101 protein-coding genes (1 of these 101 running past the window's edge) are annotated in these 115,343 nt (G+C 45.7%); 47 read left to right on the top strand and 54 right to left on the bottom strand.

What is annotated here, in order from left to right:
- Positions 1-534: the 5' portion of a pimeloyl-ACP methyl ester esterase BioH gene (bioH, locus tag L5L91_RS18330; RefSeq protein WP_212599493.1), read on the bottom strand. It extends 261 nt beyond the left edge of the window; 534 of the gene's 795 nt are visible here — the first part of the coding sequence; its start codon is at positions 532-534; the stop codon falls past the left edge of the window.
- A gap of 32 nt (positions 535-566) precedes the next feature.
- On the opposite strand from bioH, the gene L5L91_RS18325 reads away from it, so the two are divergent.
- The 7 genes from L5L91_RS18325 (at position 567) to nfuA (ending at position 7,782) form a co-directional block, all read left to right on the top strand.
- Positions 567-1,349, top strand: a complete 783-nt coding sequence (locus L5L91_RS18325; protein ID WP_263162434.1) for a ComF family protein — start codon at positions 567-569, stop codon at positions 1,347-1,349.
- Positions 1,350-1,526: 177 nt separating this feature from the next.
- Positions 1,527-2,273 (top strand): helix-turn-helix transcriptional regulator, encoded by a 747-nt coding sequence (locus L5L91_RS18320; protein ID WP_263162431.1) that lies wholly within the window; start codon positions 1,527-1,529, stop codon positions 2,271-2,273.
- Positions 2,274-2,275: 2 nt separating this feature from the next.
- Positions 2,276-2,953 carry a response regulator transcription factor gene (locus tag L5L91_RS18315; protein ID WP_219251885.1) on the top strand — a complete coding sequence of 226 codons (678 nt, stop codon included), beginning with the start codon at positions 2,276-2,278 and terminating at the stop codon, positions 2,951-2,953.
- Positions 2,940-4,184: a sensor histidine kinase gene (locus L5L91_RS18310; RefSeq protein WP_263237380.1), complete on the top strand. Its 1,245-nt coding sequence runs from the start codon at positions 2,940-2,942 to the stop codon at positions 4,182-4,184. Before L5L91_RS18315 ends, L5L91_RS18310 begins: the two co-directional genes overlap by 14 nt.
- Before the next feature lie 174 nt (positions 4,185-4,358).
- On the top strand, positions 4,359-5,123 hold the full coding sequence (locus L5L91_RS18305) for an outer membrane protein OmpK (RefSeq protein ID WP_263237378.1): 765 nt from the start codon (positions 4,359-4,361) through the stop codon (positions 5,121-5,123).
- Between the two features lie 92 nt (positions 5,124-5,215).
- Entirely contained in the window at positions 5,216-6,964 is a 1,749-nt protein-coding gene (gene urdA / locus L5L91_RS18300) for a urocanate reductase (RefSeq protein ID WP_168827204.1), read from the top strand.
- A gap of 239 nt (positions 6,965-7,203) precedes the next feature.
- Positions 7,204-7,782, top strand: coding sequence for a Fe-S biogenesis protein NfuA (gene nfuA / locus L5L91_RS18295; RefSeq protein WP_168827206.1), 579 nt, complete (start codon positions 7,204-7,206; stop codon positions 7,780-7,782).
- Positions 7,783-7,865: 83 nt separating this feature from the next.
- Here the strand turns inward: nfuA and L5L91_RS18290 are convergent, their stop codons facing one another.
- Both L5L91_RS18290 and L5L91_RS18285 read right to left on the bottom strand, forming a co-directional pair.
- Entirely contained in the window at positions 7,866-9,803 is a 1,938-nt protein-coding gene (locus L5L91_RS18290) for an alpha/beta hydrolase family protein (RefSeq protein ID WP_168827208.1), read from the bottom strand.
- An 80-nt stretch (positions 9,804-9,883) separates the two neighbouring features.
- A complete protein-coding gene (locus L5L91_RS18285) occupies positions 9,884-11,251 on the bottom strand; it encodes an MATE family efflux transporter (RefSeq protein WP_263237375.1) in 1,368 nt (455 codons plus the stop codon).
- 22 nt (positions 11,252-11,273) lie between these two features.
- Between L5L91_RS18285 and L5L91_RS18280 the strand changes: the two genes are divergently transcribed.
- On the top strand, positions 11,274-12,320 hold the full coding sequence (locus L5L91_RS18280; RefSeq protein ID WP_263237373.1) for a polysaccharide deacetylase family protein: 1,047 nt from the start codon (positions 11,274-11,276) through the stop codon (positions 12,318-12,320).
- On the opposite strand, the gene L5L91_RS18275 is transcribed toward L5L91_RS18280, so the two are convergent.
- From L5L91_RS18275 to L5L91_RS18255, 5 genes are all read right to left on the bottom strand, one after another.
- On the bottom strand, positions 12,321-12,953 hold the full coding sequence (locus L5L91_RS18275; protein WP_263237371.1) for an SCO family protein: 633 nt from the start codon (positions 12,951-12,953) through the stop codon (positions 12,321-12,323).
- A 47-nt stretch (positions 12,954-13,000) separates the two neighbouring features.
- Entirely contained in the window at positions 13,001-13,906 is a 906-nt protein-coding gene (gene cyoE, locus L5L91_RS18270; RefSeq protein ID WP_105250648.1) for a heme o synthase, read from the bottom strand.
- Positions 13,907-13,920: 14 nt separating this feature from the next.
- Positions 13,921-14,898, bottom strand: a complete 978-nt coding sequence (locus L5L91_RS18265) for a COX15/CtaA family protein (protein ID WP_263237369.1) — start codon at positions 14,896-14,898, stop codon at positions 13,921-13,923.
- The gene (locus tag L5L91_RS18260; protein ID WP_198572401.1) at positions 14,898-15,443 is read right to left on the bottom strand and encodes a hypothetical protein; all 546 of its coding nucleotides are present in this window, start codon (positions 15,441-15,443) and stop codon (positions 14,898-14,900) included. Before L5L91_RS18260 ends, L5L91_RS18265 begins: the two co-directional genes overlap by 1 nt.
- A 90-nt stretch (positions 15,444-15,533) precedes the next feature.
- Positions 15,534-16,298, bottom strand: a complete 765-nt coding sequence (locus L5L91_RS18255) for an SURF1 family protein (protein WP_263173535.1) — start codon at positions 16,296-16,298, stop codon at positions 15,534-15,536.
- Here L5L91_RS18255 and L5L91_RS18250 point away from each other — a divergent pair.
- Positions 16,297-16,515 carry a DUF2909 family protein gene (locus tag L5L91_RS18250; RefSeq protein ID WP_263237367.1) on the top strand — a complete coding sequence of 73 codons (219 nt, stop codon included), beginning with the start codon at positions 16,297-16,299 and terminating at the stop codon, positions 16,513-16,515. The genes L5L91_RS18255 and L5L91_RS18250 overlap by 2 nt on opposite strands.
- 4 nt (positions 16,516-16,519) lie before the next feature.
- Here the strand turns inward: L5L91_RS18250 and L5L91_RS18245 are convergent, their stop codons facing one another.
- The 6 genes from L5L91_RS18245 to lexA form a co-directional block, all read right to left on the bottom strand.
- A complete protein-coding gene (locus L5L91_RS18245; protein ID WP_105250644.1) occupies positions 16,520-17,395 on the bottom strand; it encodes a cytochrome c oxidase subunit 3 in 876 nt (291 codons plus the stop codon).
- Complete coding sequence (locus tag L5L91_RS18240) at positions 17,392-17,973, bottom strand: cytochrome c oxidase assembly protein (RefSeq protein ID WP_263204144.1); 582 nt, start codon at positions 17,971-17,973, stop codon at positions 17,392-17,394. Before L5L91_RS18240 ends, L5L91_RS18245 begins: the two co-directional genes overlap by 4 nt.
- A 1-nt stretch (position 17,974) precedes the next feature.
- The gene (gene ctaD, locus L5L91_RS18235; protein WP_263192516.1) at positions 17,975-19,567 is read right to left on the bottom strand and encodes a cytochrome c oxidase subunit I; all 1,593 of its coding nucleotides are present in this window, start codon (positions 19,565-19,567) and stop codon (positions 17,975-17,977) included.
- A 9-nt stretch (positions 19,568-19,576) separates the two neighbouring features.
- On the bottom strand, positions 19,577-21,094 hold the full coding sequence (coxB, locus tag L5L91_RS18230; protein WP_263237366.1) for a cytochrome c oxidase subunit II: 1,518 nt from the start codon (positions 21,092-21,094) through the stop codon (positions 19,577-19,579).
- A 403-nt stretch (positions 21,095-21,497) separates the two neighbouring features.
- Entirely contained in the window at positions 21,498-22,010 is a 513-nt protein-coding gene (locus tag L5L91_RS18225) for a cell division inhibitor SulA (RefSeq protein ID WP_263237365.1), read from the bottom strand.
- Complete coding sequence (gene lexA, locus L5L91_RS18220) at positions 22,007-22,627, bottom strand: transcriptional repressor LexA (protein WP_105250639.1); 621 nt, start codon at positions 22,625-22,627, stop codon at positions 22,007-22,009. Before lexA ends, L5L91_RS18225 begins: the two co-directional genes overlap by 4 nt.
- A gap of 160 nt (positions 22,628-22,787) precedes the next feature.
- Between lexA and plsB the strand changes: the two genes are divergently transcribed.
- The 3 genes from plsB to L5L91_RS18205 all read left to right on the top strand — a co-directional run bounded on the left by plsB (position 22,788) and on the right by L5L91_RS18205 (position 27,389).
- Entirely contained in the window at positions 22,788-25,211 is a 2,424-nt protein-coding gene (gene plsB, locus L5L91_RS18215) for a glycerol-3-phosphate 1-O-acyltransferase PlsB (RefSeq protein WP_105250638.1), read from the top strand.
- On the top strand, positions 25,211-26,467 hold the full coding sequence (gene mtr / locus L5L91_RS18210) for a tryptophan permease (RefSeq protein WP_173497974.1): 1,257 nt from the start codon (positions 25,211-25,213) through the stop codon (positions 26,465-26,467). Before plsB ends, mtr begins: the two co-directional genes overlap by 1 nt.
- Before the next feature lie 148 nt (positions 26,468-26,615).
- Positions 26,616-27,389, top strand: a complete 774-nt coding sequence (locus tag L5L91_RS18205) for a VOC family protein (RefSeq protein ID WP_198572397.1) — start codon at positions 26,616-26,618, stop codon at positions 27,387-27,389.
- Positions 27,390-27,468: 79 nt separating this feature from the next.
- Here L5L91_RS18205 and L5L91_RS18200 read toward each other — a convergent pair whose 3' ends face one another.
- The 5 genes from L5L91_RS18200 to L5L91_RS18180 form a co-directional block, all read right to left on the bottom strand.
- Positions 27,469-28,635, bottom strand: a complete 1,167-nt coding sequence (locus L5L91_RS18200) for a ribonuclease T2 (protein ID WP_263237364.1) — start codon at positions 28,633-28,635, stop codon at positions 27,469-27,471.
- Positions 28,636-28,853: 218 nt separating this feature from the next.
- A complete protein-coding gene (locus L5L91_RS18195) occupies positions 28,854-31,994 on the bottom strand; it encodes an efflux RND transporter permease subunit (RefSeq protein ID WP_263237362.1) in 3,141 nt (1,046 codons plus the stop codon).
- A gap of 9 nt (positions 31,995-32,003) precedes the next feature.
- Entirely contained in the window at positions 32,004-33,539 is a 1,536-nt protein-coding gene (locus L5L91_RS18190) for an efflux RND transporter periplasmic adaptor subunit (protein ID WP_263237360.1), read from the bottom strand.
- Between the two features lie 21 nt (positions 33,540-33,560).
- Positions 33,561-33,821, bottom strand: a complete 261-nt coding sequence (locus L5L91_RS18185) for a heavy metal-binding domain-containing protein (RefSeq protein WP_263237359.1) — start codon at positions 33,819-33,821, stop codon at positions 33,561-33,563.
- Between the two features lie 277 nt (positions 33,822-34,098).
- On the bottom strand, positions 34,099-34,536 hold the full coding sequence (locus L5L91_RS18180; protein WP_168827238.1) for a hypothetical protein: 438 nt from the start codon (positions 34,534-34,536) through the stop codon (positions 34,099-34,101).
- Positions 34,537-35,127: 591 nt separating this feature from the next.
- Between L5L91_RS18180 and L5L91_RS18175 the strand changes: the two genes are divergently transcribed.
- Complete coding sequence (locus tag L5L91_RS18175) at positions 35,128-35,691, top strand: NapC/NirT family cytochrome c (protein WP_105250630.1); 564 nt, start codon at positions 35,128-35,130, stop codon at positions 35,689-35,691.
- A gap of 78 nt (positions 35,692-35,769) precedes the next feature.
- Here the strand turns inward: L5L91_RS18175 and L5L91_RS18170 are convergent, their stop codons facing one another.
- The gene (locus L5L91_RS18170) at positions 35,770-36,054 is read right to left on the bottom strand and encodes a DUF1145 domain-containing protein (RefSeq protein WP_173248200.1); all 285 of its coding nucleotides are present in this window, start codon (positions 36,052-36,054) and stop codon (positions 35,770-35,772) included.
- On the bottom strand, positions 36,029-36,697 hold the full coding sequence (gene rsmD, locus L5L91_RS18165; protein ID WP_263196370.1) for a 16S rRNA (guanine(966)-N(2))-methyltransferase RsmD: 669 nt from the start codon (positions 36,695-36,697) through the stop codon (positions 36,029-36,031). The genes L5L91_RS18170 and rsmD overlap by 26 nt, the downstream gene beginning before the upstream one ends.
- A gap of 213 nt (positions 36,698-36,910) precedes the next feature.
- Here rsmD and ftsY point away from each other — a divergent pair, with 213 nt between their 5' ends.
- From ftsY to L5L91_RS18125, 8 genes are all read left to right on the top strand, one after another.
- Positions 36,911-38,521 (top strand): signal recognition particle-docking protein FtsY, encoded by a 1,611-nt coding sequence (gene ftsY, locus L5L91_RS18160; protein WP_263196368.1) that lies wholly within the window; start codon positions 36,911-36,913, stop codon positions 38,519-38,521.
- A gap of 3 nt (positions 38,522-38,524) precedes the next feature.
- The gene (gene ftsE / locus L5L91_RS18155; RefSeq protein ID WP_212599516.1) at positions 38,525-39,241 is read left to right on the top strand and encodes a cell division ATP-binding protein FtsE; all 717 of its coding nucleotides are present in this window, start codon (positions 38,525-38,527) and stop codon (positions 39,239-39,241) included.
- Positions 39,238-40,203 carry a permease-like cell division protein FtsX gene (gene ftsX, locus L5L91_RS18150; RefSeq protein WP_113940269.1) on the top strand — a complete coding sequence of 322 codons (966 nt, stop codon included), beginning with the start codon at positions 39,238-39,240 and terminating at the stop codon, positions 40,201-40,203. The genes ftsE and ftsX overlap by 4 nt, the downstream gene beginning before the upstream one ends.
- Before the next feature lie 225 nt (positions 40,204-40,428).
- Positions 40,429-41,286 carry an RNA polymerase sigma factor RpoH gene (rpoH, locus tag L5L91_RS18145; protein ID WP_006079635.1) on the top strand — a complete coding sequence of 286 codons (858 nt, stop codon included), beginning with the start codon at positions 40,429-40,431 and terminating at the stop codon, positions 41,284-41,286.
- A 1,539-nt stretch (positions 41,287-42,825) separates the two neighbouring features.
- Entirely contained in the window at positions 42,826-43,356 is a 531-nt protein-coding gene (locus tag L5L91_RS18140; protein ID WP_131524791.1) for a fimbrial protein, read from the top strand.
- Positions 43,357-43,424: 68 nt separating this feature from the next.
- Positions 43,425-44,171 (top strand): molecular chaperone, encoded by a 747-nt coding sequence (locus L5L91_RS18135; protein WP_168827246.1) that lies wholly within the window; start codon positions 43,425-43,427, stop codon positions 44,169-44,171.
- 11 nt (positions 44,172-44,182) lie between these two features.
- Positions 44,183-46,672 (top strand): fimbria/pilus outer membrane usher protein, encoded by a 2,490-nt coding sequence (locus L5L91_RS18130; protein ID WP_263237357.1) that lies wholly within the window; start codon positions 44,183-44,185, stop codon positions 46,670-46,672.
- Complete coding sequence (locus tag L5L91_RS18125; RefSeq protein WP_263237355.1) at positions 46,662-47,009, top strand: EAL domain-containing protein; 348 nt, start codon at positions 46,662-46,664, stop codon at positions 47,007-47,009. The genes L5L91_RS18130 and L5L91_RS18125 overlap by 11 nt, the downstream gene beginning before the upstream one ends.
- Positions 47,010-47,013: 4 nt before the next feature.
- Here the strand turns inward: L5L91_RS18125 and menE are convergent, their stop codons facing one another.
- From menE to L5L91_RS18100, 5 genes are all read right to left on the bottom strand, one after another.
- Positions 47,014-48,459 (bottom strand): o-succinylbenzoate--CoA ligase, encoded by a 1,446-nt coding sequence (gene menE, locus L5L91_RS18120; protein WP_411569328.1) that lies wholly within the window; start codon positions 48,457-48,459, stop codon positions 47,014-47,016.
- Positions 48,422-49,522 carry an o-succinylbenzoate synthase gene (menC, locus tag L5L91_RS18115; RefSeq protein ID WP_263168545.1) on the bottom strand — a complete coding sequence of 367 codons (1,101 nt, stop codon included), beginning with the start codon at positions 49,520-49,522 and terminating at the stop codon, positions 48,422-48,424. The genes menE and menC overlap by 38 nt, the downstream gene beginning before the upstream one ends.
- Positions 49,523-49,548: 26 nt before the next feature.
- The gene (gene menH / locus L5L91_RS18110) at positions 49,549-50,337 is read right to left on the bottom strand and encodes a 2-succinyl-6-hydroxy-2,4-cyclohexadiene-1-carboxylate synthase (RefSeq protein ID WP_263168544.1); all 789 of its coding nucleotides are present in this window, start codon (positions 50,335-50,337) and stop codon (positions 49,549-49,551) included.
- Complete coding sequence (gene menD / locus L5L91_RS18105) at positions 50,337-52,058, bottom strand: 2-succinyl-5-enolpyruvyl-6-hydroxy-3-cyclohexene-1-carboxylic-acid synthase (protein WP_263168541.1); 1,722 nt, start codon at positions 52,056-52,058, stop codon at positions 50,337-50,339. The genes menH and menD overlap by 1 nt, the downstream gene beginning before the upstream one ends.
- A gap of 185 nt (positions 52,059-52,243) precedes the next feature.
- Positions 52,244-53,212 carry a LysR family transcriptional regulator gene (locus tag L5L91_RS18100; protein WP_263237352.1) on the bottom strand — a complete coding sequence of 323 codons (969 nt, stop codon included), beginning with the start codon at positions 53,210-53,212 and terminating at the stop codon, positions 52,244-52,246.
- A gap of 410 nt (positions 53,213-53,622) precedes the next feature.
- On the opposite strand from L5L91_RS18100, the gene L5L91_RS18095 reads away from it, so the two are divergent.
- The 4 genes from L5L91_RS18095 to nrfD all read left to right on the top strand — a co-directional run bounded on the left by L5L91_RS18095 (position 53,623) and on the right by nrfD (position 56,269).
- Positions 53,623-54,099, top strand: coding sequence for a DUF2726 domain-containing protein (locus L5L91_RS18095; protein ID WP_105250596.1), 477 nt, complete (start codon positions 53,623-53,625; stop codon positions 54,097-54,099).
- 76 nt (positions 54,100-54,175) lie between these two features.
- Complete coding sequence (locus tag L5L91_RS18090; RefSeq protein WP_105250595.1) at positions 54,176-54,640, top strand: cytochrome c3 family protein; 465 nt, start codon at positions 54,176-54,178, stop codon at positions 54,638-54,640.
- Positions 54,641-54,644: 4 nt separating this feature from the next.
- Positions 54,645-55,331: a 4Fe-4S dicluster domain-containing protein gene (locus L5L91_RS18085; protein WP_105250594.1), complete on the top strand. Its 687-nt coding sequence runs from the start codon at positions 54,645-54,647 to the stop codon at positions 55,329-55,331.
- Positions 55,328-56,269: a cytochrome c nitrite reductase subunit NrfD gene (gene nrfD / locus L5L91_RS18080; RefSeq protein ID WP_105250593.1), complete on the top strand. Its 942-nt coding sequence runs from the start codon at positions 55,328-55,330 to the stop codon at positions 56,267-56,269. Before L5L91_RS18085 ends, nrfD begins: the two co-directional genes overlap by 4 nt.
- 269 nt (positions 56,270-56,538) lie before the next feature.
- Here the strand turns inward: nrfD and L5L91_RS18075 are convergent, their stop codons facing one another.
- Positions 56,539-56,970 (bottom strand): Lrp/AsnC family transcriptional regulator, encoded by a 432-nt coding sequence (locus tag L5L91_RS18075; RefSeq protein WP_006079646.1) that lies wholly within the window; start codon positions 56,968-56,970, stop codon positions 56,539-56,541.
- A 251-nt stretch (positions 56,971-57,221) separates the two neighbouring features.
- Between L5L91_RS18075 and yjeH the strand changes: the two genes are divergently transcribed.
- Complete coding sequence (yjeH, locus tag L5L91_RS18070) at positions 57,222-58,484, top strand: L-methionine/branched-chain amino acid transporter (RefSeq protein WP_113940284.1); 1,263 nt, start codon at positions 57,222-57,224, stop codon at positions 58,482-58,484.
- Positions 58,485-58,772: 288 nt separating this feature from the next.
- The gene (locus L5L91_RS18065) at positions 58,773-59,597 is read left to right on the top strand and encodes an HDOD domain-containing protein (RefSeq protein WP_131525752.1); all 825 of its coding nucleotides are present in this window, start codon (positions 58,773-58,775) and stop codon (positions 59,595-59,597) included.
- Between the two features lie 178 nt (positions 59,598-59,775).
- Here L5L91_RS18065 and L5L91_RS18060 read toward each other — a convergent pair whose 3' ends face one another.
- Positions 59,776-60,237, bottom strand: coding sequence for a TerB family tellurite resistance protein (locus tag L5L91_RS18060; protein WP_263237351.1), 462 nt, complete (start codon positions 60,235-60,237; stop codon positions 59,776-59,778).
- A 100-nt stretch (positions 60,238-60,337) separates the two neighbouring features.
- On the bottom strand, positions 60,338-60,868 hold the full coding sequence (locus L5L91_RS18055; RefSeq protein ID WP_168827259.1) for a DUF2780 domain-containing protein: 531 nt from the start codon (positions 60,866-60,868) through the stop codon (positions 60,338-60,340).
- Between the two features lie 190 nt (positions 60,869-61,058).
- On the opposite strand from L5L91_RS18055, the gene L5L91_RS18050 reads away from it, so the two are divergent.
- Together L5L91_RS18050 and L5L91_RS18045 are read left to right on the top strand one after the other, a co-directional pair.
- A complete protein-coding gene (locus L5L91_RS18050) occupies positions 61,059-61,766 on the top strand; it encodes a hypothetical protein (protein WP_105250588.1) in 708 nt (235 codons plus the stop codon).
- Between the two features lie 33 nt (positions 61,767-61,799).
- Positions 61,800-63,278 (top strand): DUF4145 domain-containing protein, encoded by a 1,479-nt coding sequence (locus L5L91_RS18045; protein WP_173248168.1) that lies wholly within the window; start codon positions 61,800-61,802, stop codon positions 63,276-63,278.
- Between the two features lie 22 nt (positions 63,279-63,300).
- Here the strand turns inward: L5L91_RS18045 and L5L91_RS18040 are convergent, their stop codons facing one another.
- Positions 63,301-63,648, bottom strand: coding sequence for a hypothetical protein (locus L5L91_RS18040; RefSeq protein ID WP_113940287.1), 348 nt, complete (start codon positions 63,646-63,648; stop codon positions 63,301-63,303).
- Positions 63,649-64,024: 376 nt separating this feature from the next.
- On the opposite strand from L5L91_RS18040, the gene L5L91_RS18035 reads away from it, so the two are divergent.
- On the top strand, positions 64,025-65,896 hold the full coding sequence (locus L5L91_RS18035; RefSeq protein ID WP_263179142.1) for a methyl-accepting chemotaxis protein: 1,872 nt from the start codon (positions 64,025-64,027) through the stop codon (positions 65,894-65,896).
- Between the two features lie 83 nt (positions 65,897-65,979).
- On the opposite strand, the gene L5L91_RS18030 is transcribed toward L5L91_RS18035, so the two are convergent.
- Positions 65,980-66,951, bottom strand: a complete 972-nt coding sequence (locus L5L91_RS18030; protein ID WP_263237348.1) for a LysR family transcriptional regulator — start codon at positions 66,949-66,951, stop codon at positions 65,980-65,982.
- 113 nt (positions 66,952-67,064) lie between these two features.
- Here L5L91_RS18030 and L5L91_RS18025 point away from each other — a divergent pair, with 113 nt between their 5' ends.
- Positions 67,065-68,273, top strand: a complete 1,209-nt coding sequence (locus tag L5L91_RS18025; RefSeq protein WP_263237347.1) for a multidrug effflux MFS transporter — start codon at positions 67,065-67,067, stop codon at positions 68,271-68,273.
- A gap of 170 nt (positions 68,274-68,443) precedes the next feature.
- Here L5L91_RS18025 and L5L91_RS18020 read toward each other — a convergent pair whose 3' ends face one another.
- Complete coding sequence (locus tag L5L91_RS18020; protein ID WP_173497732.1) at positions 68,444-69,277, bottom strand: hypothetical protein; 834 nt, start codon at positions 69,275-69,277, stop codon at positions 68,444-68,446.
- Positions 69,278-69,503: 226 nt separating this feature from the next.
- Between L5L91_RS18020 and L5L91_RS18015 the strand changes: the two genes are divergently transcribed.
- A complete protein-coding gene (locus L5L91_RS18015) occupies positions 69,504-70,124 on the top strand; it encodes a tRNA-uridine aminocarboxypropyltransferase (RefSeq protein WP_173497731.1) in 621 nt (206 codons plus the stop codon).
- Positions 70,125-70,925: 801 nt separating this feature from the next.
- Here the strand turns inward: L5L91_RS18015 and L5L91_RS18010 are convergent.
- Positions 70,926-73,046 carry a putative bifunctional diguanylate cyclase/phosphodiesterase gene (locus L5L91_RS18010; protein WP_173497730.1) on the bottom strand — a complete coding sequence of 707 codons (2,121 nt, stop codon included), beginning with the start codon at positions 73,044-73,046 and terminating at the stop codon, positions 70,926-70,928.
- A gap of 292 nt (positions 73,047-73,338) precedes the next feature.
- Here L5L91_RS18010 and L5L91_RS18005 point away from each other — a divergent pair, with 292 nt between their 5' ends.
- From L5L91_RS18005 to L5L91_RS17970, 8 genes are all read left to right on the top strand, one after another.
- Entirely contained in the window at positions 73,339-73,710 is a 372-nt protein-coding gene (locus L5L91_RS18005; protein WP_173497729.1) for a hypothetical protein, read from the top strand.
- Between the two features lie 105 nt (positions 73,711-73,815).
- Complete coding sequence (locus L5L91_RS18000; RefSeq protein WP_263162347.1) at positions 73,816-74,484, top strand: class I SAM-dependent methyltransferase; 669 nt, start codon at positions 73,816-73,818, stop codon at positions 74,482-74,484.
- Positions 74,485-74,592: 108 nt separating this feature from the next.
- Positions 74,593-75,144, top strand: a complete 552-nt coding sequence (locus L5L91_RS17995; protein ID WP_263162345.1) for an SMI1/KNR4 family protein — start codon at positions 74,593-74,595, stop codon at positions 75,142-75,144.
- An 11-nt stretch (positions 75,145-75,155) separates the two neighbouring features.
- Positions 75,156-75,602, top strand: a complete 447-nt coding sequence (locus tag L5L91_RS17990) for a DUF6985 domain-containing protein (RefSeq protein ID WP_263237344.1) — start codon at positions 75,156-75,158, stop codon at positions 75,600-75,602.
- 311 nt (positions 75,603-75,913) lie between these two features.
- Complete coding sequence (locus L5L91_RS17985; protein ID WP_219255522.1) at positions 75,914-76,330, top strand: hypothetical protein; 417 nt, start codon at positions 75,914-75,916, stop codon at positions 76,328-76,330.
- A 257-nt stretch (positions 76,331-76,587) separates the two neighbouring features.
- The gene (locus L5L91_RS17980) at positions 76,588-77,985 is read left to right on the top strand and encodes an amidohydrolase (protein ID WP_263237340.1); all 1,398 of its coding nucleotides are present in this window, start codon (positions 76,588-76,590) and stop codon (positions 77,983-77,985) included.
- A gap of 137 nt (positions 77,986-78,122) precedes the next feature.
- Positions 78,123-79,454, top strand: coding sequence for a M16 family metallopeptidase (locus L5L91_RS17975; RefSeq protein WP_263237338.1), 1,332 nt, complete (start codon positions 78,123-78,125; stop codon positions 79,452-79,454).
- Positions 79,451-80,929 (top strand): M16 family metallopeptidase, encoded by a 1,479-nt coding sequence (locus tag L5L91_RS17970; protein ID WP_263237337.1) that lies wholly within the window; start codon positions 79,451-79,453, stop codon positions 80,927-80,929. Before L5L91_RS17975 ends, L5L91_RS17970 begins: the two co-directional genes overlap by 4 nt.
- Positions 80,930-81,017: 88 nt before the next feature.
- On the opposite strand, the gene L5L91_RS17965 is transcribed toward L5L91_RS17970, so the two are convergent.
- Entirely contained in the window at positions 81,018-83,045 is a 2,028-nt protein-coding gene (locus tag L5L91_RS17965) for an alpha/beta hydrolase family protein (RefSeq protein ID WP_263237336.1), read from the bottom strand.
- Between the two features lie 212 nt (positions 83,046-83,257).
- On the opposite strand from L5L91_RS17965, the gene L5L91_RS17960 reads away from it, so the two are divergent.
- Positions 83,258-83,809: a hypothetical protein gene (locus L5L91_RS17960; protein WP_263237335.1), complete on the top strand. Its 552-nt coding sequence runs from the start codon at positions 83,258-83,260 to the stop codon at positions 83,807-83,809.
- Between the two features lie 29 nt (positions 83,810-83,838).
- Here L5L91_RS17960 and trmL read toward each other — a convergent pair whose 3' ends face one another.
- Complete coding sequence (gene trmL, locus L5L91_RS17955) at positions 83,839-84,303, bottom strand: tRNA (uridine(34)/cytosine(34)/5-carboxymethylaminomethyluridine(34)-2'-O)-methyltransferase TrmL (RefSeq protein ID WP_006079682.1); 465 nt, start codon at positions 84,301-84,303, stop codon at positions 83,839-83,841.
- 178 nt (positions 84,304-84,481) lie between these two features.
- On the opposite strand from trmL, the gene L5L91_RS17950 reads away from it, so the two are divergent.
- A complete protein-coding gene (locus L5L91_RS17950; protein ID WP_173248142.1) occupies positions 84,482-85,339 on the top strand; it encodes a DMT family transporter in 858 nt (285 codons plus the stop codon).
- A gap of 28 nt (positions 85,340-85,367) precedes the next feature.
- Entirely contained in the window at positions 85,368-86,309 is a 942-nt protein-coding gene (locus L5L91_RS17945) for a LysR family transcriptional regulator (RefSeq protein ID WP_263237333.1), read from the top strand.
- Here the strand turns inward: L5L91_RS17945 and L5L91_RS17940 are convergent.
- A complete protein-coding gene (locus L5L91_RS17940; protein WP_263237331.1) occupies positions 86,293-87,174 on the bottom strand; it encodes a patatin family protein in 882 nt (293 codons plus the stop codon). The genes L5L91_RS17945 and L5L91_RS17940 overlap by 17 nt on opposite strands.
- 77 nt (positions 87,175-87,251) lie before the next feature.
- The gene (locus tag L5L91_RS17935; protein WP_263237330.1) at positions 87,252-88,265 is read right to left on the bottom strand and encodes a LysR family transcriptional regulator; all 1,014 of its coding nucleotides are present in this window, start codon (positions 88,263-88,265) and stop codon (positions 87,252-87,254) included.
- Between the two features lie 125 nt (positions 88,266-88,390).
- Between L5L91_RS17935 and L5L91_RS17930 the strand changes: the two genes are divergently transcribed.
- Entirely contained in the window at positions 88,391-90,391 is a 2,001-nt protein-coding gene (locus tag L5L91_RS17930) for a ligand-gated channel protein (RefSeq protein WP_263237329.1), read from the top strand.
- Between the two features lie 53 nt (positions 90,392-90,444).
- Here the strand turns inward: L5L91_RS17930 and L5L91_RS17925 are convergent, their stop codons facing one another.
- The 3 genes from L5L91_RS17925 to L5L91_RS17915 form a co-directional block, all read right to left on the bottom strand.
- Entirely contained in the window at positions 90,445-91,386 is a 942-nt protein-coding gene (locus L5L91_RS17925; protein ID WP_263162316.1) for a DUF4424 domain-containing protein, read from the bottom strand.
- A 46-nt stretch (positions 91,387-91,432) separates the two neighbouring features.
- Positions 91,433-91,666, bottom strand: a complete 234-nt coding sequence (locus L5L91_RS17920; RefSeq protein ID WP_011787794.1) for a hypothetical protein — start codon at positions 91,664-91,666, stop codon at positions 91,433-91,435.
- A 132-nt stretch (positions 91,667-91,798) separates the two neighbouring features.
- A complete protein-coding gene (locus L5L91_RS17915) occupies positions 91,799-93,136 on the bottom strand; it encodes a coproporphyrinogen III oxidase family protein (RefSeq protein ID WP_263162313.1) in 1,338 nt (445 codons plus the stop codon).
- A gap of 380 nt (positions 93,137-93,516) precedes the next feature.
- Between L5L91_RS17915 and L5L91_RS17910 the strand changes: the two genes are divergently transcribed.
- Complete coding sequence (locus L5L91_RS17910) at positions 93,517-94,428, top strand: bile acid:sodium symporter family protein (protein WP_263237328.1); 912 nt, start codon at positions 93,517-93,519, stop codon at positions 94,426-94,428.
- A 72-nt stretch (positions 94,429-94,500) separates the two neighbouring features.
- Here the strand turns inward: L5L91_RS17910 and L5L91_RS17905 are convergent, their stop codons facing one another.
- The 14 genes from L5L91_RS17905 to L5L91_RS17840 all read right to left on the bottom strand — a co-directional run bounded on the left by L5L91_RS17905 (position 94,501) and on the right by L5L91_RS17840 (position 112,178).
- Entirely contained in the window at positions 94,501-95,892 is a 1,392-nt protein-coding gene (locus tag L5L91_RS17905) for a tetratricopeptide repeat protein (protein WP_263162308.1), read from the bottom strand.
- Positions 95,893-96,385: 493 nt separating this feature from the next.
- A complete protein-coding gene (locus L5L91_RS17900; RefSeq protein ID WP_263237326.1) occupies positions 96,386-97,969 on the bottom strand; it encodes a methyl-accepting chemotaxis protein in 1,584 nt (527 codons plus the stop codon).
- 449 nt (positions 97,970-98,418) lie between these two features.
- Positions 98,419-99,402: a formate dehydrogenase subunit gamma gene (locus tag L5L91_RS17895; RefSeq protein WP_263237396.1), complete on the bottom strand. Its 984-nt coding sequence runs from the start codon at positions 99,400-99,402 to the stop codon at positions 98,419-98,421.
- A gap of 79 nt (positions 99,403-99,481) precedes the next feature.
- Complete coding sequence (gene fdh3B / locus L5L91_RS17890) at positions 99,482-100,051, bottom strand: formate dehydrogenase FDH3 subunit beta (protein WP_105250558.1); 570 nt, start codon at positions 100,049-100,051, stop codon at positions 99,482-99,484.
- Positions 100,052-100,080: 29 nt separating this feature from the next.
- A complete protein-coding gene (locus tag L5L91_RS17885; protein WP_263162299.1) occupies positions 100,081-102,933 on the bottom strand; it encodes a molybdopterin-dependent oxidoreductase in 2,853 nt (950 codons plus the stop codon).
- Positions 102,934-102,950: 17 nt separating this feature from the next.
- A complete protein-coding gene (locus L5L91_RS17880) occupies positions 102,951-103,151 on the bottom strand; it encodes a twin-arginine translocation signal domain-containing protein (protein ID WP_105250556.1) in 201 nt (66 codons plus the stop codon).
- 396 nt (positions 103,152-103,547) lie between these two features.
- Positions 103,548-104,576 carry a formate dehydrogenase subunit gamma gene (locus L5L91_RS17875; protein WP_113940318.1) on the bottom strand — a complete coding sequence of 343 codons (1,029 nt, stop codon included), beginning with the start codon at positions 104,574-104,576 and terminating at the stop codon, positions 103,548-103,550.
- 49 nt (positions 104,577-104,625) lie between these two features.
- Positions 104,626-105,222 (bottom strand): formate dehydrogenase FDH3 subunit beta, encoded by a 597-nt coding sequence (fdh3B, locus tag L5L91_RS17870; protein WP_006083566.1) that lies wholly within the window; start codon positions 105,220-105,222, stop codon positions 104,626-104,628.
- A gap of 26 nt (positions 105,223-105,248) precedes the next feature.
- Positions 105,249-108,101 (bottom strand): formate dehydrogenase subunit alpha, encoded by a 2,853-nt coding sequence (locus L5L91_RS17865; RefSeq protein ID WP_219235014.1) that lies wholly within the window; start codon positions 108,099-108,101, stop codon positions 105,249-105,251.
- A 24-nt stretch (positions 108,102-108,125) separates the two neighbouring features.
- Positions 108,126-108,317 (bottom strand): twin-arginine translocation signal domain-containing protein, encoded by a 192-nt coding sequence (locus tag L5L91_RS17860; RefSeq protein WP_113940320.1) that lies wholly within the window; start codon positions 108,315-108,317, stop codon positions 108,126-108,128.
- 177 nt (positions 108,318-108,494) lie between these two features.
- Positions 108,495-109,172 (bottom strand): molecular chaperone, encoded by a 678-nt coding sequence (locus tag L5L91_RS17855; protein ID WP_263237325.1) that lies wholly within the window; start codon positions 109,170-109,172, stop codon positions 108,495-108,497.
- Positions 109,173-109,182: 10 nt separating this feature from the next.
- Entirely contained in the window at positions 109,183-110,844 is a 1,662-nt protein-coding gene (locus L5L91_RS17850) for a 4Fe-4S binding protein (protein ID WP_263182720.1), read from the bottom strand.
- Between the two features lie 189 nt (positions 110,845-111,033).
- Positions 111,034-111,714 (bottom strand): DUF3306 domain-containing protein, encoded by a 681-nt coding sequence (locus L5L91_RS17845; RefSeq protein ID WP_263182586.1) that lies wholly within the window; start codon positions 111,712-111,714, stop codon positions 111,034-111,036.
- Positions 111,714-112,178, bottom strand: a complete 465-nt coding sequence (locus tag L5L91_RS17840; protein ID WP_105250549.1) for a DUF3305 domain-containing protein — start codon at positions 112,176-112,178, stop codon at positions 111,714-111,716. Before L5L91_RS17840 ends, L5L91_RS17845 begins: the two co-directional genes overlap by 1 nt.
- Positions 112,179-112,515: 337 nt before the next feature.
- Between L5L91_RS17840 and L5L91_RS17835 the strand changes: the two genes are divergently transcribed.
- Both L5L91_RS17835 and L5L91_RS17830 read left to right on the top strand, forming a co-directional pair.
- Positions 112,516-113,388, top strand: a complete 873-nt coding sequence (locus L5L91_RS17835) for a formate dehydrogenase accessory sulfurtransferase FdhD (RefSeq protein ID WP_263182718.1) — start codon at positions 112,516-112,518, stop codon at positions 113,386-113,388.
- A 69-nt stretch (positions 113,389-113,457) separates the two neighbouring features.
- Positions 113,458-114,363, top strand: a complete 906-nt coding sequence (locus L5L91_RS17830) for a helix-turn-helix transcriptional regulator (RefSeq protein ID WP_006083558.1) — start codon at positions 113,458-113,460, stop codon at positions 114,361-114,363.
- The last annotated feature ends 980 nt before the right edge of the window (positions 114,364-115,343 follow it).

Here is a 115,343-nt window from a genome sequence, read left to right as displayed (position 1 = left end):
GGGTAAAGGGCGTGCGAGGACAAGATCGCGCAGTTGTTTGATGTCTTCTTTGGCGGTTTCGCTACCCATGGCTTGAATCGCCAGAAATCTCTCTATAGTTTTAGGTAAATTTTGGCCGAGTTGTTCTCTAAATTGATTGAGGACTTGTGGCGGAATGCCCGGCCATGCTTCGTCCTCCCTTGCCATAAAGCAAGGGGATGAGGCAATAGTAATCAAGCCTTTGATTTTTTGTGGATAACTTAACGCTGCCTGAGTCGCAACGAGCCCACCGAGTGACCAGCCGGCCCAAATAGCGTGTTCAGGCAATGCAGCGACCAAGGTATCTACCCAGGTTGATAGGCCACCTTCAACCATTTGGCTATGGCCAAAGCCCGGCAAGTCTACATAGTGCACCCTATACTGAGACAGTGACTCATGTAATGGCGTAAACACAGCGCTATTCACTCCCCAACCGTGAAGCATCACCAGATCTGGCCCTTGGCCGCTGATTTCAATATGCAAATTTGCTTGGTTTGTGGATGTCACTTGGCTCACTTGAGTGCCTCAAAAATGGATTAGGTGAATGTATGCCGTACTTTGTCAAAAGGATTTGGTCGCAATCTGCTTTGCGGGTAATGCGTTTAGGCTATCAACTCGGTACAAGGTGGTTGGCGGGCAGTTTACCTAACCGTTGCCTGCTGTGCCACCAATCCATATCACTTCCCGAGACTGGCATTTGCGCCGTTTGTCTTCAATCTGGCTTATATCATGGGCCTATTTGCTTAGGTTGCGGTAAGTCGATGCAAATAGAAGTCGATTATTGCGGTGAATGCCAAAAGCGTCAGCCACGTAAAGTCATTGCGCCTTGTAGTTATCATCAAGGTTTGGGTGCTTGGGTTGGTGCGATTAAATATCAAGGTCAACTTGCCGCTTTGCCCGTGCTGTGTCGCGCCTTAGTGGCACGACTTAAGGTATTAGAACAGCAAGGATTAATCTCGCTGCCTCAAGCGATAGTGCCAGTTCCATTGCATCCAAAACGTTTGCAACAACGGGGATTTAATCAGGCGTGGTTAATTGCCCATGACTTATCGCAGCTCTTGCAACTGCCATTAGTGAGCGAAGGGTTAACGCGTCAACAAGACACTCGACCGCAGGCGGGGCTTTCGGGGGCGCAGCGACGACGCAACTTACATGATGCCTTTATGTTAGCGGATGATTTTGCGTTCCAGCGTATTGCATTGGTGGATGATGTGGTCACCACTGGCACTACAGTCTCTGAAATTGCTCGCTTATTCGAAGCGCGTTATGTGCATGTTCAAGTATGGTGTTTGGCAAGGGCTGAGGCGCCAGGCTTGTTGGATGATATTTAAAAAGGTTAAAAGCATTGCTCCATTATATCTTTGTGTATGTCAAAATTATGTCAAAAATACTGCGTAAACATGAATAAGTTTTAATTTTGCGACAAGATGTAAGTATCTGTATCAATGGGTTTTGTTTATTTTTTGTATTGAGATACCTTCCTATATTATTTCGTTTGGAGGGTATTTATGGACGCTAAACTGGCGCGATCAAATGCAGATACGGCATCAACGCTGAAGGACGTTATTCAGGCGATAAACTACTCTTTAAAGCTACATGGTTTTTGTGGTTTCTGGTTTCAAGGAGTTCCACATTGTGCGTATGAAAATTATCACTTTCCAAAAGATACCAATCTGTTCTCTCCTACGGCACTAAGAAAACCTATCGCCAGCATAGCTTCTTCCCATGTCATAGCTGAATTACAGCATTTTTATTTAAATCAGATAGCCTCCCATGATTTCAATTTTGGTTTTTCATTGGATACTTCAAAATCTTATATGTATAGATTCACGAGTGAAAAAAATGATAAGACCAGCTTACTGTTTAGTAAGCATAATATTCAAAGTGTTTTGAGCTGGCCCATCTCATGCCACTCTAATCGTCATTGGGCAGGCCGGTTTATACTACTTAGCCATCTTAGTGCTTCGGAGGTGGTATTAGAGGGATTGGCAGACACTTTAAAGGAAGCTCAAAACAAGCTTTTTGAATGTAATAAACAATTGTTCAATCCATTTCTACAAAGCTCTCTGCTTAAAGATAATGCGAGAGATATCCTACTTATGGTCGCAAACGGTCTTCAAAACGACGAAATTTCAACTCAGCTCCCGATAAGTGTCAGAGGAGTTGAATATCATATGGAATCCATGCGTAAGAAATTTGGGGCTACAAATAGAGCAAATTTAATCCATTTAGCCCATCAATATGAGTTGATTTAAAAATGTTGATATTACTGGTTGAAGATAATCGACTTCTTTCTAACAACATCATTCAATATCTTGAATTGAGTGGTATAGAGTGTGATTACGCTTTCAACTTGGCACAAGCGGATATGCTCATTAGTCAGCAGCAGTTCGACGCTATTATTCTCGATCTAAATTTGCCGGATGGTGATGGGATTGAAGCGTGTGAACGCTGGAAAGCACAGTGCATTACTTCACCAGTAATCATGTTAACTGCACGTAGTAGTCTGAATGATCGCTTGAGTGGGTTTGCTGTGGGCGCGGACGATTATTTAGTAAAACCATTTGCAATGGAGGAACTGGTCGCGCGATTGAAGGTGGTTGCTCAGCGTCGTCCCGCGCCCCAAAGGTTGACTATTGGCGACCTAGAAATCGATTTTGCAAACCACATGGTGTATCGGCAAGGGCAACAGCTGGCTTTGTCTAAAACCGGATGGCAGATCCTGGCTTTATTAGCTAGGCGTAGTCCAGAAACGGTGAGTAGAGAAGAGATTGAGCGAATGCTTTGGCCCGACAGTACACCTGATAGTGATAGCTTGCGCAGCCATATTCATCTTTTACGTCGAGTGATCGATCGCCCCTTTGAACGGCAAATATTACATACGATTCGTGGCGTTGGTTTAAGCCTTAGAGATGATATCAATGCAAGCGCCTAAACTTAGCCTCAAGCGTAGCTATCAAGTGTGGGGAGTTATTTTTCTATTAATAACCTTAGGCGTGAATAGTTTTATCCCGCTTTGCATGATGTGTGCAGGTATGATTTCTATGCATGAGGTCACAATGCACAATGCAGGGCAAGCGGCCGAAGCATTACTGAAGATGGCGGAGCCAACTCAGCAATCATTACTTCATCAACCACTTCTAAAAACCGATAACTTAACTGTCTATCCTCATTGGCTAGATATTCCGCTGCAAATTCGTGAGTTAAGTCACAATGAAGTCTTAACTGATGCGAGCAAAATTCTCTATGAGCATGCAGAAGGCCCCATTGTTAACGCGTTAAGTGTGTACTACACCCAAACTGGCCAGCCGCTATACGTTTGGCTGCAGTTTAGTGTTACCCATGATTTGCAATTCGCCCCTAAAAATATGACGGCGATCTTGCTGCTTGTCTTGATAACCTTTTGTGCCAGTGCAAGTTTAGCGTTTTATATGCAAAGTAAAGTGATTACGCCTGTTCATCAAATTAGTCATGCGATTAAACAACATGATTGGGAAGGAGGAGGAAAACTGAGTTTACCAGAACAAGAATATGCTGAATTAAAGGCAATTGTTGATGCTTTAGATAACTCGATTTTACAACTTCAGGAGGCTCAGCAGCGAGAACTCAATTTTTTACGTTTTGCTAGTCATGAGTTACGTACGCCAGTCGCCATATGCCAATCTTCATTCGAAATCCTCGCATTACAACAAGGTGAGCTTAAGGGGGCAACCCTGTATGCTTCCCAAGCGACCAATCAAATGAAGTCACTCATTGAAACCCTACTATGGTTAACTAATAAAGAGTGTTCAAACCTAGAAAAGGAAAACGTAGCATTATCGCCTTTACTTGCCAGTATTATCGAGGAGCAGCAACGGGTACATGGTTATGAGCAAAAAATTCAATTATTGTGTGATGATACTTGCTTGCCAGTTCAGCTTCATCCGCTAAAAATAATCTTAAGCAATTTATTAAGGAATAGTATTGAGCATGGTGGGATGGATATTAGCATTACTCAAGATGCTTGTTGTATAGCAATAACCAATTCCTACAATAGTAAGGGCCGCCATGGATTTGGTTTAGGGCTTTTACTGGTGAAACGTCTCGCGAATCAACTGGGTTGGACTTTTACTAGCTCATCTGCAAATAATGTATTTGTCGCTAGATTGGAAATATCTAACAGTTAAGTAATAGGAGCTGTAAATTTACTGCATTAAACCACACACTTTTAAAATGCAAAAGCGCCGTTGGGCTTAGATCACATAGTCATCATGCTATTCGTAGTAACTTTATTATATAAAGTTTACTGGTCGATAAGTATTTTAAAATACTTCCTAGAATACATGGTTGAGAGGGGCTCTATGTGTAAAAAAAGTGTGGCATCTATTTTAGTCAGTGCAATTATTTTTAGTGGTTCAGTATATGCTGATGTGAATAAAACGAGCGTGGATTTAGGTTATAAGTTTTATACCAGTGACGCAAAAAATGATAACCCAGGTGTTTTTAATCAACCTTTTGTAAAGTTGAATCATTTAGGAATTGCTGATTGGGGTACTTACTTTGCTAATCTTAAGCTCGAAAACCCTGCTGAAATCGCGGAAAATCAGAAGAACCTTGATGGTAAAACTACCATTAAGTCATTATTGATACTTGAAAATAAGCTGGGAGAGTCGCAGTTCAACTTCTGGACTCAGAACTTTATCTCTGCGAGTGAAACGCTAGTTGAAGATAATCTTTACTTAGGTATTACCCATAATGCAAAAATTCAAAATTTATCACTAAACTATGGTGTCGGTTTAAATTATACCATTGGTAGCTTTTCCCCCACATCAGAGAAGTTTAATGGTCTGTCAGGTTATGCCGTGGTTTTAAATGCAAAGTACCCATTTGAGTTGCTAGGGTTAAAACATAGTTTAAGTTTGAATTATGAAGCACAAATTGATAGGGATGCAGCGCATCAAGCATTATTTTCATATGACAGCTATGGCCATCAGATAATTACAACATTACAAACAAGTCTCACGGATTCAATATTTTCAAAGTTATATTTCACTCATTATGATAGCTGGGGTTCGCAATATAATGATGGGGTTGAATACGGTATATCTGTTGGTTATCAGTTTTAACAGTTTATCAAATAGGTTGAAATTTTGATAAGTAGAATCTCATTTAATTTGGTGCTGTTCTAAATTTTATCAAAAATAATAAGGGAATTGTAATGCATTATAAAAAATCCATTATTGGTATTGCTGCAACGGCAACAGCAATTATTGTCGGCTGTCAAGTTACCCATCAAATAGTAAAAAGCCAGGGAACCGCTCAAGGCAAGCATGGCGAAGTGCAGGTCGAAACCACATTCAAAGACGGACACATTGTGGCGATTGATGTACTAAAGCAAAAGGAAAATAAGGTCCTTGCTGGTGCCGTATTTAAAGATGTTAAACAGGCGATTATTGATAATAACTCTATCGAGGTTGACGGTATTGCAGGCGCAACCGTAACGTCTAAAGCGCTTAAAGAAGCCGTGGGTAAAAGTATTGAAGCCGCAGGTGTTACGTTAGTTGCTGTCGCTTCAGCTAAAAAAAATGAAGCATTAACACCAGCAGAATATACCTATGATGTGGTGATTATTGGCTCGGGTGGTGCAGGTTTCAGTGCTGGTTTAGAGGCTATGACTGCGGGACGAAGTGCAGTGATTATTGAAAAGATGCCTATTATCGGCGGTAATTCTTTGATTTCTGGCGCTGAGATGAATGTGGCCGGTAGTTGGGTGCAAAAAAATATGGGGGTGACCGATAGCAAAGAGCTGTTTATTAGCGACACGCTAAAAGGCGGCGATTTCAAAGGTGACCCTGAAATGGTTAAGACCATGGTCGATAATGCGGTTGATGCTGCTGAGTGGTTAAGGGATTACGTCAAAGTAGAATTTTACCCAGATCAATTATTTCAGTTTGGTGGACACAGCGTGAAACGTGCGCTAATCCCTAAAGGTCATACCGGAGCAGAGGTGATCAGCAAGTTTTCTATTAAAGCTGAAGAAGTAGGCTTACCAATTCATACCAATACTAAGGCTGAAAAGTTAATTCAAGATCAAACGGGCCGAATTGTGGGTGTAGAAGCGATTCATAATGGCAAAACGGTAACCTACTATGCAAAACGCGGTGTTGTGATTGCCACGGGTGGCTTCTCGTCTAACATGGAAATGCGTAAAAAATATAACCCAGAGTTAGATGAACGTTATGGCAGCACTGGTCATTCAGGTGGTACTGGTGACGGTATTGTGATGGCAGAAAAAATACATGCAGTAGCTAAAAATATGGGATATATCCAGTCATATCCTATTTGTAGCCCAACCTCGGGCGCGATTGCCTTGATTGCAGACTCTCGCTTCTTTGGTGCGGTGTTAATCAACCAGAATGGTGAGCGCTTTGTTGAGGAATTGGAACGCCGAGATGTGATTTCACAGGCCATTCTAGCCCAACCAGGCCGTTATACTTATGTGCTCTGGAACCAAGCTATTGAAGATGTTGCCCATACTGTTGAAATGCATCAAGGTGAACTGAAGGAATTCACAAAAGACGGGCTAATGTATAAGGTCGACACCCTAGAAGAAGCCGCTAAAGTCTTTAATATTCCTGAAGACAAGTTGTTATCAACGATTAAAGACGTTAATCGTTATGCCGCAACAGGAAAGGATGAAGCCTTTAATCATCGCTCAGGATTAGTCGATTTAAGTAAAGGACCTTATTGGATTTTAAAAGCGACACCTTCTGTGCACCATACTATGGGTGGACTAGCGGTTGATACACGTACTCGTGTACTTGATGAACAAGGAAAGGTGATTCCGGGCTTGTTTGCTGCGGGTGAAGTGACTGGTTTAACCCATGGAACCAATCGACTCGGTGGAAATGCTTACACTGATATCATTGTCTTTGGTCGTATCGCGGGACAAGAAGCGGCTAAATAGTTTGTATTTTATGTCTGGCTTAAAGCGACCCAATTGGGTCGCTTTTGTTTGTAAATGATGCAGTTCACTCGCGTACAACACATTCGTTTAAAGCTTGTTTATGATGAATAAATCGTGATCGCTATGGCAAAAATCCATAAACTTGCTATCCAAAGGACTACAAAGCGAAGGTGAGTCGGAGTATCATACGGCTAATTCTTACTAAAACACTCAGGTATCCCCTGACGGAGCAGGTTTTCATGATTACCATTTCCGATGCGGCTCAAGCCCATTTTGTTAAGTTGTTAGCAGATCAACCTGAAGGCACTCATATTCGCGTATTTGTGATCAGTCCTGGTACCTCGCAAGCCGAGTGTGGTGTGTCTTATTGTCCACCGGATGCAGTGGAAAGTGATGATATTGAAATCGAGTTCACTGGCTTCAATGCTATGGTCGATGAGAAGAGTGCACCTTTCCTTGAAGATGCCACTATCGATTTTGTGACTGACCAATTAGGTTCACAACTCACGCTCAAAGCACCTAACGCAAAAATGCGTAAAGTGTCTGGTGATGCACCTTTAGTCGAGCGTATCGAATACGTGATCCAATCTGAAATTAACCCTCAGTTAGCTGGCCATGGTGGTAATATCATGCTGGTTGAAATTACCAAAGAAGGCGTAGCCGTACTGCAGTTCGGCGGTGGATGTAATGGTTGTTCTCAAGTTGATATCACCCTGAAGGATGGTATCGAAAAACAATTGTTAGACATGTTCCCAAGTGAGTTGACTGGCGTACGTGACGTGACAGATCACCAACACGGTGAACATTCTTACGCTTAATCTTGTTTGTTAAGCTGAATGAAAAACGCGACCTTGAGTCGCGTTTTTTATATTTGGCTTTCGCTTTAAGTGCAGTTGTTAAGTTATAACTTAGGGTTGAGATTATCAGCTAAGAACTTATCTAAGGCTTTAAAAGTCGCGAGTCTGTTGTCGTTATTGCTCAGGTAATGATCACCATTTTCCAACTCAATATACTCCACTGGTTTATTTAGTGATTTGAGCTCGTCATACATTTCTCGGCTATGTTGAACCTTAACGACCCTGTCTTTATCGCCATGAAGCAGTAATACTGGGATGTTAATTTTATCTGCTTTACTGATAGGTGATCGCTCATAGAGGGCATCGAGATCATCTCCTATTTGCTCTTTAACCACTTCATAGTTGGTATGTCTGCGGCTTGATTTTACTAGGTAGGCCACATCGGTCACACCAGCTACACTGATGGCGCAACGGTAAAGATCGGGAGTCATGGCAGCCCCCATTAAGGCCGCGTAACCACCATAACTCGCACCGGCAATACAAATGCGTTTGGGATCGCTAATCCCTTGCGCTATTAGGTAACGAGTCCCGTCTTCAACATCGTTTTGCATTTCGAGCCCCCAGTTTTTTAGGCCAGCCTTCATAAACTCATAGCCGTAACCTGCCGACCCCCTGAAATTCATTCGAAATACTGCATAACCCCGATTAGCGAAAAACTGTGCCCAATAGTCAAAGTCGTTACTGTCGTAACTGATCGGGCCGCCATGGGGGAAAATAATCGTCGGTAGCTGTTTAGCTTCGAGTCCCTTTGGCACTGTTAGGTAAGCATCGATTTTGAGCTTATCCCTTGCTTCGTAAGTTAGATGTTGGGTGTTGGCGAGTAGCTCACTATTGAGCTTGCCGTATCTGTTCGCGATGGGATATAACGTTTTTTCGTCCCTATCGCCGAAATAATAAGTGCCAGGCTCGGTTGAGCTGGTGGAATACACTATGTAGCGGCGTTCATTTGCACTGAATTGAGTAATATAGTTGTGAGCATCGGGTAATACAGCCTTAAGACCATTTTGTAGTCCGACATATTCTGTTTCCCAGAAGGTGTATTCCTCGCCGTCGCCTTCACTGATACCAATGACTTTTTTCTTTAATTGCGAGTAGAGTAAATCCCCTTCGACGTCAGTTGCTTCATTGGCGTAAACCAACTCTTTTGTAAGATTAGGGTCGGTCAGGTTCACTTTAAAAATGGCTTCGAAACCTTGGTGATAGGCGCGAACGTAGAGGATATTAGGGTCTGCATCAAAACCTAATGGCCAAACAGTGTCCTCAGAAAAAGCTTTAAAGGTCCAAAGCAAGCGTGAATCACTCTTTTGCTCGGCCTGTTCATAAATGCGGTACTCAGTATCATCGTTGTAGATAGAAATTCGGACTTTGTGCTGCCTGTCGGTAATCCAACTGATGATCTTCTTTTTAGCATTTTGGGTGTAACTGGATTTCCCCTGCGCTAAATTGACTTTCAGAACGCTGTCTTCGCCTACGTTTTCTCCCATTCCGTCTAATGACAGTAAAATATTATCGGGATCATCTGGCATAAGATCGATAATTTGTCCCTGATGTTGCGGGATCCAATTAAGACGGTCTAAGACGCTGCGCGGAAGGACACTCGAGGTCTTTTTCGTGGTCAAATCATACTTAACAAGGCGGGTTTCGGTTGTAGGTGTACCGTAACGGTTAGCCGGAAACTTAGCACTGATCAGTAAGATATTATCGTTTGCCCACTGCAGAGACAGGATGACAAATTTTTGGTTATCCGTGTGCAGCGGAATGCTTTTTTCGCCTGTTTCTATATCTTGGATACTAACGACAGTACCTTTGAGTTTGGCTTGATCGACCCGTACAACAGAAGCGATTTTTTTGCCATTAGGCGAGAGCTGCACAGAGCTAACATCTGGGATGCTTGCAAAGGCTTCAACGGGTAATTGTGGCGCAGTGTTGGCAACCGTATAGTTACATAGCCACAGCAATAGCAGCGGTAAAATCCTTTTCATTATCGATTCACATCTTCGTTACAATTGTAAAATCAACATAATAATGATTTTGAGATTAGTAAACTACTGTCTTTACAGATTTATTTATGTAAAAAGGCCTGACTGAAATAATAATGCCCTGCTAGCGTTAGGCTTCTGACGATCATAAAGACACTCATCGCGGCCCAGAGGGCATGGTTGCCTTGCTCTGGTAGTAATAGCTGCTGCAGTAAATACCATGTTGGGAAAAACGCGCCAAAGGTGGCGAGTATCATGCTATTGCGCATCACTTTTCCTTTAGCGGCACCTATGTAAACACCATCGAATAAATACGAGCTAAAGGACCATAAAGGCAAGAATATTAGCCAGATAAGATAGGTTTGCGCAGTGGCTCTGACCTCATTAATACTGGTCAATAACGCGATAATATTACTGCCAAAAAGACTAAATACAGCGCAGAATCCTAGTGCCGTTATGGCCGACCAGCACCAAGCTAAGATCACAGCTTCCCTTAATTGTTCTGCCTGTTTTTGCCCATAGGCTCGACCGACTTCTGCCTCGGCATAATAGGCTATACCATCTAGAGCGTAGGAGATTAATAGCAGTAAATTCAATAACACGGCATTGGCCGCAACGGTATTATCACCTAGACCTGCACCATGGAATGTCATAAAGGCAAAAGCTGCCTGCAAACAGAGGCTGCGGACAAAAATATCTGTGTTGAGCCTCAGTAATTTGCCATAACCCGTTAAGGTGACATGGGGGAATAGCTGAGATAAGTGAAACTCGGGTGCGCGCTTGAGTTGTTGTAACACCATAGTGAGTGCGACTGAGAAAGCGGTGATATCGGCAAATACTGAGGCGAGGGCAGCGCCTTTAACGCCCCAACCCAAGCCGAGGACAAACACCACATCGAGAATAATATTGGCAAGGTTGGCTAAAATCAACTGCCACATGGCGGCTTTAGGTTGTTGTCGCCCTAAGAGCCAACCTAACATCACTAAATTGAGCAGGGCGAAGGGCGTTGACCAAATTCGTACCTGAAAATACTCGCTGCAATAGCGCTCGACTTCGCTACTCGCTTCGGATAATCCTAACGCTAAATCCAATATCGGGACTTGCAGTGCGATAACGCCTGCGCCCAATAACATCGCTAGCATAGCGCCTTGGACTAAGAGCTTGTGCTGGGCGTGAAGATCGTCAGCACCAAAGGCTTGCGCGACTAAACCTGTCGTCGCCATACGCAAAAATCCCAATAACCAAATGATTAATGTGATAATCGTTGACCCGACAGCGACTCCCCCTAAATAATAGGCCTCACTCAGATGACCTATAACAGCCGTATCGACTAAGCCCAACAGCGGGATAGTGATATTGGAGAGTATCATCGGCAGGGCGAGCGCCAGTAACTGGCGATTTTTCGCGCCGTTGAGCATGAGGTCGAGCCAAGTTGATTTAGCAGTATTCATTAATTTCAGAGGTGTTCACATTATGGTTAAACGTGTGCTGTTGGCACTCATAGGGCTAATGACGTTTTCTGCCCATGCCGTGGTCATTCTGCAATATCACCATGTGTCAGAAACCACTCCGGCGGCAACCAGCGTTACGCCCGCGCAATTTCGTGAGCAAATGCAGTTTCTCGTCGATGACGGCTTTAAGGTGATCCCGCTTTCTAAAGTGGTTGAAGCGATCAAGCAAAAACAAGATTTACCCGCTAAAACAATCGCAATTACCTTCGATGATGGTTATCGCAGTATAGCGACTACGGCGCATCCTATCCTAAAGGAATTTGGATTCCCCTACACCTTGTTTGTGGCAATTGAGCCGATTAAACAAAAGTTTACCGAGATGATGACTTGGGATGAACTCATCACATTATCCAAGGAAGGCGCCGATATTGCTAATCACAGTTGGGCGCACGAACATTTGATCCGCGCCTTAGAAAATGAATCACAGGCGCAGTGGTTAGCGCGGATAAAAGCCAATATCTTAGAGACAGAAAAAGCGATTGCAGATGCCACAGGGCACAATTTTAAAATGCTGGCGTATCCCTACGGTGAGTACAATCAAGCGTTGCAGGATATGTTAACTGAGAACGGCTTTGTCGCTTTTGGGCAACAGTCCGGTGCCGCGGGGCCCTATTCGCCATTCACGGCACTGCCGCGTTTCCCCGTTGCTGGACAATATGCTGACCTAAAAAGCCTTAAGGCAAAGTTATACAGCTTAAATATGCCTGTGATTGCACAAACCCCAAGTGATCCTGAGTTAAAGGGTGGTCATTGGCGTCCAGAGCTTAAAGTGACCCTCGATATGAGTGATATCTCTGCTAAGCAAGTGATGTGTTACATCCAAGGTCAAGGCTCAAAACAGCCGACTTGGCTCAATGAAAACGAGTTTAGTGTTCAAGCGGATTTAGCCTTGCCTGCGGGGCGCTCGCGTTATAACTGCACAGCGCCGAGTAAGGCGCGTAATGGCTACTATTGGTTTTCTCAGCCTTGGGTGAGGCCAAAGGACGATGGCTCTTGGGTTAAAGAGTGATCAGCGGCTAGGTTTGTATTGCGCCACTATTTTTTCAAAATCGCTAATTAATTTATCATTTAATACCTGCGGCGGTTTGCCTAACGCTGCCGTAGGTTTAAATACCGCAATTCGCGTTCCCTGCGGCGACACCAACACATAACCCGCACTATGGTCGACTTGGTAATTTTCCCCTTCACCCACCATGGCATAAGTGAGTCCTAAGCTGCGGGTGAGTGGAAATATCTGCGTTTGTTCACCCGTTATAGCTTTAAACTCTGGATTGAAAAAATTTACATAGGTTAAGAGTTTATCCTGTGTATCTCGTTTGGGGTCGACGGATAGAAACACCACTTGCAATGGCGCTATTTTGTTTAGATCAGGATAAGCCGCCGCAAGTTTATTTAAGGTCGTAGGGCAAATGTCGGGACAAAAGGTAAAACCGATAAAAAATAAGCTCCATTTTCCCTGCAAACTGGCATTGGTAAAAGCTTGCTTGTGTTGATCAACCAATTCAAAGGGCGCTAATTCATAGGCCTGTGGAAACAGAAAACCGCTCTCTAACTCGATAGGTTTTGGGGGATTAAATTTCACCGCAAATAGGCCGCCAAGACCGAACAACAAAATGGCGATGACTAAAATTCTTTTCTGCATTATTCGCTCCATAAATACAGGTTAGCGCGACAAACTCGTTCCATACACTAGTTCCACAAATAGTGGTCTAGCAGTAATGCCATAAATAACAACATTAAATGGTAGATAGAGAAGCGGAACACTTGCATCGCTAAGCCATCATGATCCCGATATTTAAGTTGCCATGCTTTATAGATAAATCCCGTACTGAGTAAACTCGAGCTGACGAAATACACTGGCCCACACATACCAACCAGCACAGGTAACAGGCAAGCAATCGCCAGCAATACTGTGTAGAGCAAGATGCAGGTTTTCGTAAATTCGACACCGTGGGTGACTGGTAGCATGGGAATATCTACTTTGGCATATTCGGCGCGTCTGTGAATGGCCAGTGCCCAAAAATGTGGCGGCGTCCACGTAAAAATGATGATCACTAGCAATAACGCATGGCCGTGAAATTCGTTCGTTACTGCCGTCCATCCCAGCAGGGGTGGCATAGCTCCCGCAAGGCCACCGATCACAATATTTTGTGATGTTGCGCGTTTCAAATAGGCAGTATAAACCAAGGCATAGCCAATCAGGCTGGCAAAGGTCAACCAAGCTGTGAGTGGATTGACTAAGGAATATAAGACGATAAAGCCAAAACTACCTAAGCTAGCGGCGAAAATTAACGCGCGCGTGGCAGAAATACGCCCTTTGGGTAGCGGGCGATTGTAGGTGCGCGCCATTAAGCCATCGATACGGCGATCGATCAGATGATTCAACGCCGCCGCAGAACCCGCCATCATGGCAATTCCAAGCATACCCGCGAGCAAAGGTTGAACGGGCACCGCATGGGGCACAGCCAGACACATGCCGACGAGGACAGTGAGCAGCATGAGTGCGACCACTTTAGGCTTGGTCATTTCAAAATAGGCGCGCCATGTTACGCTGAAAGTGGGCAGGCTACTGGTGATTGAGAGTGGTTTTGCCATCTTGGATCCCTCGCTTATGCTTTGCGCCATAAAAAATAGTTGATTGTGACTAAGGTCAGTAGCAGTAGTGCCGCACCACCGTTGTGAGACACGGCAATACCGAGTGGTAAATGCATCACTACGTTAGAAATACCTAAGCTCACTTGTAGTATGACTAGGCCCACTAATAAAAGGCTTAAAGCCTTAAGTCCCGTAGCGCCAACAAATAATCGGTAGGCGAGCACGAGTAACAAGCTGGCAGTGACGATAGCGCCAATTCTGTGGGCTACGTGGATAGTCATTCGTGCAGGGTAATCGAGCACCCCAAATTCGAAGCTAGGGTGTTGGCCTTGGAACGGTGAAAATGCCTCGGCTATTGCTAAGTTATCTACCCAATTTCCCTCACAGATGGGTAAAGAGGTGCAGGCGAGCGCCGCATAATTCGATGATGTCCAAGCCCCCAACATAATCTGACCCACAAGGACGAATAGGCTCACCAACGCTAACGGTGCGAGATGTCGAGCATGGGTTTCGCTATTAAATATACGCCGAGGTCGGGTTCGCAGGTAAAGGAGTAACAGCAGTGAGATTAGGCTAAAGCCACCAATAAGATGCGACATCACAATTATTGGCATGAGTTTCATGGTCACAGTCCACATGCCTAGTGCTCCTTGAAAAAGGATCAGCAGCACTATGATGATCGGCAACTTTTTGGGTGCGTCCGGTGTTTTTAAGCACAAAATTAAGATGAATAACACCAGTAAGCCAAGTCCGCCTGCGATATATCTGTGGATCATTTCCAGCCAAGCTTTCTCTGGATTGATATCGTGATCTGGGAATATAGTTTGCGCATGGGCGATTTCATGGTCTTGGGTGGGCACTTTAATATGGCCGTAGCAGCCTGGCCAATCGGGGCAGCCGAGCCCTGCATCCGATAGGCGGGTGTAAGCGCCCATTAAAATCACCAATAGGGTAAAGACTAAGGTTAAGCGTAGGATCCAAGTTAGTTGCATCAATCTACCCTCGATAGTTTTAACAGCTTACGCAGATCCGCAATCAGCGCCTTGCCTTGAGCTAAATGTGCTTCTTTGCCCTGCACTTGAGGGTAGCGCAGGACTAAGCTGCCTAAGGGATCGACTATGATTAGCTGCTGTTCATCTAACCATTTGCTTAAGTCTGCATTGGCGGGGCGAGTGTTGAAGTGAAAGGCGCTTAAGGCGTTAAGATCGCTGTCGGGATGGGTGAGGATGAGCGGTTCTACTCGCGCCTGATCTGGCCCTAGCGCTGTGTGGCTTTGGCGCAAAATATACAGGCGTTCGCGGCAAGTATCGTTGCATTTGGCGGGCAATAAATATAGTAGTTGCCATTCTTTGGGATTAGAATTTTCAACCCCAAGGCTGGCATAACTGGTTTCGGGACTGATCAGCTCGCCATGATTGGTGGCACCGCCATGGTATAAATTCAGGCTCAGCACTAGCTTAGCAATCACTACGGGGGCAATAAACGCCAGCAGTAATAGCCCTAATGCTTTGTGTTTAGATTTGTTCTGGGAGTTCATGCTTGCTCCTCTCATTCAAATTATCCCTAATTTATTGTTTTATATTTATTTAGTTTTATTAGTGTCTTGCTAAGTATGGTACGAATTTCCCTATTGGCTCCTTGAGTTTGCGACTGTTTGGGCGCTATGGCGTTTTACATATTTAATCCCTTGCCACAGCATTAGTCCTGCAAATACGGCTGCCATCGAAAACCACTGCAACGCATAGCCCCAATGTTTTTGTGCCGACAGTGGGAAAGGTTGCCAAGGATGGGGCAATGTGAGGGAAGGTAATTGCTCTGGTTGCAACACGACAGGTAACAATGGGTGCCCTAATACCTTAGCCATTTCGGGCATATTTAAATTTTGAAAGCGAATACTTGTCCCTGTTTCTGCCATTAAAGCTTGGCTCAAGGGATTGATTTGCTTTTGATAAAGCTTGCCTTCGATATTTAATTCCCCGCTTAGGGGAGTGATGTGAGGCAACTCATCACGATGGGAGCCTGAGGCAACAAAGCCTAACTCGACCAGCAACCAAGGTTTTTCAACTTCTACTTGCAGAGGTTGAAAGGCTAAATATCCCACTTGACCTTGATAGATTTGATTATCCAGCAGCCAGATTTGTGAGCTTGCGGGAGTGGCGCGTACTTGCAGTCGATAACCAGTCACACCTTCTTTGCCGACCTTGAGTTGGAGCTGCTCAAAACTTAATGGCAGCAAAGCTTGCCTTGCTTCCATCTGGGCTAAAAGCGTCGTTTTATCTTCACCACGGGCTAACTGCCATAAACCCAACTTGACCAATATAGTTAATACAGCCACAGTCAATATCAGTAGAAAAACCGTTAATTTATTCAGCAGAACATGAGGATATTGTATGAATAGCCTGTTCATTTTTAAGTTGGTCTTAGTTCTGCTGTTGCTATTCATCATTTTTAATCTAGGTCGCGCCTTGTTTATTATGGTGAAAGGTGATGAAAAAGTGCCTATGAGCCGCTATCTTGGTCGGCGAGTGATTTTCTCTGTGCTCGTTATCCTGTTATTGCTGGTGGCCTTAGGGACTGGGTTAATTAGCCCCAATCCCAAGCCTTACTAAAGCACTAGAGAACGTAAACGAAAATAAACAGACACAGCCAGACCACATCCACAAAGTGCCAATACCAACTCCCCGCTTGGAACGCAAAATGTTTATCTGCGCTAAAGTGCCCCTTCAACACTCTGAAAAACAACACGAATAAAAAGAGAGTCCCCAGAGTGACATGCATGCCGTGAAAGCCAGTTAACAGGAAGAAGGTGTTGCCATAAATCCCAGAGGTCAGAGTGAGTCCCATTTCCCGGTAGGCATGCATATATTCTTCTGCCTGTAAGGCAAGGAAACCCATACCCAAGAGTATGGTGATACCGAGCCAGAGAGTAATGGCAGAACGTTTACCTTTTTCTAGGCTGACATGGGCGAAATGTAAGGTAACTGAGGAGGTTAGCAGTACGATAGTGTTGATTAATGGCAGTCCAGTCCATGGCATAGCTTGGGTTTTAGTGCCATCTGGCGTAGTTATGAGCGGCCAAATAGCTTCAAACTGAGGCCAGAGTACTTCGTGGGTCATGGCATTATTCGATGCGCCACCGAGCCAAGGCACTGCGAACATGCGGGCATAAAATAGTGCCCCGAAAAAAGCCCCGAAAAACATGACTTCCGAAAAAATAAACCAGCTCATACCTTGGCGAAACGATCGATCCATTTGGCTAGAATAGAGCCCTGCCATCGACTCTTGGATCACGGTTCTAAACCAACCCACCAGCATGAATAGGATCACAGCTATCCCAACCAGCAGCACATAACCGCCACCGGATGCACCTGATTTCAACTGTTGCACGAAAAGGCCTGCACCAGAGGCGATTAAGAACAAGCCAATGGCACCTACAATAGGCCAGACACTTTGGGATGGAACGTAGTAAGACTGATGTTTCGTTGTCATTTTGCAGCTCCTTGCTCTATGGCAGACGCTAACTGCTTGTCGGTAATGTCGTAGAGAGTGTAAGAGAGGGTCAGAGTATGGATAGACTCAGGTAACTGAGGATCCACATAGAAAATGAGCGGCAGCTCAGCGCTAGTGTCCGCCGCTAAGGGTTGTTGATTAAAGCAAAAGCATTCTGTTTTATTAAAATAAGCGGCACCTTGGCCGGGCGAAACTGAAGGTATCGCTTGGCCAATAGTTGCTTTAGCGGACATATTGCGCGCCAAAAATGCCGTATGGATTAGCTCGCCAGGGTGAACTTCGAGCCGTTTGGTTTGTGGCGCAAATGTCCATGGCATGCCTGTTTGTACCTGAGAAATAAATTCCACAGTCACTATTCGGCTTGTATCTACTGTGATTGCTTGATAACTACTCGCGGTATTGGAGGGTTTTCCATTGATACCGAGTTGCTCGCACAACACATCGTAGAGCGGCACCAGCGCGAATCCAAAGCCAAACATGCCAATACAGCCTATAACTAATATGCTGATAAGTTTACGATTTGACTTAGATTTATCTTGCTGGTGTTGGGTTGCCATTTCATTTCACCTCAGGTGGTGTCGTGAAGGAGTGGTAAGGCGCAGGGCTTGGCAATGTCCACTCTAAACCCTCGGAACCTTCCCAAGGTTTAGCGGGAGCTTTTTCGCCGCCACGGATGCACTTAATTACTAAAACTAAGAAAATCAATTGCGATAAGCCGAAGGCGAACCCACCAATCGAGACGATTTGATTAACATCGGCAAATTGAATCGAGTAGTCAGGGATACGCCTTGGCATTCCTGCCAGCCCAAGGAAATGCATCGGGAAAAATAGCACATTGACTGAAATCACCGAGCACCAGAAATGCCATTGTCCCAGTTGTTCGTTGTACATGTGTCCCGTCCACTTAGGTAGCCAGTAATAGGCCGCTGCCATGATGGAGAAAATCGCACCAGTCACTAGTACATAATGGAAATGTGCCACAACAAAATAAGTATCGTGGTACTGGAAGTCGGCGGGCGTAATGGCGAGCATTAATCCCGAAAAACCGCCAATAGTGAAGAGTATGATAAAGGCTACAGCAAACAGCATGGGCGTTTCGAAACTGAGTGAGCCGCGCCACATAGTGGCAACCCAGTTAAACACTTTCACCCCAGTTGGCACTGCAATCAACATAGTGCAATACATGAAGAACAGCTCGGCAAACACTGGCATACCTGTGGTGAACATATGGTGCGCCCACACGAGGAATGACAGAATTGCAATACTAGCCGTAGCATAAACCATGGATGCATAGCCAAATAAGGGTTTACGACTGAAGGCGGGCACTATGGCAGAGATGATGCCAAAGGACGGCAAGATCATGATGTAAACTTCAGGGTGGCCGAAGAACCAGAAAATATGCTGGAACATCACAGGATCGCCGCCGCCAGCCGCATCGAAGAAACTCGTGCCGAAAAACTTATCGGTCAGCACCATAGTCACTGCGCCCGCGAGTACGGGCATAACCGCGATCAGTAGGAATGCCGTGATAAGCCAAGTCCACACAAATAATGGTAACTTCATCCATGTCATGCCTGGCGCGCGTAAATTCACTATGGTCACAATCACGTTGATCGCGCCCATGATCGAACTTATCCCCATGATGTGAATAGAAAATACAAAGAGCGCCGTGCTATCTGGGCTATAAGTTGTTGATAGTGGTGCGTAGAAGGTCCAACCAAAGTTTGGTCCGCCACCTTCCATAAACAACGAACTGAGAAGGATAGTGAAGGCGAAGGGGAGTATCCAAAAACTCCAGTTATTCATCCGTGGCAGCGCCATATCGGGCGCTCCTATCATCATAGGGATCAGCCAGTTAGCAAGCCCTGTAAAGGCTGGCATTACCGCACCGAATACCATGATCAGCCCATGAACAGTTGTCATTTGGTTGAAAAAGTTGGGCTCGACCAATTGTAATCCAGGTTGAAAGAGTTCAGCGCGGATCACCATGGCCATAGCGCCACCGGTTAAGAACATAATGAAGCTGAACCATAAATACAAAGTACCTATGTCTTTATGGTTGGTGGTTAGCAGCCAGCGCATGATGCCCTTTGGCGCACCATGATGATGGTCATCATGGGCTGCGGTTTGATCTTGAGTCGTTGTGCTCATCATTATCCCCTACTGTCCATGACTTGCGATATCAGCAGGTTGCACTGTATCGCCGGTATTGTTGCCCCAAGCATTGCGTTCATAGGTAATGACTGCTGCAAGTTGCTGTGGGCTAAGCTGTTTGCCAAATGCCTGCATAGCCGTGCCTGTTTTACCGAGCATCACAATATCGATGTGATTGGCGACTGGTCCAATGGCGATAGCACTACCCACTAGCGCGGGGAAGGCGGGTGGTATTCCTGCACCTGTCACTTGATGGCAGGCAGCACAGAAGGTCGCGTAGACAGTTTCACCTTCGGCCATGAGGGCGTCATGGCTGAGTGTGGGGAGGCTTGCGGGATCGACTGCAGGTGCGGGTGTCGGGGTTGTACCGCTTGGTACCGCGGCGGATGTTTGTGCAGAATTGCCGTTCATGTACTCGTTGACGTCTTTGGCTTGCACTGCATCGCCAGTATTATTGCCCCAAGCATTACGCTCGTAGGTAGTCACTGCCGCGATTTCTTGTGTAGTCAATTGCTTACTAAACGCTTGCATGGCTGTACCCGTTTTACCGTTGAGCACAATTTCAAGGTGGCCGCTGAGCGGTCCCGTTGCAATCGGGCTACCTTTAAGGTGCGGAAATACGCCTTGCAACCCTTCGCCATTGGGCTGGTGGCAGGCTGCGCAGTGCCCGAGGTAAACTTGTTCACCTTGAGTCATCAACTCTTCTTTACTTAGGGTTTGTGATAAAGCGGCTTGAGCGGCTTCAGCCGCAGCACCTGCGGCTTGTTTCTGCTCTGTGACCCAAGCCTCAAACTCGGCTTCGGGTAACGCTTGTACTACGATAGGCATAAAACCATGGTCTTTACCGCAGAGCTCGGCGCATTGACCACGGTAAATGCCGGGTTTGTCGATGCGAGTCCAAGCCTCATTGATAAATCCAGGGTTGGCATCTTTCTTAATTGCAAAGGCGGGTACCCACCAAGAATGGATGACATCCTCTGAAGTCATCAGAAAGCGGATTTTGCGGTTTATCGGTAGAACGAGCGGTTTATCGACTTCCAATAGATAGTTTTCACCCTTGGTTTCGGTGCCTTCTATTTGTGCTCTGGGTGTTGTCAGTATGCTATAAAAATCAATATCTTGATCGAAATAGCTGTAATGCCATTTCCATTGGGACCCCGTGACTTTTACGGTGAGATCGGCGTTGCTGGGATCTTCCATTGCGATTAAAGTTTTTGTCGCTGGAATCGCCATTAAGATCAAAATGATAAATGGCAGAATCGTCCAAGCGATTTCAACTTTAGTGCTTTCGTGAAAGTGGGACGCGACAGCGCCTTTGGATTTTCTGTGGTTGATCATGGCGTAAATCATGACGCCAAAGACCACTAGGCCTATTGCGCAGCAGATATACAAGATGGTCATGTGCAAGTGATAAACCTTGCCACTGATCTCGGTCACGCCAGGGGTCATGTTGAACCGCATGTCCGCGGCGGTCAACGGTGGTGCGAAAAGCACCACGAGTAAACAATACAACAATTGCTTCACAAGACTTCTCCTCTGCCAATTGCGAATAGCAACTACAAAGAAGAGCAACACAGTAAGTCTCAACTCTATGCAAACTCTTCAGTTCCCAAAAAAGCTTTTTTGACTTCAACGTGCGTTGGCGGCTGTTACTTTTAATCAAGTATTGTTACTGCTGGTAATTAGCCACGCTGGCACATACTGCTGAAATAAATCTGTTCTCTATTTTTAGTGGCGCTTCGAGTTCGATAAATACTCGATTCATTGACCACGGAAGGTGATATATCATCACCGACTTAACCAACCATACTTGCTGTTTAAATATTGATCAAGATCACTTATTTATCTAATTATCTGAAAAATTGCCAAAAAAAAGCCTCACATTCATAGGTGAGGCGGCTTTCAAGGTAAAAAATTAAATGAATATTTAGTGTACAGCGCTAAAAAAAGATTGCTGACCGAAGAGATTGCCTTGCTCAATACGTACGTCTGCATGTAAGTGACTGTTTACGTCTTCAAGCACTATGCCCATAGCTCGGGCACTTTTAGCCACGATTTGTAGGCGTCGATTATCCCGTGCATCCAATGATTGAGTCCAAGTAATGACTGCACTGGACGTACCACTTGTTAGGGCTTTTTCCATCGCCCACAGGGTTTCGACTTCATCTTTAGCATGTACCAGCAAAACTCTATCCATACGCACACCTGCGTTGGCGAGCATTTGCTTGTAGCCAATACTTGGAGGGTTGATGAGCACTAACCAACGGCCCTGTTGGCTTAACTGAGCGAGTTGTGCACTCAGATGAATTAATTCTTGGCGACCTTGAGTCTTAGTTGGCATACAGGCGATGGGCGCATGGTGCCAGTCATAGTCGGCATCACGGACTTCATCGAGCCACAGGCCCGGATGGCGGGGGGCATTGCCAAGTAGTTTATTCATAGCCAATCTCCATTACGGATCACACCGACGGCGAGTCCTTCAATTGTTAAACTTTGGAAGCCTAAATCCACTTTAATCGGGGAGTAATCTTCATTTTCGGCATGTAGATAGACCACATTACCTTTTTTTTCGAAACGTTTAACAGTGACATCGTCATCGACTCTAGCGACAACCACTTGACCATTTCTAGCTTGTTCTACTTTATGAACTGCCAGCAAATCACCTTCGAGAATGCCGATATTTTTCATGCTGTCGCCTTTTACTCGCAGTAAAAAATCGGCGGCGGGATGAAACATGCTTGGGTCGACTTGGTAGTACTGTTCAACATGTTCCTGGGCGAGGATAGGTTCACCCGCAGCCACTTGGCCGATGAGCGGTAAACCTGTTTCAGTCAAATCTTCGATTTCCGCAGGCAGACGAATGCCCCGAGATGTGCCAGGCATGATCTCAATGCAGCCCTTTTTCGCCAACGCTTTAAGGTGTTCTTCAGCCGCATTGGCGCTCTTAAAACCTAAACGGGTTGCGATTTCTGCCCGAGTGGGTGGCATGCCAGTATCGGCAATATTTCGTTTAATTAGCTCTAAAATTTCAGCTTGGCGTGGCGTCAAAGGTCTCATGGTGTTTCCTGTTTTTCTATACAGTTACTGTTAGTATATACAGTATTATTTGCAGCGCAAGTATTAACCACTTTTTAGCTATGTTGGAGAGAATTAGCGAATATTGCCCATAGTCTGGTATTCTATCGGGCTAGTAAACGCACTTAATTGCATAAGAATAATGCCTAAACACGACTCTCTTTGGTTGAAATCATTACGTTGGATCCAAAAACACTTAGTGCACACTATTGTGGTGCCTCAGGATCCCTTTGCCGATCTGAATCTGGATGCTTCCAGACCCCTTGTTTATGTGATGAAAACAGAATCCCTCAGTGACATCGCTGCTTTGAGCGAAATAACGGCTAAGTTAGGCTTACCAAGCCCTTATGAGCCTCTAGTGGCTAATGGTGTGACTGCGCCTCGGGTTGTCTGTCTTCAAGGACGTAAGCCACTGTTTGGCGAACGTGCTGGTAATGAGCCTTTCCTCGAATGCTTTATGCGTTTGTTAGCCGTGCATAAGGAACGTCCTGAATTAGATATTCAACTGGTACCCGTGAGCCTGTATTGGGGCCGAACGCCAGGGAAAGAAGACGACACTATGAAGGCGGCCGTATTTGAGCGGGAAAACCCGACTTGGCTGCGCAAGTGCTTGATGATTCTGTTCTTAGGTCGACATAACTTCGTGCAGTTTTCGAATGCCGTATCCCTGCGTTACATGGCTGACGAACATGGCACCGACATGGGGATTGCCCATAAGTTAGCACGGGTTGCGCGCGTGCATTTCCGTCGTCAACGTAAGGTAATGACAGGGCCTGTGCTGCCAAACCGCCAAGCACTGTTTCATTCGTTACTCAAATCTGAGTCGCTGCGCAAAGCGATTCAAGAAGAAGCCGCCAGTAAAAAGATTTCTGAGACCCAAGCGCGCGAGACGGCTATTGAGTATCTCGATGAAATCGCTGCCGATTACTCAGACAGTTTAGTGCGTATTGCCGAGCGTTTTTTAACTTGGCTGTGGAACAAGCTTTACAGCGGGATCAACATTAAAGGCGCCGAGCAAGTTCGGCAGTTACACCACGATGGCCACGAGATTGTTTATGTGCCTTGCCATCGCAGCCACATGGATTACCTGCTGTTATCGTATATTTTGTATTATCAAGGCATGGTTCCGCCGCACATTGCTGCCGGCATTAACCTCAATTTCTGGCCCGCGGGACCTATGTTCCGTCGCGGTGGTGCCTTCTTCATCCGCCGTAGTTTTAATGGCAACAAGCTGTACACCGCAGTATTTCGTGAGTATTTAGACCAGCTGTTTGCTAAAGGTTATTCGGTGGAATACTTCTCCGAAGGTGGTCGTTCACGTACTGGCCGTCTGTTGGCGCCGAAAACTGGCATGATCGCCATGACGATGAACAGCGTACTGCGCGGTATTGAACGTCCTGTCACGCTCGTGCCTGTGTATTTAGGCTATGACCATGTGATGGAAGTGGCGACTTACCATAAAGAGTTAAGCGGTAAGAAAAAGAAAAAAGAATCTGTGTGGCAGGTGTTCGGTGCCATTCGCAAATTAGGTAATTTTGGCCAAGGTTATGTGAATTTTGGCGAGCCTATTACCCTGCAAAATTTCTTAAATGAGCGTGCGCCAAACTGGCGTGCTGAGTTGGCCGATGATCCCGAGCAGAAACCAAGTTGGTTAACGCCAGCGGTAAACGTGCTGGCTAATCGGGTGATGACGCGTATCAATGATGCCGCAGCCGCGAGTTCGGTGACTTTGACTAGCTTAGTTTTACTGGCGACAGATCAAAACGCCTTAGAACGTAGTCTGCTGGAGCGTCAGCTTGATTTGTATCTGACCCTACTCAAAAAAGTGCCTTATACTTCTTATACATCTGTTGCCGAAGGTGATGGTAAGCATTTAGTGCAGCAAGGTTTAGAGCTGAACAAGTTTGTTGTTAGTGCCGATCCTTTAGGGGAAATAGTGTCTATCGAAGCGAGTCAGGCTGTGTCTATGACTTACTATCGTAACAATATCATTCACTTATTTATTGTTCCTTCATTAATTGCGAGTTGTTTAACCCATAATGAACAGATTCTGCGCCAGCAAGTGGTTTCAATCGTTGCCGATTTTTATCCACTGCTGAAAGCCGAACTCTTCATGGGAATTAAAGACTTACCAGCCTATGTTGAGCAAGTGCTGGATTTCCTGATTGGGCAAGGTTTAGTGGTTGAGACAGATACTTTAGCTGTCGTGCCTGAGCACTCAAGCCAATTATTGTTGTTAGCCAGTTCAGTGAGTGAAACTCTGCAACGCTACGCTATTATTTTCAATCTGTTAGCGAACAGACCTAAGATGGAGCGCTCAGAACTTGAGTCTGAGAGCCATTTACTTGCCCAGCGTTTAGGGGCTTTACATGGTATTACCGCGCCTGAGTTCTACGATAAAAAACTCTACGGTACTTTGAGCGTGAAGCTCAAAGAATTGGGATATCTGGCGGATAGTGAAGATAAGTCCAATATCAATCGCATACGAGATCAGGCCAATAGCTTATTACGTCCGTCAGTGAGACAAACGATAGTGGCGAGTGTCACCGCGGAGCACACAGTTTAATGGCAAATCATATGAATGCGGCTAAGCATAAGCCCGCAGGTAAGTCCTTGCTTGGTGGTGCCATGATTATTGCTGGCACGACCGTAGGTGCTGGGATGTTTTCTCTGCCCGTGGTCGGTGCAGGTATGTGGTTTGGCTATTCGATTTTGATGTTATTGGGCATTTGGTTTTGCATGTTGATGTCGGGTTTATTGTTGCTCGAAACCAATTTACATTTCGAACCCGGTGCTAGCTTCGATACCTTAAGCAAGCAAACTCTTGGGCAGTTTTGGCGGATAGTGAACGGCGTTTCTATCGCTTTCGTGTTGTATATTTTGACCTATGCCTATATCAGCGGCGGTGGTTCGATTGTGAATCACAGCTTGCAGGGCATGGGAATTGAGTTACCGCAAAGTGTGGCAGGGCTGGTGTTCGCCATAGTATTGGCGAGCATAGTATTGATCAGTACTAAAGCCGTGGATCGGATTACCACGATTATGCTCGGCGGTATGATCATTACCTTCTTCCTCGCGATCGGCAATTTATTGATCGAAATTGATGTGACTAAGTTGCTCGAACCCGATGGTAATAACAGCTTTTCACCTTATCTGTGGGCGGCGCTGCCCTTTGGTCTCGCCAGTTTTGGTTACCATGGTAACGTTCCCAGCTTAGTGAAGTATTACGGCAAAGATTCCTCCACCATTATCAAGGCGATTTTCGTCGGCACCTTTATCGCACTGGTGATTTATGCCTGTTGGTTAGTGGCAACTATGGGCAATATTCCCCGCAGCCAGTTTATCGACATTATTGCCCAAGGCGGCAATATGGGTGTGTTGGTGGGCGCTTTGTCTGAGGTGATGGCGAGTAGCTGGTTAAACAGTATGTTGACCCTGTTTGCTAACTTAGCCGTGGCTTCATCTTTCTTAGGGGTGACCTTAGGTCTGTTCGATTATCTTGCCGATTTATTTGGTTTTGATGATTCACGCTCTGGCCGAATGAAAACCGCGTTAGTGACCTTTGTGCCGCCAACGATTTTAGGATTACTGTTTCCCGATGGCTTCTTAGTAGCGATTGGCTTTGCGGCATTAGCGGCGACAGTGTGGGCGGTAATCGTCCCGGCGCTGATGGCCTATAAATCGCGGCAGTTGTTCCCCGATAGCACAGGTTTTAGAGTGATAGGCGGTACACCGCTGATTATTCTTGTGGTGTTATTTGGCATAGTCACGGGTGCATGTCATCTGCTCGCGATGGCAAATTTACTGCCGCAATATTCCTAATTTGTTGTGATGATTTAAGCCCTCCATGTGAGGGCTTTTTTGTCTTTAGCGGTTGAGTTTTGTCTTACAGATCTTTTTAACCTGAATACTGGACAGAAATACAAACTCAGGCTTAACTCGAATGATTGTTAAAACAAAGGAGCCAATAATGAAAATGACTCAGTACGCACAAGGACATGCATGTTGGGTTGAACTTGCAAGCCATGATTGGCAGGGAGCTACAGCATTTTACCAAGCGTTATTTGGTTGGAACTCGGTCGAAATGCCGATCCCTGAAGGTCACTTTTCGCTATTTAATTTAGCGGGAGATGACTTAGGCGCCATGTATCAAATCCCTGAGTCAGAAGCACATATCCCCAGCCACTGGCGTATCTACTTTGCCGTCGATGATATGGATGCCAGCATTGCAGCGATTCAAGCGGCGGGCGGCCAAGTGCACATGGGGCCGCATATTGTGGGTGATGCGGGCGTGATGGCGCAGGTCAGCGATCCTGAAGGCGCACGTTTTGCCTTATGGCAAGCGAAGAACCACATTGGTGCTCGCCGTCAGGGTGAACTCAATACCCTTTGCTGGGTTGAGCTGGCTTGCAAAGAGCCGCGTACTGAAGAAGCCTTTTACTGCAAAATCTTCCCTTGGACCAACATGCCAAGTGACATGCCTGACATTGAATACTCAGAATGGCAGCTTGATGGTCAATCCATCGGCGGTATGATGACGATAATGCCTGAATGGGGCGACATTTCTCCCCACTGGCTGCTCTATTTTGTGGTGGCGGATTGCGATGCGTTTGCTGAGAAAGCCCAAAGCTTAGGCGCGCAAGTGTGCATTCCGCCTAGTGATATCCCTGATGTGGGACGATTTTCTGTCATTGCTGACGCCCAAGGCGCTACCTTTGCGGTGATCAAGCTTAATCAGATGTGACAGCCATATTAAGGACTGTCATTAAGGTTAAAGACGGCGACGCTAAATCGCCGTTTTTTTTATTTGTCTAACTATTTGTTTAATTAGCGTTATCAATCATGATTGTTTCAGGGCAGGAGCCTTTTGAGGCCTTGTTGGCTTTGGCGAGTAGGCTAGGTAAGGAGTCAGAGGTTTTAATGACTTCGGGCAAGTTAATGCGGATTTCACTTAGTAATCCCTTGCCACATTCAAGACTCATTTTAGTGTGAGCGCCTTGACCGAAGCTGCTATCAAAACTTTGGTTTAACTCACTTTTACTGACACTCTTACCTATGTTGTCATGAATAAATTTTTGTACCCATGCCGAGGCATTGACCGCTTGGGTCAGCTGGGTTGCCAATAAAAAGTACTCGTTAGGGTCTTGGCTACGGCAAGTGCCGTGTTTCCACCATTCGTGGCGTTCTAAACAGGTGCCATATTGGGCGCTTGGCATGACTTCTTCTAAATTTTTGCGCACCGATGGATTCAGTTCAAACTCTGGATAAGTACAGAAATCATTCGGTTGCAGTTTGACTGTGCTGCAATAGCCATATCGCGTGCCGCATTGTTGTTTATTCGGCCACAGTCCGTGCAGGCTGAAGTGTTGCCATTGGCTCGCTTCTGGCGTTTGGCTGAGGGCGCGACATTCGGCTTTACGGCGGCCATAGAGTTCACAAAAGGTGCTTTGCCAGCTTAATGCGAGCACGTTAGCATCGAATTCACCACCAATTTGGCATTGATTCCCTTGGCGTTTCTCTGGGGTACCATGCTCTTTAAGGCTATCTCGGTTTTTTGCTTTGATGTCTGATGCCGTGGTGGTTTGCGCCGGTTCCGCCGCCGTTGCAGGTGTTGATAAATTACTGCCAGCAACATTAGATAGATATTGACCACAATCGCCGCTGATCCAACGCATGGGAGACTTCACCGCATTGGTGCGCACTCTTAGCCAATCAGGTTTAGCGCTATTGCCGAGGATTTCAAGTACAGGGTAGCGCTCACCAATATTGCTCTGCCATTGGTCTGGATTCGTCTGCTTATTTTTCGATTGAAATAGCTCACAGCGTTTGTCGGCAACGAATTCACCGGTTGCGGGTGCGGCAAAGGCGGGTGCTGTAATGATGAGCGCAGCGCATAAACCGAATGCGGCAAGTAATGCGCGTGATGGGGTTTTAAGGGAAAGTGCTTGCGGCCATATCCGGCTGATAGTTAAAAAAAATGACTTGGTCATGTGATGGGATCCTTCCTACGGCAGTGAATTGAGTCAATTCTGTGTGGCACTGAGTCAATGGTACACATAAGCGCTATAAACTTAGAGGCTTATTTTACTCAGAGTTGTGTATGGCACTGTTGCAAAATTAGATTTTTAATCTGATTGAATGAAAAAATCCCCTTAAACTTTAATGGTTTGAGGGGATTTTTATCGGTGTTCTAGCGCCGTACACTCAATTACGCCGCGTCTTTCTTTAATTTACGCGAATAAATCAGTAGATAAAGCGCGGGTAGTACAAACAGTGACAGTAATGGGGCCGTAACCATGCCGCCGACCATAGGTGCGGCAATTTTCTGCATCACATCGTTACCCGATCCTGCACCCCACATAATGGGGAGTAGACCGAAGAAGATGGTCGCTACTGTCATGGCTTTGGGGCGGATCCGCATAACGGCACCTTCAATTAAAGCTTCTTTGAGATCGGTAACTGTATGGTAGTTATTCTTCTCTTGCCTGTGCTTAATGGCATTATTAAGGTAAATCAGCATGATTACCCCAAACTCCGCGGCAACGCCCGCCAAAGCAATCATACCGACTGCGACGGCGACTGAGATGTTGTAATCCAGTAGATACAATAGCCAAGTGCTGCCGACCAGCGCGAATGGGAGGCTGAGCATGATAATACTCGCCTGCAAAGTAGAGCCAAATGTCATCATCAACAGGATGAATATCACACCTAAGGCCATAGGGATCACTTGCTTCAGTTTTGCATCTACCCGTTGCATATATTCATACTGGCCTGCGAAGGTATAGCTGTAGCGCGGGGGCACTTTAAGTTCGGTAGTTAATGCTTGCTTGGCAGTAGTAATGTATTCGCCGATAGACGTGCCTTCAATATCTATAAACACCCAAGAGATTAAGCGACCATTTTCACTGGTGAGCATAGGTGCGCCATCGGTGATTTCGATATCCGCTAAATTTCGCAGTGGTAGATAATTTCCCGATTTAGTGATCACAGGGAGTTCGCGTAGCTTCTCAATATTATCGCGTAGCTCACGGGGATAACGTAGGTTGATGGGATAACGCTCAGCCCCTTGTACCGATTCACCAATATCCATACCGCCAATGGCGTAACGCACTACATCTTGAATATCCTGCAATGACATACCGTAACGTGCGGCCACATCGAGTTTGGGGGTGATATCGATATAACGCCCACCGCCACTGCGTTCGGCATAGGCCGACTTAGTGTGTGGCACTCTACTGAGGATGGCCTCTATTTCTGCCCCTAGACTTTGCAGCTCATTCACATCGGCTCCGGTGATCTTGATGCCAACGGGGGTTTTTATCCCAGTCGAGAGCATATCGATACGGGTTTTGATGGGTTGCACCCAAGCATTGGTGAGTCCTGGCACTTTCACCGTTTGTTGCAGTTGAGCGATGATGCCATTTAAGGTCATGCCCTCGCGCCATTCTTCATGGGGTTTAAGCATGATGGTGGTTTCGAGCATAGTTAACGGTGCGGGATCGGTCGCAGTCTCGGCGCGGCCCACCTTACCAAATACGCGGGCGACTTCGGGGACGGTTTTGATCAAACGATCGGTTTGCTGTAACACTTCGGCGGCTTTGCCCGCACTGAGTCCTGGTAACGCGGTTGGCATGTAGAGTAAATCGCCTTCTTCTAACTCGGGCATAAACTCACTGCCCATGCGCGTCATCGGATACCAAGCGCTGACTAAGGCAATCAATGCTAATCCTAGGGTGATTTTAGGAAACCTAAGTACCAGATTAAGCGAGGGCTTATATAAAGCGATCAGCACGCGACTGATGGGATTTTTATGCTCACTCGGAATTTTTCCCCGAATAAAATAGCCCATTAAGACTGGCACTAATGTGATTGCTAATAATGCGGAAGCGGCCATAGCAAAGGATTTGGTATAGGCCAGCGGTGCAAATAAACGGCCTTCCTGCGCTTCGAGTGCGAACACAGGCACAAAGCTTAAGGTGATAATAATCAATGAGAAAAATAACGCAGGGCCGACTTCAATCGACGCTTCGGTGACGATTCGCCAATGTTCTTTAGTATCGGGTTCTCGGTTGTGTTCTGTGTGAAACTTTTCCAAATGTTTGTGCAGGTTTTCAATCATCACAATTGCGCCGTCCACCACTGCGCCTATGGCAATCGCGATACCCCCAAGACTCATAATGTTGGCATTCACCCCCATCTTATTCATTACGATAAAGGCAATCAGGATTGAAAGCGGCAGGGTAATGATGGCGACTAAGGTTGAGCGTGCATGCAGTAAAAACAGCAGACAGACCAGCCCTACGACCAGCATCTCTTCGACAACTTTGCTGAACAGGTTATCAACGGATTTTAGAATGAGTTGCGATCTGTCGTAGGTGGGGATGATTTCAACCCCATCGGGTAAACCAGCTTTCAGTTCTTCAAGCTTAGCTTTTACGGCATCAATCGTGGATAAAGCATTTTCGCCGTAGCGCATCACAATAATGCCGCCTACGACTTCACCTTCACCATCGAGTTCGGCTATACCGCGGCGTGAGGCCGGGCCTTTGCGCACGGTAGCAACATCTTTTAGTAATAGACCTGTGCCTGAAGGGCTGGTAATACCCAGTGGAATTTCACGGAAATCCTCAAGGGTTTGACGATAGCCTTTGGCGCGCACCATATACTCGGCTTCAGCCATTTCGATGACCGAGCCACCCGCTTCGCTATTAGATTTTTCTATCGCATCTTTAATGCTGGCGATATCCAGTTTATAGATCGCCATTTTGTCGGGTTCGAGTACGATCTGATAGGTCTGCTCCATGCCACCGACGGTTGCGACTTCAGACACGCCAGCCACGCTTTGTAGCTCTAATTTAAGATACCAGTCCTGCAGGCTTTTGAGCTGTGATAAATCTAAACTGCCGGAGCGATCGACCAACGCATATTCAAACACCCAACCCACACCTGAGGCATCGGGGCCAAGGGACGGTTGTACGCCTTGGGGTAAACGGCTACTGATCTGACTTAAGTATTCTAATACCCGTGAGCGCGCCCAGTAGATATCTGTGCCATCTTCGAAAATCACATAGACATAGGAGTCGCCGAACATGGAATAGCCACGTACCGTTTTGGCACCGGGTACAGCTAACATGGCGGTAGATAAAGGATAAGTGACTTGTTCTTCTACCAATTTAGGCGCTTGCCCAGGATAGGACGTTTTAATAATCACTTGCACATCCGACAGATCGGGCAATGCATCGAGTGGCGTTTTACGCAACTCTTGTACGCCCCAAACAGTGATCATGATGGCAATGATCAACACCATAAGTCGTTGTCTGATGGAGGCTTCGATAATGTACTTTAACATGATGCGCTCCTAGTGCTGATGACCGCTGCTTAAACGCATTAAGCTGCCCTTGAGGCTGGCTTCGGAGTCGAGTAAAAATTGCCCTGAGATCACCACGCGCTCGCCCTCGGTTAAGCCCGAGACAATCTCAGCTTTACCCTGACTCATCATGCCGACGGTCACGACTTTAGCGGCAAAACTATTGTCGTCTTGTTTGACTATCACGCGATTCTCTTTACCCGTTTGAATTAAGGCTTCCTGTGGGATCACTAGCGTGTCTTTATTGGGGCCGCCAAAAAGCGAGACCTTAGCTAGGGTTTTAGGTCTAAGGGAAACATGGGTGTTATTGAGCACAACACGCACTCGCAAGCTACGCGTGACAGGATCAAGTTCCGGATAGATATAATCTATAGTGCCTTTTATCCCGCTTAAGTTCATGGCGGGCACCGCCACTTCAGCCTGCTGGCCTTTGACTATCCAGCTTTGTTCATTTTCAAACACATCGGCTATGACCCATACCTGAGAGAGATCGACTAGCGACATCACTTCGGTGGATGGCTCAATATACATACCATCGCGGATAGACAGTGTTTCGACTACACCATCCTGTTGTGCATAAAAGGGTACCCGATATTGGGTTTGGCGCGAATTAGCTAATTGCTTGATTTGTTGCTCGTTAAATCCAAGGAATGACAGCCTTAAACCTGCTCTACGAACAAGATCTTGATATCTTTGGTTGCCCGACGTTTTGGCGGTATCTAAGGCAAGCAGATAATCATCCTGAGCATTGACTAAATCGGGTGAATAGATTTCATAGAGTAGCTGCCCTTTTTTGACTGTGTCTCCCATGGACTTAACCATCAGTTTTTCAACCCAACCCGTTACTCGCGCATGGATATGCGTTATTTGGCTTTCATCGTAATCCACTTGTCCAACGGTCTCGACAAATTTCCATAGCGTATCGCGCTCAACTTTGGCGACTTTTATGGCTAGCGCTTGCTGCATGCTGCCGGAAACATTGATATTGATTTCGTGAGTATCGCCACCCGTTTCGACTTTTTCTAAATTCATACCGCAGATAGGGCACGTACCGGGCACATCGCTGATGATGTGGGCATGCATAGGGCAAATGTATTTAGTTGTTTCTTCGCTGGTTTTTTTAACGAGATTGTTAGCCTTAGGGGTTGGTGTGTCGAATACTTGACTTGCCGCTTTCGTGGTCGAGGTGTGCGCATGGTCTGTCGCTAAGTGATCTGTATGTTGATGTTCAGCATGTGGATCTGCTGAATTAGTATCGGTGCCTTCCTTTTCAACTAAAAACATATTGCACTTAGGGCAGCGACCGGGTTCATGGCTGAGTATTTCCGGATGCATTGGACAAGTGTAAGTTTTTACTTGGTTTAGTTCGGTACTTTTCGGTGAATGATCTGTGGTCCCAGCTGTACCCGATGCGAAAACCTTTTCACTCGATAGTTGAGCATGGCTTAACGGTAATCCCAGCAGTAAGCTGCTTAGGATTAGTACGGCATTGGGTGCCTGCTTTTTTACGGTTTTAAATGGATTCATATGCCTCATCTCCAGCCTAGCTTAGTGGTGTTTGTGGGCGTTTTTTGCCGCACCTTCAGCTGGTTTTGCTTCTACTGCCTTTGTCTCTAAGTTCATACCACATTGAGGGCAAGTATCCTCTTTGCTGCCAGTCACGTCAGGGTGCATAGGGCAAACATGGGTATGGGCTTGTTCCTGTGGATTGGCATTGTCGTGTTGATGTGCGTGCGGCGCGGCCGTCACAACCCCGCTTGTGCTGGTCAGCAAGAATGCGATTAAGGCGAGATTAGTTAGTGTTTTCATATTATTCACTCCATCGGATTAGCGGCCGAATACGAGCGCATAAACGTCAGTGAGCACAGTGGATCAAAGCGGTTCGCTTCGATAGACGGATTGATACCACAATTTGGCATTCGGCTCAGTAATCAACGTTCTGCTAGACTCGGGTGCACGATTTAATGATAAGGCACCACAATAAACGGCTAAATAGGGCGTTAGCTTAGGGCTAACAGCATTGTCGTTTTAGCTTGGTCGTTTGGCTTTTTTAAGGGTTTATTTGCCCAATAAGCACAAAGTAGAGCTAGGCTATCGGTGGTTTAAAGGCCGAAGACAAAGAGATAGAGTGGAAATGAGGCATAGGAGTGGCCATTGCAGTATCGCTCATGCTCACACTTGGCCAGAGGTGTGGGCTAAATAGAGTGCCAGCGACTGAAATCGTCAAACAATGACCACAATCATTTGAACATGATGTGGTGCCATCACAGCAATGCTGTTTCGCGCCGGGAAGCATTTTATCGTTGCAGCAATCCGCGTTGGCCATTGAATGTGAGTCAGAACTGTTCTCCGTGTCCATCTGCATCATTGTAGCATGGTGCATTTGGGAGGAAACCTCATGATTCATCGCACTCATATCCATAGTGTGTGGCACCATGGCGTGACCATTAGACACGACACTTTGCCCGACGAGTGCGAGTAGAGTGAATATGACTAAAAAATAACGACCGAGTGTGTGATGCATAAGTCTTCCAAATGATGAACGGCTCGATTCTAGCATAGCGATGTTTAGCTGTAATGATTTAACTCACACTTCAGTTAACGCCTCAATTTAAATATCTAATTAATCTAAATTAGCAAATAGAATTTCTGACTCGAAGTTTTGTCTTCAACGGGCTTATCATGAATATGACTGCGTATTCTAAGAGACTCAAATTGATCGTAGAAAGTTTCATTTCGAACAGTATTATTCGGCTTACCTGCGTTTTACCATTTATTTCTGCTTCACTCTCAAGGTGCAATAAACATTGACGAGATCACATTTCTGTTTTCTAGAAAATAAATTTCTAGTTCTAGATTATCAAGGGGGAGCCTAACTATAAAAAATCGGTAACTTGCGATTATCGGGTGATTGCATTAGCTTTAGTTAAAGTGCATCACAGTTCAGCTAGCGGTTTTTACCAAATGACGTCCAAATAGTTAGAGCTAAGTCTCATTTTGCGCTTTTAAGGTTAATTTAATCAGCAAATTTCGGCTTAAAATCAAATTTCTAATAAATGAAAGAGCATAAACTAGTCTTATAAAAACTAATTTTGACAATTTTGGAGATAGAGTGATGAACTGGCGTGCACTATTTAAACCTAGCGCGAAATATTCAATCCTGGCGCTACTGGTCGTCGGTATTGTAGTGGGTGTTGTGGGATACTTTACCACTCAACAAACATTACACGCGACCAGTACAGATGAGTTCTGTATGTCTTGCCATAGCAATCATTCGCTGAAGGATGAAGTGTTGGCTTCTGCCCATGGCGGCGGCAAAGCAGGGATTACGGTTCAGTGTCAAGACTGTCACTTACCCCATGGTCCAGTCGATTATTTGATCAAAAAAATCATCGTATCTAAAGATTTATATGGTTTCATGACAATTGATGGCTTTAACACTCAAGCTTGGTTAGATGAAAATCGTAAAGAACAAGCGGATAAAGCGCTGAACTATTTCCGTGCGAACGATTCTGCTAACTGTCAGCATTGCCACACTCGTATTTACGAGAATCAGCCAGAAACTATGAGTAAAATGGCTGTAAGAATGCACTCAAATAACTTCAAGAAAGAACCTGACGCGAGAAAGACCTGTGTTGACTGCCATAAAGGCGTAGCACACCCATATCCAAAAGGATAAGGTTTAGCGATTAAGTTTCTTAATTAATAGCCATTAAAAAGCCCTCAATAGAGGGCTTTTTGCTGTCTGTGTGCTCGGTTAATTCGCTTGAGTCATCACTCGTTGCCGATAAGCTAACAGGCTGAAAATTCCGAAGATAAACACTTGTAGATAATCTTGTTGCGTTAATGGTAGCAAGGTCTTAAACAGCATGTGGAAAATCGCGACTTGGAAGCAATGCATCATGCAGGTAATGGCAAACAGGATATTTAAAGTAATCGCCACATTGCCTTCAAAGGGGATGACTAAGTTGTAGGCCATCATCAACCATGCAATCAGAGTGATGGCTTTACCTAAGTTAATTAATAAGGGCATGGTTTTCATCTTCGATGGGCTCAACAGTGGTTTCTGAGTGATATTGATATAAACGGTAGCTCACTTGCCCTGCATTCTTTTCTTTTAAGGCGTGCCAGCGAGAAGGGATAGCAAGTTGCGGCAATTCAGACTCGATTTCGACATAAATCAGCGCACCATCATTGAGCCAGCCTTGAGTATCTAGCAGTTGAATCGTCTTTTCTGCCAATCCCTTACGAAAGGGTGGATCGATAAACACCACATCGAAACCTTGCTCGCAGCCCCTTTGCAGTACCACTAACGTATCAGCATTGAGCACTTCGGCCTTATCGCATTTAAGGGTTTGCAGATTTTCTTTTAATTGCATGGCTGCGCCGCGTTGCAACTCGATAATTTTGGCGAAACTGGCATAGCGGGACAAGGCTTCGAGAGCTAAAGCGCCACTACCGCCAAAACAGTCGAGTACACGTGCATTGACTAAATCATTAGCCAGCCAGTTAAAGAGTGTTTCGCGAACCCTGTCTGTCGTTGGGCGTAAACCTTCGAGATCTTGGATAGGTAGACGACGCGAGCGCCATTGGCCTGCGATGATCCGCACTTGTCCACTGCCGGGTTTATTTTTGGCTGTTTGACCCTTGGTCACATTATTTTTGACCGTTCGATGATTAACCAAAGTGCCCCCGTGATTTTGCCTGAAGAAAGAAAGTGGTAGACTGTGCCACCTTAATAAAGGCCGTTATTTTATATCAAAGTCTCACTAAAAGGTGAGAAGGCTAACTGAGCTTAGCTAATTGCCGACTTTTTGGGCGTAATTGCCGAGGCAATCTGGTATAACATCAGGGTCTTATTCAAAATTCAATACTGAAGTAGAGCGCTGGAATCACACATGGCAAAGAAAGGTTTTTTCTCTTGGTTTCGTAAAGATAAGTCACAAGATGAGGTCGTCGCTGAAACGCCAGTTGTTACTCCAACACAAGATACTGATGCAGCACAGCGTGTCGCGCAGGAACAAGTAGAGACACAAGGGGTCATCGAGGCCGAAGCTCATGTTGAAAAACAGGCAGCAGAACAGTTAGCGGCCGAACAAACACAGGCAAAAGCCGAAGCCGAGCAATTCGCCCTTGAGCATGCCCGAATTGAATCGTTGCATTTTGCTAATCAGCAAGCTGAAGCGACACGTTTGGCTGCTGAACAACTTAGTGCACAAAAGCATGCTGCAGAGAAGTTAGCCGAAGCACAGTTAGAAGCAGAGCAACTCATTGCAGAACAATTGGCAGAACAGCAGTTAGCAGTTGAGCAAGCCGCCGCAGAGCAATTAGCTCAAGCAGAGGCGGCGCGTGTAGTTGCCGCTCAGCTAGAAGCAGAATTACTCGCAGCGGAACAAGCTGAACTTGCCCGCTTGGCCGCCGAACAGCATGCTGCTGAAGCCTTAGCGGCAGAACAACTTGCTGGCGAAGCACTAGCACGTGAGCAAGCAGAGGCTTTAGTCCAGCAACAAGCTGAAACTGAGCAAGCTGTTGTAGCAGTTGCTGAATTACAACCTGAGCCGCAGGCTCGACCCGTTAAGGAAGGGCTCTTTGCTCGACTGAAACGTGGCTTAATGCGCACCAGTGAGAATATCGGCAGTGGTTTTATCGGCCTTTTTCGCGGCAAGAAAATCGATGATGATCTGTTTGAAGAACTCGAAGAACAATTATTAATCGCCGACGTTGGTGTCGAAACCACTACGCGATTAATCAAGAATTTGACAGAGCATGCCTCACGTAAGCAGCTTAAAGATGCCGAAGCTTTATATGAATTACTGCGGGATGAGTTGCAAAAAACACTCGATCCTGTCGCTATCCCGTTAGTACCAGACAATGCTAATGGCCCATTTGTTATCTTAATGGTTGGCGTTAATGGCGTGGGTAAAACCACCACTATTGGCAAATTAGCTAAACAATATCAGAGCCAAGGTAAGTCAGTGATGTTAGCCGCGGGCGATACTTTCCGCGCTGCAGCGGTTGAGCAGCTACAGGTTTGGGGTCAACGTAATGATATTACCGTGATTGCCCAGCATACTGGTGCCGATAGTGCCTCTGTGTTGTTCGATGCTTTGCAAGCGGCCAAGGCGCGTAAAGTGGATGTATTGATTGCCGACACTGCTGGTCGTTTACAGAATAAAGCGCACTTGATGGAAGAATTGAAGAAAGTCGTTCGAGTGATGAAGAAACTCGACCCAGATACGCCACATGAGGTCATGCTGACACTAGATGCGAGCACAGGACAAAATGCTATTAGCCAAGCGCAATTATTCCAAGAAGCCGTAGGTGTAACGGGTATTACCATCAGTAAGTTAGACGGAACGGCTAAGGGCGGCGTGGTCTTTGCGATTGCCGACAAGTTTAATATTCCGATCCGTTACATAGGCGTGGGTGAGCAAATTGATGATTTGCGTACTTTTAATTCGAAAGAATTTATCGATGCCTTGTTCACTCAAGAAAAAGCGGATAGCTAATTTATGATTGATTTTCAGCAGGTCAGTAAGATTTATCCTGGCGGCCAAATGGCGCTGGAGGATGTGAATTTTCATCTACAGCAAGGTGAAATGGCATTTTTAACCGGCCACTCGGGGGCGGGTAAAAGTACGCTGTTGAAATTAATCACGGTAATCGAGCGGGCAACAACGGGGCGCGTCGCGATTAACGGTCACGATATCGCCAAAGTTAGCCCTAAACATGTGCCTTATTTGCGCCGCAATATCGGGATGATTTTCCAGAACCATCACCTATTGATGGACCGAAGTGTGTTCGACAATGTGGCTTTACCACTGGTGATTGAGGGATTCTCCCATGGCGAAATCCGTAAGCGTGTTGCGGGTGCCCTCGACATGGTGGGTTTATATGGCAAGGAGCGGCATAACCCGATTATGTTGTCCGGCGGTGAGCAGCAACGTGTTGGCATTGCCCGTGCGATTGTGAATAAACCGCCTTTACTGCTCGCCGATGAGCCTACGGGTAACTTAGATCCTAAATTATCTATGGATATTTTGCGTCTGTTTGAAACCTTTAATGATGCGGGAACCAGCGTATTAATCGCCACCCATGATTTAGGTCTTATCGCACGAATGAAATATCGCACTTTTACCCTCAAACAGGGCCGTATGTTAGGTGCACAAGAGTTGCATCCTAATGTGCACACTCGCAGTGCATCGACGAATAGAGGCGAAGGGCAATGAGCGATAGCGCAAAATTAACTCGCAGCAAGCTGCCTCTGTCTGGTCGGATTGTGATGTTTTTTATTCGCCATGCGCAGCAAGCAATGGCTAGCATGGGAGAGCTCTGGCGCAACCCAATATCCTCTGTGATGACCATGGCTGTCTTAGGTGTGAGCCTAAGTTTGCCTGCAGCATTGCAAGTGTTAGTTAAAAATGCCGAGACCATTACCAGTTCCTGGAACAGCGCGGCAGAGATCTCCTTGTTTATCGACGATAATCGTAGTGAACAAACGATTCAGAGCCTGCTGACGCGCATTCGGACATATCCCGAAGTGGATAAAGTGCAATACATAGATAAAAATCAAGCGCTAGAAGAATTCCAACGCTTATCTGGGTTTGGTGAGGCCTTGGCCTATTTAGATAAAAATCCTTTGCCCGCGGTCATTACCGTTACGCCTACGCCGCGTTACTCAACACCAGTGGGCGCCCGTGAACTCTTAACTAAACTAGAGCGCGAGCCTGAGATTAGCTTTGGCCGTTTAGATATCGAATGGTTAGAACGGTTACAGGCGGTAGTGCGTCTACTCGAACGTACTGTGATGGCGATTGCTGCATTACTTGTGCTGGCAGTGGTCTTAGTGATAGGTAATACGATTCGCTTAGCGATTATGAATCGGCGCAGCGAAATTGAAGTGATGAAGCTAGTCGGAGCAACTGAAGCCTTTATTCAGCGCCCATTTCTCTACACAGGGATTTGGTACGGAGTCATTGGTGGCATATTGGCTTGGCTTATCATCAACTTATTAGTGTGGTATCTCGATTCCGCCCTTGCCGAGCTTTTAGGCTTGTATGGCAGTCAGCTTGAAATGAAATCACTCACTTTTATTGAACTGCTGCAATTGGTTGGACTTGCCTCATTTTTAGGTTGGTTAGGTTCGTATTTGTCTGTACGTCAGCATTTACGGTCGATTGAACCTTCATAATAATCAGTCGATTAAACTAAAAAAAGTGACGAAAAAAATGCTGAGGAATGAACTTTTGTTCACTTGCAATGTCTACTTCAGCGAGGTAAAAAGGGTATCTGCAAACGAGCTGAGGTTGACATACTCTGTCAATTAGCCGATAGTTCGTGAGCTTATTCTTAGGGTATTTTGTTGTTGAACCTAAGAATGCACTCGTTAAGTAGTCTGATAAATGTAGGAGAGCGAATGACCTTTCAAACGCAATCAATGGCACTGACAGTCCCACAGGGCGCCAGTAGTCTAGAAGCTTATATCCATTCAGTGACTAGCATCAGCATGCTGGACGCTGAGGCTGAGTATGAGTTAGCCAAGCGTTTACAGGAAACTGGTGATCTACAAGCTGCGAAGCAACTGATTATGTCGCACTTACGTTTTGTAGTGCACGTTGCTAAAGGCTATTCAGGCTATGGTTTGCCACAGGCAGACCTGATCCAAGAAGGCAACATAGGCTTGATGAAAGCGGTTAAACGCTTCGATCCCGATGTTGGCGTGCGTCTTGTGTCTTTTGCTGTGCACTGGATCAAAGCTGAAATTCATGAATATGTGCTGAAAAACTGGCGCATTGTTAAAGTCGCGACCACTAAAGCACAACGTAAGTTGTTCTTTAATATCCGTAAAGCGAAAAAACGCTTAGGTTGGTTCAGCGATGCAGAAGTCACTATGGTGGCTGAAAATTTAGGTGTGTCTAAGGCCGATGTGACCGAAATGGAATCACGTATGGCAGCGCAAGATCCGGCATTTGATTTAACCAATGATCAAGACGAGGAGCATGATTTTGCCCCCGTCCATTATTTGGAAGATCATTCATCGGATTTAGCGGAAAATATTGAAAACGACAACTGGGAATCCAATGCTCAAGGTCGTTTATTATCGGCCATCAAAACCTTAGATGAACGTAGCCAGCATATTCTGCGCGCTCGTTGGTTAGATGACGATAAAACCACACTGCAAGAACTTGCAGAGACTTATCAAGTGTCGGCCGAACGTATTCGCCAACTTGAGAAAAATGCCATGAACAAGCTAAAAGCTTGTATGGAAGCCTAAGTTGCGTCACGTGTAAAGTGATTTTAACTTAGCCATAAAAAAACCTGCTGCGGCAGGTTTTTTTATGGGAGAAAGAATAGATTTAATCGCGCCATTTAAAGTGAATTTCGCTACAGATATACAACTCAATCGTATTGAAACGTACGCGACTATGGCTGATTTCACCACGAGACATCGGATTTATCCTACATTTAGAGCCGTTATAAATAGTTAATATATCGCTAACTTTTGAGCCTCAATTCGAAAGTTATTTTCGATGCTTATTATCGAACGGTTTGTTCCTCCGCATTTTGAGTATCGCCTTAAGCAAAGTTGATATGGATATTGAGCACGGAAGATTTGGTCGGGTAGCGATGGATTATGTACCAAGGAAAGCATTTAAGTTAGAAGGGATACCCGCCAATTTACGATAGATACTCATTATGCGTTTTTTTTAATGCTTACAAAGGTGGGAAGTTATGTTCTCAATGATCACTAAGTTAGCCCTATCATCAGAATCTGGTTGGGGTACTGCATTTCGTGTCAATGGGGGCGTCGAAGTATGTCAGCAGAGCTTGTTTTGGTTAGTTTGCAAGGGTATCGCTTTTGAACGCGAGGACTTAAAGCTTAGTTATGTATTGGGAGCTGAGGTCATTCTATGCCAATTTGAGACGAGAGTTTTAATTGAGTTGCTTAAAAAAAAATAACATTCATTATTTTCAAGACGATAGCCAAGTGCGATGGTTGCTGCCCCGTAATGTATCAACAATCTTCTATGCGCAGTGGAAGAATAGTATAGCGGTTGATCTTAACCAAACCTGTGCTGACTACTGTTTTTTTTAAATGCTTATTCTTGCCATGACATTTTTATATGAATGAGTAGTGTTTTAAGCTAGATAAGTGTGATTAGTTAGTTATAAATTTTTAATCTATTAATAAGTACATTTATTGCCAGTAAATATACTTCAGAACATCCATTCTTGGTCGATAGTTAGGAGGTGTCCTACAAATCGAAATGGGTGATGAGATGTTAAAGGTATCGTTATTCGGCGTAACTACAGTCATGTTGAGCGCGGTGATAAGCTGTAACGTGATAGCAAAAACTGAGTTTAAAACTCTTTCTTTTCAAGGTGAGATAGCAGAACCAAGTTGCTACTCCGATCTATCTACCATTTCTTGTTATGACCAGAATCTCAATCAATTTATCTCTCAGACTATAACTCCCCAAGTGTATGCAAATTCTATAGATAGCGACAAAATACTTGTTATATCAACTCAGTTCAAACAAATTAATAATCTAGTTTTTAGCCGAAAAAATGAGAATGAAGTTATTCTTGCTCTTCATTATAATTGATTCACAATTTTGCCATTAATAATGGCGATTTCATTTTTTGAAATCGCTTTTTAATTTTTATCTTTAGTATATTTATTGTCAGAAATTTCCTACAAGATCGCAAGTCTAGTCCTATATGTAATTGTTAGTGTTGTTGCTATTGTGTGCTCAGCTTCGATGAGCCATAACCTTAATATTTCCGTATAGTAACAACAGTAGGATGTCTGATGAAAAAATTAACGCTATCTATTTTAGTTTTAGGTGCATTGTTTGGTACTAGTGTTCAAGCGAATAATACTATTACTTTTTTGGGTGAAGTATCGGACCAAACTTGTGAAGTGGCGATTAACGGAAATGCGGCTAATCCCAGTGTCTTGCTACCAACAGTTTCTACGGCTCAACTTGCCACTGCAGGCTCAGTTGCTGGTGAAACACCTTTTACCATTTCAGTCAGTGGTTGTACTGTCAATGCAACGCAAGCTTTACCTATTAAAACCGTATTTTTGGGTAACAATATCACAACCGCAGGTAACTTAGGCAATACTGGTACGGCAACGAATGTAGCATTACAGCTTCTTGATTCAGTTGGTGGAACGAGTATCAATTTAACAGCAGGAAGTGCTGTTGATGGATTAAATGTTGCTGCAGGTGCAGACTCTGCCTCCCATGATTTTGCTGTGCAGTATATTTCTGAAACTGGTAGTGCAACAGCAGGTCGTGTGATTAGCTCTGTCCAATATGCAGTTTCTTATCTTTAATATACGATAAATTATGATTATTCGCTCACCCAGCCTATGGGTGAGCGCTGCTGCTTTTTGGGGCTTCTATGATTTTTTCTAGCTTACTTCTTCGTTTAATATTTTTGACTCTACTCATGATCGGTTTTTCAGTTAATGCGAGTGTGGTCATGACCAATACGCGAGTCATTTATCCTAGTGATGCTAAAGAGCGCAGTGTTCAGTTAACAAATAACGATGCTTTTCCAAATGTTGTTCAGGTCTGGACTGATATTAATAACCCAGAGTCGGCACCTGAGTATGCTGATGGCCCATTTTTGGCCTTACCCGCTATTTTTAGAATAGAGCCTAAGCGAGGGCAGTTAATTCGCTTAATTTATAGCGGCGGTGAGCTGCCAAAAGACCGTGAGAGTGTGTTTTATCTTAATTTTCTACAGATACCTCCATTATCGAAAGAAAATGCTGGTGAAAATCAGATGCTAGTGATGCTCAAAAATAGAGTGAAAATATTTTATCGGCCTGTAGAGATTGAATCTAATCCAGATGATGTAGCAAAAGAGATTGCCTTTGATGTTCAGTATGCTGATGCTGGAATTCACCTTGATGTGAAAAATAATGCGGCTTTTTTTGCCTCTTTTGTTGAGGCAAAAATTAAGTCGGGAAAACAAGAGCTAATCATCCCTATTACTATGCTTGAACCTAAGTCTAATCAGTTGATAGACATTCAGAATCAGCAGTTTGTCATCACATATCCAATGACGATTGAATTCACTTTAGTAAATGATTACGGCGGATTTGTAAAAAGTGAATATGTCATTGCATCTGAACACCATTGATAAGATTGGTTATGAAAAAATCCATGCGTTTGATGAGCCAAATTTACTCTTTGCTGCTATTGATTGGTGTGATCTTTTGCATGTCTTCATCGTTGAGGGCCGATGACTTACAGGATTTCACATTTGATGACAGCCTATTACTTGGTGGTGGTTATGGCGATAGTTATCTTTCTCGCTTTAACTCGACTGCAGAAACTATTCCAGGTCAATACCAAGTTGATATCTATATAAATGGTACTTACTTAAATAGGGAAATTATTAATTTTGTTAAGGTTGGCTCCCGAGGAGTTGTGCCTTGTCTCGACCTTAATTTCTGGAACAAGTCGAATGTAACTGCAATATACATAAACGAAGATGCATTATTGCAGGCTGAATGTGCGGCCCCTGATACTGTGGTCAAGGGGGTATCGACGCAATTTGATGCCGAGAAATTAAGATTAGAGATTGCGATCCCACAAGCTTATTTACGGCAGATTCCGCGTGGCTATGTTGATCCTTCATCTTGGAGTGAGGGAGAGAATGCTGGATTTATCAGTTACAACAGTAACTACTATCAAACTAATAGCCGCAGTGCTGGTAGCGATATGCGTGCCATTTATACGGGCCTTAATTCAGGTGTCAATTTAGGATTATGGCGCCTGAGAAATCAATCGAGTTATCAGTACAAGGATGTTGCCCAAAATACTCAAGAAAGTTTTAATTCTATTAGAACTTATATCACCAGAGCCTTGCCGGATATGCAGAGCGAACTCTTGCTTGGTGATGCCTACACTCGAGGAAATATTTTCGGTAGTTTAGCTTTTACTGGCGTACAGTTGCTGACTGATAATCGTATGTTACCAGAATCCCAGCGTGGTTATGCACCTGTCGTCAGAGGACTCGCTAACTCAACCGCCAGCGTAGTGATTAAGCAAAATGGTGTGAGTATTTATCAAACCACAGTAGCGGCGGGGCCTTTTGTTATTAATGACTTATTTCCCACAAGTTATGAGGGGGATTTGTTAGTTGAAATTAGTGAAGCCGATGGGAAGGTCTCTAGTTTTACTGTGCCATTCAGTGCTGTGCCTGGCTCGTTGCGTGAAGGAAGTTTCCAGTACGGGTTATCATTTGGTGAAGTAGATCAAGCAGAGTCTGGTGGGTACTTTGTAGATTTAATTTCTGAATATGGTTTGAGTAATATGCTGACGCTAAATAGCGGTGGGCGTGTCGGAGATGATTATTTTGCTTTGAGTCTAGGGACTGTATTAGGTACAGAATGGGGGGCTCTAGGGTTAACCGCTGTACATTCAATGTCTCGTATTTCTCAGTCTTCAGCATTAAATGAGTGGAAAAATGGCTGGCGTGTTGGACTTAATTATAGCCATTCGTTCGATTCGGGGACATCAGTGGCACTTGCTGGATATCACTACTCTACAGAGTCATTTCGGGAGTTGAATGATGTTTTAGGTTTGAGGAGGGCATTGGAGAGTGGGAATATTTTTGAATCTGAGACCTACCGTCAGCGGTCTGAAATGAGTTTAAGTGTGAATCAGAGTTTAGATGACTTTGGCTTTGTGTATTTGAGTGGTTCTAAACGTCAATACCGTGATGGGCGCGATGATGACGATCAACTACAGTTCGGTTATACGGTGGGTATTGGTCGTGTGAATATAGGACTCACTTTTTCACGTCAATATACCAGTCAAGTTCCGCTACAGAATGGGTTTGGTGGTCAGCTATTAACTGAAATGAGCGGTTATTCCTCTGATAGGGTGAAGGAAGATCTTGTGAGTCTCACCGTGTCCATTCCATTTGGTAGTCGCCAGTCAAACATGCTTAGCAGTGGGTTTAGTCACTCATCTAGGGGTAATGAACAGTATAATCTAGGACTCGCAGGCACTGTGGACGATGATAATACTTGGACATATGGCCTGAATGCTTCACTGCAGCGGCAGGATAGTTCGAGTGAAAGTGTCAGCGTTAATACGCAAAAGCGTTTTAGCCAAGCGACTTTATCGGGTAACTATTCGATTTCTGATATTTATCAGCAGGTTGGCGCTGGGTTGAGTGGTGCTGCAGTGGTGCATTCTGGCGGCGTAACATTAAGCCAAAACCTCAGTGATACTTTTGCGATTGTTCAAGCTGAGGGAGCTTCTGGCGCAAAAGTGACCAATAATTGGGGTACTGAGATTGATGACTTGGGATATGCAATTATCCCATCTTTGACGCCTTATCGCACAAATAGTGTCACGCTTGATACAGGATCTATGTTAAGTGGTACAGAACTTATCGAGACACAACAGCAAGTTGCGCCCTATGCTGGCTCTATCGTTAAGATGAAATTCGAGACTAGACACGGGATAGCCGTCGTCTTCATGACTCAGCAAGCCAACGGCGGCGTTATTCCTATTGGCGCCGAAGTCGTGGACGAAGATGGCCTAGTATTGGGCATGGTTGGACAGGCTGGTATGGCTTATGTCAGAGCTTCTAAACCGAGTGGTCAGTTGACCGTTGGCGATTGATGATTTTGGTGCTGCACATTCTTCATTGGCACGTTTATGCGAATTGCCTTTCTCACAAATTAAATTAGATGGTTGTTTTGTGCGTGAACTTAGTGTTGAGCCTAGGTGCCAAGCCGCAATATCCAGCGTGATAGCGTTATCACAAGCACTTAATATGGAGTTAGTGATAGAAGGTATTGAAACAAATTCCCAATTAGTATTGTTGCAACAGCTTGGCTGTACGATTGGACAGGGTTTTTGTTTTTCTCGTCCTATTGATGAGCAAACATTTATCCAACGTTTTTTCCCTGCGAGTTTACAGCTTAAAGAACTACAGGAGCTTAGCCTTGAGTTTTAGTGGACTAACTTGTTTTTGTTAGCTCACGGATCAAGGATTTTCGGTTCACTTTCAGTCCTATTTGTTCATTATTTTCTGGCCATGAATAATATTGTCTTGGACGTTTGAAGCGGGCGATTTTGTTGGCAAGGAACAGTTCGAGCGTATTTGCAATCGACTCTGGGTGGTGGGTTAAACTGCCGCGAATGATGGCGGCTGGGAGATTGCCAAATTGTACATCCGGTATGGCGAAAACGATTGCATCGTCTATTTGTGGGTGTTGTTTAAGCGCGGCTTCGATTTCTTCTGGCTGGATGTTTTCGCCGCCGCAGATAAACATATTATCGACGCGGCCATGAATGCGCAGATTACCATTTTCGTCCCATTCGCCCTTGTCTTTGGTGTAAAACCAGCCGTCTTGTTCAACGCACTTTTGTATTCCATCCGCGGTGAGATAGCCCATAAACAGGCATTCGCCTCGCACCAAAATCACACCGTTTTCGATTTTAAGCTCACGCTTGGGGAGTAATTTGCCACTGCTGCCGTCGCTTAATGCGGGACCTGTGGTGATCTGCGAGCCCATTTCTGTCATGCCGTAACTCGTATAGCTGGCGATATTGCGTTGCTTAAGCTCGGCGAGTAAGTCTAGCGAGACTGCGCCGCCGCCCAGCAATAGGGCTTTGATACTTTTAAGTTTACTACTTGTATCGGCTAATAACTTACTCAGTTGTGCAGGCACCAAAGAGAGGTGGGTCAGCTTATCTTGGTCAATTTGCTGACTAAGACTTAGCGCTTGATCTGGTATGACAACACTGGCACCGACTAAGGCACAGCGGTTTAATATCGCAAGACCGCCAATATGGAATAAGGGCAAGGAGAGTAGCCAGGCATCACCTTGTTCGAGTGGGATTAAGCTGCGGGCACCTTCGGCATTGGCAATATGATTCGCTAAGCAATGCACCGCCGCTTTGGGAAAGCCACTAGAGCCTGAAGTTAAAATCACATTAGCTGGACGAGTAAAGTCGACAGGCTGGGCTAAGTCACTGCTAATGCGATTAAAATTTAAGCGCAAGTGATGACAATTCTGTAGTTCACAAACCTCAGCACTCCAAACATAGCGGATCTGATGTTCATTAATTAAGTCTTGGATCTGCGCGAGGGGGAAACGGGGCGAGATAGGAAAAAAGATTACTCCTATATCGATGCAGGCCCAATAGAGACAAATCATCTCGAGATTATTGCTAGCAATACAGGCGAGCGGTTCCCCCTTTGAGATCCCCGAAGCGCTTAGCTGCTGAGTCAGTGCGATAACGCGCTGGCTAAGCTCTGAGTAATTAATGTCTTGCCCCGCCAACTTGATGGCTGTCTGCTGTGGAAACGCAAGCGCAGCTTGGTGCACGGGTGACAGTGCAAGCGGTTTTGATAGGCTGGCATTAGACAAACTCGTTTCCCTCACTTTTGGCTGTATCATCATTTTGTTGCATTGAATCAATGGCGTGCAGTGCAATTGGCTCAAGTTGCGCGAGTGTGAGGCAGTATTTTTTACCCGATGACATGATTAAATCTTGGCTAAAGGCGCTGAGGGTATCGAGCCCAGGGATTTCATCCGAAGTGAGAATCGCGGCTAAATGAGTCAGATCATTAATGCCTAAACTGCTCTCTAGACTCGAACTGATAATGCAACGTACGCCATAGCTTTGCGCCGTATCGATTAAATTAGCTAGCTTTTCGATACTGCCGAGCAGCATAGGCTTGATGACAAGCGCAGTCAGACCATTTTGCATTACAAACTGGTATTCTGGATCGTTGAGCGATTCATCGAGGGCGTAGGGTATACCAATTGCTTGATAAAATTCATGATTATCATGAGGATTCAGGCAAGGTTCCTCAATGTACTCTATGGTCTCTAGGGGTAAGCAAGCGGCAAATTCGATTGCTTGCTCAAGTGTAAACCCTCGGTTCGCATCCAAACGCAATTTGAGATCGGGGCGGGTACGTAAAATGCCATAAATCAGGCTTAGTTCATCTTCGATTGAAGTTTGCGCGACTTTGACTTTAACCGAGCGAACATTCCTGCCAAGGGCGGCAATTTTGCTATCGAGCAAGTCTTTGCTGGCATCCGTTGGATGATAAATCAAAGGGACTGTGGCCGTTTGTGGACGGATGGCATCGAGTTTGCCCATTAACTTGGCATGTAACAGACTTAAACCAAAGGCCAAAGAAGGGTAAGGGCTTTGCTCGGCGCATTCCAGCAATGTATCAATATGCTGACCGCAGAGTTGGGGTAATAATCCAGTCAAAGCCGTTTGCACTTGAGTGAGTGTTTCACGGCTGAACCCCATCAAGGCTTGTTCATCGACATCTATGCCAGAGAGTGGGGCAATTTCAACTTCGACTTGTCTATGCTCGCCACCAACATTAGCACTGGCTTGTAGTACTAATCCCGCTCTGTGATCGATACGTTGCTTGCCGACGGGCAATAATACGTCGAGCGGTAGTCGATATTGATACAGGTTAAGCGAAGTTAATATCATATATTTCCTACATTTTAATTCTGTCATTACCCTAGCAACTTCACTATTTTTGAGGTTAATGCCTCGGGAGCGGCTTGGTGTATGTTGTGGCCGGCGCCGTGAATACTATGGACGAGGATGGGCGCGTGTAATTGCCACTCTTGGGCGAGGGCGTGGAACTTAGCATCTTGGTTGCCCGCAAAGAAATGGCACTCACAGGTAAGCTGCAAAGGTACATCCCACATCGATGCTTGGTGTGCGAGTGAGGTGGCTATGAATACCTCTTTAAGCCGCAGTTTAGGATGCAGATCTAATGCTGCAGAACGATGCTCTATTAAGGTTTTTCGTTTGGTAGCCGTCATATCGGCAAATACGGGCTGCTGATACCACAAGCTTAAAAAGTCTTTGCTATTCAGATGCAGTAAACGCTCGGCCCACTGGGTATCATTTTTGATTCTGGCAAGTTTTTCTTGCGGGTCTGTAAGTCCAGGATGGCAGGATTCGAGGTTTAGGCTCAGTAGTCTTTCTGGATAGGCTTTGGCAAGGTGCAGAGCAATACGACCACCGAGAGAATAACCGTAGAGATGGAATTGACCAATATGAAGGCCATTCAGGTGTGCCAACACATCTTCAACACATTGGTTAAATCCATCTAATTCGGTTGGCTTCAACTCCCTTTGGTTATCCCCATGGCCCGGCAGATCTAAGCAAATACAGTGAAAGTGCTGGCTTAGCGCAGGCATTAACGGCAACCAGTCGGCCTTAGTGCCTAAAAATCCATGCAGTAGCACTAAGGTCGGTAGTGAAGAATTACCGTAACGGGCCATGGTTGGCATTAGCTTTGTTTCACCCACAAGTTGAGCTCGGCGATTTGGTCGCTGGCTTGTGTTTGACTTACATTGACTTCAATGATCGAAGCCCCCTGAAAATCCAGCGCTTCATTATAGCTATCTTGAAAATCGGCTAAATTATCCACTTGATTATAGGGCAAATTAAACATAGCTGCGGCGTAGCCAAATTCTAAACCGTGGCTGAGTCGATAATAATCGCTACGGACTTGTTCATTGGGAACGGGCAATAAGTTGAAGATGTTACCGCCATCGTTATTGAGGATCACGATCACTAGCGGGCTGGTTAAGCCTTTAGCGATGGCCAGCGAGTTAAGATCGTGCAGTTGTGATAAATCACCGATGATTAAACTCGTGGGTTTGCCTTCATGGGCCGCAATACCGCAGGCGGTGGCGAGTAATCCGTCAATACCCGATGCGCCACGATTAGTATAAGTGGTTGCCGTACAACAACTGACAGGGGCATACATGTCGTACAAGCGTACAGGCAGGCTGTTGCCGATAAAAAGCTGCTGTTCTAGCGGACGAGTATTGGCGATGGCGCGCACAACTTGTGCTTCACCAAATTCCCCTTGGTCGATATTGCGCACAAATAAGTTATGCAATTCATCGTTATAGGTGATTAGGGTATTCGCCCAGTTTGCCGAGGATGAGCGATACCAATTTAAGGCTGCAAACTGCTGTGCATTCGCGTGCCAAATGTGTTTAGCATTGTGGCTAGGGTCAAGCCTGTCTTGTTCTGGTAAAACCTGCCAATAGCTGTGCCAATTTTGCTCGGCGAGATAACCTATCAAGCGTTTTGATAATAAACGGCCGCCGAATACGAGTACACGATCCGCTTCCTGCAATAGATTGCGCGCCTTTGGATGTTGCAACAGTTGATCAATATTACCTATTGCCGCGGGATGCTGACGCAGTTGCGACTGGGCATCGGTAAGTAATGGCCAGCCGATTTTTTGCGATAGGGCAATGAGCTGTTGTGGATCTTGTTCAGGCGTGAGAGTACCGACAACGATCACCCCTTTACCGTGGACGAACCGCATAATGGCATCGTCACTTGGGCTGCTCACCTGTTTGCTCTTGCCGTATTGGGTATACGGACGTGCGAGCTGTAGCCAAGTTTGCAATGGTTTGAGGTAAGGTGATTCGGCATCGAGAATCGCGCCACTGAGTTCACTCGGATACAAGGGCTCACGGTACATGCAGTTGATGTGCACTGGGCGAGTTTGATTCGCCACCGCTTCATCCACTGTGGTAAGCAACGCCTGCGGTGCGATATGTGTATCCGGTGTTGGCAAATTCACTTGGGTGGCGTAATTCGCAAAAATTCCCTGTTGGACTATGGCTTGATTAGCACCGCAGCCGAGTAATTCTGGCGGACGATCGCCACTTAAGACGATTAAAGGTACATGGGTCAGCCACGCCTCCACAATGGCGGGGTACAAGTTGGCGACTGCTGTGCCTGAGGTCGTAATGATGGCGACCGGTGCGCGGCTGGCTTTGGCTAGACCTAAGGCCATAAAGCCGAGCCCACGCTCGTCGAAATGTAAGTGACGCTGGAGTTTAGTTTGCTGGGCGGCGGCGAGGGTTAGCGGTGTTGAGCGCGAGCCCGGCGCCATACACACATGTTGCACGCCAAGACGTGCTAACTCCTCAAGAATAAGGGCGCCCCAAATAAGATTAAGAGTGGCTGTATTTTCGGTCCGCATAGCTGAATCTATTAGGATAAAGATGGGCTTAGTGTAACGTGTTTATGCTCCAAGATGTATGCTTGGTTTAACAATTCTCGAGTGGATCGCATGGGGGCTGAGGTGGAGCCTAAGCTAAGGCAGAGGATGCCTATCACCTCGTGTATCGGTGGTTTGTTGTTTGGATATGTTGAGCTATTGCTTGGCTAGATAATACGATCGACGATTTTTTTAATCTCTCCGCTTAACCATTTCAAGTCCTCATTGATTGCATTAGGCTGATTTTTTTGCACTAAGAAAATCGTTGGCGTTTCTGTATCTGCATATAAACGTTCTGCTTCATACTGCGATAGTTGACACGTATGCAGTTCAGGAATATCACTCACCATTTCGTAAACTATCCGATAAGGCAATAGGGAGACTGCATTACTTTCGCCTAGATATTCAAACAAACTTGAAATACTGGTAATGGTAATTTCAGTATTGAGTTTAATGCCATTCGTTATGCAAAACTCTTGGTATGGACTCAATTTGGTGCTGGGATTACCAAGATCCGTATTGACATAGGGGTATTCCGCAATCGTTTCTAGGGTGATTTCCCGTTTAAAAATAGGATGATGTCTGCTAGCAATCAGGTAGAGTTTGTCCATACGTTGCAATTCAGTCGTTAGCAGTTTATCGCCGAAGGCGGCAACATCGGCAGCACTTTTATTGCAACAAATACCTAGGGTTGTATCACCATTAATAATGTCTTGAGTCGTATGCATAGACCAAGGGTTTATATTAATGTGCATGGGTTTTTGCTCTTCTTTAATAGCCTGCATCAAGGCTTTAGGAAAGGTGTAGGCAATTAATCCTGGCGCTGCAATTTCGACATGTGTCTTAACTTGGCGAGTGTTTGCTATTCTGGCTTTTTGAAACTTATCAGTACACTCAATTGCTTCTTTTGCAATTGGATATAAATGAGTAGCAAACTCATTTGGGAATAAGCCATATTTACGACGAATAAATAACTCATCACCAAAAATTTCCCGTAGATTTTTAAGGCTACGGCTGATTTTAGGAGCTGGAATGTCTAGCGCTTTCGATACATAGGTTGCTGACTTGTTCTCATATAATGAAACAAGTATTTTTAAACTCAGAATATCGAGGCTATCCATGTTACTAATATGCATTTTTTATATTCCTTAATATTGAGCAAATACTTAAATCAACGCCTAATTATGGTGCTAATTAATAATTTTAATGTGAAACTAATCCCAAGTTTTGGATCTAGATTTTATCTATGTGTATCAAAGGTTTTTTTTGTTTTATTTTTAATATTTAAAATGGTTTTTCATAAAATTTAAAATTTCAAAAACTGATATTTACATATTTAAAATGCAAATGCTGAATTATCAATTATCAATATTTGCATTTAAGATTTACATAATTTTGCAATGTGATGTGCCGTGTAAATCATTGTTTATATTTAAGTTGTTATTTGCAAGTGTGACATGTGTCAAGAAAAGATAAGTGTTTTCAAATAATACTAAAGTTGCTTTAAAGGAGATAACAAAAAATAAATTAGTTTTTGGAGGCGTGTATGAATACTTCAGTCATTCTCAGCTATGCGTTTATGTACTTCGTACTATTCGTAGCAGTACCATTCGTGTTTGTGATGTTTGTCATGACTTGCATTAAGTTTTTTAAAGCAGGTCCTGATGAAGCCGCACATCATGAGATGAAACTTAAACCAGTATTGTTTGATAAACAAAGCTTCAATTTTTTTAAATCATTAAAAACAGTTGTTGAAGGTAAATACGATGTTTGTTGTAACGTGCCATTAGACACTGTATTTGAGATGGACAAACATGATACGGAATTAAATCATGAATGCCGACTCGATTATGTATTGATCGACCATGATTCATCTGAAGTGAAAATGGTTATCAGTGACTTTGGCAAAGAAACTAACTCACCACTGAAAAAACTGTTTAGCAAGTTCAATATCAGTTTCATTGAAATGAACCAGCATAAGCAGTGGGATACTCAGAGTCTTAAGCAAGCCTTGGCTGTGTGATCTTGACCGTCGGGTTCGGAATTATCCGAACTCGACCCCTTCTTTACCTTCCTACGGATAAATGTGAGGACTTCCTATGTCCAAAAGACAATGGCTGTGGTCGTTACGCTTAGGTGCTGCTGCGTTGCTTTTAAGCTTTTCTGCAATGAGTGCTGAGCCAGCCAATCAAATTAACAGTGATGCTTGTATGAAGTGTCACAAGCGTAATGGTCAAATGTTAGGGCATCATGGTCAAGATGCGATGAAAATGAGCTGTTCTTCCTGTCATGGAGAAAAGGGCGATCACCCTAAGAAACCGAATGATATGGTGGTCTTTGGTATGGAAGAATCGTCGGATCTGACGGTTCAGCTGAGAGTGTGTCAGAAGTGTCATACCAAGAAAAAACTCAGTGGAGCAGATTGGACGCATAACGTACATGCTCAAAAAGTGCCTTGTGCCGCCTGCCATAAATTACATAGCCCAACGGATCCAATGGCGGATATGACGCCGAAGGTTCGCAGTGAGCTATGTAGCAGTTGCCACACTGGCAAGCAGGAGTAAGGTTATGGAAAATTCAAAAAGAAGATTTCTAAAAGGCACCTGTGCCTTATTTGCCGGCGCTACAGGTGCATCATTACTCGCCACAGTGAATGCATCGGATAGTGTTAAAGCAGAACCTGATGTCAAATATGCACTTATTCATGATGAAACTAAGTGTATAGGTTGCCAAGCGTGTGAGGTGGCTTGTCGTGAAGTGAATAATGTACCCGAAGGTGTGTCTAGGCTTCAAATTAAGCAAGCGGGTCCCTTTGGCGAATACCCTAATCAGTTTTATCACTTTAGTCGCAAGTCTTGTCAGCATTGTGAAGACGCGCCCTGTGTAAATGTATGTCCAACTGGAGCTGCATTTATTGATAAAGAAACGGGTATCGTTTCTGTCGATGCATGGAAATGCGTAGGTTGCCAATACTGTATTGCAGCTTGTCCTTATCAAGTCCGTTTTATTAATCCTGTCACCCATGCGGCGGATAAGTGTGATTTCTGCCGAGAAACTAACCTAGCTCAAGGTAAACAACCTGCCTGTGTTGCTGCTTGTCCAACAAAGGCACTCGTGTTCGGTAATTTAAAAGATCCGACTTCTGAGGTTGTTCAAGTTCTGCGGTCTAATCCAACCCAGCGCACTAAGGTTGATCTTGGAACGAGACCTAAATTGTTCCGTATCGTTGCAAAATCAGGGGAGGTGATACTATGAGTGCCCTACATTTTGATACCTTAGTGTGGCATTGGCCGATTGCAATTTACCTGTTTTTAGCAGGTGTATCTGCGGGAGCCATGTTCTTCGCCGTACTGTTGAAACATTTTGTTTTGAAGCAAAACGCCTATCAGTCTGGTTTTGTGCGAGCCGCTTGTATTGTCGCGCCTGTAGCTGTGATGGCCGGGTTAGGGATATTGGTCGCAGACTTAACTAAACCTCTCGATTTTTGGAAGATTTTGGTGTTCTACAACCCTAAATCTGTCATGTCGATGGGCGTGCTTATTCTGCTGATTTACCAAGTATTCATGTTTATGTGGATTGGTTTAACCTTCCGTAAACCTGTTGATGCTTGGTGTGAAACACGCTTTCCTATTGTGCTTAAGTTGACCGCATTATTGGCTCGATTTGAAGCGACAATTACAGGATTGCTCGTGATTCTATCCTTGGCATTGGGCGCGTATACAGGCTTCCTGCTCTCGGCCTTGCCAGGCTATCCCATGCTTAAAAACCCTGTGTTACCTCTGCTGTTTTTGGCATCTGGTTTGTCTTCCGGTGCGGCATCATCTTTACTCGGTGGCGTGTTGATGAATGGCAAACCTAATGACAAAGAGGTGCACTTTATCCACAAGGTTGAAATCCCACTGATTTTAGTCGAAATCGTGCTGATTTTTACCTTCTTTATGGGCTTAGTGCTAACAGGTGGACAGAGTAAAATTGCCGCCTTTAATGCCTTAGGGTATGGCTTCTGGGGATGGATTTTCTGGCTTGGTATTATTGGACTCGGTTTGTCTGGACCATTGGCGATGAATCTGTTTATGACGGCGACATCTAAACGGAAATGGGCCTACGTGGCGGGGACGGCTTGCTTGAGCTTGATCGGGGTATTACTGCTACGTAACTTCATACTCTATACAGGACAAATGACGATCGCTTAATGCGTACCGTTAATTAATGACGAAAAAATCATAATAATCAATGGAATCGACGGATCGCGGAAACAATGTCAAAGGAAAACATTGTAGATGAGGCCCTTGCGGCGCTGGCTGAGCTCTCAAGGGTTAAGTCTAGCCGCGGTTGGTTGTGTAACAGGGAGGTCGCTGGGCAAGGATGCCATATTTTACACTTCAATATTTTGCCCTGCCTCCAAACGGGCCTCGCCACCTTATTCCTAAGGGTGGCGTTTCTTGTTTTAGGGAGGCACGATTTACTCGCCGAGGTTATTAATCCATTCACTCATTACCACATGGGTTTTGATCTTGATGATGTCAGTGTGAGTGTCGATATACTCACGGATCTCATGCAGGCGGCGCATCGAGGGCGCATGCACGTACACGAGTAAATCCATATCACCAGAAATACCACGGCAGGTAATCACTTCGGGGATCGCTTGGAATACGTGTACCACGTCGGCGCAACGTGGACATTGATGCTGGATTTCGAAATAAGCCGATACTCCTTCTTTTTGCGACTCACTCAAGAGCACTTGATAGCCACGGATCACTCCAGTTTGTTCGAGCTTTTTTATGCGCTCGGCAACCGCACTACGGGATAGATTGACCTGTTCGGCGATATTCGACACGCTCTGGCGCGCATCCTGACGCAAACTATGAATGATGGCCGTATCGAATTTATCCAAGGGTGACTCCAGTGAAAATGGCTATATTGAATCTGTGTGTTATTTTGCCATTGGTTTGAATAACCACAGAATTTGCTGAGTATTTTTGCTTAAAATTTTACCAAAATTTAAGCTGGCCGTCATTTTGATGGAAATAACGTTATTTGCCGCGATTTTGCCGGTATTGGACGTGGAGAACACTGAAATTAACGGCAGATTGTAGGGCGAAATCTCATTATACTGACAGCTCAAAAACCACAGAATATTAACAGATGAATTCAAATAGCGGAACTATAGGTCGTTGGCAAGGTGCGGGTTTAATGGCGACCACTTTGCTCGGTACAGGGGTATTTATTTTGCCTCAGATGACTATTGAAAAAGCGCATTCTGGCGCCTTAGTCGCATGGATCTTGTTAACCTTGGCCATTATTCCAGTGGCACTGGTCTTTGGTCGTTTAGCGAGTGTATTTCCCCATGCCGCAGGCCCCGCTTACTTTGTCGAAAAAGCCTTTGGTCGCACTGCTGGTCGAACAATTGGACTGATCTTTTTACTGGTTGTGCCCATGGGGGCACCGGCCGCGATTTTGATGACCTTCCAGTTTGTGAATGCCTTAATACCGATATCGGGTTGGTCCAAGGTTGGTGTTGAAATACTCGTGATTTTTGGCTTGTTTCTGATTAATTTAAGAGGCATCCAAGTGTCGGCTAAGCTGCAATTTGGCCTGACACTTTGCATTGTCGCCGTTGTTGTGGTCTTGTTTGGTGCGAGTAGTTTTCAGCAAGGTCATCTCACGACACTTGCTAGCCATGGTATGCCTGAAATGCCGACCGTGATGATTGCCGCTGGCATCGCTTTTTGGAGTTTCTTGGGTATAGAAGCTATGACCCATCTTGCCGATGATTTTCGTCGTCCGCAGCAAGATATGATCCCCGCTATGATGATGGGCACAGTGCTGGTGGGCGTGATTTATGTGGCTTGTACACTTTTACTGCTATTAGTGCCGACAGATAAAAGTGTCGCCATGATCGGCGTGTTTGACCAACTGCTCGGTGGTTACGGCGCACAAGTGATTGGTGTGTTAGGTATTGCAAGTGGATTGGCAACCGTTAACGTGTATGCGGCCAGTGCGGCACGTTTAGTGTGGAGCTTTAGTTGTGAAGGCATTTTACCGCGCTTCTTTGCCGTTAAGAATGCCCACGGAGTGCCCATTCGAGCACTTGCTGCGCTGTTATCTGTGATGGCAAGCGTGATCGTACTGACTTACCTTACCGGGCAAGAGTTAGAGCACCTTATTGCATGGAGCAACGGCGTATTTGTGGTGATCTATTTGATGGCTATGCTCGCTGCCGCTAAGTTATTACCACGGCACAATTGGCCGCTGGTGGCGCTGGGTTGTGCGTTTTGCTTAGTATTAGGTTTTGCCCTAGGTGCAAGTATGTCCTATGTGCTTGTGTTGATCTTAGTGGTCGCGCCATTTTTGTGGTGGCAAAAGACCCATATTAGTCGCAAACAAAGTTTGGCGTTACCTGAGTAATATTCGACCCCTCTGGGGCTCAATCAACATGATGGGTTAATTAAGAAAGCCCCGAACTCTTTATTGTCATAAGAGTTTGGGGCTTTTTTGTGTGGCTTAGTGGATTTCGAAACTGGATATGATTGAGTGCGACTAAATTGAATGAAATACAGAGGTAAACCTTAAGTCTGATGGCCGCCAAGCTTTGTTGCCGAAGGACTGCACATTACTGATATTTAATGTATCTCGGTGAGCGAGGCGATAACTTGTGTTCTATATTTTGATCATTCATACGGAAGGAGAATAAATATGGATTCAGCTGCGTTGCTCAATCGTGTCGATGAGTTACCTAGGTTACCTAAGGCGATCAGTGAATTGTTAGATGCGGTCAATGATGACAATGCGACAGTAAAAAGCATTGCCACTAAAGTTTCACACGATCCCTTAATCAGCGCTAGGGTGTTACGCCTTGCTAATTGTGCCCACTATGGACGCAGTCGAGAGGTTGGCACTATCGATGAAGCTGTTGTGCGTCTTGGGATGCAAACCCTACGAACCTTAGTGCTCGCATCGGCGGTGATTGGTGCAGTCCCTAAGTGTGAAGGAATAGATTTAGCCCAGTTTTGGGGGCAAACCTTTGAGATTGCGCTTTATAGTCAAGAAATGGCAAAGCGTTGTGGCGCAGTCCCAGAAGAGGCTTTTACTTGCGGTATCTTACATCGTATTGGCGATCTATTGATTGCGGCAGTATCGCCTGAAGATGCGGCGAAAATTGCCGAAGCTGTGGCGCAGGGTAAAGATAAGCATCAGTTTGAGCGCGAGTTACTCGGATATGATTCCCCGGATATTGGCGCATTGCTAGCGAAGAATTGGAAGTTTACACCAGCGTTAGTGCAAGGCATTTTGTATCAAGACCACCCTAAGGATTCAAACCCATTTTCAAAACTTGCTGCGTTATTATGCTTATCTTACAAAGTTCTAGATGAGTGGGATACGATTGAGGATGAGGAGAAAACCAGTTGGTTATCTCAATTAGCGACTAAGAAAGGATTGAAGATGGAGATGGGCGGGCTAAGGACTAAGTTGACTGAATTACACGGTTCGGGATATGAGATCGGTAAAGCGTTAGCTTAGAATTTTGTTTCGCTTAGTGTTTTGGTGAGTAGGGCTGCAGTAAAAATATTTTTAGCCAAAGAGCGATATCAATTTAGTCTTAAGAAGACCATCGCGTGAATGGGGAACAGGTGTTTCGCATTCACGCTTTTTTTATGGGCTTTTGTTGATTTGCACTTTGACTGAATAGCGGATGTGGCTAGCCAGTTTGTTGGGTTGCAGCTATGGCAAGATTACGCATTTGGATCAACTCGCTGTGTTTGAGGTGCAACAAATCAGCGGTGCGTCGAATGATCTGGTCTTCATATTGGGATAGCTGGCCATCGGCGTAGGCCAGTTGCCACATTGCGAGCAACAATTGCTGCTTTTGCGCTAGGCTAAATCCAGCGTTAATGGCTGAGGTGAATTCAAAGAGTGAGGTCGCGCTGCCTTGTACGCTTTTAGCTTCATCAATCAGTATCTTAGCGTCTATTTCTGACATTGATAAGGTATCGGTTAGCAGCTTAGGTAATAAGGCTTCTTCCTCTGCCGTTAAGGTCTCATCGGCAAATACGACTTCAAGTAACATACTCGCTGCGGCTAGTTTAAGTTGATGTGCCTTGTCTTCAGGGGAGACTGCTTGAGTATGAGCTTCAAAAAATCGTTTTAATTTCGCAATCATATTTGGCGGTTCTCATGCTGGAGGGAATATAAAGTAGAGTCGATTGGGAAGTGAAAGTTCACCCTAAACCTTGTATTGCTTAGGGTGAGGTAAGACTGAATTACAGTAGCGAGTTCAGACCTTTCACCAGTAAGTCTGAGGTGCCTTCAGTGCCATTGGTATCTAAGTAAGACTTAGCTATGTTGATCATTGGCATTGCTAGATCTTTAGAAATGCCCAATTTTTCAAAGGCGTCTAAAACCATAGCACTGCCTTGCAGTGATGAACCTAAATCACCCGCTTTGGATAATAAGCCAGAAACACCCGATTTTGAGTCCAATTTAGGCGCGGCGGCGAGCAAACTATCGGCATTAGGAATGCTGGCAGCCAGTTTTGAGTAGTCGGTTGTTCCTAGGCTTGATTGCGCTAAGCCTAATAAACTGCCTAAGCCACCTTCGGCTTGAGTTTGGTTTAAACCCAATTGTGACATGACGCTGCCAACTAAATCATTCGACTGAGTTGCCGCTGCTGTAGTGGTCGCTTTTTCAGTTTTGGCTTGAGTTCCTGCCAAGTTATCTAACCAGCCTGCACTGGCGGGCGCCGCTAAAATACAAGTGCTGAGGAGGATAGAGAAGGTCAGAGTGTGTTTCATATGGAAGCGTCCTTTGATGGTTTGCGCACGAGTTCGCTGGACAGTTTAGCGGGTTTGTCACTTTTGTTGCAGTAGTTTTCTGTGATTTACGGTTCACACTGGTGATTTCTACTGTGCATTGCCAAGGGATTTTCGGTATCCTTAGCGGCAATTCTAAGTGTTAATTCATTTCAATTATTTGGAAAGTCGCATGTCACTATCCGCAATTTTGTCAGAAGCCTATAACTTCTTCCGTAATCATCTGGCGCAACTCGCTATGCTGACGATCCCATTACTCTTGATCCAAGTGGGGATCCAGTTATGGCTTGGTATAGAGATGAGTAAAGTTGATCTAGAAAACCCACAGTTTGGCGCGCCGCATATGATCGCCATGATGCTGTTACTACTTACTTTTTCGGTATTAATTGCCGCTTTGACTCTGTTTTTAGAACTGCGCTCACAAGGGCATAGTCCTTCAGCGGGAGTGGTGTTGAAGGCGAGTTTACCTTTTGTTCCACCATTATTATTGGCTGGGGTGTTTTCTGGTCTAGCGATTTTAGCACCAGTGATGCTGTTTGCCGCCTTCGGTCCTGTGTGGCTGGTAGGATTGGTAATTAGCTTCTATCTCTTTGCGCGTTTAGCCTATGTGAACTTTATGGTTGTGGTTGAGCGCTTAACACCGCTAGAAGCGATTAAGGGTAGTTTTAGTTTTAGTGGCCCTATCGTACTGAAAACCATTGCATTATTGATGTTATATTTACCACTCTCCGTCATAGGTAGCCAGCTTTCTGGGTTAGCGTCCATGGGCGGATTACCTGTGCAAATGTTAGCGGATACTTTTATGTCTTTTATTGGATTATTCGTTAACGTCGCTTTGTTCCGCTTATATATGGTGTCGAAAAAACCAAGCGTCGAATAGTGCAACATCAATTCAGCCTGCAGGGAATCACTCATGGGGACGAAAACAGTCATTAAGGATAGTGAGTTTATCCACGATTTTTCGGTCTCCTTGAGTGATGATTACCTCAAGGCGAAAAGCTATGTGCAGGATGTACCGACACAGTCGCTACTGCACATTCGCAGTTTTACCCATAAACTTACAGAGTTACTGGGGCAAGATAAGCAAATCGCGTTTTCGAGTCCGAATTTATACGATAGGATCGAACAGCTAAATCAGCGGCGCGTGATTGATGTGAAGACCACTCGTGCCCTGCATCGATTGCGTGCCGACGGTAACCGCGGCGCTCATCCTGAGAAATACCATCTCACCCAAGAACAATTACTCGCGCTAGCGCAAAAATCCATTAAAGATGTCCTGACTTTAGTCGAGCACTTGTATCCTAAGGTTAAAGGTCGAGTTGCCCCTGACTACTGTTATGAAGCGACTGACGCAATGACGGTGAGGGACTTATGCTACCGCGCGGTGATGGAAGATGACCCGCAAGCGCAGTATTTGGTGGGGATATCGTTTAAGACCAAGGCTTTGATACTGAAAGAACAAGAACTGCTCAAAGAGCAAGAACTTGCGGCAGAAGCCGAAGCTATATCAAGCCAAGATTTATCCACAGTTTCACCTCTAAATACCATTTCTCACATTAGCGCAGCTGACAGTTTTGCCCGAGCGGCCTATTGGTTTTCCCTTGCGGCACCTAAGCACATGGAAGCCTTACATGAGCATGGCGTAGCACTGATCCACGGTTATCAAGGCGCGCCAGAAGTGGCTAAAGGTGAACAGATCATTGCCACTGCAGCTGCAGCAGGTGTGGTCAATGCGATGGCGTTATTGGGATATTTTTATCTTGTAGGCAGTGAGTCGTTTCAACCCGACAGCAAGTTAGCACAGCAATACTTACAAGGTGCTGCAGATGGCGAGCAAACCGAAGCGATGGCGAATTTAGGAGTGTTGCATTACCAGCAAAAGAACTTAACTCAAGCCTATCATTTTATAAGCAAAGCCGCACAAGCAGGTTATCCCCATGCCCAGTATCATTTAGCATTAATGCTTGCCAATGGAGATGGTTGTACTCGAGATATGATTGCCAGTGAGCATTGGATGGCCGAAGCTGCCGAGCAAGGACAACTCGATGCTATGCTCACGCGGGCGCAGCATATGCTCAATGATGACAATGCCTTTGGCAGTGATTTGACTCAAGCTGAGGATTATTTGCGCCAAGTGATCAAATATAGCCACAGTGTGCCTGCGATGATTGAGCTGAGTATGGCACTGGCCGACGGTATCTTAGGGCGAATTGATGTCGTTGGATCTGCGGCTTTACTTAAGCTGGCACGGCAAAATGCCAATAAAAAAGAGGCGGATATTATCGAGCCTCTGTGGCGTTCACTGGTATTACAGATTGAAAATGTGCTTGAGGTAACCCAAGATCCCGCCGAAATTCATAGCCTTAAACGCGCCCAGACCTTACTCGCTTGAGCGCAGTTTTGCTTCGATTGAACTAGTGTTCATCCTCTTTATGCTCAAAAGTGCGCCCTTGATGGCGTGTCGCATTAGATTCCCTAACAATAGTGTCAGATCCATAAACCTGACTCTGCGGCTCCTCTGTCGCGTGGGCATGCTGCGTTGCGTTTGCCTGAGCCTGATTAAATTTAGCCAACTGACGTGCCATATAAAAACGGCTAAATAGGACTAAACAACCGAGCGCAATGGCGCCAAATAAGAGCACGAAGGGCAATAAAAATAGTGATAAACAAATTAGGCTAATGCTAATTGCCATCGCTAACCAAGCCCGTGGGCCAGAAATTCGGGTCTGCAGTGGGCTCTGTTGGAACTGTTGAAAAATCATAAGAACTCCTCGATAGGCAGTGGACATTTAGTGTGCAATAGCGAGTGCGTATAGGTCACGTTAATCTTGATTAATTTACTTTATTTTACTCGGGAGGCCATTTTGGTGTTGCGCATTACTTTGATATGTGATCGCATGTCTATCTATATGTTGTTGCTCGAATAACGGTTGGTTAATTATATGTGTTTGCTAAAATCTTTTTGATGTAAATCTGAGCAATTTCTTTGCTAACTGTACATAATATGAGAAAATTCAGCTCAAATTTAACTGCAGTTTTAACTCAGTTAGCCGCCTTATTATATTGGTTGTAAATATTCGTTCGACCCGCTCAAACACCCTCTTGTTTCACTGCTTTGTTAATTAATTAGACGCCAACATGAACTCATATTCGCTCAAGCAAAAAATTCTGTTCTCTGTCGTGGCAGCCCTTTCACTCGTGATTGGTTTGTTGTCATGGCAAAGTTATTCCAGCCAAAAATCCCAACTGTTACAAAACAGCCTAGAACAAGTGCAGCGCTTAGGTGAACAGCAGGCTGAGCGGATACAAGAATGGTTGGCTGGCCGCCAAGATATTATGGGAGCCCTGGCGAATAAAGTTGAAGGTGACAGCCTCAATACACTTCAACAAGCACAGGCATCGGGCCGTTTTCAGCTGACCTATTTTGGCTCTCAAGCTGGGCAAATGTTGGATTCTGATCCGAGTATTGATCGTACGGGCTATGATCCTCGCAGCCGCCCTTGGTATCAACAAGCCATCAGTGAGCGCGGTCTTATTTTGACAAAACCTTACGTGGATGTTGCCTATAACATTCTGGTTGTGACTATGGCACAGCCTACCGCACAAGGTGTTGTGGGTGGTGACTTATCTATCGCAAGCCTAGTTGACGGTGTTAATCGGATGAAGTTACCGGCAAACGGTTATGCCATCATGATGCACAAAGACGGCACAGTGATCGCTTATAAAGACCAAGCTAAGACGATGAAACCTATAGGTGAAATCGACAACGAGCTTAATCGCAACTTACCGGAACAGAGCCGTGCAGCGGGCACTCTGTTGCCTATGTATTTTGAAAATGAAGGACGTGACAAATTAGTCTGGAGCGTTGATATCCCTAATACAGATTGGGAATTAGTGTTAGTGCTTGATAAGGAAACGCTAGAAGCGCCATTGTCTAACCTATTACTCACTCAACTGGGTCTCTCTGCACTCGTACTGTTGCTGAGTGTATTAGCCATTTCTTGGTTAGTTGGCATGTTACTGGGTCCTCTGAGTCGAGTATCGCAAGCCCTTGCGCGTATTGCCGATGGTAATGGTGATTTAACTCAACGTATTTCTGTCGATACTCAAGATGAAGTGGGCGTGCTTGCCGACAGCTTTAACCGCTTTGTGGGCAGTCAACATCAGCTGATCAGCCATATTCGCCAATTAGCGAATGAGTTAGATGCCGATGCTGAACGTAGTCTTACCACCACGCAAACTTCAGTTGCGGAGTTACAACGTCAACAGCAAGAAGTCGCTATGGTCGCGACTGCGGTAACTGAAATGGCGAGTGCGACTAATGAGATTGCAGCCAATGCTGAGAACACGGCAACAGCGGCTCAACAGTCTGCAGCGAGCAGTTTACAGGGTAAAGAGTTAGTGAATAAAACTCGTAACTCGATTAATTCACTCGCCGATGAAGTGACTCAAGCAACGGATGTCATCGGCGATTTAAGTCGTCACGCTAAGTCTATCTCGAGTATTCTGGCGACGATTCAAGGGATTGCTGAACAAACCAACTTGTTGGCGCTTAACGCAGCCATTGAAGCGGCGCGTGCCGGTGAGCAGGGTCGTGGCTTTGCGGTCGTTGCCGATGAAGTTCGAGTACTGTCACGTCGTACACAGGATTCGACTCAGGAAGTACATACCACGATTGAAACGCTACAACGCACTACCGCTCGAGCAGTCAGCTTGATGGAAAGCAGCCAAGCATTAGCGGGTCATAGCGTAGAGGATGCCAATGCGGCGGCGAAAGCCCTTGAAGAGATTACGCAAGCGGTCAATGTGATTTCAGATATGGCAGGCCAAATTGCTACCGCAGCGGAAGAACAGACTCAAGTGACGGGTGAAATAACCCAGAATACGGTTGCGATTAAAGATGTGACCGATGAGATTACCGCATCGGCCATGGCAGATTTGGCACAGGCGAGGGGCTTAAAAGCTCGCGCTAATGATCTGAATGCGCAAGTCGCGACATTTATTCTGTAATCGCTATTCTTAATTGTTTGTCTCGATATTAGCCCGATAAAGCCTTTGCTTTGTCGAGCTTTTTACTGGCCGTTTTTGTCGTGTTAAAGTATTTCTGTGGGATTGAATAACTTAGCCACACTTTGACAAATGGTTTCTCTAATCCATTTATGCCCTTGATCTTCATCATTTCTTTGATGCCATAACAGCACATAGGCCATTGGCATAAATTCGAAAGGCAGTGGCAGTTGTTTGAGCGGATAAAGTTGGCAGGCGTGGCGGGCAAAGCTCGACGGCAGAGTGAAGATTAAATTGCTGTGGGCGCAAACGCTGGCGGCACCATAAAAGTCGGGTACAGTCGTGCTGATCCGGCGTCTATGCCCAAGATCGGCAAGAAAGTAATCCAGTGCCCACCAATCACTACCTTCACAACGAACCTGCACATGGGCCATATCGAGGTAAAAGGGTAAATTCCATTGTTCTGAGGTGAGCGCCGCCATCAGCGGGTGATCCTCTCGCACTAAGCAGACTTGTTGATCGGTAAATAATGTTTGATAGGCAATCCCTTCGGGCAGACGATCTACTTGAAAATCTGACAGTGGATGCAAATCCCGCCCTGAAATACCAAAGTCGATTTGCCCTTGCTGCAAATCCTGCATCGATTTTTCGGTCCAGACATAGGAATCGAGTTTGACGTTGGGTGCCGTGGTCAGCATAGGGCCGATAAAATATGGGATTAAGGTCTCATAGGCGCTTTCCACCATGGCAAAAGAAAATTGTCGATTGCTACTGGCAGGATTAAAGGTCGGAGGCTGAGTGAGTTGATACAAGTCTTGCAATATATTCGGCAGTTTTTGCCCAAGAATGAGGGCGTGCGCGGTGGGTTTTAAGCCATGCGCCGTGCGCTGAAATAGGGGATCATCTAAGGTTTCTCTGAGTCGATTTAAGCTCTTACTGAGGGCCGACTGACTTATATGTAATCGGCTGGCGGCGCGAGTGACACTCTGCTCCTCTAGCAGCACTTTGAGTATGACCAGCAAGTTCAAATCGATTCTGGCTAAGTTGTCGATATTCACAGATATTCCTCAGAGGAAATTTACTTTGGAAATTATACCATTTCTGTTCATACCTTGAGTTAATTAAAATAGCGCCCACTGAAATACCTTTCCCTGATCAACTGAGATTATTTATGCGGCGCAATCTGTTACCTATCCTGATGTCTATGGTGCTGCTCAGCCCATTAGCCATCGATATTTATTTACCTTCAATGCCAACTATGGCGACAGAATTCGCCGTATCTGCCAGTGATGTTCAATCCACACTCGTATTGTTTTTATTCGCCATGGGCTTAGGCCAAGTGTTGATTGGGCCATTAGCCGACCGTTATGGCCGCCGTCCTGTGGCCATTTTCGGGGTCTTTCTCTACGGCGCAAGTAGTCTTCTCGCTGCCGCGGCCATCGAGTTTCATTGGTTACAGATTGCTCGTGTGCTGCAAGGTTTAGCCGCCTGTTCAACTTCTATCGTGGTGTTTAGTGCGGTGCGCGACTGCTACTCACAAAAAGAAGGCGCTAAAATTTACAGTTACTTAAATGGTGCGATTTGCGTGATCCCAGCTTTAGCACCAACCTTAGGTGGCTTGTTAGCGATGCAATTCGGCTGGCGTTCAACCTTCGTTTTCATGACGTTATATGCCATGTTGATGATGCTCGTTGTTGGTTATCGCTTACCTGAGACTCGTCCAGCCAACACTGTTACTACTGGCCCACTTTACCGTTGGGGTAGATTCAAACCTGTACTCGGTAACACCCACTTTTTGTTTTATGCCTTTGCTTGTATGTCTGCTATGGCGGCTATTTTGAGTTATGTGTCTTATGCGCCTGTGTGGTTGATTGGGCATTTAGGGATTTCTGAGCTGGCGTTTAGTGGTTTATTCGGTCTCAATGCTGTGTTCAATATCGTGGCCTGTTTTGCGGCACCGATCGTCATTCGCAAACTGGGTAATCGTCCAACGGTTATTTTGGCTCTGTCCTTACTCGTTCTGTCTTCAGTGGCGACAGTGGCGGGCCAACAGTTTGGTCCAAATACAGGGATGGCAGCAGCTTTTAACTTCATGTTACCTATGATGTTGTTATGTGTGGGATTTGCCTTTTTACTCGGCCCTGCGACGAGTATGGCGCTGTCAGCTTTCGGTGAGCGAGCGGGGACTGCCGCGGCTATGCTAGGTTTTATTCAGATGAGTGGTGCATCCGTTTTAGCTGGACTTATACAGCAAACGAATTTAACTGCACCTTATGCAGTGGCACTCGTCATGGGCGTGTTTTCTATCGGTTTATTGTTGATGATGGCGCTGAGTCGATTCGACCACTGGCACCAAGAGCAGTTAGTTGGCGAGCATTAGTAGTATTGAGTTCAGGAGCGATAAAGCGGGATTAGACCCATCATATGATCGATTGTGATGACGATGCTTCAAGAGTAAACAGGGCTGTTTGTGAAATCAGTGCTGCTGAGTATATTCTGTAAACCCTTTGCCCGCAGTCTTGCTAACCACAAGCTGCGGGCATTTTTTATTTAAAAGCGGCCGTTGAGACTAAGTGAAATATCAACGCCATCCCAATCGGGTTCAAATGACTTGGCAATACCAGCTCGAGCGGATATTAAGTCTGTAATACGCCAGTGATAAGCAGTATTAATGCTGTAAGGGTCCTTATCGTCTTGAATACTGTAGTTTGCGCCGATAGACCAAGCGCGAGTCATGTACCAATCAGCAGTTAAGTTTACAATTGTACTGTTATTGCTATTGTTATATTGACCGTTAGGGCCGTTAGTTAGCGTATTATCAGACTGGCTGTAGTAGATGTTTGCTTGCAAATCAATACCTGCTGTCGATTGCAAAGGAATAAAACTGCGTATTCCTATGCCGAACGCATCATTGTCAGAATTTCCTTTTGATCCAAATCCAGCATCATAATCACCGTCACTACTGGAGTAGCTAGCATAAACAGCCGAGGTAGCGTTAAAGTAATAACCTAAGTTGATTCCATAAGTATTAGCATTATAGAAATCATTATCTAGATTGAAGTAATTTGCACCAACAAACCATTTAGATGCGAAAACATATTCTCCATTGACAGCATAAGAGTCTAAATCATCATTAAAACTATAATTACCACCAATATTAGATGTTTGTGCTAAAAAGCCACTTATTGCGTAGGGCGCAGAATCTTGACTAACTGGGGTAGAATAGTAGCGATAGTCAGCACTCCAGCCGCCATCACTAAATGCTTCACTTGAGGCGCCATAGTTAATATTGACATCATGTTGGTAGGCTTTGTCTGTGGCTGCAAATGTATTTGTACTCAATAATCCGAATACAACCGCAATACTGATCAGTCTTTTGTCCATTTTATCGTCCTTGTTGTGGGTACTGAAAGCAAGAAAAGTATAATAAATGCTAAGTGTTAGCAGTTTTAACTTATTGACCTTAGCGTTCTTGCTGGTGTCACTATACGATGTTGTCACAAAAGTTCAACAAAAAAACAGCTTGAAAAATAGAGCCTTAAACCGTCTTGCATATTGAATTTGAGTGAGCTGTGTTAGTTTTTAGGCTAAAGTTAAGAGGACTGCGCCTTTGTCGCGTTTTTATTGTTCTATCTGTCGTTATCCGCAAAATGCTTGCTTATGTGCGAGTGTTCAGCCTATCTCTCCAATGACTCAGTTGGTGGTTTTACAGCACCCGAGTGAAGTCGAACATAAGAAGAATAGTGTGCGGGTATTGAGTCTTGCTGTACCTAAAACGCAAGTTTATGTGGGTGAAAGCGAGTCTGACTTCAAAGGTTTACGGGAATATTTAGCGGCGTGTAATAAGCCTATTTATCTCGTCTATCCCTCTGCGTTAAGTGTAAGTGTTGAACAGCAACATATTAATCCTGATTGTATATTGCTGTTGCTCGATGGCACTTGGCGTAAGGCATTCAAAATGCTGCAGCTGAATTCTTGGTTAACCCAGTATCCTGCGGTGCATTTGGCTGAAGGTTATGAATCGCGCTATCGGATCCGTAAATCGAGTCGTAGCGATAGTTTATCGACCTTAGAAGCTTGCGCTTATATGTTAAGCGCCCTCGATCCTACCCTTGATGTTCAGCCGTTAATGATGGCATTTGATGCTATGGTGGAACTGCGGATTAAGGCGATGCCGAGTACAGTGCAGGCTCGTTATCAGAACTCAAATGAATCCAGTGGTAAGGTATAGTTGATGGGGTTAAGGCTATTGAGTCTTAGATGTTTTAGGTATGAATTAGTGCTTTTAAGTTATTGAGTTTTTGAGACTCCGTACGAATTAAAATAGTCAAAATCTTATTCAGATCACGCTAACGTAATGTGAAATACGGTTTAATAACTGGGATTCATTTGCGCAGCAAATGATGAGATAGCTTTGCCAGCCAATTGCTTTGCAGGGGAGTAATTCCATTCATTACTATTAGTAAATGGCGTGCTGGCAGGGCTATCGAGCTTTAAATATGGTTTTTTTTATTGATAATGATGAGAGCGCTTTGCCAGGCCATCATTGGCTTTGCAGGGGAGTAGATTCCATTCATTACTATTAGTAAATGGCGTGCTGGCAGGGCTATCGAGCTTTAAATATGGTGTTTTTATTGAGAATGATGAGAGCGCTTTGCCAGGCCATCACTGGCTTTGCAGGGGAGTGATTCCATTCATTACTATTAGTAAATGGCGTGCTGGCAGGGCTATTGAGCTTTAAATATGGTGTTTTTGTTGATAATGATGAGAGTGCTTTGCCAGGCCATCACTGGCTTTGCAGGGGAGTTATTCCATTCATAACTATTAGTAAATGGTGTGCTGGCAGGGCTATCGAGCTTAAATCATATGTTTTCTGCAAGAAAATCTTTCCCCTTCGTTCGCGACCCATCAAAATATTTCGATAAAACCTTAGCGGAATCTTTCGTTTTCCGTTGTAAACGTTGAGAGCGTTAATTCGGTACGCCGGTCGGATTATCGAGCCGATGCGAACATCGGCAGTCCTAAATCTGTTCTAGGCTAAGCGTTTTTCCGCAAGAAAGGCTTGGGTGAAGTTTTCGACTGAACTCGGGTAGCCAAATAGAAATCCTTGGGCGAAACCTTGGCCCATGTCAGTCATTATGTCTTTTTGTTGTTGAGTTTCAATACCTTCTGCGACGAAGTGAATGTCGAGTGCTTGTGCGAGTTGCACTATAGCATTGCAGAGCTTTTGTCCTGAGACTTCGTTTAAGCGCAAGGCAAACTCGGCATCAATTTTGACGCTGTCTATCGGCAAAGTCCCTAAGCGACTGAGTGACGATAACCCAGTCCCAAAATCATCGATGGCAATACTGACACCTAACGCTTTGATACGATTGAGTGTGAGTCGTGCTTGCTCCGGTTGTCGTAACAATGCCGATTCGGTAATTTCTAAAATCAGTGCTTCGGCGGGTAATTTCGCCATTTCTAAGGCATTTATCACTTGGTCGATAAAATCTAAGTGTTCTAATTGCAGTGGTGACACATTGACTGAAATTCTAAAGTCGGGTTGATAATGTGCTCGCCAGAGGGCCGCTTGTACACAGGCCTGTTCTAATACCCATTGGCCAATGCTGACAATTAATCCTGTTTCCTCAAGCAATGGCACAAAGTCGGCAGCTTCATAATATTCTGTCGGTGACTTCTGCCAGCGGAGCAGGGCTTCGGCAGCAATAGTTTGATTTGTGTGTAAATCGACTATGGCTTGATAAGCGAGAGTGAATTGTTTTAGGCTATGCGCATGCCTTAGGTTATTGATTAACTGTAATTTTAACTCGGCTGCTAGGCTCATTTCCTTATCGTAAAACACGAGATGCGGTAAGCTCTTTTTAGCGCAATACATGGCAGTATCGGCAAGACTAATCAGTTGTCCCGCTTGGTTACTGTGGGTAGGAAATAGCGCAATGCCTATGCTGGTGCCGAGGAAGAACTTTTGGCCTTCAATTTCAAAGGGGCTCTCAAATAAGCTGAGAATCTGTTCTGCAAACAGTTGGATTTCATCTTTGCAGCTACAGTCTTGCAGCACTAAGGTAAACTCATCTCCTCCCATACGGGCTATATCGGCTTTTTCGATACAACCCGCCTCGAGACGGGCGGCGACGAGTTGTAATACTCTATCGCCCATGGAGTGACCGAAGCTGTCATTGATATTCTTGAAACCATTGAGATCTAAAAACATCAACGCCCCCAGTGCGAGGGGATCAGTTTTAAGTTTTTCGAGGGCACTATTGAGGATCTGTTTGAGATGGAACCTGTTAGGTAATCCAGTCAAGGTATCGTACATAGCCCGAGTTGTTAGCTGGGTTTCTAATAGTTTTTTAGTACTAATATCACTGAAAATATTCACATTATAATGAGCATCATCTTCAGTGACGATTTTACGACTGCTCTGCCAAGCAGGGAAGTTACTGCCATCTGAACGTCTTTTCCACGTTTCGCCCTGCCAAAATCCCCTTTGTTTCAAGGCGATTTGGCATTCGGTTTCTTCCCCCATATTATGGGTTCTTACCTCTAAAAATTCAGGGGTTTTACTGATGAGCTGCTCTGCGCTATAGCCGCAAATACGGCACATGGCTTTATTGACAGCCAAAATTTGATTATCAGTGTCAGTGATATACACAGCTTCGGCACTTTCTTCGAGCGTGGTCGATAAAATCTCTTTGGGAATATGAGCAAAACCATCAGAAATCGTTTCGCGCATTTGATTGCGGCGATTAAGAGCTTGTAATTCAACGAGTACAACGGGCTGTTGTTGCAGATAACAGCGATAGAGATTAATTCGAGTCGGCAGTTCATTGCCTTGTTGGCTCATGTGCAGCCAGTTGAATTCAACATTATTGCCTGCAATGGCTTCAAGGATCATTTCCCGCGCAAATTCAACACTATTGCGGCCTGAAGATTGGATCCTCGGAGAAAAATCATAGGGAGTTGCATTCACAAAAGCATCGTATTCAGTCTCAAAATAACTGAGGGTGGCTTGGTTGGCACTAATAAAGCTAAAGCCTTGAATTAAGGCTAAGGGGGTTCTATGGGGATGTGCTTGCCAGAGAGACAGCTTTTCTTGCAGTACAGGATCATCTGTACTGAGTTTCTTAAGTAAGTGTTGCCATCTGATCATTCAGGATACTCCCTTGTGACGCAAAATAGTCACATCCCATTTTTAGGTCTTCGTTGAACACGAAGTTGCCCAATAGTACATCATTCCAATGGGGTTAAAAATAAACCTAATTGTTGTTTCACTCAAATAGAAACTTAAAAAGTGTAGTTTAAGACTTGTATTCAAGCATATTTTTTAAGAACACCTGCTGCATATTTTAAGCTTAGGCAGATTTTATGCTATGTTTTGCACATCTTGCGTGAATTAGCTTTTATCATTGATTCATTCAATTATCGAATAAAGGAGACAGGAAATGGCGTATTTATTTAAAGTGTTAATCTCTAAAATATTAATATCGCTAGTCCTCATCTTTAGTTTTCATCTCGCGTTAGCAAATGCCACCGAGGCGCCAAAGCCTAGATTGACCCTAGAGCAAAAAGCCGATAAGGCACGCATCGACTCACAGCGATTAGAACAGGCTCAATTAGAAAAGGCCCGTCAAGCCACTAAAGAGACGACAGAGCGGGAAGATAAAATTAAGCAACAATCCCAAACCAACGATTGGGAAGCGCAGCAAAAACTTAAGGCACAAAAACAGTTCGACGAAAGAGAAAGTCGCGAGCAAAAATATTTACGGGAAGCAAAAGAAGCTGCCGCAAAAGAGCGTAAAATCCCTAAGCCTTAATTAGGCCATCGACATAGTCGATTTCAGCTAGTCAGTGCTAGCATTATTTGTGGGCATTACGGCTATTCTCATTACTATGCACCTTACTATCACTAGGAATTGTTGTTGAATATCTGCCCCTTATGTCATGGCGTTGAATTACTCGCTTATCATCAAGATAGGAAGCGCAGTTACCAGCAATGCCAAACCTGCCAACTGGTGAGCGTGCCTTCTGAGTTTTATCTTTCGGCCGAGGCAGAAAAAGCCGAGTACGATAAGCACGAGAATCATGCCGATGATCTCGGCTATCAAACATTTTTAAATCGCACACTCAAGCCACTACTTAGCCGTGTTAGCACTTCGGCCCAAGGGCTCGATTTTGGCTGCGGAGAAGGTAAGGCATTGAGTCTAATGGCAAAGGCGCGCGGTTATCAGATAGATAATTACGACCTTTATTACGCTAATAATCCCGAAACGTTAGCCCGCCAATACGACTTTATTACCTTAACCGAAGTCATTGAACACGTGAGTGGTGCCGCAGGGTTACTTGCCCAGCTTGATAGGTTATTAAAACCTAATGGCATTTTGGCGGTTATGACCAAGCGTGTGCAGGATAAAATCGCATTTGCCAGTTGGCACTATAAAAATGACCCTACCCATATCAATTTTTACGCCGAAGCGACCTTTGAATGGCTCGCCCAGCACTATGGCTGGCGATTAGAAATTATCGATAAGGACGTAGTGTTCTTATATAAAGAGATGCATAAAGTTGAGAAAAGTAATGCAACACCCTAATTTATGTGTCTAATTCGATTAAATAAGTTCCCATAAGTGCATATGCGAGCGGTATAAACCAAAAGGATTAACACTGCTGCTAAGTGTCTGGATGAAGGGGTAAATACAATGGACGTTAAGACTTATCTACAGGCATTGAGTGCTATTTACGCCAACATGAATCAAACATTAGAACTGGATCGTGGCTTATCAAACTCAGTCTTAGATGAAGCCGAAAAACAATTAGGTTTTAAACTAGTTTCCCCGCTAAGGGAGCTTTGGGGATATGCCAATGGCGGCAATGAGTGGAGCACAGTCTTTGCCCGAAAAGATTACTTTTGCCGGTATGATTTTTTGTCATTAGCCTCATCATTTAAATTTCGTGACCGAATGAGAAAACAGGCCCAGTACTACGTTGATTACCACGAGCCAGAAGTGCGGGATCCCAAAATCCAATCAGGATGGTATCAAGAAGGTTGGCTGCCCTTTGCCCAATTTGGGGGTGGCACATTACTCTTGATTGCAGATCATTCGCCCTCGGCATTAGGTAAAATGGGACAAGTGATCGCATACACCCATGACCCCGATATGATGGACTTTATTAGCCCAGATCTAAGCCAATTTTTTGCACAATCCTTGGCGCAAATCGCGCTATATCCAGATGAATTAATTGAGGATTAAGGATAACAAAAATGTACGACCCATTACTCAACAAACCGAGTGAACTGATTATTGAAGGTGAGCTTCAGGGCAACGATAAGTTACGCATAAAAATGCTCGAAGACGTTTCTCTGATGACACCAGAAACGAAGCATCAAATTCTAAATGCTATGCTCAAAATGCATAAGTACTTTGAAGATTATTGCGGTGACTTAGAGATTTCTTTAAATACCATCAATGAAATAGCCGCAAATACCCAGCCGTTGTACATTATATTGGATGACACCAGCACAATGGAGACTCGGGCAATTCGTTATCATTACTCCTGCAACTGGGAAACCGATCATGGGGTAGAAGTGATGGTACTCAATGGTAATCAAGTGATTTTTGTGGGCAACTGCGGTTACATCTATGGCGTGTTATTAACCTCCATTGATAGTGCTTTATCCCTTCAAGATGAAGAGCTTAATTTTCTGTGAGTTGCTGACTAAATTTCATTACCGTTATTCCCGCGCAATACTGTGTTACTCAGAAAGGCAATTTTAGCTAGGCATTTTAGCCAGACATCCATATATGATGGCTCTTGTTCAAGTAATTTTAGCCAGTACAGGTGGTAGAGAAACCGAAAGTGCATTATGTTGTTGATTTAAAATGGGTGGCTAGACTTTGGCTGGTAAACCAAGCTAAGGAGCCAAAACGTAACAAAGCGTTTAAAATCCTTCGCTTTACTCACTGGAAGTTCAAACTGCTGCTTCAGTTTGAAACTCCTTTAACACGGAGTTAACTTCCTATGACACCTGAATATCTAGCCAAACAAGTTGAATTTATTGACTGGCTCTCGGCTGCAAGTCCGATTGAAGGCGTATTGGGTTCTACATATGGATGGGAGTGGCTGCCTACAAGCAGAGATCAAGAGGATCCTTTGAATGGTCCGAAAAAATTGGAAGAAACAAAAGACGCGGAGATGCTTGTGTATAAATCGGCGCTCAGATCTCTGAGAAAAATTGGCCGGTCACATCCTTTGCTTGTGTATGGTCCTCATGATTTTACTGAGAGCTTTAGAGGCGGCGCACTCTTTGCCTTCAAAATGGCAGCGAGAGAGGCCGCTCTCAGACAAAAGGGCGTATGGAGTGAGGTGGCTGAGTTGTATAGCCAAGGCCGATGGCCATGTGGTTTTAAAGAAAATCGTGAATTTGTTGTTTTGTGACTAAAGCTAACGATGCCAAGCATTGGGACAGCTTTTCCGTTACCTTAAGTTTCTTTAACTGAGATCCGCCATCCCTATCTTTTTTCAGGTTGATTTATCTAAAAGCTAGATTCCCGCCCACAGCATTGCGGGAATGACGGTTAAAGACAGCCTCTAATGAAGCACAGTCTCTTTTACCTTTATCATTAAATCTATTAACAATTCTTCCTTGTCCGTGTAGTTTAGATAGCTTATAAAAACAACAATAGGCTATCGCTATGACTTTACCCTCTGTATCACTTGCTGCATCAACATCATTTGAATTTAAGCCCCTAGTAAATAAATCCCATTTTTCCAAGACCTTACTCGCGTCGGCCTTAGCCTTAAGCTTTATGGGCACAGGTTTAACCTCAGTGCAAGCGGCGACCAATACTATGCCTGATGCGGCTAAGTTGGCGGCGGGTGTGGAGCAAAAGGTGATCGACTGGCGTCGTGATTTGCATCAACACCCTGAGTTGTCTAACCGTGAGTTTCGTACCAGCAAGATTATTGAAAAACATCTGAAATCCTTAGGATTAGAAGTGCAAACGGGTGTTGCACATACGGGCGTGGTGGCCATTTTGAAAGGCGGGAAGCTGAAGGGCGGCAAGCCTGGTCCGTTGATTGCGATTCGAGCAGATATGGATGCACTGCCTGTGACTGAAGTGGTCGATGTGCCTTTTGCCTCTAAGGCGACTGACACTTATCGCGATCAAAAAGTGGGTGTGATGCATGCTTGTGGTCACGATACCCATGTGGCTATGTTAATGGGCGTGGCCGAAAACTTGGTTAAAGTGAAAGACAGCCTAGCGGGGGATGTGATGTTTATCTTCCAACCCGCTGAAGAAGGTGCGCCAGAGGGTGAAGAGGGCGGCGCGGAATTGATGCTCAAAGAAGGGTTGTTTGCTCAGCGCAAACCCGAGCAAGTATTTGGTATGCATGTCACCTCGAGTATGCCGAGTGGCATGATTGGCCTGCGCAGTGGTCCAGCAATGGCGAGTGAAGACTCTTTTACTATCAAAGTGAAAGGCAGCCAAACCCATGGTTCCCGTCCTTGGAATGGGGTCGATCCTATTGTCGCTGCGGCACAAATTATCACTAACGTGCAAACGATCGTCAGCCGTCAGGTGGATATCACTAAAGCGCCGGCGGTGGTGAGTTTTGGTGCAGTCAATGGTGGCATTCGCTCTAACATTATTCCCGATGAAGTCGAGCTGATTGGCACGATTCGCACCTTCGACCAACCCATGCGCGCCGATATCAAAGTGCGTTTAGCGCAAATGGCACAGCTGTCGGCGAAAACCTTAGGGGCGACTGCGACTACTGAGATCCACCAAGGCTATCCTGTGGTGGTTAATAATCCCGAATTAGTCGCCAGTATGCGGCCTGTGCTTGCGAGCGTAGTGGGCGATAAGATGCTGATTGAACCCGGATTAATCACAGGTGCCGAAGACTTTGCTTACTATGCCTTAGAAACACCGGGGATGTTTTTCTTCCTCGGGGTGACGCCAAAGGGAACGGACCCTGAAACGGCGGCCAGCAATCATTCGCCAGCATTTTATGTGGATGAAAGCGCGCTAAAAGTGGGCGTTGAGGCCATGACCAAAGTGGCGTTAACGGCACTCAAAGCCCAATAAGTGGCTAACGTATTATTCCGTAAGCACTGCGGTATAACTTGAGCTTACAAAAAATCGGCGCGGGATACGCTTCCTGCGCTTGATTTGTTAAACAATTTACCTCTATATGTGGATATTTACAGCAAGGAGCGAACAAGATGAAGCGCACGCTATCGGCTCTGGTTTTGGCCATGGGACTTTTGAACCCCCTAAGCCAAGCACAGGCCACCACGGCAGAAGACATTAAGAGTTTCACGCTAGATAACGGCATGAAAATCATGGTGCTAGAAGATGCCTCTATTCCCAATGCCAACATGTATTTATTTTGGAAGGTCGGTTCACGTAACGAAGTGCCCGGCATTACTGGTATTTCGCACTTTTTCGAACACATGATGTTCAACGGTTCGAAAAAGTACGGCCCGAAAATGTTCGACCGCACTATGGAAGCCGCCGGTGGCGCGAACAATGCGTATACCACTGAAGACATGACGGTTTATACCGATTGGTTCCCCGCCAATGCGCTCGAAACTATGTTCGATCTCGAGGCTGACCGCATCGCTAACTTAGATATCAACCAAGCCATGGTCGATAGCGAACGTGGCGTAGTGCAGTCGGAGCGTTCCACTGGCTTAGAAAACTCTAACTGGAATGCCCTCGAAGGCGAAATCAAAGGCGTGGCGTTTTTAGCCCACCCTTATTCTTGGTCGGTGATCGGTCACGAGTCGGATATCGCCGCTTGGTCGCTGGAAGATTTAGTCCAGTACCATAAAACCTATTACGCGCCGAACAATGCCGTGGTCGTGATTGCCGGCGATGTAAAGCTTGCCCAAGTAAAAGCCTTGGCAGACAAGTACTTTGCGCCTATTCCGGCACAGACTCCGCCTAAAGCGATTCGCACTGTCGAACCTGAGCAAAAGGGTGAGCGTCGCACCTTTGTGCAGAAGGCATCGGTCAGCACACCTAACGTAATGTTGGCGTACCATATTCCGGCGGCAACCCATGCGGATTTTTATGCGCTGGACTTATTAAGCTCGATTCTAAGTCAAGGTAATAGCTCGCGTTTATATCAATCATTGGTTGATAAACAAGTGGCCTTAGAAGCGCAAACCTACATGCCGATGTCGGTCGATCCTAACCTCTTCTATGTGATGGGCGTTGCTACACCTGAGGTGAAAGCCTCGACGCTGGAGCATGCGTTGATTGAACAAATCGATGCGATTGCGACAACGGGTGTTACCCAGCAAGAACTGGATAAAGTTAAAAATATTAAGTTGATGGATTTTTATCGCTCGATGGAAACCATTAATGGTAAGGCTAATACCATAGGCACCTATGAGATGTATTTTGGCAGTTACGACAAGTTATTTAATGCACCTGAAGCCTATAACAAGGTGACGCCAGCGGATATTCAACGTGTTGCCCAAACCTATTTACGTAAATCGAATCGTACTGTAGCTGTGCTGGCGGCAAACGAGGAGTCCTCTCAATGAAATCGATGACAATGAAATCGACAGCAATGAAATCACTTAAGATGGTATCACTCGGAAAACCTTCTAAGTTAATGGCAGCATTGGCTTTAGGCACAAGCTTAGTCTTAGCGGGCTGCGCGGCGACATCGGCACCAAAGCGGGTCGATACTGGCAGCTTTGCGATGCCAAGTTACGATAAGTTTGTGTTAGATAACGGCTTAACTGTGTACTTAATGCCGCAGCGCGAAGTGCCGTTAATTACCTTAAATGCCGTGGTACGCGCCGGTGCTGTGAATGACACCACCGCAGGCGTGGCACAAATGACAGCAGAAGGCTTGCTGTTAGGTGCGGCGGGGAAATCTAAGGCAGATATCGAGCAGCAAGTGGATTTTCTCGGTGCAAGTTTAGTGGCCGAAGCGGATAAGGAAGGCAGTTATCTGAGTGCTGACTTTATGGCGAAGGACATTGACTTGATGCTGGGCTTATTTAGCGCGGCGATGTTAACGCCTGACTTTGATGCCGCCGAGTTTGATAAACTCAAACAGCGCGCGATTGCTGGGCTGCAGCAGGATAAAGAAAGCCCACGGGCGGTGATTGGTCGCTACTTCGATAAGCTCGTATTCGGTGCCCATCCTTATGGTAATGCGGCTTCGGGTAACAGTGATTCGCTTGAACAAGTGACTGTGTCGCAGCTGCGCGCCTTCCATAAGAGTTACTATCAGCCTTCCAATACTGCGATAACTGTCGTGGGTGACTTTGATGTGGCGACGATGAAAGCCAAGTTGACGCAAACCTTTGGTCAGTGGCAAGGCAACGAAAAACTGGTACAACCTGATTTAAACCAAGGTTTGCCTCAGTTGACCGAGGCCAAAGTCTTGCTGGTGGATAAACCCGATGCAATCGAAACTACTTTTGTGATCGGGGGCTTAGGTATTAGTCGTGACAATCCAGACTATGTAGGTTTAACGGTAGTGAACACTATTTTAGGTGGTCGTTTTACCTCTTGGCTTAACGACGAGCTGCGGGTGAACGCAGGCTTAACCTATGGCGCACGCTCAGGTTTTAGCCCTTATACCGATTCGGGCGTATTCACAATCAGTACTTTCACTAAGACGGAAACCACTCAAGAAGCGATGGATTTAGCCTTGAAAACCTATGCTCGTTTATGGGAGAAAGGTGTAGATCAAGCGACCTTAGATTCGGCTAAAGCCTATGTTAAGGGTCAGTTCCCGCCTCAGTTTGAAACCTCTGGGCAGCTGGCGGGGCTCTTATCAGGCATGTATCTGTATGGTTTCGATGATAAGTTTATCAATGAGTTCCAAGCTAAGGTGGATGGTTTAACCCTAGAAGAAACCCAAAGGTTAGTGAAAACTTACTTCCCGCAAAAAGATCTGCAATTTGTGCTGATTGGCAATGCGGCTAAGATTGCACCGATTGCCGCTAAGTACGGCAAAGTGCAAACCGTCGATATTAAAGCCACGGGATTTGGCCAATAAGCTATTATTGCGAGGCTTGATTCGATAAAGAAAAGGTCTGCATAGTGCAGACCTTTTGCTTTTCTGTTCTTGGTGCTAGATGCAGCGTTTATTGTCCACCCGGCTTAGCATAATGGGTCATCCAATCCTTCACTTGGTTATACCAATAGATAGAGTTATTGGGTTTCATAACCCAATGGTTTTCATCGGGGAAATAAATCATCCGCGATTCCACATTGCGAGTTTGCAGGGTGCGGAACAGTTCAAACCCTTGCCCCACTGGTACCCGGTAGTCAAGTTGACCATGACTGACTAAGGTTGGGGTATTAAAGTTAGCCGCAAAGTAATGTGGAGAAATGGCTTTATACAGCTCAGGATTATCCCAGTAGTTGCCAAATCGGGTGCTGTGGACGGCAAAATCCGACGCCATTTGTGAATACATGTCGTAAACCGCAGCGTGGATCAACAAGGCTTTAAAGGGATGTGGTTGACCTAAAATAATTGAGGTCAGATAACCGCCGTAACTTGCGCCACCCGCCACCATGCGGTCGCTGTCTATCCAGCTTTGCTGTTTAAACCAGTCGGCCGCCTTGAGCACATCTTCGAGGGATTTATTCTTCCAATCTGGGTTAATCGCATCGGCAAACGCTTGTCCGAAGCCGCTAGAACCATGGAAGTTTGGCCAAGCAGTGACATATCCCCAAGAGGCGAAGGTTTGTGCGTTCCAACGGTAATGGAAACCGTCGGTAATGGCGTTATGTGGCCCGCCGTGAACCAGCATAAAGAGGGGATATTTTTTACTGCGATCGAATCCGGGAGGATAGTGAACCCACATTTGAATATCTTGATCTTGATATCCCTTGTAGGTCACTGATTCGTAAGTGCCTAAATCAACATCTTTGAGAATATCGTCATTAAAATTCTCTAGGCGTACCGTCTTACCATTGCGGGGATTAATGCTGACCAAGCGCGCTGGGTGCAAAAAGCTCTCGTTGGTGGCAATCAGTTCACCGTCTTTACCTATGGCGGGTTGGCTAAAGTCAGTTGCCTCTGTAATGGCTTTGACTTTACCGTTTTTGGCATCGATATGATAAATGCGGTTAGTGGCGGCATCTTCGATGGTGGCATAAAAGCCTTTACTGTCGGGGGTCCAATTAAATTGGCTGACCGAACGATCCCACTCTGGTGTTAGCGTATTAAGTTTACGGCTATCGATATCCAGTAACATCAGCCTTGAAGTATCGGCATAGAAACCGGGGATTTTCTGACGGGTAAAAGCCAGCGTTTTGCCATTGGGGCTAAAGCTGGGATCAGCATCTGCGGCTTGATTTTCTGGGGTGATATTCTCTGCTTTACCACTGCCAATCGTCGCAAGGAAAATATCCAGTTTAGGGTCGACACGGTTGTCTGAGCCATAAGTACTGAAGGCAATTAAGCGTTCATTAGGCGAAATATCGTAACTTGAACTGCTTTGGCTCGAGCGTGGTAACTCATGGCCGAGTGCTTGCGTCACGGATTCGACTTCGCCGCCTGAAGCGGGGAGCCTAAATACATGGGCTTGGCGACGTTCATCTAACCAGTGATCAAACTGAGCGTAGGGCAAAGCGTTCCACTGGCGAGCGGAGACCTTATTGTCCTCGTCGGCTTTTAGTTGGGTTTTCATCTCGTCCCATGTTTGATTTTGGAATACATTGCTGATGAAATACAAATGCTTGCCAACCCATTTAATACCATTTACGCCAGTAGGTATGTCGGTTAAGCGCTGCGCTTCACCCGGACCGTCCATAGGCAATAGGTAGATTTGGCCTGCGTCGTCTTCATTTCGCTCACTCACAAAGGCTAAGGTTTTGCCGTCGGGCGAAAACACGGGCTCGCTCACCTTTAACCCTTTGACTGTAATAGCACGATTATTTTTACCTTCGCCATCAAAACGCCATAACTGGGTCGAACCTTTATCTTCCTTCAGATCATATTCTGTGACTGGCGCAATAATATGCTCACCAGAGGGCGATACGACTGGGCTACCAATACGCTTAAGTTGCCAGAGCAATTCCACCGAGAGCGGTTTACTCTGCTCCGCAAATGCTGAGCCGAATGGCATCAACAGACAGAGCAATAAGATTCCTGTCTTCTTCACTGTGAGTCTCCTTATCATACATATAGTTATAATGATTTTATTTGTGGTGCAGATTCGAGAGTATAGAAACCGAGCATGAAAGCAAACTGAGTGATAACCCATAGCGGGACGCTTTGTGTAAGCATCTGTGAATGGTTGTCGGCTAATTGTGATTTGTTGATGGCGGAATTACAGGCTAATCTAGGGTGATATTTCGGCTGAGGACTAGGTAGATGCAGAATAAAATCAACCGATTAAGACTATTATGGGGAGTGGCAATTGCACTGAGTGCTGCTATTCCTCTGGCTGCGCACGCGGCTAGGGTAAGTTTTAGTGAGTTTTGCCCTCAGTTTACTGGTCAATGGGGAGGCGATGCCGCCAAAGTGGGGGAAGCGCCACGAAAAGTGACAGTCACCGGATTTTGCTCCCATGATAAGCGGCAGCTGTTATTGTCTGTGAGTGTTGGCACGCGTGCGCCCTATAGTGAAACCTGGTGGTTTAGGGAGCAGGGCGAGCAAGTGTTGTTGACCTATTACGATGGCGTGTCCCAAGAGAAGCAGCAGGTCTTTAGCTTATATCGTCAAAATGGCGATTATTCTTTGCTGGGTGAGGGCGTGGTGACTGCTCGGTCTGCGTTAATTCAATTACTGTTTGAGGTAAAGGGGGCGGGTGCTCAAGCTAACGCATGGCAATGGACGCAGAATATTCAATATTTAGACGATGATGTTGATCGCTATCAGCTTTTTCGCGGAATAGAGATGACGCCAGTCGCGCCATCTCCTTAGTCGCCAATCCGATTTACCTTCGATAGCGCTTAAAGTGCGCCAGCAAAATCCAGTTGGCGCCATGCTTCATAGCTGATAATTGCCACCGCATTAGACAGATTCAAGCTACGGCTGGTGGCCGCCATGGGGATGCGTAGTCTCTGCTCAGTGGGGATAGATTCGATAATCGCCATCGGTAAACCTCGGGTTTCTGGGCCGAATAGCAGCACATCGTCTTTGGCAAAACTCAGCTCTGTATGCGGGCGACTCCCCTTAGTGGTGCAGGCCATAATGCGTTTGCCTGCCATGGCTTCGAGGAAAGCATCGAAGTCTTTATGGCGAGTCACATTGGTTAAGTCGGCATAGTCCAAACCCGCGCGGCGTAGCTTTTTCTCTTCTAGATCAAAACCTAATGGCTCAATCAAATGCAGCTGGCAGCCATTGTTTGCGCAAAGGCGAATGATATTACCTGTGTTAGGTGCGATTTCTGGCTCATAGAGTGCGATATGGAACATACTGGCCCGCCTGTAGAAAATGACGGCCGATTATACGGCAAACGGTGCCCAAGCGCAGTGTCTGTTGTGGGTGGATTTGGCTAAGTTCATGCAATAGAGGTTGTAATCGGTGGAATTGTTAGCTCAAGGCTTGCCTGTTTTATTATCTCAACATCAAGATACTTTTTAAGAAGTCATTATGCCCTTTATTATTGCGTTACTCGCTCCTGTATTTTGGGGGACGACCTATGCGTTAGTGAGTCTCTACTTACATGACATGTCGCCCTACTGGGTAGCCGTGTGGCGTGCCTTGCCTGCGGGGATATTAATGCTGATGCTGCGTCCTCGTTTGCCAACTTTGGTTTGGTCAAAGCTTGGTTTGCTGGCTTTTTGTAATATCGGTGCCTTCTTCACTTTGCTATTTATCGGCGCGTATCGTTTGCCGGGCGCGGTGGCGGGAACCTTAGGGGCTACTCTGCCGCTCATCTTCTTAATACTGGCTTGGCTCATTGATAAAAAACGCCCAGGAATGAAGTGGTTATTATTAGGTTTGATGGGATTAGGTGGGGTCATTTTACTGCTTAACCCTTCGGCGGATCTCGATCCTATCGGCGTACTTTGCATGCTGAGTGCCACCACCTTAATCGCTTTTTCTTCTCGCTGGATGCAAAAGTGGGATGTGGGTGACTTTTTAGTGCTGACCGCGTGGCAGCTATTATTAGGCGGTTTGATGTTGATCCCACTGGCTTGGTTTATGGCAGGGCCACCGCAGCTACCGAGTATGACGCTTGTACCTTCACTGATATGGTTAGTGATTGCCAACACCGCCGTTGCCTATTGGGCTTGGCTGTGGTCTATGCGAAACTTAGGGCCAGAAATCATGGGTATGGTCGCTTTAGTCAACCCTGTGGTTGCCGTATCATTAGGGGTCATGATTGTGGGGGAAACTTTAGATATGCGCCAATGGATGGGAATAGCTGTGATTTTATTGTCACTGTTATTGATGAAGTTGCCGCAGAATTTAAGGTTAAATCCATTTAAAAAAGTGCAACCCTAGTCATTATTTTGGGGTGAATGAGGCATAGATGCTAAAACGTTTGGATCTGAATTTACTGCCCGTACTCGAAATTCTACTTGAGGAGCAAAGCGTGACCGCTGCTGCTGCGCGGTTGCATTTGAGCCAGTCGGCTGTGAGTAAACAGCTCACACGTCTGAGGGAAGTGTTTGATGATCCTTTATTTGAACGTACCGCCTACGGCCTAAAACCGACGCCCAAGGCTTTGTCACTCGCGCCTGAGTTGCGCCAATGCTTACAGCAATTGGCACAATTTACTCGGCCGGACACCTTCGAACCCGCCTTGAGCCAACGACAGTTTATAATGCATTTGGTCGAAACCACCTATTCACTGACCTTTCCCCATTTTATGCCCATGTTGCTCACCCAAGCGCCCGGTGTGAGTCTCAATTGCCAAACGTGGCGACTCGATACCATGGACAGATTACTGCGCTGCGACATCGACTTAGCCATAGGTTGTCGCGAGTGGGATGAGCGTTCACCCATGCATGTGAATAACATTCCCGATGACTTATGCCATGTTGAGTTAGTGCAGGATTATCCCGTGTGTTTGATGCGTCGTGATCATCCGGCGTTAACACAAGAATGGAATTTAGATACCTTCTTGAGTTATCGCCATCTGCAAGTGGCCTTTGGCGGTTTAGAGCATTGGTTGCTGGATGATGTGTTGCAACTCGAGGGCCGTAAACGGGATATTGCCGTGAATATGACCGACTTTCAGAGCGCGCTCACCCTGTGTGAACAGAGCGATTTGATCCTCTGCGCGCCTTCGCGCTATGCCTTGGCTGTGATGAAGTCTTTTGAGCTTCAGTCTTTACCATCACCCATTAAATTGATCCCCGGCGCGTATTTATTGATGTGGCACAAACACTTTGAGCATGATTTAAGCCATAAATGGCTGCGAGAGTTGATTATTAGCCAAGTGCTGCGTTCGATTACACCTCAGATTTAGGCAGTTTTGGTGCGGCTAACCAAGTGATTAATGCGGGCAAGATATTTTGCCCATCTGCTAAGCCTTGCTGATAGACGGCGGTTACTTTCCCGATGTTGCGATCGAGCCGCGATAGGTTAAGTGGTTGCGCTGGGCGGATCACAAAGGCTTTATTATTCGCAACGGCTTGGTTTAACTCGACTAATGCTTGATTATAAACTCGGTGGCGCTCACTTAACGCATGGGCAACGGCGGGGTAGCGTTTATAGGTTTTGCGGGCTAACCAATTCATTTTCATCGCGGATTTTTGGTAATGCTGATCTTGAGTCAAGATCACCACTTGGCGTGCATAACCATCTTTGCGTGATTGCGCTAACGGTATCGGTTCGCCGATGCCGCCATCGAGGTAATGGTGTTGGTTAATCACGCTGGGTTTAGACATAAAAGGCAGGCTAGAGGAGGCAATGAGCACGTCGAGCAATTTATCGTGATCATTAAAATCGGCCATCCCAAAGTAATCGGTTTTTCCTGTGTTGCAGTTAAAGGCGCCGACCTTGAATTCGGTATTACTATTTAAAAATGTATCAAAATCAAATGGCAGCAACTCATAAGCCATGCGACGGTAGGTAAAGTCTGTATTGACATAATTACCAGTTGCCAGCCAATGGCGGATGCCCATATAGCGTTTGTCATTGAGATATTGCTGCTGAATGTGGAGATTGCGACCAAATTGGCGGGATACATAGGACGCGGGATAAATGGCACCTGCAGATACCCCAATTACATAGCTGAAGTGAAGTGACTGCTGTAAAAACGCGTCTAATACACCTGCGGTATAAATGGCTCTGAGGCCACCACCTTCCAACACTAAGGCCACATCTTTCATCGAGTTACATCTTTTTATCGGTTTATCACCGCAGAATACCCCTGCTTAGCGCAGAAATGAATGCGTGTAAGGTATCCTCAAGATGCGTGACCAACATCAAGATGATGTGACTTTTTCTTAGTTTTAATTGGTAAGATATTGGTTACGTTATCGTTTACGCCATCTTTTTGATGGCCCAGATTAACATGATAGGCTTGGTGAAAATCTGCCTGACTAAAGTATTGGCTAAGTGCATTGAGCGCTTCTTTCACTTTTGCAGGCTGCTTATCCCGCGCCGACGTTACGCTATAAACACTGTAGGTATTGAGTGACCACTCGGGTAATAGGGTGACCAGTTGGCCGCTTTCGAGGTATTTGTGTACTTCAGGTTCGGGCAGGGCGGCAAATCCTAGACCATCGAGTGTGAGTTGAATTAACGCCTGCATATTGTTGACGCTAATTCGCTGGCTTGTCAGTTCAAAACACGCTTGGCTGAAGGCGTGGGTTAAGATATCGCCTTTAGCATAAGTGTGATAGATCCGATTTAATTCAGTTAATTCCTTTGGGTGGCTAAGGTTTTTATGCATTGGCAGATAATTAGGTGAGGCGCACAGTAACATACGCCAATCGGCTAAATGGCGGGCAATTAGGTTGGAATCCGATAAGGGGCCGATGCAAATCGCCAGATCGATACCGTCGTTGACTATATCTATCGGGCCATCTTGCAGCAGTAAATTCAAACTTATCTGTGGATGTGCTGCCAACAGGTAATTAAAAGGTTCGCTTAACAGGCCGCCGCCAAATCCTATAGGCGCGGCAATCTTTAATTCCCCTGATGGAATACCTTTCAAGTTATTAAGTTTCTGCTCTGTGCTTTCGACTATCGCTATGACCTTGCGGCAATTCTCGTAGAACAAACTGCCCGCTTCGGTGAGTGTGAGGTTGCGGGTATTGCGGTGGAACAGGCTGATCCCCATGTCCATTTCGAGCTTGGTCACTTGCTGACTTACCGCCGACGAGCTGAGATTTAATTGCTGTGCTGCGGCACTCATTGAGCCCTTTTCTGCGATTGTCGCAAAAACGATCATCCCTTTGATCATGTTTTTATTCATTTTTAAGTAACTCTTACAAGTGAATACCTAAAGTCTAACTTGAGCTGATTGTAACATAGAGATACATTGCCGTATTGAAAATTGTTCTCATTTACAATCTTTGCTCTAATGGAGACTTGTCGGTTATGTTGTTAAGTCGTAAGAAGTACCTCGCTCAAGTGATCACCGCTTTATGTTTGTTGCCCACAGTACCAGTAACAAATGCCCTTGCGGATACCGCGTCAGATAAAGAAAAGATGATGGAAAGAATCGTGGTGACTGCATCGGGATTTGAACAGCAAATTCGCGATGCGCCAGCTTCTATCAGCGTGATCACCCGTGAGGATCTGGATAACCGCTTCTACCGCGACTTAACCGATGCCATGTTAGAAGTGCCCGGCGTAGTGATTACGGGCGGTGCAGACCGTCAGGATATCAGTCTGCGGGGCATGGGTAGTCAATACACGTTAATTTTAGTGGATGGTAAACGCCAATCCTCGCGCGAGACACGGACCAACAGTGACGGCCCAGGCGTTGAAGGCGCTTGGACGCCACCATTGGCGGCCATCGATAGAATTGAAATTGTTCGCGGGCCTATGTCATCACTTTATGGTTCGGATGCCATTGGTGGGGTAATTAACATTATCACTCGCAAAGTGCCAAACGAGTGGCAGGGTGAGGTGCGACTCGACAGCACTTTGCAGGAAAAGTCTGACTCGGGAAATGTGTATCAAGGCAACTTTTTCGTCAACGGTGGTTTGATCAAAGATCTACTAGGGATGCAACTTTATGGTCAATATACCCAGCGTGAAGAAGATCAAATCTATGGTGGTTACCGAGGTCGCGATGCGACTAATCTGACAGCGAGATTTGCGCTCACGCCTAATGAAAATCACGATATCATGTTTGAAGTTGGCACTTCTAACCAAGAACTCGACAGCAGTTTAGGTAAAACCGTCACACCGTTAGCACCGGGCGAAGCCTGTGGTCGTCGCGGTTGCCCTGAATCTTCAACGACAGAATATGAAAACAGCACCTTCTCCCTTTCACATACAGGTCGTTGGGACTTTGGTACTTCGGATAGCTATATCAAGCATGAAGTGTTTGATAATAAAACCCGTAAGATGAAAATCACTAACACGGATGCGCAATCTAGCCTTATCACTACGTTAGGCCAAAGTCATACAGCGACCTTTGGCGCAGCATTCAACCATCAAGATTTAACCGACGAAACAGGTAACCAAGTGAGTGACTTAACTGATATTAGTCGCAAACAATGGTCGGTGTTTTCCGAGGATGAATGGCGCATTGTCGATAGCTTTGCTCTGACCATGGGGCTGCGTTTGGATGATGATGAAAACTTTGGTAATCATGTCAGTCCGCGCGTTTATGGCGTGTGGGGATTAACCGACAGCACCACCTTAAAGGGCGGTGTATCAACAGGGTTTAGGGCGCCGAGTTTACGTCAGACAGTGCCCGACTGGGGACAAGTCAGCCGTGGTGGCAACATGTACGGTAATCCAGATTTACAACCTGAAACTTCAGTTAACTACGAGTTAGGTTTGTATTCTGATCTGACCGAGAGCATTACCGCCAGCGCGGGTGTGTTCTATAACGAGTTTAATGACAAGATCACCCGCGTTGCCTGTCCTGCGACTCAATGTACTGATGGTCCAAATCAATTTGGTTCTAATCCAACGACTTATGTGAACGTCGACGAAGCTGTGACCCAAGGGATTGAACTGAGTTTCGACTATCGCATTCGCTCAAACTTGAGTTTGACGGGTAACTATACCTATACGGATTCGGAGCAAAAGACAGGTGTTTATAAAGGTAGCCCATTGAATCAATTGCCTAAGCATTTGATCCAAGCGTCTTTCAACTACGAGCCTATTGATAATTTAAGCACTTGGTTAAGGGTGAACTACCGTGGCGAAGAGAGCCAACCGACGACAGGACCTTCATCGAGCAGTTTAATCGCCCCTTCTTATACTCTGCTGGATTTGGGGGCTAACTACCAGTTGAACGATAGCTTGAAATTTAGTGTGGGCATTTATAACGCCTTCGATAAGGAAATTACCCAAGAGGAATACGGTTATATCGAAGATGGCCGACGTTACTGGTTAGGTATGACCTATAGTTTTTAAATTAAAAATAGCGAGTTATAAAGAAGCCAGCACTTAGCTGGCTTCTTTTTTGATTATTCAAAATTCGGTTTACGAATAAACAGGACGCTGAGATCTTGCTTTGGCGTGAACTGTTTTTGCTGGAACTCAAAGGTGAGTGGGTCAGTTTTTTTAAGCTCGCCATCAAAACACAAACTAATAAGATCTGTGGGCTGGGATTTTTTTAGGGTGAGTTTGAAGTCCTTAATCGACCCTTGCCAGTTATTAGCTGTGACCAAAATATAGCTAAGATGGCTCCATTCGACGCCAATCTCCTGATCTTCACCGTCTTGTTTGACAACGAGATTACGCTTCCGAATACCTTGCTTGGCGCTTTCATCTAAACAGGCCAGTTCAGTGTAAGTATCGATAATACTATTGGCAGTATCGGGGATGCCCGTTGAGAGGCTTGGCGTGTAACTGTGGCTGATGGAGACAGATTGGCCCGCGGGAAAGGTTTGTTCCCACACAAAGTAATCGCTTAGGGTAAAGGCGATTTGTTGGTCCTCATCCAACCATTGCTTGGGGAGTGCGGGTTTACCCTTGGGGACTTCGGCATATTCGGCAAAGTAAGCGACTTCATCTACACCCCAGCCAAGCTGTTTCAGCTCGGTTGAAATATCGGTTTTATCGGCAAGTTGGGCAACAAGCCTGTGCTGAGTTGGCTGGGTTTTGCCATTCACTTTAAGGGTGAAGTTATCAATGCTGCTGTGATCGGCGGAGCCAAAAAACATTGGTGGCATGGGGAAGGCGATGGGGACGATAAGATCCTGCGAACTGGTGTTGGTAAACACATAATCGACCCTGACTTCGGTCTCGCTGATGAAGAGGGACTCTTTATCCATACTGATATTAGGCTGATATTTCAAGGTAATAGAGCCATTAGCATCCCCAAAACTGCTATCGTTGGCAGAGGCAGTTTCTCCGTAGACGAGTAAAATTATAGCAAAAAGGGGTATGGCTAAGTGTGCTGACATGTACTTCTTAACTCTAGTTGGATGTTTTAGTATCAATGGGGAACTATTATTGCGCGCGGGCGAGGTCGATGGCCGCACTTATCGCATTTCGCGCTTGTGGGCTATTTTTCCAGCAAGTGGTGCGCAGCATGCTGGCGACTAAGTTAGCAATATCATCCACTTCGTGTTGGGCGAGTTGTTGTAGTGAGCTGATACCAATTTCTTCGAAGCGTTTAATTACCGTCGGGCCAACGCCTTTGAGTGCTAATAAGGCTTGTTTTTCTTGTTCATTAAAACCCATAACGAATACTCCTTTATTGTTGGGATTGTGCTCAATTAATAGTACTGGGCAAGATTACCTTTAAACCGAGTTAACAAAAAGGCCCTCGAAGGGCCTGTTTAGTCTTTATGAATCAACAATCATCAATAAGTGTTACATATCACAGGGTTTGAGTGGCTTACGCAATTGAGCGCGCACGTTGTCCATGCCGGCGTAAAACTCTTTCATCATCAATAGACCCATCATCTTGCCGTTATCGGTGACGATCAGATTGTCGGGATCTGTTGGGTCATTTTTAATCGCACCAATCAGTTTCATCGAGGTCATTTCTTTAAATAAGGCGGTATCTAAATTGACGCCAAAGGTTTCGCGGAAATATTTACGCGATAAACGGCCGGAGAACATGCCCAGCAAAAAGCGATATTGCATCACGTCTTTTTTGCTGTAGTTCTTTTGTTGCTCGACACCCATTTGACCCGCTGCGATGCGTTCTTGGTACTTACGTAGCGAGAAAGTGTTCACATAAAGCGTGTCATTTAAGAAACTAAATGAGCCCGAACCTACCCCTAAGTATTCGTCGTAATCGATAACGTATTCATCAAATCCTTCGTCATCGGTTTTACCAAATGCCCATGCAGACAATTGATTATATTGACCATTAAGGCTATTTAATATTTGGCGATATTGGTTTGCCATATCCGCTTGCGGCGCCGCTAATTTGCCTTTAACACTCTTACGGGTTTGATGAGTGATCATCAGCGGATAGGTGGTAATTTGTCTTGGGTCTAAGCGCGATGCCATGTCGAGGTCGTGTTGGATCACTTCATCGGTTTGGCCGCGGAAACCAAAAATCAGGTCGACGTTGATAATAGGGAACAACTCTTTGGCACCCATGATCTTGTCGAAGGTTTGCTGACCCGTGCCGAATTTATCGAGTCGGTCGGTCATTTTTAAAATATCGTCATTAAAGCTTTGTACGCCGATAGACATGCGATCCACTAAGCCTTTGAGCTGTTTAAAGCCTGGGCTGTCTAAATGCTGCGGATCGGACTCGCAGGAGACTTCTTTAATGCTAGGAAATAGGGTTTTAGCGTGTTCTATGGTACGGGCTAATTCGTCTTCTAATACCGTGGTGGTACCACCACCAATGTACATAGATTCAAAGTCATAGCCGAGGGCCTTGACCATTTCCATCTCTTTACGTAATGAGATGAAGTAGGCACGCGCCTTGTCTTCCTTAAACATAAAACGGTGGAAGGTACAGTAAGAGCACAGGGTATGGCAGAAGGGAATATGTGCGTATAGCATATATTTTTTGCCTTCAACCGGTGCTGGCATCATTTCTGCTGAAAGCGTATCGAGGCGAAGATTCTTATCGACATAGTACTGCATGACCCGTTCCATCGAGCCGAGCATCCAGTTAGGGACGGTAATATTCGCTTGATAAGGCGTTGCGATAGCGCCGCTGAGCGTTTGAATAACTGATGACATAACGATTCCTATCTGAGAGTGCTAACCGTAAACACCGAAATTGCTTTAGGTAATTCACGACCACCTAGCGCAATAAGACTACCTCGTATGTAATTGTTAAAACGTGAACTGGTTATAAGTTACGGTTTCCTAACAAGGAAATCACGGGCTTTTTGTTAAGCAGATCATGTTTTAGCGATTGAGAATGCATTTTTATCATGCATTTTTTAGCGGAATTTATTGTAGATTTGCGGGGTTAGCTTGCCGTGTCAGTCTAAATGCTGAGATTGAAAATCACCATTCTAGGCATTTTGTTGCTGGCGGATTAGCGCTTGTCTATCCAAGGGTCGGCTGTCATCATCCGAACGATAAAAATAACCTCTTGATGTAAAGGGCCCACTATGTTGGCAAACGTAAACCGCTTCTTCCCGCTGTTGGCACTGATAGGCGCAATGACAGCTTATCTGATACCGAGTTGGTTTACTGAGCTTAAATCCGCCATAGTGCCGCTGTTGGTGATAATCATGCTATCTATGGGGCTCACCTTAGATCTTCAGGATTTTGCTAATGCATTCAAACAGAAACGTGCTGTACTCGCAGGACTCGTGCTGCAATTTTCTGTCATGCCGCTCAGTGCATTACTAATTAGCCTGTTATTAGGATTAGATAGGGAACTCACCATAGGCATGGTGTTAGTGGGCAGTGTTGCAGGCGGCACCGCCTCAAACGTGGTCTGTTATTTAGCAAAAGGCGACGTGGCTTTATCGATAACCATGACGGCACTGTCAACCTTAGCGGGCGTGGTGTTAACACCACTGATTATTAAGCTGTTGATTGGTGAGATGATCGATATACCCTTCGCTGATATGCTGCTGAGTTTAGTGAAAATTGTGCTGATCCCTGTCAGCGTTGGTGTGATTATCAATCATTTTTTTAAATCGCTGGTGGCTAAAGTCGCTCCTGCATTGCCACTGATTTCTATCTTGGCAATTGTGATGGCGATTACGATTATCGTGGCGTTAAATGCCAATCAGTTTGGTAAAGTTGGCCCGATTATTCTGCTTGCCGTGTTCTTGCATAATGGTCTTGGTCTCGCCTTAGGCTATTTCTGTTGCCGTTTATTAGGCTTTAACCACACAGTTTGTAAAACTATCTCTATCGAAGTTGGCCTACAAAACTCCGGTCTCGCCACTGCTTTATGTATTAAATTCTTTAGCCCCACTTCTGCCATTCCCAGCGCGATATTCTCGATATGGCATAATTTGTCTGGCGCCATGTTGGCAGGATATTGGGCGAGAGAATCGCAAGATTAATAAGATGTTGCTGTCGAAAATAGATAATTCCTGTTGCCTAGCAAGCGAGGCCACAGGCTTAAAATGCTGTGACTAATTAACCGGTAATGGGGTCTCGACAGGCATGAGTGTTAGCTGCAAGATATTTTCTTGCCGGCTTAATGCCAGTGGCAGTGTGTAGTTGGGAATGCGTAATCCGAATACGGCACCTTGTTGTAACAAGTGATACAGCTGATCTGTCATGGTAATCGTTAAACTGGCGCAGCCATGTTCATCGACTCTGCCTTCTAGTGGTAAGGCGATTTTGTCAGCTAAGGTTAGATACGCCGCCATACGCCAGTGAGAGTTTTCTCCAATATTGTATGTGCTGCCATGTAGTTGGTTGTAGCCTAAACCACAGGCCTGCAAGCTTAATTGGGTTTTGGCCGCTGTTGGCAACGAAATAATCTGTTGTCGCTGCTGTGCCAGAAACTTACCCCACGTCAGGCGATGAATAACTGAGTCAAGTGAGATGGGAACATACTGATCTTGCTGTTTTAGTGCATTAAAGCGGGCAATGCCCTGTTCCAATTTAGTGAGATCGTCTTCATATTCCAGTTGTGCCTTAAGCAGATTATATGCGGGCGTTTTAGCTTGTTCCATGCCGGCTAATGCCGCTTTCTCGTAGTATGCCAGTGCTTGCACTTTATCGGCTTCTGCGCCCAAACCGTGCTCTTCCATGCTGCCTAAATGATAGTTAGCGATGGCAACTTGACGCTTAGCACCTTGTAAAAATGCGGCTTTCGCACCGCTGTAGTCATTTTCATTCAACAGCAGAGCGCCGTAGTTTGTCCACGCCGTACCGTCATCTGCTGCCATACCCAATTCTAGCCACTTTATGGCTTGCTGGCGTAACTGCGGGATGTTGAGGCTTTCTCTTTCGCTGCCGACACTTTGCATCGCCATTAAGTACGCGCGCAGATACTCGCGTGAGACATTATCCTGATAGAGGTTATCGGGCTGGAGTTCAAAGGCTTGCCCAAAGTAACTCCCCGCTTGCTGCGCCGCAGTGATTGCTTTCGCTAGATAGAACCTTGAGCTGGGATCTGCCGGACTGTGTGCTCGTCCTAGGTTATATAAGGTCGGTAGTTTAAGACCCCGCGCCAGCGCTTCTTCTAACAAGGGGATGGCCTGCGTTTTTCGATCATTATCCAGCGCCATGCTGCCTAGATTATGGCTGGCATGGGCCGAACCTAAGGCTCTGGCTTGTTCATAGTATTGGCTGGCGGTGGCATTGTCTTGCGTGACGCCACGGCCGAGATGGTAGGCTTTACCCAGTAAGAATAACGCCTCAGCATTGTTCTCTGCTGCTTGCTGCTGTGCTTGTTGCAAGAAAGCGTCGTATTGTTGTTGCTCAAATAGCTGTTCCAGCGCGGACTTTTCTGCAGTTGCTGCAAAGCTTACGGTCAACAGTAATAGGAGAGTCGCAATAGTGAATATCTTCATAACATCCTTGTCGTTAAGCGGGTACTTGTAAGCGGTAGTGCTAGTGAAGTTGTTTAACGTAGAGGCTTGTTATGCTACAAGCAAGCCTTGCGGTTTACCACTGTGTTATGGACAGGCGGATGAATTGCAGCGGTAGCACTGCCGGGTGTTGGCGTTACATGGAAGCCGACGATAGCTAATCGTTGATTAGCTGAGTCCGAAGTTTTTTAGTGGTATTCAATATTGTGGGAGATGGGCAATACGTATCTTCATTCCTGAACTATAGGCTTCACGCTCTTATTATTGCTTTAGTACAGTTGACACTGAATCAATTTAATCATTTTTTGGTAAATAATTTTTATAAAAATATAGTATTAATAATAGGTTAGTTTTCTTGGCTGCGATTTATATTGCAGGTGTGTGTTTCGCTTTATATCTCATCTAAAAATCTGACAGCCCAATAATTTTTGTTATTAGGCCGCAGATTTAAAAGCTTTTTTTAGGGAGCCTAAACCTAAAGCTTAAAATGCGAGACCACACCGACGAGTTGTTCCTTCGTCGCGGCCAAAGAGGTTGCGCTATTGAGGGTGGCTTTACCGCTTTGATTCAGTTCATCGACCATTTCACGAATGGTGGTCAGATTACGGTTTATCTCTTCGGTCACAGCACTTTGCTCTTCTGCTGCGGTGGCGATTTGATTACTGAGCCCATTAATATCGAACACATAAGTGGTCAGGGTATCAAGGTTTTCCGTCACTAGATTGGTGGTATCGGCGGCTTGTTGGCAACTGTGTTTGGTTTGCTCCATTGCGGTTACGGCGGCATTGGCACCAAGATAAAGTTGTTCCAGCATCTGGTTGATTTCTGCGGTACTTGCTTGAGTGCGTGCGGCCAGTGAGCGAACTTCATCGGCGACAACAGCAAAGCCTCGACCTTGTTCACCTGCACGGGCGGCTTCGATGGCTGCATTAAGCGCTAGCAGATTGGTTTGATCGGCAATTTCACCTATTACATTCAAAATCGCGGCGATATGACGGGTATTTTCGTTCATATCATTAATCGCATCAGCGGCGACATCGACTTTAGCGACCAAGGCAATCACAGTGTTGGCAGCTTGTTCAACGGCTTTCTTCGATTTATCCGCTTGCGCATTTGCTTGTTGAGTAAACTGGGCTGCAGATGCAGCATCACCCGCGACATTATGGGCTGTGGCGCTCATTTCAGTCATGGCTGTCACGACTTGGTCGGTTTCGACGGCGTGGATTTGCAGTGCATGATTATTGGCATTTGACTGTACATTCAATTGCCCTATTTGGTCGGACATATGATCCGAGGCTTGGGCAATTTCAGACATAATTTCACGTAGATAACCTATCACACTGTCGAGATCTTCTGCGAGTGAGCAGAGCTCATTTTGTCCTTTAATATTTGTTTTATGAGTTAGGTCGCCATGGGCAAGACGTTCCATTACCCGTTTTATCTCATTGATTATGTGGACGAGTTGTTTACTCATAATGAGGGCGCTGAAGAGTGACGCTACAATCGCGAACAAGATCAATCCCAGTAGGATACTTTCTGTTGAGGTGACTTTATCTTCAGCTTGTTTGCCTAACTCATGATTTCGCAGAGTGATCAGCGCGACTAATTGGTTGATTTGATTACTGACCTTAGGCCCGAGCGCAGCACGCTCATTGGTTAGCTCAGGTACTGCTCCAGTTTGTTTAGCGAGTGCCAGTTCTTCTTGGTAGAGACGAACATAATGTTCTGTTTGTGGTAAAAGAGTGTGAATAGCTTGAGCATCAGCGCCCATGAAGTCGGTATTAAATTTGGTCAGTTGAGAGACGAGTTGTGCAACCTTATGTTGTTGTTCGGCGATAGCTTTACCGTTGTGGACTAAGGTGGCTAAGCGCAACTCAAAAAAGGATTCTCGTACTGTAGTGAAAGTTTCTGCGAGCTGAGTGTTGTCGACTAGGCTTTTACTGGTCTCACCGAGTTCGTTAAAACTGCGATAGCACGAAATACCTATGATGATCAGTAAGATACTTGTAAACACTGATGGCAATGCCGTCAATGTACTGGTTTTGGCATTTTTAAACATGGTGACCTTCTAGGATAAAAAGCAGCAATGCGTAATTTAATTACGCTATAGGTAATTTTAGCGTGCGCGTGAGCTAGCCAGCAAGAGAGTATTTTATGGAAATGTCTACTAAGATACTGTTTTTAATTGAATTGTTTTATTGGTGTTGCATCTGGTTGGTTGCTAAGTTACGAAATGTTGTGTTGTTTAAATTCAACTTTTATCTAGATGATTGTTTTTATTATTAAATAACTATGATACATGCAATTTTTTTACAGTGATTTAGCATTTAAATTGGTCTTTGTGATCTCGTACTCAAATGCTACAAATGATTCAAAATGTAATTCAGACATATACTTAAAGCCGATGACTCATGCTGAAATAAAAGCCCCCGCCAGTAGTGATTGACGGGGGCTCTACGTTTGCTAGTGGCTAAGTATTTTTTGAATACCTACAACTAGATTTCAGTCTTATTCTTTATATTTAAGCGTGCCGTTGGCTTTGATTTCATCAAACCATAGGTTGTGATGTTGGCTTGCCCAGTTTTCATCACAGTAGCCTGACACCATACATTCCATACCACCTTCTGACATCACAGTTGCCATGAAGATGTGTACGATAGAGAAAGCACAGATCACGATAGCGCTCACTGAATGCAGTACCAGGGCGATCAAGCTTAATGTACGGCTTGGCTCGAACAGGTTAGGGAAGAGTAATAACATGCCCGAGGCTGAAATGATTAATCCAAACAGGGCAAATGCCCAGAACCACATTTTCTCACCCGCGTTAGCAAAACCTGCATCTGGGTGCTTACCTTTGAACGGACCAAAGTTAATGTAACCGCCTACTACCATGAACCACTTTACGTCGTACATTTTTGGCAGCTGGTTTTTCGCCCATAGGGTGGTCATCAATGCCCAACCTATCATGAAGGGAATCGCCATCACGTCATGGATTTGCTTCGCGCCATAGACGATTGCTTCCCAGATGCCTTCACCCAACCAAGGTTGGAAGAAGAAGCGACCCGCCAGCAAGGTTAAGCCTGTTAAAATCAACAGTAAGCATGGAATCGCGCCTAACCAGTGGATTGAAACATCAAACTTAGACCAGCGATGCACTAACTTGCCTGAAAAACCATGGTGCAGCTTGGAGATGCCATTCACCTTGATAAATAGGACAAAGATAATGATCATACCGAATAGTGCTGCCATTAAGGCGGGCGCTAACCAGTCGCTACGCAGCGCTAATACCCGTAAATCGTAGGTATTGATCGGCTGAGCATGAAACTCACTTTGGGAGGTAGTGTATCCCGTGGCACCATCCTTCAGTTGCGCCCAAATTTGGGCATCAGACTGTTGAACTTGATTCGCCAGTTCATCACCACCATTGGCTATACACACAGCACTAAATAACAGTGCTATGGCGAAACCTATGTGTTTGAACCATTTGTTCATCATACATCCTCTCTCACTTAGTCGCGCCCACCTAGATAGGCGCTAAGCTAAGTCTGTGGACAGATCCTGTTGACCTGAATTAATTCCAAGCCGCGTTTTTAGCACCACGATAAGCCACACGCTCACGGAAGATGCTTGAAACCACTTCGGCATCCCCCGCTAACAGGGCTTTAGTCGCGCACAGTTCTGCACACATAGGCAGTTTGCCTTCGGCAATACGGTTTGAACCGTATTTTTGGCGTTCTGCATCTGAGTGGTTTTCTTCTGGGCCACCGGCACAGAAGGTACATTTATCCATCTTACCGCGGCTACCAAAGGCACCTTTTTTCGGGAACTGAGGTGCGCCAAATGGACAGGCGTACAGGCAGTAACCGCAACCAATACAGGCATCTTTGTCGTGTAGCACTATGCCGTCGTCGGTTCTGTAGAAGCAGTTTGCTGGGCAAACCGCCATACAAGGTGCATCTGAGCAATGCATACAGGCGACAGAGATTGAGGCTTCACCACGTTGACCATCGTTGATTGTCACTACGCGGCGGCGTTGGATCCCCCACTCGAGAGCGGAGTCGTTTTCGTTTTTACAGGCAGTGACACAACCGTTACATTCGATGCAGCGCTTGGTATCACACAAAAATTTCATTGTAGCCATAATGGCAATTCTCCTAGCTTAAGCTGCACTTACGCTTTAACAATCTGACAGAGTGATGCCTTGGTTTCCTGCATTTGTGTCACAGGGTCATAACCATAGGTCAGCGCAGTGTTACAAGATTCACCAATAACGTAAGGCACTGTTCCCTCTGGATAATTAGGCGCTAAACTTTCTCCGTGCATCACACCCGCAAAGTGGTATGGCATAAAGGTAACGCCGGGTTTTACCCTTGGGGTAACCATGGCTTGCACCTTAATACGGCCACCTTCGGCGCCTTCTAACCAGACGTCTTCACCGTTACGAATGCCGCGATCGGCAGCGTCGGCAGGGCTTATCTCAACGAACATTTCCTGTTGAAGTTCAGCCAGCCAAGGGTTGGAGCGAGATTCTTCACCACCACCTTCGTATTCAACCAGACGACCCGATGTCAGTACCAACGGGTACTTGCCGCTCATGTCTTTGTCTTGGATAGACTTATACAGCGTAGGGAGACGGTGTACTTGCATGTCGTCATAGGTTGGGTATTTTGCCACTAAGTCACGACGTGCTGTGTATAACGGTTCACGGTGTACAGGGACTTGGTCAGGGAAAGTCCATACAATACAACGAGCTTTAGCATTACCAAAGGGGATACAACCGTGCTTGATTGCCACGCGCACTATGCCGCCTGACAAATCTGTTTTCCAGTTTTTACCTTCGGCTTCCGCTTTTTCTTCCGCCGTCAGATCATCCCACCAACCCAATTGTTTGAGCATATCGGCAGTAAATTCTGGGTAACCGTCTTGAATTTCAGCGCCTTTAGAATAAGTGCCATCGGCTAAAATGCTTTGACCCTTATATTCAACACCGTAACGGGCACGGAAGTTACCACCGCCGTCTTTAACGTGTTTGGCTTGGTTATAGAGGATCTGAGTGCCAGGGTGTTTAGCCTCTGGCGTGCCCCAACATGGCCAAGGTAAACCGTAGGTTTCGCCTTTAGCTGGGCCGCCTGCGGCTTCCAACGTCTTGTTGCTGAAAGTGCCCCAGTTTTGGGTGTGTAACTTGATACGCTCAGGGCTTTGACCTGTCATACCGATAGTCCACATACCGCGGTTGATTTCACGGGTGATTTCTTCAATCACAGGTAAACCATTTTCAATCGCGATGCGTTTAGTGTACTGCTCGGCAATACCCAGTTTTTGGGCTAAACGGTACATGATTTCGATGTCGGTTTTAGACTCGAACAGTGGCTCGATGACTTGCTCACGCCACTGGATAGAACGGCCTGAGTTAGATACTGAACCGTGAGTCTCAAACTGAGTTGCCGCAGGCAGCAGATATACGCCATTCTTACGACGGTGCATAACACCTGCCATCGTTGGGAATGGGTCGACAACGACGACTGTGTCCATCTTGTCTAAGGCATCACGCACTTCACGCTGACGGGTTTCAGTGTTGACCGATTGTCCCCAGAAAAACGCCATACGGATATTATCTTTCTGCGCTAACTTGCTCTTATCTTCTAACACACCATCGTGCCAACGAGAACAAGGGATACCCGGTGTCGTCATTGGATCTTTGCCAAGGTAGGCTGTTTGATCGAAACGACCTTTCACCCATTCCATGTCCAGATCCCAAACATGGGTCCAGTGACTCCATGCTGCAGAGGTCAAACCGTAGTAACCGGGTAAGTTATCAAATAACAAACCTAAGTCAGTTGCGCCTTGTACGTTATCGTGGCCACGGAAAATGTTAGTGCCGCCACCTGAAACGCCCATGTTGCCCAGTGCTAATTGCAGAATACAATAAGCGCGAGTGTTGGCATTACCCACGTGGTGTTGAGTTCCACCCATACACCAAATCACAGTGCCAGGACGGTTATCAGCCATTAATTTAGCCGCTTGATAAACCTCGGCTTCGCTCACGCCAGTGATGTTTTCGACTTCTTTAGGTGGGAACTTCTTCACTTCAGCACGGATACTTTCCATCTCGAAAACGCGGTGCTTGATAAAGGTTTTATCTTCCCAACCATTTTCAAAAATGTGCCATAACATACCGTAAATAAACGGAATATCAGTGCCTGGGCGAATTGCACAATGCAAGTCTGAATGCGCTGCAGTGCGAGAGAAACGTGGGTCAACGACGATGATTTTGGCGTTGTTTCTTTCTTTAGCGATCAGAATATGTTGCATCGAAACGGGATGCGCTTCTGCTGGGTTTGCCCCGATCAGGAAGATGGCATGAGCATTCTGGATATCGTTGAAAGAGTTTGTTTGCGCACCGTAGCCCCAAGTGTTAGCAACACCGGCTACAGTGGTAGAGTGACAAATACGAGCTGAATGGTCGACGTTGTTTGTGCCCCACATAGCCGCCAATTTGCGGTACATGTAACAACCTTCGTTAGAAAACTTAGCGCTACCCATGAAGTACACTGAGTCTGGGCCAGATTCTTTACGAATGTTGAGCATTTGGTCGCCCACTTCGTTAATAGCATCTTCCCAAGAGATTTTTTTCCACTTGCCATCAACCAATTTCATTGGATATTTCAGGCGTTTTTCACCATGACCATGCTCACGCAGTGCAGCACCTTTCGCGCAGTGACCACCAGCGTTGAATGGATGGTCGAATGCGGGTTCTTGGCCCGTCCACACACCATTTTGTACTTCGGCATACAGGCCACAACCGACGGCGCAGGCACTACAAATAGTACGTTTGATTTCGATTGGCGCATCATGCGGCACTTCTTTGGCTTCGACACGACGCATCATGCCTGTGCCCATCAGAGATGCTGCGGCAATACCACCAGTAGCGATACCTGCGTGCTTCATAAATTGACGACGGCTGATGCCTAACGCCGGTTTGTCTGCCACTGTGGCAACATTGGACTTGCGAGTTAACTTCATCGCTGACTTCTCCTAGATTAGCTGCGCAAGCTATCGTAATAGCTGCTGATATGCGCAGTTTCGTGGTAACCCTTTGACTCTTTAGTGGTTACCTTGCTGCTCTCGCTGACCTGTGCCACGCTCATGCCGGTTGCGGCAATGGCGGCACCCGCTACGCTGCCGACGGTGAGCGCTTTGAGCAAAGATCGGCGAGATAAATCGCTGGGTTGCTGCTTCATGCTGACTCCTGAAATTAGGGTTTAGTTTTTGAGATCGCACGGCTTTTTGTGGGGTTCATCTTGTTATCAAAAAGTGAAGATTAGCGGCGGAAAAGATAATGAAATCATCTTGTTTACCATCAATCATCGCGCGTGACGGCAATATAGTAGGAAAGGGTTGAGTAGGAATTGATCTAGGACAGTTTGCAGCCCTGAAATCTGCGGCCGTTCTCTTAAAGCGTTAACTCGCTCATAGTTTAGTGAACTACTGGGGAGGATGGCGTTGGCGGATTTTTGTATCTCGCTGTTTCAGTTGTTAATTTTTTGTGCTTTTGAATTAATGCGATGGGTATCAGTGCGAATAAAAAACACCCCGCGATGCGGGGTGTTTTGAGGATGTAAAAGCTGCGGTTTAACTTAGTCTTTATACTTTAAGCTGCCGTTGGCTTTGATTTCGTCATACCAGAGATTATGGTGCTGGATTGCCCAGTTTTCATCACAATAGCCTGACTTCATACACTCCATACCGCCTTCGCTCAGTACGGTCGCCATCCAAATATGCACTATAGTAAAGGCAATCAAGATAATGGCGCTGATAGAGTGGATCAGCAGCGCGCCCATAGAGGCTTCGCGGGGTAAATCCAAGCCTGGCAATACCAACATGATGCCAGATACGCTGATGAATAAACCAAACAACATCAGGGTCCAGAACCACATTTTTTCACCGGCGTTAGCGAAACCACTGTCAGGGTGCTTACCTTTGAACGGGCCAAAGTTGATATAACCACCTACCACTAAAAACCATTTCAAATCATACATCTTGAAGGTTTGTAACGGCATCCATTTCACCACACATACAGCCCAAGCCGCGATAAAAATGGGACCTGCCCAATCGTGGATTGTTTTGCTGCCATAGATCAATGGCGCCCAAAGGTCGGGGCCTAACATTGGCTGTATGACATGCTTACCTAACATTATGGTTAGACCGGTAAACATCAGTGCCAGACAGCTGCTCGCCATGATCCAATGGATCCACAGATCCGCCTTGGACCAGCGCGAAACCATCTTGCCTGAAAAGCCATGACTCAGTTTTGATGGACCATTCACCAGATAAAACAATAAGAAAGCACCAAACACACCTACCACGGCTAGCGCCATTACGGGGGTTAAGTATTCATTTCTCAGTTCTTTACCTTGGTTACCGGCAACGTTAATCAACACCCCAGTATCTATCCCTTTCGCAGTGGTATAGCCGGCATCGCCTGCTTTTACCGCTCGCCAAAGATCGGCATCGCTGGTTTGCGCTTTCGCCTGTTGTTGACTCGATTGCTGATCACTTGCGTGTACTGGGTTTGAGCTCATGACTGAACCTAATCCCAATCCCATGACGAGCACCAACAGAGCAAACAGACTGCGCAGTGATTTGTTTAACTGTTTGTTTAACATTTTCACTCCTTGCCAGAGGTTAGGGATTTCTCCCTAACCCTCGCTCTGCTTAGTTAATCTCACCTGTCTTGGGGTTGTAACCCCAAATCACGTTAGGATTGCCTCGAGAGGCCATACGTTGACGGTAAATGTTTGACACCACTTCCGCATCACCTGCGAGCAGCGCTTTAGTAGAACAAAGCTCAGCACACATAGGTAACTTGCCCTCAGCAATACGGTTAGCACCGTATTTTTTACGCTCAGCTTCGGAGAAGGTTTCTTCTGGGCCACCGGCACAGAAAGTACACTTGTCCATCTTGCCACGACTACCAAAGGCAGTCTTTTTCGGGAATTGCGGTGCACCAAATGGACAAGCATAGAAGCAATAACCACAACCGATACAAGTATCTTTGTTGTGCAGCACTATGCCGTCTTCGGTACGGTAGAAACAATCTGCCGGACATACGGCCATGCAGGGAGCGTCAGTACAGTGCATACATGCCACTGAGATTGAGGCTTCGCCAGGTAGACCATCGTTGATCGTCACCACGCGGCGACGTTGAATTCCCCACTCGAGAGCGGAGTCGTTTTCGTTCTTACATGCAGTGACGCAACCGTTACACTCGATGCAGCGCTTGGTGTCACACAGAAATTTCATGACTGCCATAATGGCTTATCTCCTCATCAAGTAGGTTAGGCTTTGCTGATTTGGCATAGGCTGGACTTAGTTTCTTGCATCTGAGTCACAACGTCGTAGCCATAAGTTAAAATGGTGTTTGCAGATTCGCCTATCACGTAAGGCACTGTGCCTTCTGGATAGTTTTTCGCTAGGCTTTCGCCTTCAAACACCCCAGCAAAGTGGTATGGCATAAAACATTCACCGGCAATAACGCGCGGTGTCACCATAGCCTTAACCGTGATTTTGGCGCCTTCTGGACCATGAACAAAAACATTGTCACCGTCGCGAATACCGCGATCCGCTGCATCAGCAGGGTTCATTTCGATGAACATTTCTTGTTGTAGTTCAGCTAACCAAGGGTTAGAACGGGATTCTTCACCACCACCTTCATATTCCACTAGGCGGCCTGATGTGAGTGCCAATGGAAAGTCTTTAGCAAAATCTTTGTCTTGAATTGACTTATACAGTGTTGGTAAACGTGCAACCATACGATCTTCGTAGGTGGGGTATTTAGCGACTAAGTCACGACGAGGCGTGTAAAGTGGTTCGCGGTGGCGTGGAATATCGTCTGGGAATGTCCATACAATACAACGAGCTTTAGCGTTACCGTAAGGGATACAGCCGTGCTTGATAGCAACACGTTGGATACCGCCGGAAATGTCAGTTTTCCAGTTTTTGCCTTCGGCGTGTTTTTTCTCGTTTTCGGTCAGGTCATCCCACCAACCTAATTGCTTAAGCATATCGGCGGTAAATTCAGGATAGCCATCTTGGATCTCACTGCCTTTAGAGTAAGTACCTTCGGCAAGAATATTATTGCCTTCATGTTCCACACCATAGCGAGCACGGAAGTTACCGCCACCGTCTTTCACATGTTTGGCTTCGTTATACAGAATCTGGGTACCAGGATGTTTCATCTCTGGTGTCCCCCAACAAGGCCAAGGTAAGCCGTAGGTTTCGCCTTTGGCAGGACCGCCGGGGGCTTCTAGGCTATCAGCATCAAAAGTACCCCAGTTTTCTTGGTGCATTTTTAAACGCTCTGGGCTTTGTCCGGTATAACCGATAGTCCACATACCTGTGTTAAATTCGCGGGTGATATCTTCAATCAAAGGCTCTTCACCATTGACTTTAATATGCTTGAATAGCTCTTTATCTATACCCACTTTTTTGGCGAGTTTGTACATGATCACATGATCAGGCAGGGATTCGAACAGGGGCTCTATGACCTTAGAACGCCATTGTACTGAGCGGTTAGTCGCAGAGATTGAACCGTAGGTTTCAAACTGGGTTGCCGCAGGAAGTAAATAAACCCCATCTTGACGTTGGTGCATAACACCCGCCATGGTTGGGAATGGATCGACAACGACGACGGTATCCATTTTATTTAAAGCTTCACGCACTTCACGGCCACGGGTTTCAGTGTTGACCGATTGTCCCCAGAAGAACGCCAGACGAATATTGTCTTTTTGCGCTATCTTGGTTTTATCTTCTAACACGCCATCGTGCCAGCGCGAACAAGGAATACCCGCAGAGGTTTGCGGTTTTTGTCCTAGATATTCGCCTTGATCGAAACGGCTCGCTACCCAATTAGGGTCGAGATCCCACACATTATTCCAATGGGCCCAAGCGCCAGTCGTTAAACCGTAGTAACCCGGTAAGTTATCAAATAACAAACCAAAGTCGGTTGCGCCTTGCACGTTATCATGGCCGCGGAAAATGTTAGTGCCGCCGCCAGGTACACCCATGTTGCCTAAAGCGAGTTGTAACATGCAGTATGAACGGGTGTTCGAGTTACCCACGTGATGCTGAGTACCACCCATACACCAAATAATGGTGCCGGGTTTGGTTTCAGCCATCATTTTGGCGACGCGGTACATCTGCGCTTTTGGTACACCCGCAACCAGTTCAACTTCTTCTGGGGGGTATTTTTTCACTTCTTCGCGGATACGATCCATGCCATAGACACGGTGTTTGATAAACTCTTTATCTTCCCAGCCGTTTTCAAATATGTGCCATAACAGGCCATAAATGAAGGGGATGTCTGTGCCAGGACGGATATGCACGTACTCGTCAGATTTCGCTGCAGTACGGGTGAAACGTGGATCAACAACGATGATTTTGGCACCGCGTTCTTTACCAATCAAAATATGCTGCATGGCAACAGGATGCGCTTCACTGGGGTTTGCCCCAATAAACATGATGCACTTAGAGTTGCGAATATCGTTGATTGAGTTGGTTTGCGCACCGTAGCCCCAAGTGTTAGCAACACCGGCTACCGTGGTTGAGTGACAAATACGTGCAGAATGGTCGACGTTGTTCGTGCCCCACAGTGCCGCGAATTTGCGATATAAATAAGCTTGTTCGTTAGAGAACTTAGCGCTACCCATAAAGTAGACCGAATCTGGGCCTGACTCTTGACGAATTGAAGCCATTTTATCGCCGACTTCATTAATCGCTTGATCCCAAGAGATCTTTTTCCATTTTCCGCCTTCTAACTTCATGGGGTATTTCAGGCGTTTTTCGCCGTGACCATGTTCACGCAGTGCAGCACCTTTCGCGCAGTGACCGCCAGCGTTGAACGGGTGATCGAATGCGGGTTCTTGACCCGTCCATACACCATTTTGTACTTCTGCATACACACCACAACCTACGGCACAGTGAGAACAGATGGTACGTTTGACTTCGGTGGGAACATTATGGCCAATATCTTCTTGGGCCTGTGCTTTACGCATCATGCCTGTGCCCAGCATGGACGCCGCAGCGATCCCTCCTGTGGCAAGACTTGCCGATTTTAAGAATTGACGACGATTGAGACCCAGTGCTGGCGCTTTAGCTTCGACAACCTGGTCTGTTTTGCGGGTTAATCGCATCACACACTCTCCTCTATTTTAGTTTTAAAGCGACGCATAATAGCTACGAATATGGTCGGTTTCGCGGTAGTTCTCACTTTTAGGCTCTGTGGTTGCTGCCGTTTTTGTCGAAGCTAACGCTTGACTACTCACAGTGACCACTGCGCCTGCCGCACTGCCGAGTGCCAATGCTTTAAGCAATTGACGACGGCCCATGTCGGAAGCTGGCTTCTTCATAGTGTCTCCTTGTGTTACTGGATAAGGTGGTACAAACGGCTACCACCTCGGTTATTGTGGAAGCCTAAGCTTCCGTTATTGTTGCTAAGGTGAACATTAATCTCACCTTCGCAGTTTGAACTCATCTCTAACATTTACATTTAGCACGCACATGCCGCGCTATCACTCAGTTTAGTCTTAGTTCATTAACTCTACTGGTTTTGCTAAATCGCTGGTGGCTGGCTGTAAGTCTGCGCTGCCTGGGCAATTGACTGGAATATCTAAGCTTAATTGCTCAAAAGCACTGGCTTCCATTGCAAAAAAAGCTTTTGCTAGCTGTGCAACCGTGGCGTAAAACGCCGCACTTGGCGCTTTGGCTAAATTGTCGCAAAAACGGCCAATCCAGCTGCCGATATGGCGTTGGTAAAAAGCCAATTGGCGATAACTTGGCGCTTCTAAAATCAGGGTTCCCATCACTTCACACAGGGCTGCAACGTGATCTTCGGGTTCCTTGACGTTGTCTTCGCGTTCAAACCCCAGTTGCATTAAGTCTTGGCGTAGCAATGCCAGTGGTTTATCCATCAATGAACCCGTCATAAACCAGCTGCCGTAGGGCAGGATCTCACCGCAACCTACACCGAGGAACAGGGCAAAATACTCGTCTTCTAGTTGTGCGCTGTTGAACTGCTGTGCGGCGAGTTGGAGTGATAACCAAGCTTTAGTCATCTCGTTGTCTTCATTGGCATCAATTTCAAGATTGGCCAAAAAGTGTAGCAGTTCAGTGCTTGGCTGACGGCGCAATAGGGCGGCTAACAGTTGATAGATATCGGCTCTCAACTGATCGTTTTCTGAAACTTGTCTTACTGATTCGGTCATAGCGGATCTCTTATCGCAGTTGCTTTTCAGGATCTTGAAGAATGTCTTCAAACATGTCTTTTACCCGGCAGTCGCCACACATTTTCAAGCGTTCAATATTGGCAGAAAATGCGCTGTGCGCGCCGACCATATCCAGCATCCGATGCACCATAGATTGGGTCGCAAAAGGAGAGCCGCAGCGAATACATTCGAAGGGGGCTTCTTCTTTCAGGGTGTGTTGTTGCTGACGGGCAGCTTTATTAAAGTTAATTTGCGGGGTAAGGCTTATCACTTTTTCAGGACACGCTGCCTCACATAAGCCGCATTGCACGCAGTTTTGCTCGATGAAGTGTAGTGCAGGTTTGTCGCCGCCATCTTGTAATGCCACGGTTGGGCAAATTGCCACGCAGGACATACACATAGTGCACTTTTCTACATTCACACTGACTTTGCCAAAGGGAATATTGCTGAGGCTAAGGCAAGTATCGATTTCACCCGCTTGGCTATTGAGGTGGTCGATCGCTTCAAATAGCGTATTGCGTTTAGTGGTCGACACAAATGCGGCGGGCACGATCACGGGCCAATCTAAGCTGATATCGAGTATCGAATGTAAATCGGCAAGCATGCTCGGGTCGATGAGGCTAATGCGTTGTGGCTGGCCCATTTCATCTAAAATGCTATTGGCTAACGACAGTTCGCCTTTAAGCATTTGCGTTAGGGTTGGCGCTGTTGCGTCTGTGTTGAGGATCAGCACTTGGCGCGCGCCCCAAGCGAGTACTGACAACCAATGATCGACGCTAGAAACGGTAATTTCTTCGAGGGCAACGGGGATGATGTCGCCTGCTAAATCGTCGCTAATAAAGTTGGCGCCGACAGCATTATCGTGGAACAAGATCACTGGTGCGGTTTGGGCTTGCTCGCGGAACCGACTAACGATTTTGTTCAGGTATGAATGCAAAGCTTGCGGCGTAGGTAAATCGTAACTGATGGCACCCGTTGGGCAAGCGCTGGTACAACTGCCTGCGCCGTGGCAAAGATATGGATCGATTTCAATTTTCTTTGCGACACTACTGATCGCATCTGCTGGGCAGAAGTTGAGGCAACGATTACAACCATTGATGCCATTGCGGTCGTGGGCACAGATATCTGAGTTAATTTTGACGTAGCGCGGCTTATCAAATTGGCCGATGAGATCGGGAATTTGCGCGAGGGCATCTTCGAGTTTTTCTGCGTCTTGGCCTACGTAAAAATAGCCGGGTGGCAGCATTTCTAAGTTCAAACAAGCTGCGCTGCTCAAATCGAGCACGATATCGAAATGGGGTTTACGGATTGACACTAAACTGAGTTCGGCAGCACCATCTTGATGTTCAACACTGACTTGGAATTGGCCTAAAAAGCCTTTTACGCCAATGAGTTTGTTGTAATAGCTTTCGACATCAGTTGCCGCTGCCATGACACGTTCTAGGTGCGCTTCATCTTGGCTGGTAATGGCTTCATTGGCTAAAATCACTCTATGGGCCATAGTGGACAATTTGTCCGCGGCGAGGCGAGCCAGATCTTCTGGGCCAATAATAAGAACATTGCCTTCGGTGGTATAGCTGACAGTTGGCGGGATCAGATTCTGCAACATCTGAGTTTGCGTTAATACCTGTTGTCGCGCTTGTTTTAACGCTTCTTGGGTTTGATTGGTCATCAAATAAGTGCTCACATTGCGTTCCTGAACAGTACTTTGGCTGTTTCTTGTTTTACTGTATCTGGGCAGATTTAGGCGGCTGGTAATAAGTAAGTCATTGCCTTTTCTGCTTTTATCTAAGCTTTTTTATATCTTAGTACAGCAATTCACATACCAAAGTTACGGACATTAAAATTAGCTAAACTGACGTTAAACAACTCGGGTATGTACCTGAGCTAAGGGCTCTGGTGCATTTTGGGGTAGGTCATCAGTCTCCCCATCCAAATTGTCCGTTATCGGCTCAGCTGCCCATTCGACTTCGACTTCATTAGTCTCATGAGTTGTTGTTTCGCTTACATCAAGACTCGTGGATGGATTGCTTTCTTCAGTTTGTTTGGCTAAAACAGCTGATTCTTCATCCGAGGTCTCGCTGTCTTCGGCTATGTAACGGAAGACTTTTTGCATCAATTCAGCTGAGACTTCTGCACTGAGTTTCGGTTGATTACTGTAATCGAGTGCATATTCCAAAAGCCCATCTATCTCGTTGAAATGCGGTTGTTTCCACAGTGCACGTAGCGCTGCTGATTTAGCCGCAGGGTCAACATTGGCGCCCATAAAACTCGCAAAGCTGCCGCCTACTTCAATTTCGTCGGGATTGGGTAAATCCGCTGCAGTGAGGATGCGATTAGGATCGTCATGCTCTGCAGTATTAGGTTCAAAGGCTGACTCTGTGGGCTGAAGCTGCTCAACTGCCATAGTAGGCTCGGCTACGATGGCCTCCTGAGGTGTGATTTCCCCGTCAGCCTCCCGCGCTTCCTCTGCTGCAACTTGTTCGCGCCGTTGGTTCCAGCGACTCAGTAGCCCGCCTGTTTTTTGTATGGATTCAGCCATTAGTCCCTCCGCAATGGATCGTGACTTGGGCCTTGATTATTACGGCCATCGACATGTTTACGGCGATGAGCGGCAATTTCGACTTCACCATATTGGGTGATAAAAGCTTCAATCCAACAAGCAATAGCTTTTGGCATCAATAAGTTGAGGACAGGGGTATTGCCCTCAAGGCAACCCGCCGCGACATTCTGATCCGCCGATAATGCCGCAGGTATCCAAGTGCCATCGGCCGTTTCATCACATACTAAATACAGCATGGCGTTATCTAAATCGAGATTGAGGCGATAGCTGGCGCGTTCGTCTTTGTGCAGTTCGAGTAGCACTAAGGTTGCATCGTCTGGGGCTTGATGGGTGGCGGGAAGTAGGTGATCAATTTCCCATTGTACTGAGGTCCAGCGGCCAACTTGCTTCTCTACTTTCTTGAGTGAAACGTACATAGGCCAAACACTAGTTGTATGTTGCATTGTCTCTCCGTCTCAGCCGTGTTGATGGACAAACCGTAGAGTGAACGGTTCGGTTTTACCAACAAATTGCGATAAAAGGTCACTGCAATATTGGTGCCAGTAAACATAGTGGATTAGTTTGAGCTAGATCATCAAAAACACCCTATAAATTGGACATTTTGTCCAGTACAGGATTTTGTTTGGGACATAAAAGGGCTAATGAAAAATCAGCATTGCGGCAGATCACGCATTTAACCCCAATTTTTATGTCTAGGTATAAATATTGCTATGCTCTGGCCATGACTCGTTAAGCGGTAACATTATGATCTCTGAAAATATCACTATTCCTGATAACAACATGAGCACAGATAGCGAAATAGCGGCAGCCAATCCTTCTCAAAAAACTCAGCATCAGTGTTCTTTTGTGAGAACTCAAGTGGAAGTACCGCTAACCATTGCTGTAAAAGCAGTGAATGAAGCCGGGGAAGTGATGGATAAATTTGTCGCCTGCGAACGTCCGCTTACCGTGTATTTGAACTGGCGACCAATAGTGACACTTATGACCCTAGGGGCGAAACCTGAGTCACTGGCGTTAGGTTATCTTAAGAACCAAGGCTTTATTTCGGATGTGAGCTTACTGGACTCTGTTATCGTCGATTGGGATGTGAGTTCTGCAGCCGTGGTTACCCGTGAACAAACCGCCGATCTGGATGAGAAACTCTCCGAAAAAACGGTGACATCAGGCTGTGGTCAAGGCACGGTTTATGGCAGTTTTATGCAAGATTTAGACGGCATCAATTTACCAACGCCAAGTCTTAAGCAAAGCACCCTTTATAGCTTATTGAAAAATATCAACGAATATAATGAAACCTATAAAAATGCGGGTGCTGTGCACGGTTGTGGCTTGTGCGAAGACGATAAAATTATGGCTTTCGTCGAGGATGTTGGCCGTCATAATGCCGTAGATACTTTGGCTGGGGATATGTGGCTGACTCAGGATCGCGGCGATAATAAGATATTTTATACCACTGGCCGCTTAACTTCGGAAATGGTGATTAAAGTCGCCAAAATGGGGATCCCTATTTTGCTATCACGCAGTGGCGTGACTCAGATGGGCTTAGCACTAGCGCAGCAGTTGGGTATTACTATTATTGCCCGCGCCAAAGGTCGTCACTTTTTGGTGTACCACGGTAGTGAAAATCTGCAGTTTGATGCCAATACGGCTCCTTAGCCCCAAGTTAGCTAAGACAGTAATGCTAAGACTTACATGCAGTAACGAAGAATAAGACAAGGAAACAAGATGACGTCTGCCAGTGAATTGGTCTACATGAGCGCGAAGCAAGTGGCTGAGTATTTAGATCTTAATGAGAAAAAAGTCTACGCCATGGCTAATGACAGAATTCTCCCCGCCACTAAAATCACCGGTAAATGGCTATTTCCGAAAGTGTTAATCGACCGTTGGGTAATGGATTCTTGCCACAGTGGCATGCTGACCGACCGTTTATTGATCACTGGTAGTGACGATCCACTATTATCTATGCTGGTGGCGCGTTTGATGGCGCAAGTTGGTAGCCGTGAGTTGATAAGCTACAGCGCAACAGGTTCACGCTTAGGGTTAGAGTTGCTTGCTAAAGGTTATGCCGATGTGTGCACCTTACACTGGGGTAGCATGGAGGATAGAAATATTCGCCACCCAGCTTTACTTAAAGGTTATAACAATCATCAGCAATGGATCATGGTGCATGGTTACTCCCGTCAGCAAGGGTTGATCATGCGTGCCGATATGCACCACAGATGCCAAGAAGAAGATAAAGTCGTGAACTTGCCTTGGCGTTGGGTGAGTCGTCAGGGGGGCGCAGGTAGCCAACAGCACTTAGAGCATTGGTTGTTAAAGCAAGGTGCTCGCTTAGATCAACTTAATGTCGTGCTAACTGCCTATAGTGAACGCGAGTTGGCGGGTTATATCGCTAGGGGGGATGCCGATATTGGTTTTGGTTGTCAATCTGTGGCTTTGGAAAGTGGTTTAAGTTTCGTGCCGCTGATTAAAGAGTCTTTCGATTTCGTTATGCCGCAAAGTATTTACTTCCGTCGTCAACTTCAACAACTTTTTACTATGTTGGCGAGCGGTCACTCGAGGCAAATGGCGGCACTACTTGGTGGCTATGATCTTACAGACTGTGGACAACTGCTATGGAGTGCGAGCTAATCCACTCAACTCGATAATGGATTAAGGTGAATAGAGTTGAATGGTCTCTGAACTACTTATTACTGCTACTACATGCTGATATCTAATGTAGTCAGCTACTAACGAATAAGTATCAAAGAGACCCTCTTTCTATTGCGGATTACGTCGTTTCGACTTTCTATGGTGGGTTGGTGGGAGGCAACTACTATATATAGGTAAAGTATCTTTATCGCCAAATACACTCAGAGTGTCATCTTCTTCTGTTGTTCCCCGTCATTCTCCCATTAACGACTCTATATAAAAGTGGAGGTGAGATATTCCGGTTCGAGCAGCCGTTATTCTCATTTAAATCTGATAGCATTCATGCTCATGATCCCTTTGTCTTGATACTGTACGCTGGCAATCAATTAGGCCAAATTACAGATAAAGCGCTATTTTGTGGATAACTTTGGGGGTAAGTGGTGTGTATCTTGTGGCTAGATTAGATAATTAGAATTAACTGCAAATTTCCTTAAAATAGGGGTTGCACAAAATTCTCTGCTGCCTATAATGCGCATCCACTGACACGGCAGACAGCGAAAGCAGGCTGACGAGTTAGGTTGAATTGAGTAGCTTTTAAGCACTTAATTCAAGCGCAGCAAGAAGTTGTAAAAAACTCCTTGACGCGAAACGGGAAATGCGTAGAATACGCAGCCCTAGCCAACTGGAAGCGTTCGACGCTCAGTGTGGTACTCAAGTTCTCTTACGAATACTGAGTTGCTCTTTAACAAGATAAAACAAGAAATCTGTGTGGACACTCACAGGTGTTGAGTTAATCGAAACTGCTTAACCTTCGGGTTGGCAGTCAAAAATTTAAATCAATGTAACAATGAGTGTTCATAGTAATATGTACAGTTTGTTTCTTTAGTTAGAAACAAAAAATCAGAATTCATTGAGCCGCTGAAGTCGCAAGACGGAAGCAACAAAACTTTAATTGAAGAGTTTGATCATGGCTCAGATTG

The organism is Shewanella sp. SM55, from assembly GCF_025654025.1.
Classification (GTDB): Bacteria; Pseudomonadota; Gammaproteobacteria; order Enterobacterales; family Shewanellaceae; genus Shewanella; species Shewanella oncorhynchi.
This window is presented reverse-complemented; position numbering and strand designations above follow the sequence as displayed.

Excerpts from the sequence above, each read along its gene's own strand:
- L5L91_RS18325 (WP_263162434.1), top strand. The coding sequence starts at position 567 with ATGCCGTACTTTGTCAAAAGGATTTGGTCGCAATCTGCTTTGCGGGTA.
- L5L91_RS18320 (WP_263162431.1), top strand. The coding sequence starts at position 1,527 with ATGGACGCTAAACTGGCGCGATCAAATGCAGATACGGCATCAACGCTG.
- L5L91_RS18315 (WP_219251885.1), top strand. The coding sequence starts at position 2,276 with ATGTTGATATTACTGGTTGAAGATAATCGACTTCTTTCTAACAACATC.
- L5L91_RS18310 (WP_263237380.1), top strand. The coding sequence starts at position 2,940 with ATGCAAGCGCCTAAACTTAGCCTCAAGCGTAGCTATCAAGTGTGGGGA.
- L5L91_RS18305 (WP_263237378.1), top strand. The coding sequence starts at position 4,359 with ATGTGTAAAAAAAGTGTGGCATCTATTTTAGTCAGTGCAATTATTTTT.
- urdA (WP_168827204.1), top strand. The coding sequence starts at position 5,216 with ATGCATTATAAAAAATCCATTATTGGTATTGCTGCAACGGCAACAGCA.
- nfuA (WP_168827206.1), top strand. The coding sequence starts at position 7,204 with ATGATTACCATTTCCGATGCGGCTCAAGCCCATTTTGTTAAGTTGTTA.
- L5L91_RS18290 (WP_168827208.1), bottom strand. The coding sequence starts at position 9,803 with ATGAAAAGGATTTTACCGCTGCTATTGCTGTGGCTATGTAACTATACG.
- L5L91_RS18285 (WP_263237375.1), bottom strand. The coding sequence starts at position 11,251 with ATGAATACTGCTAAATCAACTTGGCTCGACCTCATGCTCAACGGCGCG.
- L5L91_RS18280 (WP_263237373.1), top strand. The coding sequence starts at position 11,274 with ATGGTTAAACGTGTGCTGTTGGCACTCATAGGGCTAATGACGTTTTCT.
- L5L91_RS18275 (WP_263237371.1), bottom strand. The coding sequence starts at position 12,953 with ATGCAGAAAAGAATTTTAGTCATCGCCATTTTGTTGTTCGGTCTTGGC.
- cyoE (WP_105250648.1), bottom strand. The coding sequence starts at position 13,906 with ATGGCAAAACCACTCTCAATCACCAGTAGCCTGCCCACTTTCAGCGTA.
- L5L91_RS18265 (WP_263237369.1), bottom strand. The coding sequence starts at position 14,898 with ATGCAACTAACTTGGATCCTACGCTTAACCTTAGTCTTTACCCTATTG.
- L5L91_RS18260 (WP_198572401.1), bottom strand. The coding sequence starts at position 15,443 with ATGAACTCCCAGAACAAATCTAAACACAAAGCATTAGGGCTATTACTG.
- L5L91_RS18250 (WP_263237367.1), top strand. The coding sequence starts at position 16,297 with ATGAATAGCCTGTTCATTTTTAAGTTGGTCTTAGTTCTGCTGTTGCTA.
- L5L91_RS18245 (WP_105250644.1), bottom strand. The coding sequence starts at position 17,395 with ATGACAACGAAACATCAGTCTTACTACGTTCCATCCCAAAGTGTCTGG.
- L5L91_RS18240 (WP_263204144.1), bottom strand. The coding sequence starts at position 17,973 with ATGGCAACCCAACACCAGCAAGATAAATCTAAGTCAAATCGTAAACTT.
- ctaD (WP_263192516.1), bottom strand. The coding sequence starts at position 19,567 with ATGAGCACAACGACTCAAGATCAAACCGCAGCCCATGATGACCATCAT.
- L5L91_RS18225 (WP_263237365.1), bottom strand. The coding sequence starts at position 22,010 with ATGAATAAACTACTTGGCAATGCCCCCCGCCATCCGGGCCTGTGGCTC.
- lexA (WP_105250639.1), bottom strand. The coding sequence starts at position 22,627 with ATGAGACCTTTGACGCCACGCCAAGCTGAAATTTTAGAGCTAATTAAA.
- plsB (WP_105250638.1), top strand. The coding sequence starts at position 22,788 with ATGCCTAAACACGACTCTCTTTGGTTGAAATCATTACGTTGGATCCAA.
- mtr (WP_173497974.1), top strand. The coding sequence starts at position 25,211 with ATGGCAAATCATATGAATGCGGCTAAGCATAAGCCCGCAGGTAAGTCC.
- L5L91_RS18205 (WP_198572397.1), top strand. The coding sequence starts at position 26,616 with ATGAAAATGACTCAGTACGCACAAGGACATGCATGTTGGGTTGAACTT.
- L5L91_RS18200 (WP_263237364.1), bottom strand. The coding sequence starts at position 28,635 with ATGACCAAGTCATTTTTTTTAACTATCAGCCGGATATGGCCGCAAGCA.
- L5L91_RS18195 (WP_263237362.1), bottom strand. The coding sequence starts at position 31,994 with ATGTTAAAGTACATTATCGAAGCCTCCATCAGACAACGACTTATGGTG.
- L5L91_RS18190 (WP_263237360.1), bottom strand. The coding sequence starts at position 33,539 with ATGAATCCATTTAAAACCGTAAAAAAGCAGGCACCCAATGCCGTACTA.
- L5L91_RS18185 (WP_263237359.1), bottom strand. The coding sequence starts at position 33,821 with ATGAAAACACTAACTAATCTCGCCTTAATCGCATTCTTGCTGACCAGC.
- L5L91_RS18180 (WP_168827238.1), bottom strand. The coding sequence starts at position 34,536 with ATGCATCACACACTCGGTCGTTATTTTTTAGTCATATTCACTCTACTC.
- L5L91_RS18175 (WP_105250630.1), top strand. The coding sequence starts at position 35,128 with ATGAACTGGCGTGCACTATTTAAACCTAGCGCGAAATATTCAATCCTG.
- L5L91_RS18170 (WP_173248200.1), bottom strand. The coding sequence starts at position 36,054 with ATGAAAACCATGCCCTTATTAATTAACTTAGGTAAAGCCATCACTCTG.
- ftsY (WP_263196368.1), top strand. The coding sequence starts at position 36,911 with ATGGCAAAGAAAGGTTTTTTCTCTTGGTTTCGTAAAGATAAGTCACAA.
- ftsE (WP_212599516.1), top strand. The coding sequence starts at position 38,525 with ATGATTGATTTTCAGCAGGTCAGTAAGATTTATCCTGGCGGCCAAATG.
- ftsX (WP_113940269.1), top strand. The coding sequence starts at position 39,238 with ATGAGCGATAGCGCAAAATTAACTCGCAGCAAGCTGCCTCTGTCTGGT.
- rpoH (WP_006079635.1), top strand. The coding sequence starts at position 40,429 with ATGACCTTTCAAACGCAATCAATGGCACTGACAGTCCCACAGGGCGCC.
- L5L91_RS18140 (WP_131524791.1), top strand. The coding sequence starts at position 42,826 with ATGAAAAAATTAACGCTATCTATTTTAGTTTTAGGTGCATTGTTTGGT.
- L5L91_RS18135 (WP_168827246.1), top strand. The coding sequence starts at position 43,425 with ATGATTTTTTCTAGCTTACTTCTTCGTTTAATATTTTTGACTCTACTC.
- L5L91_RS18130 (WP_263237357.1), top strand. The coding sequence starts at position 44,183 with ATGAAAAAATCCATGCGTTTGATGAGCCAAATTTACTCTTTGCTGCTA.
- menE (WP_411569328.1), bottom strand. The coding sequence starts at position 48,459 with ATGATACAGCCAAAAGTGAGGGAAACGAGTTTGTCTAATGCCAGCCTA.
- menC (WP_263168545.1), bottom strand. The coding sequence starts at position 49,522 with ATGATATTAACTTCGCTTAACCTGTATCAATATCGACTACCGCTCGAC.
- menH (WP_263168544.1), bottom strand. The coding sequence starts at position 50,337 with ATGCCAACCATGGCCCGTTACGGTAATTCTTCACTACCGACCTTAGTG.
- menD (WP_263168541.1), bottom strand. The coding sequence starts at position 52,058 with ATGCGGACCGAAAATACAGCCACTCTTAATCTTATTTGGGGCGCCCTT.
- L5L91_RS18100 (WP_263237352.1), bottom strand. The coding sequence starts at position 53,212 with ATGCATATTAGTAACATGGATAGCCTCGATATTCTGAGTTTAAAAATA.
- L5L91_RS18095 (WP_105250596.1), top strand. The coding sequence starts at position 53,623 with ATGAATACTTCAGTCATTCTCAGCTATGCGTTTATGTACTTCGTACTA.
- L5L91_RS18090 (WP_105250595.1), top strand. The coding sequence starts at position 54,176 with ATGTCCAAAAGACAATGGCTGTGGTCGTTACGCTTAGGTGCTGCTGCG.
- L5L91_RS18085 (WP_105250594.1), top strand. The coding sequence starts at position 54,645 with ATGGAAAATTCAAAAAGAAGATTTCTAAAAGGCACCTGTGCCTTATTT.
- nrfD (WP_105250593.1), top strand. The coding sequence starts at position 55,328 with ATGAGTGCCCTACATTTTGATACCTTAGTGTGGCATTGGCCGATTGCA.
- yjeH (WP_113940284.1), top strand. The coding sequence starts at position 57,222 with ATGAATTCAAATAGCGGAACTATAGGTCGTTGGCAAGGTGCGGGTTTA.
- L5L91_RS18065 (WP_131525752.1), top strand. The coding sequence starts at position 58,773 with ATGGATTCAGCTGCGTTGCTCAATCGTGTCGATGAGTTACCTAGGTTA.
- L5L91_RS18060 (WP_263237351.1), bottom strand. The coding sequence starts at position 60,237 with ATGATTGCGAAATTAAAACGATTTTTTGAAGCTCATACTCAAGCAGTC.
- L5L91_RS18055 (WP_168827259.1), bottom strand. The coding sequence starts at position 60,868 with ATGAAACACACTCTGACCTTCTCTATCCTCCTCAGCACTTGTATTTTA.
- L5L91_RS18050 (WP_105250588.1), top strand. The coding sequence starts at position 61,059 with ATGTCACTATCCGCAATTTTGTCAGAAGCCTATAACTTCTTCCGTAAT.
- L5L91_RS18045 (WP_173248168.1), top strand. The coding sequence starts at position 61,800 with ATGGGGACGAAAACAGTCATTAAGGATAGTGAGTTTATCCACGATTTT.
- L5L91_RS18040 (WP_113940287.1), bottom strand. The coding sequence starts at position 63,648 with ATGATTTTTCAACAGTTCCAACAGAGCCCACTGCAGACCCGAATTTCT.
- L5L91_RS18035 (WP_263179142.1), top strand. The coding sequence starts at position 64,025 with ATGAACTCATATTCGCTCAAGCAAAAAATTCTGTTCTCTGTCGTGGCA.
- L5L91_RS18025 (WP_263237347.1), top strand. The coding sequence starts at position 67,065 with ATGCGGCGCAATCTGTTACCTATCCTGATGTCTATGGTGCTGCTCAGC.
- L5L91_RS18020 (WP_173497732.1), bottom strand. The coding sequence starts at position 69,277 with ATGGACAAAAGACTGATCAGTATTGCGGTTGTATTCGGATTATTGAGT.
- L5L91_RS18010 (WP_173497730.1), bottom strand. The coding sequence starts at position 73,046 with ATGATCAGATGGCAACACTTACTTAAGAAACTCAGTACAGATGATCCT.
- L5L91_RS18005 (WP_173497729.1), top strand. The coding sequence starts at position 73,339 with ATGGCGTATTTATTTAAAGTGTTAATCTCTAAAATATTAATATCGCTA.
- L5L91_RS17995 (WP_263162345.1), top strand. The coding sequence starts at position 74,593 with ATGGACGTTAAGACTTATCTACAGGCATTGAGTGCTATTTACGCCAAC.
- L5L91_RS17990 (WP_263237344.1), top strand. The coding sequence starts at position 75,156 with ATGTACGACCCATTACTCAACAAACCGAGTGAACTGATTATTGAAGGT.
- L5L91_RS17985 (WP_219255522.1), top strand. The coding sequence starts at position 75,914 with ATGACACCTGAATATCTAGCCAAACAAGTTGAATTTATTGACTGGCTC.
- L5L91_RS17980 (WP_263237340.1), top strand. The coding sequence starts at position 76,588 with ATGACTTTACCCTCTGTATCACTTGCTGCATCAACATCATTTGAATTT.
- L5L91_RS17975 (WP_263237338.1), top strand. The coding sequence starts at position 78,123 with ATGAAGCGCACGCTATCGGCTCTGGTTTTGGCCATGGGACTTTTGAAC.
- L5L91_RS17970 (WP_263237337.1), top strand. The coding sequence starts at position 79,451 with ATGAAATCGATGACAATGAAATCGACAGCAATGAAATCACTTAAGATG.
- L5L91_RS17960 (WP_263237335.1), top strand. The coding sequence starts at position 83,258 with ATGCAGAATAAAATCAACCGATTAAGACTATTATGGGGAGTGGCAATT.
- trmL (WP_006079682.1), bottom strand. The coding sequence starts at position 84,303 with ATGTTCCATATCGCACTCTATGAGCCAGAAATCGCACCTAACACAGGT.
- L5L91_RS17950 (WP_173248142.1), top strand. The coding sequence starts at position 84,482 with ATGCCCTTTATTATTGCGTTACTCGCTCCTGTATTTTGGGGGACGACC.
- L5L91_RS17945 (WP_263237333.1), top strand. The coding sequence starts at position 85,368 with ATGCTAAAACGTTTGGATCTGAATTTACTGCCCGTACTCGAAATTCTA.
- L5L91_RS17940 (WP_263237331.1), bottom strand. The coding sequence starts at position 87,174 with ATGAAAGATGTGGCCTTAGTGTTGGAAGGTGGTGGCCTCAGAGCCATT.
- L5L91_RS17935 (WP_263237330.1), bottom strand. The coding sequence starts at position 88,265 with ATGAATAAAAACATGATCAAAGGGATGATCGTTTTTGCGACAATCGCA.
- L5L91_RS17930 (WP_263237329.1), top strand. The coding sequence starts at position 88,391 with ATGTTGTTAAGTCGTAAGAAGTACCTCGCTCAAGTGATCACCGCTTTA.
- L5L91_RS17925 (WP_263162316.1), bottom strand. The coding sequence starts at position 91,386 with ATGTCAGCACACTTAGCCATACCCCTTTTTGCTATAATTTTACTCGTC.
- L5L91_RS17920 (WP_011787794.1), bottom strand. The coding sequence starts at position 91,666 with ATGGGTTTTAATGAACAAGAAAAACAAGCCTTATTAGCACTCAAAGGC.
- L5L91_RS17915 (WP_263162313.1), bottom strand. The coding sequence starts at position 93,136 with ATGTCATCAGTTATTCAAACGCTCAGCGGCGCTATCGCAACGCCTTAT.
- L5L91_RS17910 (WP_263237328.1), top strand. The coding sequence starts at position 93,517 with ATGTTGGCAAACGTAAACCGCTTCTTCCCGCTGTTGGCACTGATAGGC.
- L5L91_RS17905 (WP_263162308.1), bottom strand. The coding sequence starts at position 95,892 with ATGAAGATATTCACTATTGCGACTCTCCTATTACTGTTGACCGTAAGC.
- L5L91_RS17900 (WP_263237326.1), bottom strand. The coding sequence starts at position 97,969 with ATGTTTAAAAATGCCAAAACCAGTACATTGACGGCATTGCCATCAGTG.
- L5L91_RS17895 (WP_263237396.1), bottom strand. The coding sequence starts at position 99,402 with ATGAACAAATGGTTCAAACACATAGGTTTCGCCATAGCACTGTTATTT.
- fdh3B (WP_105250558.1), bottom strand. The coding sequence starts at position 100,051 with ATGGCTACAATGAAATTTTTGTGTGATACCAAGCGCTGCATCGAATGT.
- L5L91_RS17885 (WP_263162299.1), bottom strand. The coding sequence starts at position 102,933 with ATGAAGTTAACTCGCAAGTCCAATGTTGCCACAGTGGCAGACAAACCG.
- L5L91_RS17880 (WP_105250556.1), bottom strand. The coding sequence starts at position 103,151 with ATGAAGCAGCAACCCAGCGATTTATCTCGCCGATCTTTGCTCAAAGCG.
- L5L91_RS17875 (WP_113940318.1), bottom strand. The coding sequence starts at position 104,576 with ATGTTAAACAAACAGTTAAACAAATCACTGCGCAGTCTGTTTGCTCTG.
- fdh3B (WP_006083566.1), bottom strand. The coding sequence starts at position 105,222 with ATGGCAGTCATGAAATTTCTGTGTGACACCAAGCGCTGCATCGAGTGT.
- L5L91_RS17865 (WP_219235014.1), bottom strand. The coding sequence starts at position 108,101 with ATGCGATTAACCCGCAAAACAGACCAGGTTGTCGAAGCTAAAGCGCCA.
- L5L91_RS17860 (WP_113940320.1), bottom strand. The coding sequence starts at position 108,317 with ATGAAGAAGCCAGCTTCCGACATGGGCCGTCGTCAATTGCTTAAAGCA.
- L5L91_RS17855 (WP_263237325.1), bottom strand. The coding sequence starts at position 109,172 with ATGACCGAATCAGTAAGACAAGTTTCAGAAAACGATCAGTTGAGAGCC.
- L5L91_RS17850 (WP_263182720.1), bottom strand. The coding sequence starts at position 110,844 with ATGACCAATCAAACCCAAGAAGCGTTAAAACAAGCGCGACAACAGGTA.
- L5L91_RS17845 (WP_263182586.1), bottom strand. The coding sequence starts at position 111,714 with ATGGCTGAATCCATACAAAAAACAGGCGGGCTACTGAGTCGCTGGAAC.
- L5L91_RS17840 (WP_105250549.1), bottom strand. The coding sequence starts at position 112,178 with ATGCAACATACAACTAGTGTTTGGCCTATGTACGTTTCACTCAAGAAA.
- L5L91_RS17835 (WP_263182718.1), top strand. The coding sequence starts at position 112,516 with ATGAGCACAGATAGCGAAATAGCGGCAGCCAATCCTTCTCAAAAAACT.
- L5L91_RS17830 (WP_006083558.1), top strand. The coding sequence starts at position 113,458 with ATGACGTCTGCCAGTGAATTGGTCTACATGAGCGCGAAGCAAGTGGCT.